Raw genomic sequence first — 114134 nt, 5'->3', positions numbered from 1 at the left:
GCGGGGACTGGACAGGGCAAATCAGCCTGAAGGCACAAGCGAAATTCGCCGCTCGACGCAGCCATAGGCCCGAAGCCCGGATGACCGAAGCGATATCCGGGGTCACACGAGCTGTGCGAATGAACCCGGGTGTCGCTTCGCTCACCCGGGCTACGCGTTCTACGCCTGGACCTGCACCCCCTCCGCCGTCCGCTCCGGCGCCAGCTCGGGGGCGGCGTCGGGTGGCCTCGTATCCAATTCCTCGATCATGCCGCGCGCGATCTCGCGCTCGCCCATGATGACCTTGTCGGCGCCCAGCGACTTGAGATGATCGACCTCGGCATCGGAATGCGCCCGCGCCACGATGTGCAGCGCCGGATTGGCGGCGCGCGCCTGCTCGACGATCTGCCCGGCCTCGAACGCCTCGGGGATGGCGATGACCAGCGCGTGCGCCAGGGCCGGATTGGTCGCGCGCAGCACGTTGCTGCGCGCGGCGTTGCCCGTGATGGTCTCGACGCCGGCGCCTTTCAGTTGCTTCGGGATGTCCTCCGACGTCTCCACCACAAGGAACGGATGCCCGCGCTGCTGCAGCGCCTCGCCGACGAGGCGTCCGACGCGGCCATAGCCGACGATGATCGTGTGCTCGGTCAGTTGTGTCACCGGGATCTCGGCCGGCGGTGTTGCGGCCGGCGTCGAGGCATCGGCGCGGCGGCGCTCCAGCCGCGGCAGCAGCCAATCCAGCGCGGCGAACATCAGCGGATTGAGCATGATCGAGATGATGGCACCGGCCAGGATCAGGTCGCGGCCCGCTTTCGGCAGCAGGTTCGAGGCACCGCCGATCTCGGCGAGAATGAAGGAGAACTCGCCGATCTGGGCGAGGCTCGCGGAGATCGTCAGCGCCGTCGACGTGGGATGGCGGAATGCGATCACGATCAGGAACGCGGCAACCGACTTGCCGAACAGGATGATGAACAAGGTGGCGAGCAGCGGCCAGGGCTCGCGGATGACGCTTCCCGGATCGAACAGCATGCCGGCGGAGACGAAGAACAGCACCGCGAAGGCATCGCGCAGCGGCAGCGATTCCTGCGCGGCGCGCTGGCTCAGCGGCGACTCGCCGAGCATCATGCCGGCGAAGAAGGCGCCGAGCGCGAGCGACACGCCGAACAGTTTTGTCGATCCGAAGGCGACGCCGAGCGCGATCGCGAGCACGGCGAGGCGGAACAGCTCGCGCGAGCCGGTGTGGGCGATGTAGTGCAGGATCCACGGGATCAAGCGGCGGCCGACCAGCAGCATCACCGCCATGAACACGCCGACCTTGACGAAGGTCAGCAGCAGCACGCCGGTCAGCCCGAGGCCGAAGCGGGCGGCGAGCGGATCGGCGGCGGCGACGTCGCCATTGCCGTTCTGCAGGCTGGCAAAGGCCGGGATCAGCACCAGCGCCAGCACCATCGCGAGATCCTCGACGATGAGCCAGCCGACCGCGATGCGGCCACGCTCGGTGTCCATCAGCCGGCGCTCCTGCATCGCGCGCAGCAGCACCACGGTGCTGGCGACCGAGAGCGCGAGACCGAACACGAGCCCCCCGCCGATCGACCAGCCCATCGCCCAGCTCAAGGCCATGCCCATCAGGGTCGCCACCGTGATCTGCACGATCGCGCCGGGCACGGCGATGGCGCGCACCGACATCAGGTCCTTGAGCGAGAAATGCAGGCCGACGCCGAACATCAGGAGAATGATGCCGAGCTCGGCCAGTTCGGTCGCCAGCGCCTGGTCGGCGACGAAGCCCGGCGTGAATGGACCGACGGCAACGCCGGCGAGGAGGTAGCCGACCAGCGGCGGGAACCGGAACCGCTGCGCGAGCGCTCCGAAGACGAAGGCCAGTCCAAGGCCGGCGACGATGGTCGCGATGAGGGGTGTGTCGTGCGGCATCTCAACTTGTTGCACAGGAGGCGCAGCGATGCACCGCGACCAATTGTGGCAGAGTTCCGCAACGCGCATGGGGATGGTGCATGGATGGCTGCGGAAATCGGTGGTGAATGGCGTGATCAGTTCCGTATGATCTGAAGCGAGCCATCACGGGGTGCCCTGTCCCAATGCCCGCCGATCTCGTCCAGACCTTTCGTGCCTTCGCCTATAACAATGCATGGGCCAATCACCGGCTGCTGACCGCCTGCGGCCAGCTCAGCGCCGAGGATTTCGCCGCCGAGCGCACGGGCTTTTTCCCGAGCCTGCAGCGGACGCTGAACCACATCTACATCATCGATCTGTTCTACATCGATGCGCTGGAAGGCGGCTGGCTCGGCCCGATGGCGTGGCAGAACGAGGTGCCGTTCCCGCGCCTGGCCGATCTTGCGAAGGCGCAGAGCGCGATGGACCGCCGGCTGATTGCGTTCTGCGAGGCGCTGACACCGGCGCGGCTCGACGTGAACGTACGCATCAACCGCGAGAGCCGCGTGCAGAACGAGCGCTGCGACCGCCTCCTGCTGCATCTGTTCCAGCACGACATCCACCACCGCGGCCAGGCGCATGCCATGCTGTCGAGCACGTCGGTGAAGCCGCCGCAGCTGGACGAGTTCTTTCCGGCGGATGACGCCTCGTTCCGGACGAAGGATTTTGCCGAGCTCGGCTTCAGCGAGGAAAAGGTCTGGAAGCCGTAGCCCGGATGAGCGCAGCGACATCCGGGGTCACACGAGCTGTCGCGATGGACCCGGATATCGCTGCGCTCATCCGGGCTACCAGAATGGCACCCTGGGGTGGGCAAAGGCGCTGCCGCGCTCTCTCCACGCATGCGCTCGCAATGGCGCCGTGCCCACCATCCTGCTGATCCGCACGCCGCCCGACGGTGGGCACGCTGCCGCCTTCGGCGGCCGCTTTGCCCACCCTACCGCATCTCGCTCTTGGCCCACATCTCGCGTGGCAGCCGGTACATCACCTGCCGGCGCAGCGGACTGTCCGCCTCGACCCGCGGATGATCGAAATCGGACGCTTCGTCGCGGATCATGCCGAGCTTGCGCATGACGTTCTGCGAGGCGTGATTGGCCGGCGCGGCATAGGCGATGATCTCATCAAGGCCGAGCTCATCGAAGCCGAACGCGAGCGACGCGCGCGCTGCCTCCGTCGCGATCCCCTGCCCCCAGGCCGCGCGCGCCAGCCGCCAGCCGATCTCGACCGCCGGCGTGAACGGCGCGTCGAAGGTGACGCGGAACAGACCGGTGGCGCCGAGGAAAGTGCCGGTGGCGCGGTCTTCGACCACCCAGAAGCCGAAGCCGTGCGCGGCCTGATGGGCGATCTGGAAATCGATCCACCGGTCCGAGTCCTGCCGCGTTGGCAGCGCGCGGAGGAATTGCATCACGGCCGGATCGGCGGACATCGCCGCGAACGGCGCCCGGTCCTCGTCGCGCCACTCGCGCAAGGTCAGACGTTCGGTGGAGATGATCATGATAGGCAATCGGACCAGCGAATGACAAAGAGCTTCCGCATCGCGGAAGCTCTCCTGTATCACCGTCATTGCGAGGAGCGCAGCGACGACGCATTCCAGGGCAGCATGCTCGGCCCTGGATTGCGTCGCTTCGCTCGCAATGACGGAGGATGGACCTCGCCTACTTCGCCGGCTCCAGGATCGACACGTAGTTGGCCACGGCCGCACCGCCCATGTTGAAGATGCCGCCGAGCTTGGCGTTGGGGAGCTGCATGCCCTCGGGCGCCGTGCCGGTGAGCTGCATCGCGGTCATCACGTGCATGGAGACGCCGGTGGCGCCGATCGGGTGGCCCTTGGCCTTGAGGCCGCCGGACGGATTGACCGGCAGCTTGCCGTCCTTGAGCGTCCAGCCTTCCTTGATGGCGCGGGCGCCCTGCCCTTTCGGGGTCAGGCCCATCGCTTCGTACTCGATCAGCTCGGCGACGGTGAAGCAGTCATGGGTCTCGACGAAGGAGAGATCGGACAGCGTGACGCCCGCCTTCTCCAGCGCGCGCTGCCAGGCCACCGTGCAGCCTTCGAAGGCAAGGATGTCGCGCTTGCTCATCGGCAGGAAATCCTGCGCATGCGCCGTGGCGCGGACATTCACCGCCTTGGCGAACGACTTCGCGGTCTCGCTGTCGGCCAGCACCAGCGCGGCGGCGCCGTCGGACACCAGCGAGCAATCGGTGCGCTTCAGCGGACCGGCGACATAGGGGTTCTTCTCGCTCTCGGAGCGGCAGAACTCGAAGCCGAAATCCTTGCGCATCTGTGCATAGGGGTTGGCGACGCCGTTCTTGTGGTTCTTGGCGGCGATCAGCGCCAGCGCGTCGGACTGGTCGCCGTATTTCTGGAAATAGCCCTGCGCGATCTTGCCGAACACGCCGGCGAAGCCGCCGACGGTGTCGCCATCCTCCGGCAGGTACGACGCCTTGAGCAGGTTCTTGCCGATCTCCGGCCCCGGCGTGCGCGTCATCTGCTCGACGCCGACCACGAGCACGATTTTCGCGGCACCGGCGGCAATCGCCCGGATACCCTGGTGCACGGCGGCCGAGCCCGTGGCGCAGGCGTTCTCGACCCGCGTCGCCGGCTTGAAGCGCAGCGCGGGGTCGGCCTGCAGCACCAGCGATGCCGTGAAATCCTGCGGCGAGAAGCCGGCGTTGAAATGGCCGAGCACGATCTCGTCGACGTCGCCGGCCGAGATTCCGGCATCCGCGATCGCCTCGTTGGCGACCTTGACGACGAGGCTCTCGACGGTCTCGGCGTCGAACTTCCCGAACGGCGTATGCGCCCATCCGACGATGCTGGCGGTCATGCTCTCTCTCCCGACTATCTCCCTGCTCAAATGGCGCTTCGCGCCATTTGAGTCCAGAGGCTGGTGGCGTTCTCAGGCCACGAACTTACCACCGAGTTCGTCCTCGATGTGAATCCGGATGATGTCGTCGAAGGTCTTTTCTTCCGTGGTGAAGCCGAGTTCGCGGGCCCGCTTGGCCTCGAAATTCCGCGGCCAGCCGTCGACGATGCCGATGATGAAGGGATCGGGAACCCGCTTGATGCGAGCCGCGACGTTGTCACCAGCGACGCGCCGGAGCGCGGCAATCTGCTCGCCGACGGTCGCCGACAGGCCGGGCATGGTGAGGTTGCGGCGCGGGCCGATCCGCGCGGTGTCCATGGTCGCGGCATGCAGGAGGAAGCCGACAGCGGAGCGCGGCGTCGCGTGCCAGTGCCGGACGTCCTCGGACACCGGCAGCACGGCCTCCTTGCCGGCCAAGGGCTCGCGCAGGATGTTGGAGAAGAAGCCGGAGGCGGCCTTGTTGGGCGCGCCGGGGCGGATGCAGATGGTCGGCAGACGAATGCCGACGCCGTCGAAGAAGCCGCGGCGGCTGTAATCGGCCAGCAGCAGCTCGCCGATCGCCTTCTGGGTGCCGTAGCTGAGCAGCGGCGCATTGACGAACTCGTCGCCGATGGCGTCGGGGAACGGCGCGCCGAACACCGCGATCGACGAGGTGAAGACGAGGCGCGGCTTGTAGCCGTCGCCGATCAGCCTGACCGCGTCGAACAGCATCCGCGTGCCGTCGAGATTGATGCGGTAGCCCTTGTCGAAATCGAGCTCGGCCTCGCCGGAGACAATCGCGGCGAGATGGAAGATCACGTCCGGACGCGCGGCGACCAGCTTCTCGGCAAAACCTGCGACGGCGAAATCGCCGGCGATGGTCTCGACCGCGATGCTCGTATCCGGCTTCGCCGGCGCCACGATGTCCTGCAGGGTCATGCGGGTGATGGCGGCCTCGCCGAGGCGGCCATCGCGAACGAGACGCTCGACCAGCTTGCGTCCGACCATGCCGGCGGCGCCGAGAACGAGAATATGCAAGGGAGTGCTCCTTCAAAATGTAGGGTGGGCAAAGGCGCATAGCGCCGTGCCCACCGCAGCACCGGGTGATGCCGGACGACGGTGGGCACGCTTCGCTTTGCCCACCCTACGAAAACTGGTCGTCATTGCGAGGAGCGAAGCGACGAAGCAATCCAGAGTCTTCTCCATAGCTCTGGATTGCTTCGCTGCGCTCGCAATGACGGAACACGCGAATCTCGCCTACTCCTTCACCGCGCCGGTCATCGCCGACACATAGTGCTCGACGAAGAAGGCGTAAAGGATCACGAGCGGCAGCGAGCCGACCAGGGCGCCGGCCATCAGCGATCCCCATTTGTAGATGTCGCCGTCGACGAACTCGTTGACGATGGCGACCGGCACCGTCTTGTTCGGCGTCGACTGCAGGAAGGTCAGGGCATAGATGAACTCGTTCCAACACAGGGTGAACGAGAAGATGAAGGCCGAGATCAGGCCGGGTACCGCGAGCGGCACCACGATCTTGACCAGGATCTGCCAGCGGCTGGCGCCGTCGATCAGGGCGCATTCCTCGAGCTCGAACGGGATCGTCTTGAAGTAGCCCATCAAGAGCCAGGTCGAGAACGGAATGAGAAGCGTCGGATAGACCAGGATCAAGGACAGCGGCGAGTCGAACAAGCCGTAGGCCTGGATCACCGAGGCCAGCGGGATGAACAGGATCGACGGCGGCACCAGATAGGCGAAGAAGATCAGCACGCCGACGGTGTCGGCGCCCTTGAAGCGCAGCCGCACGATCGCATAGGCCGCGAGCACGGAGGCGAAGATCGACAGCGTGGTCGCGCCGACCGCGACATACATCGTGTTCCAGAGCCAGCGCGGATACTGCGTCTCGAACAAGAGCTTGGAGATGTGCTTGAAGGTCGGATGCACCACCCAGAACGGGTTGTACTTCTCCATGTCGATCAGTTGCTCGTCGGGTTTGATCGACGTCAGCCCCATCCAGTAGAACGGGAACAGCAGCACCACGAGGATGATGAACAGCGGCAGATACAGCGTGATCAGCCGGCGCGGCAGCGACTCCAGGTAGCTCATGCCCTCGGATTCGTCGGAGCCGGCCGTGGTGGGCGCCTTGGCGTGCAGCGTGGTGTCGGTCATTGGTCGGATCCTTGCTGCCATTTGCGCCGTTGCATGCCGAACCAGGAGATCGCGATCGCCGCCATCAGGAATGGGATCATGGCGGTCGCGATCGCGGCGCCCTCGCCGAGCCGTCCGGAGATGATGCCGCGCTGATAGCTCAGTGTCGCCATCAGGTGGGTGGCGTTGACGGGGCCGCCACGGGTGAGTGCCCAGATCAGCTGGAAGTCGGTAAAGGTGAACAGCACCGAGAAGGTCATGACGACTGCGATGATCGGCGTCAGCAGCGGATAGGTGATGAAGCGGAAGCGCTGCCAACTGGTGGCGCCGTCGAGCGTGGCGGCCTCATAGAGCGAGGGTGACACGGTCTGCAGGCCGGCCAGCAAGGTGATGGCGACGAACGGCACGCCGCGCCAGATGTTGGCGATGATGACGGAGGCACGCGCCCAGTTGGTGTCACCGAGAAAGTTGATGTTCTGAGTGATGACCCCGAGCTTGATCAGCGACCAGGAGATGATCGAGAACTGCGAATCGTAGATCCACCAGAACGCGATCGCCGACAGCACGGTCGGCACGATGAAGGGGATCAACACGATGGCGCGGATCATGGCCTTGAACGGCATGTGCCGGTTCAGCAGCAGCGCGAGATACAGGCCGATCGCGAATTTGATGGCGCTCGCGACGATCGTGTAGAGCAGCGTGTTGAACACCGACAGCCAGAAGATCGAGTCGTCCCACAGCCATTCATAGTTCTCGACCCCGACGAAGACGCCGGTGCGGCCGATCTTCTCGTCGGTGAAGCTCATCCAGACGCCGAGCCCCAGCGGATAGGCCAGGAACAGGATCAGGAAGGCCGCCGCGGGCAGCATGAACCACAGCGCAATGACGTTGCGGTTGGTCTTGATGCGCACCCATGCCGAGGGCTCGCCGACGGCGGCGCCTCGTGGCAACGAGGTCTGAATGGTACTCATGGGTCGAGCAGCTCCCTTCGAACCGTAGGGTGGGCAAAGCGTAGCGTGCCCACCGGCGTTCGGGACGGATAGAAAAGTCGTTCCGTCATTGCGAGCGAAGCGAAGCAATCCAGGGCCGAGCAAAGAAACTGGATTGCTTCGTCGCCTTCGGCTCCTCGCAATGACGACAGTCAGCAACCCGTATGGTGGGCACGGCGCGCGATAGATCGCGATCTCTCGATTCGATCTCGGCGCGCCTTTGCCCACCCTACAAGGTCGGCGATCTTCCTCAGCGGAAGATGCGCTTGGCGGAGCGCTCGGCGCTCGCCATCGCCGTCTTCACGTCCTCGCGGCCCGTGCAGTAGTTCGCGAACATGTCGACCAGGACGAAGTCGGCGATCGCGGCCGCAGCCGCCTCGCCGAGCTTGCCGAGGCCGGCCGGCGTGGTCGCGGTCGCCGCGACCTCACGATACGGCGTGTTCTTCGGATCGACCGTCCAGATCGGGTTGGCGTCGTAGCCTTTGAGGAAGTGCGACAGATAGCCCTGCGCCGCCTCGATCCACGGATTGAACTGCTCCGGCTCCAGTAGGAAGGCGGTGAACGCCTTGCAGGTCTGCGGGTACTTGGAGAAGTTGAACACCAGGATCGGGAAGCCCAAATGCATCTCGCGGGTCTTGCCGTCGAGGCCGGGCGGCAGATGCGCGTGGTTCATGTCCTCGGCGATCTGCGGCGCCTCCTTCTTGGCGGTGACATAGATCGAGATGCCGTTGACGGTCGCGTAGAGCTGGCCGGCGAGGAACGCCTTGTTGTTGGACGAGTCGTTCCACGACGCGGTGCCCGGCACGAAATTGTCGTACAGGCCCTTGACGTATTCGAGCGCCTTGGCGGTCTCAGGCGAGTTGATGACGACCTTGTTGTCCTTGTCGATCAAATTACCGCCATGCGCCCACAGCGCCCAGTGCACCCAGCCATTGGCGTCGCCCGAGGCGTGGCCGAGCGCCATGCCGCCCGGCGTGCCGTTCTTGTTCATGGCCTTGAAGAACTCGGACAGGCCGGCGAGGTCCTTCGGGAACTGCTTGAAGCCGGCCTTCTCGGCCGCCGAGATGCGGTAGTTGACGAGGCCGCCGGTGGCGGCCACCGGGATGCCGATCCACTTGCCGTCGAGCATGCCATAGGCCTTGCCCGAGTCGGTCCAGCCGCCGCACTTCTTGCCGAGGTAGTCGGCGACGTCGGTCATGTCGACGCACTTGTTGGAGAACAGGAAGGGCAGCGTGTAGAGGCCCCACACCATGTCGAGCCCCTGCCCCGTATTGGCCGCGACCGAGGCCTTGGGCTGGACGTCGTCATAGGATTCGTTGGAGACGTTGATGGTGACGTTGTTGGCCTTCTGGAAGGCGTCGACGATCTTCATGAAGGCCACGTCCTCGGCCTCGACGAAGCGCTTCCAGCGCATCATGTTGATCTTGGCGCCGGGCTCCGGCTTGAAGGGCGAGGTCTGCGCCCAGGCCTTGGCGTAGCCGAGCAGGTCCTCGGCCGACATGGTCGCGGCAGCCGCCAGCAAGGTCGCGCCGCCCTTGAGCAGAGACCGTCGATCGGTGGGGAAATGAGCCATCTGAAGTTTTCTCCCGTTGAGTATTTTGCTTGTTTTGCTTGTTGTCAGTTCCGCGCCGTGCGGCTGGTCAAATTCTCCGGCCGCTGTCCTTGTCGAACAGATGCGCCGCCGACGCGCGCGGACGCAAATGGATCTTCGCCCCAGGATTGACCTCGTGGCGATCGCGGAACACCGCGATGATGTCCTGGGTGCCGATGCGGGCGACGATCTGCGTCTCCGAGCCGGTCGGCTCGACCACGACCACTTCGGCCTCGATGCCGTCATCGGCGAGTTCGAGATGCTCGGGCCTGACGCCGTAGACGACGGGGCGGCCGTCGGAGGCAGCCGGCGCGGTGAGGATCGGCAGCCTGGCGCCGTTCTCGGTCTCGACATAGACCGAGCCGTTGGATTTGAGGTGGCCGTTGAGGAAGTTCATCGCCGGCGAGCCGATGAAGCCGGCCACGAACTGGTTGTCCGGCTTGTCGTAGAGATCGAGTGGCGAGCCCATCTGCTCGACGATACCGTCGTGCATGACGACGATCTTGTCGGCCATCGTCATGGCCTCGATCTGGTCGTGCGTCACGTAAACGGTGGTGGTCTTGAGCCGCTGATGCAGCTCCTTGATCTCGGTGCGCATCGCGACGCGCAGCTTGGCGTCGAGGTTCGACAACGGCTCGTCGAACAGGAACACCTGCGGATCGCGCACGATGGCGCGGCCCATCGCGACGCGCTGGCGCTGGCCACCGGAGAGCTGGCGCGGATAGCGGTCGAGCAGCGGCGTCAGCGCCAGGATCTCGGCGGCGCGCGCGACGCCCTTCTTGATGTCCTCGGGCCGTGCGCCGCGCAGCTTCAGCGAGAAGCCCATGTTGTCGGCGACCGTCATATGCGGATAGAGCGCGTAGTTCTGGAACACCATCGCGATGTCGCGCTCTTTCGGCTGCACGTTGTTGACGACGCGCTCGCCGATCGAGATGGTTCCGGCGGTGATGTTCTCGAGCCCTGCGAGCATGCGCAGCAGCGTCGACTTGCCGCAGCCGGACGGCCCGACCAGCACGACGAACTCGCCATCCTCGATCGGAATCGTCACGCCGTGCAGCACCTCGAATCCGCCGAAAGATTTGCGCACGTCGCGAATTTGCACCGACGACATCAATTTCCTCCTCAAAGACCGACAGCATTGGCTGCTTGCCGGCGGCATTCTGACCGTTGTTCTCGGCCGTTTGATCAGGCCGCTTGTCGTTTTGTAGTCTTGGTCGTGCAGTCTTGTTTTTGGTGGCCTTGTTTTTCGTGGCCTTGTTGTTGGCTCTGGTCGCTCCGACTGGATCTGAAACAAGGACCAGCTCGGCTGACATTGTCCGCAGTTCAGTTCGCTTCCGCAATGCCTCGCTTAGCAACCGCGTGATAGCGCTGTCAATATCGCTTGTGTACCAGACCGCCTATGCTATGAGCGAGGCATGGGACGGAAACGCATCGAGCCGGGCAAAGTTCGGCTGACCGAAGTTGCGGCACTGGCGGGCGTCAGCCCGATCACGGTGTCACGCTTCTTCCGTAATCCCGCCACGGTCTCGGCCGGCCGCCGCACGCGGATCGAGAGTGCCGCCAAGGAGCTCGGCTATGTGCCGAACCTCGCCGCCCGCGCGCTCGCTTCGCAGCGCACCGAAGTGATCGGCGTGCTGATACCGTCCCTCACCAACAACGTGTTCTCCGACGTGCTGCGCGGCATCTATGACGCGTTCGAGGGTAGCCGCTACAGCATCCAGCTCGCCAACACCCGCTACAGCGTGCTGCAAGAGGAACGCCTGTTGCGGCTGTTCCTGATGCAGAAGCCGGCCGGCTTGATCGTGACCGGTCTCGACCAGACGGCGGAGAGCCGGTCGATCATCCAGGCAGCGGACTGTCCCGTCGTGCAGATCATGGAGCTCGGCGCCGACCCGATCGACATGATGATCGGATTTTCGCATGTCGATGCCTGTTTTGCAGCCATTTCACACCTTCTCGCGCAGGGCTGCCGCCGCATCGGCTTCATCGGCGCCCGCATGGACCCAAGGGTGCAGCGCAGGCTGCAGGGCTATCAGAACGCGATGAAGGAGGCCGGCTTGTTCGACCCGCGTCTCATCGTCACGGCGCCTGTTCCGACCTCGACCACAATGGGTGGCAGCCTGTTCTCCGATCTGCTGATGAAGGCGCCGGATCTCGACGCGGTGTTCTGCGCCAATGACGATCTCGCCCTCGGCGTGCTGTTCGAATGCCAGCGCCGGCACATCGCGGTGCCCGAGCAGGTCGCGATCGTCGGCTTCAACGACATGGAATTCATGGCCGCGGCGGTTCCGACGCTCACCAGCGTGCGCACCAATCGCTACGAGATGGGCCGGCGCGCGGCAACGATGATCATGGACGCCGTCGAAGGGCGTCCCGTGGCGGAGCGCGTCGTCGATCTCGGCTTCGAGGTGATCGAACGGCAGAGCTCGACCTTGCAGCGCGCCGCCGCAAGTCCCCAGCCCGCGTCGGGGCGCGCTTCCGGAACAAAATGGTAGCGCAACCAAAAACCATGAATTAGAACCACTCGAACCAACAACGACTTGAACGAAAGACGTAGGCGATCTTCGACAGCGGGCCACGGCGCGCAGACGACGGACCGGCCTCGCCACGTTTGCACTGCGGGAGAAAGCACATGACGAAGTCGAACGGGCATGCCGGCAACGGCGCTGACAAGAGCCGCAAGCTGCGCTCGCAGGCGTGGTTCAACGATCCGCACAATCCGGGCATGACCGCGCTCTATCTCGAGCGCTATCTGAATTACGGCCTGACCCGCGCCGAGCTGCAGTCGGGCAAGCCGATCATCGGCATTGCCCAGACCGGCAACGATCTCTCGCCCTGCAATCGCCATCACATCGAGCTGGCGCACCGCGTCCGCGAGGGCATCCGCGCCGCCGGCGGCATCGCGATGGAATTTCCGACCCATCCGATCCAGGAGACCGGCAAGCGCCCGACGGCCGCGCTCGACCGCAACCTCGCTTATCTCGGCCTGGTCGAAATCCTGTTCGGCTATCCGCTCGACGGCGTGGTGCTGACGACCGGCTGCGACAAGACGACGCCGGCCTGCTTGATGGCCGCGGCGACCGTGAACATCCCCGCCATCGTGCTCTCGGGCGGCCCGATGCTGAACGGCTGGCACGAGGGTCAGCGCACCGGCTCCGGCACCGTGGTGTGGAAGTCGCGCGAGCGGCTCGCCGCCGGCGAGATCGGCTATGAGGAGTTCATGGAGATCGTCGCCTCCTCGGCGCCCTCGGTCGGCCATTGCAACACCATGGGCACGGCATCGACGATGAATGCGCTGGCCGAGGCGCTCGGCATGTCCCTGCCCGGCTGCGCCGCGATCCCAGCGCCCTATCGCGAGCGCGGCCAGATCGCCTACGAGACGGGAACACGCATCGTCGACATGGTGTGGGAGGACCTCAAGCCCTCTGACATTCTCACCCGCAAGGCGTTCGAGAACTGCATCGTCGCCAACTCCGCGATCGGCGGCTCGACCAACGCGCCGATCCACATCAACGCGCTGGCGCGCCATGTCGGCGTCGAGCTCGACATCGACGACTGGCAGAAGTTCGGCCACGACGTGCCGCTGCTGGTCAACATGCAGCCGGCAGGCTTCTATCTCGGCGAGGAATTCCATCGCGCCGGCGGCGTGCCGGCCGTGATCGGCGAGTTGATGCGCCACAGGCGCATCCACGAGGACGTCATCACCGTCAACGGCCGCAGCATGGGTGAGAATTGCCGCGAGGCGCCGAAGCCCGACGGCGACGTGATCTGGTTCTACGACAAGCCGCTGGTGAAGGACGCCGGCTTCCTGGTGCTGCGCGGCAACCTCTTCGATTCCGCGATCATGAAGACCAGCGTGATCTCCAAGGAATTCCGCGACCGCTATCTCGTCAACCCGAAGGACCCCAACGCGTTCGAGGGCCGCGCCATCGTGTTCGAGGGTCCGGAGGACTATCACGACCGCATCGACGATCCCCAGCTCGCGATCGACGAGCACTGCGTGCTGTTCATCCGCGGCGCCGGCCCGATCGGCTATCCCGGCGGCGCCGAGGTGGTCAACATGCAGCCGCCGGCGGCGCTGATCAAACGTGGCATCCTGTCCCTGCCCTGCATCGGCGACGGCCGGCAGTCGGGCACCTCGGGGTCGCCTTCGATCCTCAATGCGTCGCCGGAGGCCGCCGCCGATGGCGGGCTCGCAATCCTCAAGACCGGCGACCGCGTGCGCATCGACCTCAACAAGGGCTCGGCCAACATCCTGATCTCGGACGAGGAGCTCGCGAAGCGGCGCGCCGAGCTGAAGGCCAAGGGCGGCTTCCCGCACCCCGCCAACCAGACGCCGTGGCAGGAGCTCTATCGCAACACGGTGGGCCAGCAGTCCACCGGCGCCTGCATGGAGCTTGCCACGCGCTATCACAACATCGCCGGCACCGTCGGTGTGGCGCGGCATAATCACTAATCACAACGCACAAAGCCAACCACTGTCATTGCGAGGAGCGAAGCGACGAAGCAATCCGGAGTCCTCGTTCGGCCCCTGGATCGCTTCGCTGCGCTCGCGATGACGGAAGACATCAAATCGCATCTCCAGGGAGACCCCATGTCCGACCGTCTCAAGGGCAAGCGCGCCTTCGTCACCGCCGCCGCTGCCGGCATCGGCCGCGCCTGTGCCATTGCCTTCGCGCGTCAAGGCGCCACCGTATTCGCCACCGACATCGATGAGAACGGCCTGAACACGCTGAAGAGCGAAGGCATTGCCGAGGTCGCGACGCTCGACGTGCGCAACACCGCGGCCGTGAACGCGATGGCCGAGCGGGTCGGCAAGGTTGAGATCCTGCTCAATGCCGCCGGCTTCGTGCATAACGGCACCATCCTCGACTGCTCCGACGACGACTGGGATTTCTCGTTCGATCTGAACGTCAAGTCGATGCATCGCACCATCCGCGCCTTCCTGCCGAAGATGCTCGATCAGGGCGGCGGCGCCATCGTCAACATCGCCTCCGCCGCGGGCGTGTTCAAGGCGGCGCCGAACCGCTACGTCTACGGTGCGACGAAGGCGGCCGTGGCGGCGCTGACGCGCTCGGTCGCAGCCGATTTCGTGGGCAAGCGCATCCGCTGCAACTGCATCTGCCCGGGCACGATCGAAACGCCCTCGATGCTGGGACGCGCGGCCTCGGCCGGCCCGAACGGACTGGAGATGTTCATCTCGCGCCAGCCGATGGGCCGGCTCGGCACGGCGGAGGAGATCGCCCATCTCGCGGTCTATCTCGCCAGCGACGAGAGCGCGTTCACGACCGGCGTAGCGCATACCATCGACGGCGGCTGGACGCTGTAGTTGTGCTCCGTCATTCCGGGGCAGCCCGCAGGGCTGAACCCGGAATCTCGAGATTCCGGGTTCGCGCTGCGCGCGCCCCGGAATGACGACAACAAAGATCGACCGGGGAAACATCATGAACCACATCGACCTTACCAACCGCTGCGCCGTGGTCACCGGCGGCGCGCAGGGCTTTGGCCGCGCCATCACCGAGCGCTTCAAGGCCTCCGGCGCCAAGGTCGCGATCTGGGATCACGACATCGCGCTGGCGGAGAAGACCGCGCAGGCGATCGGTTCGGAGGTGCTGGCGCTGCAGGTCGACGTCACCGACACCAAAGCGGTCGAAGGCGCCCGTGACGCGACGCTGGCAGCGTTCGGCGGCATCGACATCCTGGTCAACAATGCCGGCATCGCCGGCATCAACAAGACGGTGTGGGAGACCGATCTCGAGGAGTGGCGCAAGGTGCTGCGCATCAATCTCGACGGTCCCTTCATCTGCGCCAAGGCGATCGTGCCGGTGATGCTGAAGCAGGGCTATGGCCGCATCGTCAACATCGCCTCGATCGCCGGCAAGGAGGGCAACCCGAACGCTGCGCACTACTCGGCGTCCAAAGCCGGCCTGATCGCGCTGACCAAGTCGCTCGGCAAAGAGCTGGCGCAGCACAACATCACGGTCAACGCGGTGACGCCCGCCGCGGCGAAGACCGCCATCTTCGACCAGATGACGGAAGCGCACATCAATTTCATGCTGTCGAAGATCCCGAAGGGCCGCTTCGTGCTGGTCGAGGAACTGGCCGCGCTGGTGTCGTGGCTCGCCTCGGAAGAATGCTCGTTCTCGACAGGCGCCGTATTCGACATTTCCGGCGGCCGCGCAACTTATTAGTTTGGTTAGTTTGGTACGTCCCATGTGTAGGGTGGGCAAAGGCGCCGTCGCAGACGGCGACGTGCCCACCATCGGCTTTCGCCCATCAGGACGGTGGGCACAGCGCGCCGGAGATATTGCGAGAACACAGGCATGACTGCCTCGCGCCTTTGCCCACCCTACACGTCTCGCTGACGACACGATTTCTGACCCATGGAGCTTGCCTGATGACCCACCACGGCGGCTGCTTCTGCGGCGCGGTGCGCTTCCAATGCACCGGCGAGCCGATCAACGTGCGCGTCTGCCACTGCCGCAACTGCCAGCGGGCGACGGGCGCGCCGTTCTTCGCCCGCGCGCTGTTCGCGCACGACGCGCTGACGATCACCGGCGAAACCGCGCGCTTCCCCTCCTCCGACGCGCTCGACCGCATGTTCTGCCCGCGCTGCGGCGTCAGGCTGTTCTCATGGCGCAAGACGCGCCCGGTGGTCGGCGTGGCCCTGGCCTGCTTCGACGACCGCAACGCCTTTGCCCCGACCGAGCACATCTGGGTCTCGGAAAAGATGGATTGGGTGCAACTCAACGACGGCCTGCCGCAATTTCCGGAGAATCCCGCGTAGCATCGGGGAACCATCGTGCCTATGTAGGGCCGTAACGCGTCCGGAACCCCGATCCTTGAACATCTCCCTCTACGGCATCTCCGTCTGGATCCTGCCGATCATCATCGCCATCACCTTTCATGAGGCCGCTCACGCCTTCGTCGCCTGGCGCTTCGGCGACGACACGGCGTTGCGACTCGGTCGCGTCAGCTTCAACCCGCTCAAGCACATCGATCCGTTCGGCACGATCCTGCTGCCGGGCATGCTGCTGCTGTCCGGCTCGCCGTTCCTGTTCGGCTACGCAAAGCCGGTGCCGGTCGATTTTCGCAATCTGCAGCCGCTGCGCGCCGGCATGGTGATGGTGGCGCTCGCGGGACCGGCCACCAACATCGTGCTGGCGCTGGCGGCCGGACTGGCGTTCCACGCCCTGCCCCTGGTTCCGCCGGAGGCTGCCCGGTGGGTGGCCAGCAATCTTTGGAATATTTTCTCGTTCAACATCCTGCTCGCCGTGTTCAACATGCTCCCGATACCGCCGCTGGACGGCGGCCGCGTCGCGGTCGGCTTGCTGCCATCGGTGCTGGCCCGGCCGTTTGCGCGGCTGGAGCCCTATGGCATGCTGATTCTCATCGGATTTTTGATCCTCCTGCCGCTGGCGGGTTCCCAGTTCGGTCTCAATCTTGATCTTGTGTCGGGGCTGCTCCGCGCCACGACCGATTCTCTGAAGCAGCTGCTTCTGCTATTGACGGGTAACGTCTAGATCTACCCGTCAGGGATGGTAACGAACGAGCCCCGAGGCACTCTTGGTCAAAGCCGCCGACATGATGATCGCACGCCGCGCCGACACCCGCGCCCGTGCCGATTTCGCGACCTGGAAGATGATCGCCAAGCTGAACGGCGCCTCCGGCCTGCCGCCGGCGGCGCAGGACTTCCTGGCAAGCTACAAGAAACGCCTCGGCGACATGTCGGAGGACGAGGCCACCGAGGCCACCATCCGCGAGATGTACAAGGCCTATTATGCCGAGATGGGCGGCGGCGGCGCCCCGCCCGAAGTCAAGCCGGTCGCCGCCGAGCCGGTGACCGACAACGTCACCGCCTTCCGCAAGCTGCCGCCGAAGCCGAAGGCCGCGCAGAGCGGAACGACAGCACCGCGCAAGCTGCCGGTCGCGTTGATCTTCGCCGCGCTCTGCGCGGTCTATGTCGGAGTCAGGCTGTATTGGCAGTGAGGTCGGCCAAAGCCCATGCCCTCATTTCGGCGGGTTGAACTTGACCGGCAGGATGAAGGAGAATTCGTCGTCGGTGAGGCCCGCGGGAGGCTTTGGCACGGGATCCGAACGGCGGACCATGCTGACGGCGGCCTGATCGAACTCCGGATCGCCGGACGTTTCCCTGACGTCCACCGAGACGACACGGCCGAGCCGGTTGAGCACGAGCGCCAGCTTGAGCTGGGCCGCAACCTTCTTTCCGGATGGATACTTCTTGTGCAGTTCGAAATAGGCGCTGATCTTGCGGCCCCAATTGGCCGTCAGCCTTTGCACGTCCTTGCCGATGCCGGCATTCGGCGCTTTGGTCTTCTCGGCTTCAGGAACCTTCTCGTCCAGGGCCTTGCGCGCCGTGTCCTCGGAGGCTTCCTGCGCCTCTGATGCCTGTGTCTGGACCGTCGCGACCTTCTGCTCCTCGGTCGGCTTCTTCACGTCGGAGGTCGTGACCTCGCGGTCGGCCTCCTCGGACGTGGTCGGGACATCCTTCTGGAGATCAGTCTGCTCGACCTCGGCCTTCTGCTCCTGCATCTGCGGAGCGGCGGTCTGCGCCACCGAGTCCTGTCCGACCGGAACCTCGTCGTTCTCGACCTTCGGCGAGCCCATGTCGATGTCGATGACCTCAGCGCCTGCCGCGCCGAGGCCGCCGGCGTCCTCGTCGTCCTTCAGATGCGTCAGCGCCAGTGCGGCGCCGCCGACATGCAGCATCAGCGCGCCCATGATGGCCAGAAACCACAGACGGCGCGAGGGGGAGTGCCCGATGTCGAGGTCGCTCATCACAAGCCAGCGCCCCTCACGGCTGCGCGGGCTGGGCCGGCGGCACCTGGGCGGCCGCGGCAGGCGGCGCTTCCAGCGCCACCAGCTTGATCTTGGTGTAGCCGCCGGCGCGCAGCAGCTCCAGGACTCCCATCAGCTCGCCATAGGGCACCAGCTTGTCAGCGCGCAGGAAGATCGGCCGGTCCTTGGGCTGATCGGTCATGGCGTCGAGCTCGCGCACCAGGTCGACGCGTTTGACCAGGTTTTCCCCGATCGCCAGCGACAGGTCCGGCTTGATCGAGACATAGGTCGGCTTGTCCGGCTTCTTCTGCGGCGTGGCGCTGGAGGACGGCAGGTCGATCGGCAGGTCGACGGTCGACAGCGGCGCCGCCACCATGAAGATGATCAAGAGCACCAGGATGACGTCGATGAACGGCGTCACGTTGATGTCGTGGGTCTCGTCGAAATCGTCGTCGAGATCGCCTTCGGAGAGCGAAACGGCCATCGCCTGCTACTCCGCCGCGCGCACGTGAATGCCGACCTGGCTGCGGTCGAGATCACGCGACAGCAGGCGGCCGGCGGCGCCCGATGCGCGGTTGACGAGCTCGAGATAGCCCTTCGTCACGCGCGAAAAGTGATTGTAGATGATGACGGCCGGGATCGCGGCGGCAAGCCCGATCGCGGTCGCCAGCAGCGCCTCGGCGATGCCCGGCGCGACCACCGCGAGGTTGGTGGTCTGCGATTTGGAAATGCCGATGAAGCTGTTCATGATGCCCCAGACGGTGCCGAACAGCCCGACGAAGGGCGAGATTGCGCCGACCGTGGCGAGCAGGCCCATGCCGACGCGCACGCGCCGGGCCTCGGCACGCACGATCTCGGTGAAGCTCGAGGCCGCGCGCTCCTTGATGCCCTCATCGCTGTTCAGCCCTGCCGACAGCCGGGCCTCCGATATCGCCGCCTGCAGCAGTACCGCCGCAACGTTTCTTCCATGGCCGAGCGCGAGCTGCGCTTCCGCCAGCGACTTGGCGCCGGTGAGCTTGCGCAGCGCGCCGACGAGCCGCCGGCGCAGCACGGAAAACTCGATGCTCTTGGCAATCAAGATCGCCCAGCTCGCGACCGAAGCCAGCGCCAGCGCGATCATGACCGCTTTGACGACCATGTCGGCCTTGAGGAACATGCCGAGTGGCGACAGCTCGTCGAGTCCGGTGGCAACCGACTTGCCGCTTCGGGTGCCGCTCTCTGCGCCGGCCGGCGCAGCAGCCATCGGCGCGGCCTGGACCGATGCCGGTGGTGCCATCGTGTGTGCCGTGCCCGGCGCCGTCGCGGACGGATCGGTCGAGACCGCCGGGGCGGACCTGGCCGGCTCCTGCTGCGCATATGCAGGTAGCCCCGCAGCAACAGACAGACATGACAGGACGATTGCAAACCTAACGAGGAACGATGTCATCATACTTCGGCCCATTAGACCTCGGCCCATTGCCGGATCAGATTGTGATAGATGCCGGTCAGCTTGACAGCATCGGGATCGTCCCTCCCGAGGCGTTCCGCCAGACTCTGGATCGCCGTGTCCAGATCGAAGATCATGCTCCGGACGTGGGCATCCCGTACCATGCTCTGCATCCAGAAAAAAGAGGCGACCCGGGCGCCGCGCGTGACCGGCGTGACCATGTGAAGGCTCGATGACGGATACAGCACCGCGTGCCCCGCGGGCAACTTGACTTCGTGCGAGCCGTAGGTGTCCTCGATCACAAGCTCGCCACCGTCATAGCTGTCGGGCTCGGCCAGGAACAGCGTCATCGATAGGTCGGTGCGGATGCGCAGGCCGGTCAGCGGATCGCCGCGCACGGCATTGTCGACATGGATGCCGAAATGATCGCCGCGCGAGGCCGTGTAGCGGTTGAACAAGGGCGGAAAGATCTGCAGCGGGATCGCCGCCGACAGGAAGCGCGGATGCTTCGTCAACGCCTGGATGATGCGCTGGCCGAGCACCCGCGCCGCCTCGCCATCCGGTGGCAATTGCTCGTTGCGCTTGACCATGGCCGACTGCGCCCCGGCCGTCGAGCGGCCGTCCTCCCACTCCGCCGCATCCATGATGCGGCGGAACTCGGCCACCTCGTCCTTCGACAGAACGTCGGGGATGCAGATCAGCATGATCAGAACTTCGCAGTGGTGACGATGTAGAAGGCGCGCCCCGGGGCCACGGCGACGAACGGCACCGCGCTCCGATACAGTGTGTCGTAATAGAGCTTGTTGGTCAGGTTCTGGGCATAAAGCTTCATGGTCCAGTGCGCATCAAGCTTCTTCTCGACGAACGCGTCGAAGCGCCAGTAGCTCGGCAGCTCGTTGCCGGTGTTCGCCGCGAAGGTACCGCCATAGACCTTGGAGCGGTAGACCGCCTGGCCGCCGATCTCCCAGCCATTGTCGAGCTTGTACTTCGACAGCATGCTGAACGACTGGTGGGCGATGTTGGCGAGCTGCAGGCCGATGTTGGAAGCGACGCCACTCTGCGTGACCTTCGACTGCATCAGCACCAGGCCGCCGAAGATGCTCCAGCGATCGGTGAGCTTGCCTTCCGCCTCGATGTCGATGCCCTGGATGCGGTAGGCCGCGCCCGAGGTGAGCAGGCCGCCGACGGTCTCGCGGGCATTGTCCTTGGTGGTCTGGAACAGCGCGGCTGAGACCAGCAGATGGCGGTCGACCAGCTCCCATTTGGTGCCGAGCTCGGCGGCCTTGTTGCGCTCCGGCCCGAGCAGCACGGCGGTGTTGGCGGGCACGCCGCCATAGTCGGTGCCGGTGGCGTCGAGCTCGGAGCCGAACGGATTGGCCGAGGTCGCATAGGCCGCGTAGATGCTGCCGATCGGCATCGGCTTGTAGACCAGGCCGACATTGTAGTTGACCAGGTCGGCGTTCATCTTGAGGTATTTCGGCGAGTTCGTCGACGAGCTCATGGTGTAGCCGTCATAGCGCACCCCACCGTTCAGGATGACCGTGTCCTGCCAGTTGGCCGTGTCCATGACGTAGACGCTGTTGGTGTTGACGCCGTAGCGCGTCGGGTTGCCCACCAGCGACGGCGTATTGCTGAATGGGATGTAGGTGTACTGCGGCGAGTACACGTTGACGCCGGTGACCGCGCCCGAGCTGGTCGAGCCGCCGCCGAACAGTTCGGACGAGAGGCCGGTGTAGCGATCGATCGAGATGTTCTCGTTCGAGAACTCGGTACCAAGCACCGCCGTGTGCTTGATGCCCCCGGTATCGAGCTTGAACGTCGCATCGTTCTGGTTCGCCCACACGTCCACCGTCTGGTAGCGGCTCTGCGCGCTCGCCGTGGTGGTCCAGAGCAGCGGATTGGGGCTGGTCGTGTTCGGATTCTGCGGCAAGGTGCCGATATAGTTGAGCAGCGAGTGCTCGCCGCGGAACTTGCTGCTGAGGGTGATCGCCTCGTTGACCTTGTACTCGGCCGCGGCAGTGCCGAAATCCTGCCGCGCCGTCTGGAAGTCGCGATTGAGGAAGCCATACCAGGTGCCGCGCGGAATGCCCGCGGAGGTCACGGGGACGTTGCCTTGCTTGTAGTAGGGTACACCGAAATCCGGATAACCCGACAGATCGGTATGGACATAGTTCGTCGTGATCTTGAGATCGTCGATCGGCGTCCACTTGGTCGAGAGGAAGGCGCCCCAGCGGTCATCGGTGACGTAGTTGCGCCCCGCGACGTTGGAGTCCTGGAACAGACCGCCGGTGCGCACCGAGAAGGTTGGCGAGATCACCTGGTTCACGTCGAGTGTGACGCGCTTCTGCTGGTCGGTGCCGAACTCGGTATCCATCCGCTTGAAGTTCGTATCGCCAGCCTGCTTGGTGACGATGTTGATGGCGCCGCCGGCGGTGCCGCGTCCGGCATACGAAGAAGCCGGGCCGCGCAGGATCTCGATCTGCTCGGTGAAGAAGTTCTCGCGGATCGACACCGCGGGATCGCGGATGCCGTCGATGAACACGTCGTTGCGGGCATCGAAGCCGCGAATGAAGAAGCGGTCGCCGAACGCATTGCCGCCCTCGCCCGAGCCGAGCGTGACGCCGGCGGTCGAGCGGCCGATCTCCTTGAGCGCCGTGATGTGCTTGTCCTGCAGCACCTCCTTGCTCATCACCGTGATGGTCTTGGGCGTATTCAGGAGCGGCTCAGGAAACTTGCCCGACGCCTGCACGCGGTTGACCTTGTAGGGCTCGGCTGCGTCCGCGTAAGGGTTGGCGTCCGGCGCAGACAGCCCGCCCGCGTTCGGGAACGCCACCGCGGCCTGCTGCGCCGCCTGTTGACGGGCCGCCGCGCGGCGCAGGGCATTGCGCGCGCGGACCTGCTCGGCGGTCGGCTTGGAGGACGTCGGCTTGGCGCGCGCGATCGGCGCGTCGACGTTGACCGGGGGCAGGTCGGAAGCCGGCTGCGCCTCGGCCGAGGACATCGATGCCACCGCCATCAGCCCGGCCACTGCCGACACCTTGGTGACGGAGGGCCCCTCTCCTCGTCCGTCATTGACCTTCATCGCTGCGACCCCACGCAGCGAACGCGGTGCTCTCACCTGTCCCATTTTATTTTCACGCGCCCCAGATTTTTTCATTCCACATCGCGAACGCGGATCATTTGCGTTGCAACGATGTGTCGTTGGTATCGGGCGTGTTTCAGGGGGTCAATTTGAGGAGCCCCAATTTGGCCTTGAATAGTTCCAGATCAAAACAATTCTAAAACGCTCAACTAACAACATGCGGAACTTGAAATCGTTCTAAACAGCGCGAATTGACTCGCGCTGCCGTCGAATCGCTGCGCTTGTCAGTTCAACGAGCCAGCCGGCTCGTCGCTGCTCGGCGGCTTCATCAGCGAGAACAGCTCGTCCACGGTCTGCACCGCGATCTGGCGCACGCGATCGGAATCATCGACCCCCGCGATCCGCACGCCCTTGACGACGGCCCTGATCTCATCGCGAAAATCGGTCAGGAAGCGCAAGGGATCGCGCTGCTCGTTGGCGACGCGCGCGATCAGGCCGGTGACCAGGATCTGGCACGCGAGCATCTTTCCATTCAGTTCTTCCATCGTGAGCTCCCCATTCGCTATCGTCGCACGGCGCATCGTCGGGCGACGCAGCCTCGCTCCAGTTGAATCCTGCCCCTGCCCGACGGCGCCATGACGGCGGCCGGACTCATCGGCTTCTAATCAGCTCCCATCGGGCGCGACAAGACGGCGAGAATAGGTCGGAGTGCGGCTTTCGCACGAGAGACCCGCGCGGTCAGCGACAGATCCGGCGCGGCGCGCTGGCCGACGATGGCGGCAGAGGAATGCCGCAGACCGCCCTGCTCTCGCGCAGGCCGCACGGCGGCAATGGCAAGCTTCTGCGCCATTTTTCGCACTCAAGATGTTTTAGTAGAACGACGCAACTCAAGATGGGATCAAGACGGTCCGCGCTGCGGCTCGGCTATTTGAGCGCGACCTCGGCTTTCGGATCGGATAGCGTCTTGATCCGATCCTTCAGGTCCCTGAGCGTGGACAGGCTGGTCGCGACGGCCTCGTCCGGAATGTCGTGCAGAACCTCGCCGGCAATCGCATCGCGCAGCTCGTCGAGATCATCGACGAGCTTTCGTCCCGCGGCGGTGAGATGGAGACGGTTCGCGCGGCGATCCCTCGGATCGTGCCGGCGCTCCAGCAGCCCCTGCTCGACCAGCCTGTCGAGCAGACGCACCAGCGAAATGGGCTGCAGTTCCAGCACTTCTGCGAGATCGACCTGTGACATCCCCTCGTGCGCGCGCAGCCGAAACAGCACCACCCATTGTGCGCGGGTCGTGCCGCGCTGTTTGGCACGATGATCAATATAGTTGCGCAGGATGCGCGAGCTTTCGACAAGCTGCGCAACGAGCTGACGTCTCATATCCAGCGACATGGCTGTGAACTCCCTTGCGATCCCTCGAAGCTTGCCGATTGTTTAGGTTCGTCCACGCGCTCGTGTGTTTACACATTAATTGCGTGCGTACTATATCTGGCGGTGCTGGGAATGGTTTTAAAGACCGGTTATCCTGTTCGTCTCAGCATGTGGGCCAGCATGAAGACATCGCGAACCATAGGTTGGATCCTGCTGCTGGCGGCTCTCGGCGGCGCCGGCTATTACGGCTGGCAGCGCTATCAGGGCGCTGAGGCAGCGAAGAAGACGGCTGCGCAGAAATCGGCCGGGCCGCAGGCCGTTCGAGTCTCGACCGTGCTGGTCCAGAAGACGGACTTCCCGGTCTTCCTCACCGGCCTGGGGACCGTGCAAGGCTTCAATACGGTCCAGGTCCGCACCCGCGTCGACGGCCAGATCGACAAGATCGCCTTCACCGAAGGCCAGCTCGTGAACGAGGGCGACCTGCTGGTCGAGATCGACCCGCGGCCGTTCCAGGCGGCGCTCGACCAAGCCAAGGCCAAGCGGGCGCAGGACGAGGCCAATCTCAACAACGCCAATCTCGACCTGCAGCGCACCACCAAGCTCGGCGAGTTCGCGACCCGGCAGCAGCAGGACACGCAGCGCGCCACCGTCGCGCAGCTCACCGCTCAGATCGCAGCCGACGACGCCGCGATCGCCAATGCCCAGACCCAGCTCAGCTACACGCAGGTCAAGGCGCCGATCTCCGGCGTCGCCGGCCTGCGCCAGGTCGACATCGGCAACATCGTCAATGCCTCGACCCAGACCGGCATCGTTTCGATCGCGCAGATCGAGCCGATTGCGGTGATCTTCACCGCGCCGGAGGAGCAATTGCCCTACATCAACGAGGCGCAGAAGGTTGCTGCCCTGAAGGTGATTGCGCTCACCACCGACGGCAAGAAACAGCTCGCCGAAGGCAAGCTGATGGTCGTGAACAACCAGGTCGACACGTCGAGTGGAACGATCCGGCTGAAGGCGGTGTTCGACAACAAGGACCACGTGCTGTGGCCTGGACAGTCGGTGTCGACGCGGCTCCTGGTGCGGACGCTGAAGGACGCCACGGTGGTTCCCGACGACGCCGTCCAGCATTCGACCAACGGGCTCTATTCCTACACGGTGAGTCCGGACAACAAGGCCGAGCTGCGCAAGGTGAAGGTCGGCGTTTCGATCGATGGCCGTACCGTGGTCGAAGAGGGGCTGACCCCCGGCCAGCAGGTGATCACGGGCGGTCAATTCAAAGTGCAGCCAGGCTCGGTCGTGACCACCGCGGTGGCCAGCTCGGAGCCGGCGCCAGCTAAGGTCCGGCAGGAATGAACGGCGGCGGCATCTCGGCACCCTTCATCAAATACCCCATCGGCACCTCGCTGCTGATGGCGGGCATCCTGTTCATCGGCCTCGTCGCCTACCCCCTGCTGCCGGTCGCGCCGCTGCCGCAGGTCGACTTCCCGACGATCCAGGTGACGGCCAACCTGCCGGGCGGCAGCCCCGAGACGATGGCGACCTCGGTCGCCCAGCCGCTGGAACGGCAGTTCGCCCAGATCCCGGGCATCGCCCAGATGACCTCGACCAGCTACCTGGGCACCGCATCGGTCACGATCCAGTTCGACCTCAATCGCAGCATCGACGGCGCCGCCAACGACGTCCAGGGCGCGATCAATGCCGCCTCCGGCCAGCTGCCGAAGAATCTGCCGTCGCCGCCGACCTACCGCAAGGTCAACCCGGCGGACTCGCCGATCCTGCTGCTGTCGGCGACCTCCGAGACGCTGCCGCTGACCACCGTCAGCGACGCGGTCGACGCCGGTCTCGCTCAGCAGATCAGCCAGATCTCAGGCGTCGCCCAGGTGATCATCGGCGGCCAGCAGAAACCATCCATCCGCATCCAGATCGACCCGGCCAAGCTCGTCGCCAAGGGGCTGTCGATGGAGGATGTGCGCAGCCAGATCGCGATCACCACGGTCGACGCGCCCAAGGGCAACATCGACGGCGAGCGGCGGGCCTATACGATCTACGCCAACGACCAGCTCACCGAGTCGAAGGACTGGAACGACGTCATCATCGCCTACCGCAATGGCGGCCCGCTGCGCATCCGCGACATCGGCAAGGCTGTGACCGGAGCCGAGGACGCCAAGCAGGCGGCTTGGGCCAATGGCAAGCGCGGCGTGTTCCTGGTGATCTTCAAGCAGCCCGGCGCCAACGTCATCGAGACCGTTGACCGCATCAAGGGGCTGTTGCCGCGGCTGGTCGCGGCGATCCCACCGGCGATCAAGATCGATCTCATCTCCGACCGCACCACCACCATCCGCGCCGCCGTTGAGGACGTTCAGTTCACGCTGATCCTGACCATCTTCCTGGTGGTGATGGTCATCTTCATCTTCCTGCGCAGCTTCTGGGCGACGGTGATCCCGACCATCACAGTGCCGCTGGCGTTGCTCGGCGCCTGCGCGATGATGTGGGGGGTTGGCTACACGCTCGACAATCTGTCGCTGATGGCACTGACGATCGCGGTGGGCTTCGTGGTCGACGACGCCATCGTCATGCTCGAGAACATCTCGCGTTATGTCGAGGAAGGCGAATCGCCGATGGCCGCCGCCTACAAGGGCGCCAAGGAGATCGGCTTCACCATCGTGTCGATCTCGATCTCGCTGGTCGCGGTGCTGATCCCGCTGCTGCTGATGGGCGGCATCATCGGCCGGCTGTTCCGCGAATTCGCGGTCGTGCTGGCGATGACCATCTTCGTCTCGATGTTCGTGTCGCTGACCCTGACGCCGATGATGGCCTCGCGCTTCCTGCGCAACGAGCACGCCGCGCAGCACGGCAAGTTCTACCAGTGGAGCGAGGCCGCGTTCGACGCGATGCTGCGCGCCTATGAGAAGGGGCTCGATCTGGCGCTGCGCTGGCGCTTCGCCACCTTGATGGTGTTCTTCGCCACGCTCGGATTGTCGGTCTATCTGTTCATCCTGATCCCGAAAGGCTTCTTCCCGCAGCAGGACGTCGGCCTGATCACCGCGACCTCGGAGGCCTCCCAGGACATCTCGTTCAAGGCGATGCAGTCGCGCCAGGAGGCGCTCGCCAACATCGTAATGGCCGATCACGACGTCGCCAGCGTGGCCATGGCAATCGGCGGCTCCGGCCGCGCCGGCAACAACGGCAACATGTTCATCACGCTGAAGCCGCGCGAGGAGCGCAACGCGACGGCGCAGCAGATCATCACCCGCCTGCGGCCGCAGCTCGAGAAGGTCGAGGGTGCGCGGCTCTACATGCAGGCAGCGCAGGACATCCGGCTCGGCGGCCGCCCGTCCCGCACCCAGTTCGAGTTCACCTTGCAGGATCCCAACGTCGCAGAGCTGAACGAATGGGCGCCGAAGATCCTTGAGAAGATGCGTTCGCTGCCGCAGCTGCGCGACGTCGCCACCGACCAGCAGGCCGACGGCACCACCGTGCAGCTCACGATCAACCGCGACACCGCCTCGCGGTACGGCATCTCGCCCCAGCTGATCGACGACACGCTGTATGACGCGTTCGGCCAGCGCCAGGTCGCGCAGTACTTCACGCAGCTCAACTCCTACCGCGTGATCCTGGAGATCCTGCCTGAGCTGCAGGGCAACATCGACACGCTCAACAAGCTCTACGTGAAATCGCCGACCACCGGCGACCAGGTGCCGCTCTCGACCTTCGCCAGTTGGACCAACGTGCCGGTGCGGCCGCTGTCGATCAGCCACCAGGGCCAGTTCCCGTCGATCACGATCAGCTTCAACCTCGCCCAGGGCGTCGCGCTCGGCCAGGCCACGGATGCGGTGCAGCGCGCGATGGTCGAGCTCGGCGCGCCGGCGACCTTGAACTCGAGCTTCCAGGGCACCGCGCAGGCGTTCCAACAGTCGCTGTCGACCGTGCCGCTGCTGATCCTCGCGGCGCTCGTCGTGGTCTATCTGATCCTCGGCATCCTCTACGAGAGCTACATCCACCCGATCACGATCCTGTCGACCCTGCCCTCGGCCGGCGTCGGCGCGCTCGCGATCCTGATGGCGTTCGGCTACGATTTCAGCCTGATTGCGCTGATCGGCGTCATCCTGCTGATCGGCATCGTGAAGAAGAACGGCATCATGATGGTCGACTTCGCCATCGCCGCCGAACGCGACCAGCATCTGCCGCCGGAGCAGTCGATCCGCCAGGCCGCCCTGCTGCGCTTCCGTCCGATCATGATGACGACGATGGCCGCCCTGCTCGGCGGCGTGCCCCTGATGCTCGGCAACGGCACCGGCTCGGAGATCCGCCAGCCGCTCGGCTATGCGATGGTCGGCGGCCTCATCGTCAGCCAGATGCTGACGCTGTTCACGACGCCGGTGGTCTATCTCTATCTCGACAAGGTCAACAACGCCTTCGCGCGCTGGGGCCGCACGCATATCGACCACGAGCCCGAGACCGCAGCGGCAGGTCCGGTCAAGGAAGCGGCGGAATAATCCGCCGCTTCTTGTCGTCTACTGCCGCGCCATCTCCGCGTTGGACACGCCCTCGCCGTCCAGGCTCTGCTCGTCCTGCATCGTCACGGTCACGTGCGAGAGCCGTCCGGTGAACGAGATCGCGGAACGGCTCGGCGCCTGCCTGGTCCTGCTGCTGGGCGCCGGCCCGGACGGGCTGCGAAAGCCGCAGGCCGCGAGAGGCGGGCGCTAGACCCCTGCCGGCCCGTGGCGCGGCGGCGGCCAGAGCACGTTGGAAATCCGTCATCCAGCGGCTTGCCAAAACCTGAGACATGCGGGTAGAAGGACCCGTCGCCGCGGCCCTGCTTTGCCGGCCGGCGCTCAAAACGGTGCCAGACAGTCCGGCAATTGCTTGAAACTGCAGGGCATTCCGTTGGGGAATGGTGTAACGGTAGCACAACAGACTCTGACTCTGTTTGTCTTGGTTCGAATCCAGGTTCCCCAGCCATTTCGGCGCTGACCCACTATTTTTGAGGTCAGCCGGTTTCGACTCGCGAACGAAACGTCACCCCGTTGTCGCGCACACTTCGTCCCGTCACTGCACCTCGGCGTCTCCGCGCACTTCGTCCTCGGAGAGCTTTCTCGATCGCAGCGGTGCCCTGTTCTTCCAGATCCTCCAGCGCGATGCTTGCGATGGCGGATGGTCGACACCGCCTGACCCGGCGCCGAATTGCCAGGAACACAGTCCTCCCGATTGCGAATCGGCGAAAACAAAACAACCATTGCGAGCAATGAAGCGCTCCCCGGAGGATTGCACTTGCAGAGCAGCGTTGGCTCCCGCGCCTTTCAAAACGCAAGGCTGCAGAAGCGCGCCAAGAAGCAGGCGGACGTGCTGTTGCCGGCGGCGGTCAAGGCCTACCGCGAAGGCCGACATCCGGAGGCTCAGGCACTATGCAAGCAGATCCTGCAGGACCTGCCGCATCATTTCGGCGCCCTGCATCTGCTCGGCGTGTCCGAACGGGATTGCGGCCGTTTCGACCAGGCGGTGCTCGTCCTGACACGCGCGGTCGAGATCGACCCGCGCTCGGCCGGAGCCCAGTCCGATCTTGGTCTCTCGTTATTCCGGCTCGGCCGCTATCAGGAGGCCCGCGCTCGTTACGAACGCGCCGTCGAACTCCAGCCGAACTTCCCGGCCGCGCTCACCAATCTCGGCACTGCGCTGACGAGCCTCTCGCGTTTCGAGGAGGCGATTGCTGCGCATGACCGCGCCATCGCGCTGAACCCCGGCTATGGCGACGCCCACGCCAATCGCGGAATGGCGCTGCTGCTCACGGGCCGGTACGAGGACGCCGGCCAGAGCTTCGATCGCGCGCTTGCACTGCAGCCGCGGTTGCTGACGGCCCTGTTCGGCAAGGGCCTGGTCAGCATGAACCTGCGGAATTTCGATGCTGCACTGGCGGCGCTGACTGCGGCGCTGGCCATCAATCCGAATGCGGCCCCTGCCCTCGCCCAGCGCGGGCGGGCCTATCAGGAGCAGGGCAAGTTCGACGAGGCAGAAGCCGATTTTGACGCGGCACTGGTCCTCGAACCGTTGCTCGAAGACGCCCTGCGCGGCAAGGCCACAGTTTCGCTCGTGCGCGGCAACATCGCCCTGGCGATCTCGTTCGTCGACAAGATCCTGGCGCAGAACCCGAAGCAGGAGAGCGCCTGGACCCTGCTCGGGGTCTGCTCTGCGATGCAAGGCGACATCGCCACGGCAATCTCAGATTACGACCGCGCGCTCGCGATCAACCCGAACTACGAGGACGCGATCACCAAGAAGATCTTCGCGCTGGATTTCCTGCCCGAGATCGGAGTCGAACGTCTCCAGGCAGAACGGAGATATTGGTGGGAAGCGATCGGCTCGCGATTACCCCGTGTCCAACTCGGTGGGCGAGATCTCGCCCCCGATCGGCAGCTTGTCGTGGGCTACGTCTCCTCCGATTTCCGCGAGCATTCGGCGGCTCTCGGCTTCCTGCCGATCCTGCGCCATCACGATCGCGCCAAGTTCGAAATCATCGCCTATTCCTGTTCGCCGGCAAAGGACTCCAAGACGGAGTTGTGCCGTTCGCTGGTCGATCGCTGGGTCGACGCCTGGCAGTTGACCGACGAGAGGCTCGCCGAGCAGATCCGGGCCGACAAGGTCGACATCCTCGTCGACCTCTCGGGGCATTCCGCCGGCCATCGGCTCACCTTGTTTGCGCGCAAGCCCGCCCCGATCCAGGTCTCCGCCGTCGGCAGCGTCACCGGCACGGGGCTGCCAGTGATGGACTATCTGCTGGCCGATGCGGTGACGATCCCGGCCGCGGTCCGGCATCTGTTTGCCGAAAGGATCTACGACCTACCGTCGCTGATCACGATCGAACCGCCGCCTCCAATTCCACCGTCGCCGCTGCCCATGCTTCGCAACGGTCACGTCACCTTCGGCTCATTCAATCGCGCCGACAAGTTTTCGGAGCCCACTCTGGCTCTATGGTCGAAGCTGATGGCTGCGACGCCGGGCTCTATGATCGTCGTCAAGAACCATGCGATGAGCGATCCCCTGCTGCGCGACCGATTGATCGCCCGCTTCGTCGCCCACGGCATCGCCGCGGAACGCCTCCGTTGCGTCGGAAAGACATCGCGCGAGGAGCATCTTGCGATGTTCGCCGATATCGACATCGCACTCGATCCGTTCCCGCAAAATGGCGGCATATCGACGTGGGAGTCACTGCAGATGGGCGTGCCTGTCGTCACCAAGCTCGGCAGCACCCCCTCGGCACGGGCGGGCGGCGCGATCGTCAAGGCAGTCGGCCTCGACGCGTGGGTCGCCGATGACGACGAAGGCTATCTCGCGGCAGCGCTGAAATTCTGCTCGCGGCCCGGCGAGCTTGCCGCGCTCCGCGCTGAGCTGCCGGCCAGGGTATTGAATTCAACCGCCGGAAACGGCGCGCTCTACACGCAGCATGTGGAACAGGGATACCGGACGTTCTGGCGTGACTATTGCGCACGAGCGACGACCGGCTAGCGCTTGAATCAGATCTCGTCCGGCCGGCACAGCGTCGCGCCCGTGCGCCGTTCGACCCATGCCGACGCTTGCGGTGCATCGATGACGCAGTCCCGCCGATCATCGTCGGCTCGCCGTCACGATCCCGCCAACGTGCGCCCGATCACGGAATTAACCCGTCATTCACCACGATCCTCATCCAGCCGGAACGATGCAATTTGCTTCAAATTGTCTGGCCAGGGAGACGGGACATGACCAAACTGATGGACCTCGACGACCAGATTGAGCGGGCCGAGCGGCTCGAGCGGAGCATCACGGACACGCTGACGATCGAGCGGCTGCGCCAATTCGCGGCCAAGTGCCGGCGCGAGCGCGAGCGGCTGTCGCGGCACCGGCAGCACGCGGCCTGAGGGATTTGATCCGCTTCCGTCGGCGGCGGACGCGGCCGCTCACGAGCAGGTCGTCACCATGTTGGTGCAGAGCTGCCGGGTCCAGCCGATGCCTTTCTTCATGCGGATCTTGGCGAAGTCGCCGAAGCAGCCGAGCAGTTCGACAGCCTGGTCGCCGTTCGCATGCGGATCGAGCTTCGGGCTCGAGGTGGCATGGTCGCGATAGATCACCGCACCGTTCTGCAGGCCGCCGACGCCCACCACGCTCCGATGCACGAAGCCCCTGCCCTGAAAGATCACGCTCTCCTTGCCCTGATCGACGCCGTTCAGCACGGCCCGGTCGATCTCGAACCAGTCGCCCTGCTGCGCGGTGAGATGCACGACGATCCAGCCGTCGCTGGTCGGATTCTTCAGCGCCTTGATGATGCTGCCGCCCGGCTCCGCGCGGACATTGGCGCCGTTCGGATCGCGGTCGGCGATGTCGACCTCGACGTTGCAGGCTTCGCGATGAGGCGCCTGCGCAGCGGCCACGCTCGGCGCCGCGAGCAGCGCCGTCAGCAACAGAATTTTCGTCAGCGTCATGCGGTCAACCGGCCTCGGGTTCCTCTCGGATTGGTCGTGCCGCGAGCGCCGCAGTTCAACGCCGCGCGATAGGCGACTGCGCCGGGCCCGCCATGCGCATCGGCTGCCTCGATGGAGCCGGGCCATGGGTGCGGCCCTTACGCAAGACTGCCTGCTTCATTCGAGAAGGTGTTATGCTTGCACGAAGCTGACCCGAAAAAAGTCGTCAGATGCGTGAACGCCCCTCCGCCCGCCTGCTGGTGCTCGATCCCCACGACAGGCTTCTGCTGTTCAAGTTCGTCCACCTTGCCGGCGCGCTGACTGGGACGCAGTTCTGGGCCACGCCGGGCGGCGGCGTCCATCCCGGCGAGAGCTACGAGGCCGCAGCCTGCCGCGAGATGTTCGAGGAGACAGGCATTTGCATCGACGACCCTGGGCCGCAGATCGCGCAGCGCTTGGTCACCTTCACGATGGTCGATGGCGAGGAGGTCAGCTCGGACGAGCGCTATTTCCTCATCAGAGTTGCGCGCGCCGACCTGTCGTCGATGCACTGGACCGAACTCGAGCGCGCCGCCATCGCAGGACAGCACTGGTGGCGGCAGGCCGAGCTCGCGGAAGCGGCCGACACCGTCTACCCCGAGGACATCATCGACATATTGACGCGTGCACGCGTGTGGTGACGGCTCCCTGCTACAGCCGTCCTCCTGCAAGCGCCGCAGCGCGCGGGCGGCCGACATCATCGAGCACATGCGGCATCGGGGTCACCGGGAAGACCGCGTTGATCTGGCCCGTCCCCGACGACGGGAAGAATGGGGTCACGACCTCGACGCCGCGGTCGTAGTGGTTCCAGCCGAGCGCGCCGAGCAGCATGGCTGTATCGTGCATGAAGCCCTCGCCATGGCCCTTGCTGGCGTATTCCGGCAGCATGTCGCAGAAATCCGGCCACTCGCCGTGCTCCCACATCTGGATCACCTCGTGGTCGAGCCGTTCCAGGAACGGGCTGAACATCCGGTCGCGATATTCGTCGGCGGTGCCGTTCTGGGCGAAGCGATGGCTCAGCGAACCCGAGGCGAAGAAGGCGACCGTGCCGTCGTAATGATCCTCGACCGCGCGGCGGAACGCCCAGCCGAGCTTGGCGCTGTCGGCGAGATAATGCGAGGTGCAGAGCGCCGAGACAGAGACGACCTTGAAGTGGCGGTCGGGGTTCATGTAGCGCATCGGCACCAAGGTGCCGTATTCCAGCGCCAGCGACGTCGCATCGTGGGCCATGGTGGCAACGCCATGGGCGTTGGCGCCCTCGGCCAGGATGTGGCCGAGCTCCGGGTTGCCGTCGTATTCATACGTCATGTTGGCGATGAAGTGCGGCAGCTCGTTGGAGGTGTAGAGCCCCTCGAAATGCGGCGCGCAATTGATGTGGTAGCCGGCATTGACCAGCCAATGGGTGTCGAACACGACGATGGTGTCGACGCCAGCCTCGCGGCAGCGCCGGCCGATCTCGATATGACCGTCGATCGCCGACTGTCGCTTGCCCTTGGCCGGACCATCCAGCTCGCTGAGATACATCGACGGCACATGCGTGATCTTGGCCGCCAGTGCGAGCTTGCCCATCCTCTCGTCTCCCTTCCGGTCGTTCCCCGGTCCGGCATCGCCGACCGTTTGCTTGGGAGGCAGATTACCCCTGCAGCTCCGCGAAAAAAAGGGCCGCGCGCGCGGCCCTTCCTCGGCGTCCAATCCATCGCCTGTCCCACGATCATGGGACAGCGCGGCGCGCTTGCGCGACTCCGCGCCCCGTCAGACAGCCTTGAGGTCGATGGTCTTGGCGGCCTTCTGCACCTCGGGTTTCTTCGGCAGGGTGACCTTGAGCACGCCCTGCTTGAACACGGCCTCGATCTTGTCGGTGTCGACGCCGTCAGGGATCTGGAAGGAACGTTCGAAGGATCCGAAGCTGCGCTCACGGACGTAATAGTCCTTCTTCTTCTCCTCCTTGTCCTCCTGCTTCTCGCCCTTGATCGAGAGCACGCCACTCGCAACTTTCACCTCGACGTTCTTCTCGTCGAGGCCGGGTAGCTCAGCCGTGACCTCATAGGCGTTGTCGTGCTCGGCGACGTCGACCGCCGGCGCCACGGCAAAGGACCGTGCGCGGGCCAGACCCGGCAGTTGGTCGAACAGCGACGGAAGAGCCTTGGAGATGGTGAACCGGACGTTAATCCGAGCGGCTCGCGCGACGCTTTAGGGAAGGACGCAGAAAGCCTTATGCCGCAAGGTGTTAGGCGCCATTGAGAAGGTGCATTCGCAACGCTCCGCGCGCCCCTCCGACCGCCGGGCTGGGCGGCAGCACGTTCACAAACATTGCCCGCTTAACAAATTTTCCAGTCCCAGCAGAGAAGGTGTCAGCTCAACAATTCACCACAGGTTTCATGACCGTGACATCCTTCGGACGCGTGATCTCGGTGCGGGGCTCCCAGGCCCGCGTCGGCATTCTGTCGACCCAGCAGATGACCGTTTCCGATATCCGCGCCACAGTCGGCCGTTTCATCAGCATTCGCTGCCCGAGCGCCACGATCATTGCGATCATCACCGAGGTGACCAGCGAAGACCTGTCGCATGCCAGCGAATACGTCGCGACGGCGTCGGTGGACCTGCTGGGCGAGATCCTCGGACCGGCCGAACGGCCCAAGTTCCAGCGCGGCGTCACCCACTACCCGACCATCGGCGACGCCGTCGACATGATCACGAGCGAGGAGCTGCGCACGATCTACACGCCGACCGCCGGCGACCACATCGACATCGGCGCGCTGCAGCAGGACACCTCCGTGCGCGCCTGTGTCAATGTCGAGGAAATGCTGTCGAAACACTTCGCCGTGCTCGGTTCGACCGGCGTCGGCAAATCGACGGGCGTGTCGCTCTTGCTCAACGAGATCCTCAAGGCGCGGCCGAACCTGCGCATCTTCCTGCTCGACGTCCACAACGAATATGGCCGCTGCTTCGGCGAGCGCGCGCTGGTGCTGAACCCCCGCAATCTGAAGCTGCCGTTCTGGCTGTTCAATTTCGAGGAGATCGTCGACGTCCTGTTCGGCGGCCGGCCCGGCGTGCCGGAGGAGCTCGACATCCTCGCCGAGGTGATCCCGCTGGCGAAGGGCATCTACACCCAATACCAGAATACGGACCGCATCGGGCTCAAGCGCGTCGATCCCAAGATGGTCGGCTACACCGTCGATACGCCGGTGCCCTACCGCCTTGTCGACCTCATCAACCTGATCGACGAGCGCATGGGCAAGCTGGAGAACCGCTCCTCGCGCATCATCTATCACAAGCTGATCTCGCGCATCGAGACCGTGCGCAACGACCCGCGCTACGCCTTCATGTTCGACAACGCCAATGTCGGCGGCGACACCATGGCGGAGGTCATCAGCCATCTGTTCCGCCTGCCGGCCAACGGCCGCCCGATGACGGTGATGCAGCTCGCCGGCTTCCCGGCCGAGGTCGTCGATTCCGTCGTCTCGGTCGTGTGCCGCATGGCGTTCGATTTCGGCCTGTGGAGCGACGGCGTCTCGCCGCTGTTGTTCGTCTGCGAGGAAGCGCACCGCTACGCCTCCGCAGACCGCTCGATCGGCTTCGGCCCGACCCGCAAGGCGATCTCGCGCATCGCCAAGGAAGGCCGCAAATACGGCGTCTATCTCGGCCTCATCACCCAGCGGCCGGCCGAGCTCGACGCCACCATCATCTCCCAGTGCAACACGCTGTTCACGATGCGCCTCGCCAACGAGCGCGACCAGTCGCTGCTGCGCTCGGCGGTCTCCGACGCCGCCGCCAACCTGCTCTCCTTCGTTCCCTCGCTCGGCACCCGCGAGGTACTGGCCTTCGGCGAAGGCGTCGCGCTACCAACCCGGCTGCGCTTCAAGGAGGTGCCGCTGCATCAATTGCCGCGCAGCGAGGCGACGATCGCGACTGTCCGCTCGGTCAATGCCGGACACGACATGCATTTCGTCAGTGCCGTGCTGGAGCGCTGGCGCGGAGCGACCTCGAGCCGCGACGCTGCGAGCGGCGACAGCGGCGCCGGCAGCCTCGGAGATCGCGGCAACCTGTCGGCCTCGCTGGACGCGCCGATGCTGCAGCCCTCGATGGGCCTCGATCCGGACCGCTTCTCGCTGCTGAAGAAGCCGCTGCGCTAAATACGGCGGCGGCCCCCTCTCAAATCTCGATCGACGACGCCTTCGAGAAGGCGTTGCGGGCATTCCGCCACGGGGCGAGGTGATGGGCTGAGCTGGACCGTTGCGCCTGCGCCGCGATCCACTAAGGTTCGCCCCCTGCCACACATGCCGGATCCGTTGCCATGACCCAGCCCGCCATCAGCCGCTTTCCCGTTCCCGCAATCGAAGCGCTGCCGGACGACATCCGCACCCGGCTGCTCGGCGTGCAGGAGAAGAGCGGCTTCGTGCCCAACGTGTTCCTGACACTCGCGCACCGGCCGGACGAGTTCCGCGCGTTCTTTGCGTATCACGACGCGCTGATGGAGAAGGACGGCGGGCTGACCAAAGCCGAGCGCGAGATGATCGTCGTGGCGACGTCGAGCGCCAACCAATGCCAGTATTGCGTGATCGCGCACGGCGCGATCCTGCGCATCCGCGCCAAGAATCCCTTGCTCGCCGACCAGATCGCGATCAACTACCGGAAAGCGGACATCACGCCGCGGCAGCGGGCGATGCTCGATTTCGCGATGAAGGTGGCGCTGGAGGCGCAGACGGTCGGGGACGCCGATTTCAAGGCGCTGGCCGGCCACGGTTTCAGCGACGAGGACATCTGGGACATCGCCGCAATCGCGGCGTTCTTCGCGTTGTCGAACCGGATGGCAAATGTCACGGGCATGCGGCCCAACGACGAGTTCTATCTGATGGGGCGGCTGCCCAAGGCGAAGTGAGCCAGTCAGTCGTCCGACGCGGGTCCGCACCAGCCGGGCAGATAGACGGCGTCGTGGCTCTTTGCGGCCGCCAGCGCGTGCTCCATGGCGGCGGCGAAATGGGTCTCGACCGTCTTGCGCTTGACCTTGCGGCGCAGGAAGTCGGCCCATAGGAACTCGCTGAACGGCGTCGTGTCCTTGGCAAAGCCGCCGGCGCGGCGCAACTCGCCGGCCAGGCTGCGGAACGGATCGTCCTTCATATCCGCGACGGTCTTCGGCAGGTCCTTGAAATGCCGCCGCTCGCCCTTGGCGTCGTAAGGATAGGCCCAACGCTTGTTGTCCATCACGCCCCAGAACGCCTCGCGATCGACCATCGACAGATCGCCGATCACCGTGACCAGCACGTCCTTGACGCCCTCGTCATGGAGCGCGCGGGCGAGGTGATGGTGGTCGACGACGTAGTGCCGCTGGTCGGGACCGAGCACCACCGGGATCATGTGCTTGCCGAGCAGCTCGGCCTGCTTCTTCTTCGACTTGTGCTCGCGCCAGCGCTCGCGCTTCTCCTTCACTTCGCGCATGCCGACGGTCATCTGCGTCGGGCGCAGCGACAGGATCGGCACAGGATGAAGCAGCGGCTCGCGGGTATTGGCCATGGCCTGGGCTCCCGGGGGATGATCAGCATTATGCCACGCCTGCCGAGCCGTTCCAGTGCATCTGCCCGTAGCTACGACGCCGTTCGGACCGGCCGCGGCAGGTTCCAATCCCCCGCGGAGCGGGCGCCGAATGGATGGATCCGAGGAGGGAGATGTTTTGCTGATGCAGCTCAATTGTGGCAAAGTTTCTTTGTGAGAGGTTGGGCCCGCGTGCTAAAAAGGACCATCGGAGTCGAGGCATGAAGTCCCAGCGCCCCATTGCAGCGGAGGAAGAGCATCGCGTGGTGCCGTTCCGGCCGCGCAGCAGTCCGGTGCGGCGCGTGACCGAGGGCGGCAGCCCGCCGATTCAGCTGCATCGGCGCGAGCGGCCGACACTCGATCTCTCCCGGTATGAGCAGCCGCGCGAAGAGCCCGACGATTTCCGGCACCGCATCCTGGCCAACATCGCGGCGATCGCCTTCACGGTCGCGTTGACCGCGATCGGCATCTGGCTGGCGATGAGCATTGCCGACCTGCGCAAGACCCAGGACTGCCTGCTGACCGGACGGCGCGACTGCGCCCGCATCATCACCGAGACCTACACGCCCTGATCCCTGCTGGACGCCGCTCGGCCGCCAGCGACGGAGCATCACAATCCCGCCACAACCGCCGTGTCCGGCTCCATTGAACTCACCGCGTCGCTCCGATATACGGGCACACGACTCCCGGGCGGCGGGGGTAGAAGGGCTCGCATCAGACGGCCCCGGGGGCGCGGTGTCCTCCCGTCGCCACCTACCGGATTAGCTCCAAAATATCAAAGGCTTAGTGATGTCCTCAACATTCGATCAGGTCGCCACGATCATCGCTGAAACCTGCGACATCCCGCGCGACACGATCACGCCGGATAGCCACGCCATCGACGATCTGGGCATCGACAGCCTCGATTTCCTCGACATCGCGTTTGCGATCGACAAGGCCTTCGGGATCAAGCTGCCGCTCGAGAAGTGGACGCAGGAAGTCAACGACGGCAAAGCCAGCACCGAGCAGTATTTCGTGCTGAAGAACCTGTGCGCCCGCATCGACGAGCTGGTCGCCGCCAAGGGCGCCTGAGCGCCCGCCATGCAAATCGAATATTTCCTGCTCATCGACCGCATTCTTGACCTCCGACTGGACGAGAAGGCCATCACTGTCGAAGCCAAGGTTCCCACCGAAAGCACGATCTTCGAAGGACACTTTCCGGGCTATCCGATCATGCCCGGTGTTCTCTTGATCGAGTCCATGGCCCAGACGTCCGGCTGGCTGCTGCTCGCGCTGATGAAGTTCGAGCGGATGCCGTTCCTCGCCGCCGTGAAGGAAGCCAAGATGCGCGGCTTCGTGTCGCCGGGCGAGGTGCTGACAGTCGAGGCCAACGTGCTGCACGAGGGCTCCGGCTACGCCGTGACCGAAGCGCGCGTGAAGGTCGGCGGCAAGCTGCGCTCGAACGCGACGATCACTTTCAGCCACGTCCCCTTCCCCAATCCGGAGCTGCGCGGACACATGGACGCCGTCGCCGAGCGCGTCGGCTTTCCGCAACAGGTCCTGCAGCGATGAGTGAGACGACAGCCGTGACCTCCAATCCCGTCGAAGTCTGGATCACCGGTATCGGTCTTGCGACCTCGCTTGGCGAGGGACTCGATGCGAACTGGGACGCCCTCAACTCCGGCCAGATCAATATCGACGAGCGGGGTTTCGCGCCCTACATCGTGCATCCCTGGGCCAAGGTGAACCTGGAAGCGCAGATCCCCAAGAAGGAGCAGCGCCAGATGGAGGCGTGGCAGCGCATCGGCACCTATGCCGCCGGGCTGGCGCTGGATTCCGCCGGCCTCAAGGGCAACAAGGACATCCTGTCCCGGATGGACATGATCGTGGCCGCGGGCGGCGGCGAGCGCGACATCTCCGTCGACATCGCGATCCTCAACGCGGAAGCCCAGGGCAATTGCACGCCCGGCTTCCTGAACGACCGGCTGATGAACGACCTGCGCCCGACCCTGTTCCTGGCGCAGTTGTCCAACCTGCTCGCCGGCAACATCGCGATCTCGCACGGCGTCTGCGGCACCTCGCGCACCTTCATGGGCGAGGAGGTTGCGGGCGTCGACGCCTTCAAGATCGCGCTGGCCCGCATCGCCGGCGGCCAGAGCGACATCGCGCTGGTCGGCGGCTCGCACAATGGCGAGCGCAAGGATCTGCTCGTGCTGTACGAGTTCGGCGACTACAATCTGAAGAACGAGTTCAAGCCGGTCTGGTCCCGCAAGGACCATCCGGGCTTCGCGCTCGGATCGGCCGGCGCGTTCCTGGTGCTGGAATCCAAGCCGCATGCCGAGGCCCGCGGCGCCAAGCCGCTGGCGCGGCTCAGCAAGGTCGTCGCCGACCGCGCCCGCCGCAAGGAGGCAGGTGCCGTCACCGGGACGCTCGACCGCCTTTGGTCGGCGCTGGACGTGCATGACGCGCCGGGCGCGATCATCACCGGCGCGACCGGTGCCGAGCCCGTGACGTCGGAGGAACGCGCGTTCCTCGACCATCACAAATCCTACGCCGTGCGCTCGAGCGGCACCCGCTTCGGCCACACGATGGAGGCGCATTTCGCGCTCGATCTCGCGCTGGCGGCGCTGTCGATCTCGCGCGGTGCCCTGTTCGCACCGGGCGACTCCTCGGGCGTCGAGGCGGACATGAAGGAGGCTCCGACCCAGATCGTAGTGGTCGGCGCCGGCCATTACCGCGGCGAAGGCATGGCCTTGGTCGAAGCAGTCAAGTGAACGCGGCTCGGCAGACCGATTCACGACGGGGGACATCATGAGTGTACGCGACAAGTTTGGACGTCCCATCGTGGTCGTGACCGGGATGGGGATCGTCACCTCGCTCGGGGCCGGCAAGTCGGACAATTGGAACAAGCTCGTTGCGGGCGAGTCCGGCATCCGCACCATCACGCGCTTCCCGATCGACGGCCTGAAGACGACGATGGCCGGCACGGTGGACTTCGTTCCCGTGGCCCCGTTCACGTCGACGGGTCTGTCCGAACGGCTGGGCCACATGGCCGTTGAGGAAGCCATCGCGCAGGCCGGGATCGGCTCCAAGGGCGACTTCCCGGGGCCGCTGTTTCTCGCCGTCGCCCCGGTCGAGATCGAATGGCCGCAGCGGCTCGAGCTCGCGCACGAGGTCGGCGGCACCCAGTTCACCTATGACGACCTGCTGAAGGTCTGCGGCGGCGGCAAGTTCGTCAACTATCACCACCGCTTCCTGTTCGGCTCGGTGGCGGATTCGCTGTCGGACACATTCGGCACCAAGGGCTCGCCGATCTCGCTGTCGACCGCCTGCGCCTCGGGCGCGACCGCGATCCAGCTCGGCGTCGAAGCCATTCGACGCGGTGAGACCGACGTCGCGCTGTGCGCCGCCACCGAGGGCTCGGTCAATCCGGAGGGGCTCGTGCGCTTCTCGCTGCTGTCGGCGCTGTCGACCCAGAACGACCCGCCGCAAGGCGCCTCGAAGCCGTTCTCGAAGAACCGCGATGGCTTCGTGATGGCCGAGGGCGCCGGGGCGCTGGTGCTGGAGAGCTATGATGCGGCGGTCGCGCGCGGCGCCAAGATCCTCGGCGTCGTCGCCGGCTGCGGCGAGCTGACCGACTCCTTCCACCGCACCCGCTCCTCGCCGGACGGCAAGCCGATCATCGGCTGCATCCGCAAGGCGCTGGCCGACGCCGGCATGGCGCCGGAGCAGATCGACCACATCAACGCCCACGGCACCGCCACGCCCGAGAACGACAAGATGGAATATGTCGGCGTCTCCGCGGTGTTCGGCGAGCACACCGGCAAGATCCCGGTGTCGTCGAACAAGTCGATGGTCGGGCATACGATCTCGGCGGCCGGCGCGGTCGAGGCGATCTTCTCGCTGCAGACGCTCGAGCATCAGCGGATTCCGCCGACCATCAACTACGACATTCCGGATCCCGCGATCCTGTTCGACGTGGTCGGCAACAAGGCCCGCGACGCGCGGGTCACCACCGTGATGTCGAATTCGTTCGGCTTCGGGGGCCAGAACGCCTCGCTGATCCTGACGCGCGAACCGGCCTGATCCGCCGCTGCCATCGATGAGTCTCCTGCCACTCCGGACCAAGCTCGTGATCCGCCGAGCCGTGAAGTCGGCCGGGGCTTCCGCCGTCGGCGCGCTGACGGTTGGCATGCTCAGGACCACGCGCTATTTCGACCCGCAGAAGACGGCCGACCGCTTCGCGCGCCTCGCGCAGATGATCGGGCCACGCCTGCGCGAGCAGCGCATCGGTCGCGACAATCTCACCGCGGCCTTCCCGGAGAAATCGCCCGAGGAGATCGAGAAGATCCTCGCCGGCGTGTGGGACAATCTCGGCCGCGTCGGCGCCGAGTTCGCCCATCTCGACAAGATCTGGGATTACGACGAGGCGCATCCCGAGCTCAGCCGGATCGAGCTGTCGCCGCGCACCCATGAGCTGTTTCATCAGCTCCGCCTCGACGGCAAGCCAGCCCTGATCTTTGCCAGCCATCTCGCCAATTGGGAGATGCCGGCGCTGGCGGCGGTCGCCCATAAGCTCGATACGGCGATCCTTTATCGCCGACCCAACATCGCCGCCGCCGACCGCATCATCCAGGAGATTCGGCAGGTCAAGATGGGCACACTGGTCCCGGCCGGCCGCGACGCGCCGCTGCGGCTGGCACAGGCGCTCAAGAACGGCCAGCACGTTGCCATGCTGGTCGATCAGTATCTGACCGGTGGCGTCGAGGTCACCTTCTTCGGCCGCAAGACCCGCGCCAATCCGATGCTGGCTCGCCTGTTACGCCAGGTCGAATGCCCCGTGCACGGCGTCCGCATCATCCGCCTTCCCGGCAATCGCTTCCGCGCCGAAGTGTCGGAGGAAGTGAAGCCGGTGCGGACGGCCGACGGTCAGATCGACATCCAGGGCACGACGCAGGCGGTCACCGACGTCGTCGAGGGCTGGATCCGCGAATATCCGGAGCAGTGGCTTTGGCTGCACCGGCGCTGGCGGTAGTCGGCGCCGTACCAAATTCCACCACGAGGAAGCCGGTCCGCAGCATCCCATTCCGTCGATCGGCCCATCCGAACAAAACCCTTACCTCTTGCACCAACGGCCGCTACCTTGGCCGCCTATCCGACAGCTGTTCGGAAGCTCCAGGGAGGATAAGCGCGAATGTTTTCGCATGTGATGATCGGCACCAACGACCTCGACAAGGCCAAGGCCTTCTACGACAAGCTGCTGGGGACGCTGGGCGTGCGCCCGGCCAGGGTCGACGGCCACCGCATCTTCTACATCACGCCGACCGGCATCTTCTCGGTGTCAAAGCCGATCAACGGCCAGCCCGCGACCCCTGCCAATGGCGGCACCATCGGCTTTGCCTGCAGCTCGCCCGAACAGGCTGACGCGTGGCATGCAGCGGGCCTGGAAGCCGGCGGCACCACCTGCGAAAATCCGCCCGGCATCCGCGAAGGTTCGACGGGCAAGCTTTACCTCGCCTACTTGCGCGACCTCGACGGCAACAAGCTCTGCGCCATGCATCGGTTGGGGTGATCCGAGAGGTTGCCAACGGCGGGGATCGCCCATTGCCGGGCGGTTCCGGTCGATGAAGGCGCGGGGCTGACGATCGACTGGGACACGCCCGTTGGGCCTGATCAGGTCGCGCACCAGTCAGCGCAAAAGATGGACGCCGCGCGACAGCGGACCGCCAAGAGGGCTTTCGTCCAAACCTCGATCAAGCTCGACGACCCCGTCATTCCAAACGCTGATCTAAATGGATCTCGGCGCGGCCGGTGACGGCTACGCGGTCGTCTGGCCGCGCCGACGCCATCAAAGCGGCGCATCACTCGCGCGAGACGCCGCCAGCTCGCTGAAGTGCCGTCCACCCCTCCTGCAGACGAACCCCTCAGTCGCCGGGAGCGACGAACCGCGCTGTCCGACCGTCATGGTCGCGCGTGTGAAGCGCCCGGCACCAGCGTGCGGGCACGGCTCTGGCCTATGACTTGCAATTAGCAAGTTACTCGGGCATGGTGGCGGTATGCAGCCGAAGAAATTCAAATCTGCGGAATGTCCCGCCGCACGGGCGGTCGAGTGCGTCGGCGAGTGGTGGAGCATTCTGATCTTGCGCGACGCGTTCCAGGGACTCACTCGCTTCGACGAATTTCAGGACAGCCTGGGTATCGCGTCCAACATCCTGTCGCGTCGCCTCGCGCATCTCACCGATACGGGCATGTTCGAACGGCGGCTCTATAACGAACACCCGCCCCGATACGAATATGTTCTCACCCCCAAGGGCCAAGACTTCTTCCCGGTCGTGGTGGCGATGTTCGCGTGGGGAAACAGGCACCTCGCCCCCGAGGGCAAATCGATTGTCATGGCTGATCGCAACAGCGCACGCACGTTCGATCCGGTCGTGGTGGATGCCTGCAGCAAGACGCCGATCACGCCGACGAACGCGGTGCTTCTCCCTGGTCCGCGAGCAAGCGCAGGCATGCGCAAGCGTCTCGCCTCGATCAGAGCAATGCGCCCGGAGACGTCTTCCTCGCCAGACTAGCTAGGAGAGCAGCATGCGTCGGATTGTCGTGACGGGATTGGGTGTCGTGTCCCCTTTGGGATGCGGCGTTGAACTTGCGTGGGCGCGTCTGCTGTCCGGCCGGTCGGGACTCCGCGCGCTACCCGAATGGGCTGCAGCCTTGCCGGCCAAAGTTGCGGGGATCGTGCCCAGCAAGAGCGAGGATGCCGAGGGTGGCTTCGATGCCGACCTTGCCGCATCGCCAAAGGACCAGCGCAGGATGGACCGGTTCATCATTTTCGCCTTGGCGGCTGCCGCCGAGGCGATCGCCCAGGCCGGATGGGCGCCCGCTGATGCACACGCGGCCGGACGAACCGCCACGATCATCGCGTCCGGCATCGGCGGTTTTCCGGCTATCGTCGAGGCGGTCAGGACCACCGAGCAGCGAGGCGTGCAACGGCTGTCGCCTTTCACAGTACCATCATTCCTGCCCAATCTCGCAGCGGGTCATGTCAGCATCCGGTTTGGCTTCAAGGGGCCCGTAGGAACGCCGGTTACCGCATGCGCAGCGGGCGTACAGGCGATCGGCGATGGAGCACGTCTGATCCGATCGGGCGAAGCTGACATTGCGGTGTGTGGCGGCACGGAGGCCTGCATCGACCTCGTCAGCTTGGGAGGTTTCGCCGCGGCTCGGGCGCTATCGACCCGCTTCAATGACACGCCGGACCGCGCGTCCCGGCCGTTCGATCGAGACCGCGACGGCTTCGTCATGGGGGAAGGCGCCGGCGTCCTGGTGATCGAGGAGTTGGAGCATGCGCTTGCACGCGGGGCGTCGCCAATCGCCGAGATCGTCGGCTATGGCACAACCAGCGACGCCTTTCACATCACGTCCGGGCCCGAGGACGGCGAAGGCGCGCGTCGCGCAATGGAGGCTGCGCTGCGACAGGCCGGGCTCGAACCGGGCGACGTGCAGCATCTGAATGCTCACTCGACCTCTACGCCGTCGGGCGATCGCAGCGAGCTCGAAGCGATCAAGGCGGTGTTCGGGTGCGACAGGCGCATTGCCGTGAGCGCGACAAAGTCATCGACCGGCCATCTGCTCGGAGCAGCCGGTGGGCTGGAATCGATCTTCACCGTTCTGGCTCTGCGCGATCAGATCGCGCCGCCGACCCGCAATATCACCACGCCCGACGCCGCGGCCGACAGTGTGGACCTGGTCCGCGGTGAACCGAGATCGATGAGAATGGACCGTGCGATCTCGAACGGCTTTGGCTTCGGCGGAGTCAACGCCAGCATCGTTTTCCAGCGCTGGTCGTGACCCTCTCGAGTCAGGTTCAACCGCATCGACGATCCCGTACGCGCCCACGCGCCTACGGGCTCGAGCCATCCTTTACGCTTCGCCATACTGCTGACTGTTGCACGATGTTGTCATCCAGAGACAATCGTCTCGGACACCAGGTGTCGCGTCACCGCCCCGTCTTCACCTTGGTCCACAACCGGTTGATGGTCCGCTGCGTGGCCGGATCGCGGGCGGTGATGACGAACAGCTTCTTCAGCGTCGCCTCGTCCGGATAGATGTTCTTGTCGCCAAAGATTTTTGGATCGATCAGCTTCTGGCTGGCCAGGTTGCCGTTGGCATAGGACAGGAAGTCCGAGTTCCTAGCGGCGACCTCGGGGCGGTAGAGATAGTTGATCAGCTGATACGCCTCGGCCACGTGCTGGGCGTCGGCGGGAATGGCGAAATTGTCGAAGAACATCTGCGCACCCTCTTTCGGGATCGCATAGCCGATCTCGATGCCGTTCTTGGCCTCCTCGGCGCGGCTGCGCGCCTGCATGATGTCGCCGGACCAGCCGACCACCAGGCAGATCTCGCCGGTGGCGAGCGCGCTCAGATACTCCGACGAATGAAACTTGCGGACAGACGACGCAACCTTGCCGACCACGTCGCCCGCCTTCTCCAGGTCGGCCTGCTTGGTCGAGTTCGGATCGAGACCGAGGAAGTTGAGCGCCGCCGGAAAGATGTCGTCGGCGGAATCCAGCATGTGGACGCCGCAATCCTTGAACTTGGCGAGGTTCTCTGGCTTGAACACCATGTCCCAGCTGTCGATCCGCGCGCCGGGACCCAGGATCTTCTCGACCGCCTTGACGTTGTAGCCGATCCCGGTCGTGCCCCACATGTAGTTGGCGGCGAACTGATTGCCGGGATCGTAGGTGGCGAGACGCTCGGTCACGACAGGCCAGGCATTGGCGAGATTCGGCAGCTTCGCCTTGTCGAGCGGCTGGAAGATCTTTGCCTTGATCTGGCGCTGCAGGAAATACGCGGTCGGAACCACGACGTCGTAGCCGGATTTGCCGGCGAGCAGCCGCGTCTCCAGGGTCTCGTTGGCGTCGAACGTGTCGTAGACGACCTTGATGCCGGTCTCCTTGGTGAAGTCGTCAAGGACACCTGGCGCCATGTAGTTCGACCAGTTGTAGAAGTTGACGACGCGCTCCTCCGCGCGCCCCGCCGGTACGGAAAGCGTCAACGCCGCGACAGCCAGCGCCAGAGCCGAACCCATGCAGCCGCGCGTCATCACTCTTGTCTCCTAGCGCCGGTGGATGGCGTCCGAGAGGCGCTCCAACGCCGTATCCAAGGTTGCGTCCTTCTTGGCGAAGCAGAACCGCACCACGGACGTCACGGCATCCGTCTCATAGAACGCCGACACCGGGATGGCGGCCACCTTGTAGTCGTGGACGATGCGCCGGCAGAACTGCTCGTCGGTCTCGTTGAGGCCGAGCGGCGAAAGGTCGACGGTCAGGAAGTAGGTCCCCTGCGCCTTCAGCACGGGAAACCCCAGGCTTTCGAGACCGGCCGTGAGCCGGTCGCGGCTGCGCGCGAGCTCGCTGCGCATATTGACGAAATAGTCGTCCGGCTTGCCGAGCCCGTAGGCGACCGCGACCTGCAGGTTCGGCGCGGTCGTGAAGGTCAGGAATTGATGCACCTTGGCGGCGACGCGCAACAGATGCGGCGCGGCGCAGACGAATCCGATCTTCCAGCCCGTCAACGAGAAGATCTTTCCTGCCGAGCCGACCTTGATGGTGCGGTCGCGCATGCCGGGAATGGTGATCAGCGGAATGTGCGCGCGGCCGTCGAACACCACGTGCTCCCAGACCTCGTCGCAGATCGCGACCGCATCGAACTCCTGGCAGAAGCGCGCCAACAGCTCGAGGTCCTCGCGCGGATAGACCACGGCGGCCGGGTTGAGCGGGTTGTTGAACAGCACCGCCTTGGTCTTTGGCGAGAACGCCTGCCGCAGCATCTCCTCCGACAGCCGCCAATGCGGCGGCTCGAGCCGGACGAGGCGCGGAATGCCGCCGGCCTGGCGGATGATCGGCAAGTATGAATCATAGACCGGCTGGAAGCAGATCACCTCGTCGCCCGGCTCCACCACCGACAGGATCGCCGACGTCAGCGCCTCAGTGCCGCCGGAGGTGACCATGACCTCGCTCATCGGGTCGAGATCGAGCTTGTGCCAGTGCCGGTAGTGGGCCGCGATGGCCTGGCGCAGCTCGGGCAGGCCCATCATCGACGGATACTGGTTGTAGCCGTTGAGGACGGCGTCGGCCGCCGCGCGGCGGATATCCTCCGGGCCCGGATCGTCGGGAAAGCCCTGCCCCAGATTGATCGCGTTGTTGTCGCGCGCGAGCTGCGACATCTGCTCGAAAATGGTGACGGGCAGGTCGGCGAAGACCTTGTTCTGCGAGATCATGATCGCCTGTCAGCCGCCGGTCCTGGTCGGCAGGCCGGCCGCCTTCCAGCCGAGCATGCCCCCCTGAAGATGCTTGTCGTAGGGCAGACCGGCGGCCTGCGCCGCCAGCGAGGCCGTCACCGAGCGCTTGCCGGAGCGGCAGGCGAACACGACATCCTTGCCTTGGGGATCCGGGATCAGCTTCGGGTCGAAGCCCGACAGCGGAACGACGACGCCGTGGGGATAGGCTTCCGCAGCAACTTCGTTCGGCTCTCGCACGTCAACCAGAAGAATTCGCCCTTCCGCGATCCCCTGGGCCACGTCCTGCGGGGTCAAATCGTGCACAACAGCCACGCCCATCCTCCAAGCCTTCAGCAGGGCCGTACCGACCCTGATCCGGCCGCCAAACTCACCCCAGACGCTACGAAAATCAAGCGCTTCGGCACACTGGCGCGGCGGGTCCAGAGCTCAGATCGTGACCTGGGTGCCGACCTCCACCACCCGTCCGCTCGGGATCTGAAAATAGTCAGTCGCATCGTTGGCGGAGCGGCTCATCGAGATGAACAGGTGATCCTGCCAGCGCGGCATGCCCGAATGCGCAGCCGGCTTCAGCGCGCGGCGCGACAGGAAGAACGAGGTCGACATGATGTCGAACTGCCAGCCGAGCTTGCGCGCGATCGCCAGCGCGCGCGGCACGTTGGGCGATTCCATGAAGCCGAAGCGCAACGTCACCTTGGAGAAAGTCGGACTGATCTGCTCGAGGCGAACACGTTCGGACGGATCGATGCGCGGCGTCGGCGCGGTCTCGATGGTCAGGATCACGTTCTTCTCGTGCAGCACCTTGTAGTGCTTGAGGCTGTGCATCAGCGCGGTCGGCGCGCTCAAGGGATCGCTGGTCAGGAACACGGCCGTTCCCGCCACCCGCTGCGGCGGACGCTTCTCAAGCATCGCAACGAGATCGGCGAGCGGGAATTCGAGCTTGCGCGACTTGTCGAACAAGAGCCGGCTGCCGCGCCGCCACGTGTACATCAGCGTCATCACGAAGCCGCCCAGCGCCAGCGGCACCCAGCCGCCTTCGAGCACCTTCAGGAGGTTCGCCGCCAGGAAGGTCAGGTCCAGGAAGAGGAACGGCGCGATCAGCGCGGCCGCCGCGAACGGCGACCAGCGCCAGACCTTCCAGATCACGACGAAGCCCATCATCGCGGTGACGACCATGGTGCCGGTGACCGAGATGCCGTAGGCCGAGGCGAGTGCGCTGGACGACTTGAACATCAGCACCAGCAGCATGACCGAGATCAGCAGCAGCTTGTTGATGCGCGGAATGTAGATCTGACCCGAATGCGCCTCGGAGGTGTGGCGGATCTCGAAGCGCGGCAGCAGGCCGAGCTGGATCGCCTGCCGCGTCAGCGAATAGGCGCCGGTGATGACGGCTTGGCTCGCGATTACGGTCGCGGCGGTGGCCAGCCCGACCATCGGGATCAGCGCCCAGTCCGGGAACATCAGGAAGAACGGATTCTCGATCGCCTTGGCATCGGCGATCACCAGCGCCCCCTGCCCCAGATAATTGAGCGCCAGCGACGGCAGCACGATGAACAGCCAGGCGGTCTGGATCGGACGTTTGCCGAAATGGCCGAGGTCGGCATACAGCGCCTCGGCGCCGGTCACGGCCAGGAAGACGGCGCCGAGCGTGATGAAGCCGATGATGCCGTGATGCAGCATGAACGACACGGCATGCAGCGGGTTGATCGCCCACAGCACCTCCGGATGGTGCAGGATCGGCGGCAGCGCCGCGATCCCGATCACCAGGAACCAGATCAGCATGATCGGGCCGAAGAACGCTGCCACCTTGGCCGTGCCGCGCACCTGGACCGCGAACAGCATGACCAGGATGATGACCGTGAGCGGCACGACGTAGGGATCGAACGCCGCCGTCACCAGCTTGATGCCCTCGATCGCCGACAGCACGGACAGGGCCGGCGTGATCACCGCATCGCCATAGAACAGCGCGCCCGAGATGATGCCGAGCAGAACGATGACGCTGGCGCCGCGCGTGACCGCGCGCTGGGCGAGCGCCATCAGCGCCAGCGTTCCGCCCTCGCCGTGGTTGTCGGCGCGCAGCAGGATCACGACGTATTTGAGGGTTACGACGACGATGAGAGCCCACAGGATGAGCGAGATCACCCCCATCACGGCGTGAGGCGCAGGTTCGCCGCCGCTGCTCGCAGCCATGACCGCTTCACGCAACGCGTAGAGCGGGCTGGTGCCGATGTCGCCATAGACGACACCGATGCTTCCCAGTGTCAGCGCCGCGAAGCTGGCCGTGGAATGGGCGTTGCCATGCCCGTTGGTCGCCGGCGCTTCCGCGGGCGTAGCTGCGACGTCGACTGTCATGGGGTAGCCCCCTCGAGGACTCGTTAATGCTTCACTGCACAACGCGGCAGAGCGCGCGGCTTATAGCGGCAGAGCGCTGCTATGGACCTGAAGAGAATGCGCTTCAGCCATGCAATTAAGCATGCATGAGCCGCCAGGGAAGATCAATCGATTAAATCGTTACCTGGGTACCCACTTCGACGACCCGGCCCGTCGGAATCTGGAAGTAGTCCGTGGCGTCATTGGCCGACCGGCTCAGGCCAATGAAGAGATGGTCCTGCCAGGTCGGCATGCCCGATTGGGACGACGGCTTCAACGAGCGGCGCGAGACGAAGAACGACGTCGACATGATGTCGAACTGCCAGCCGAGCTTGCGCGCCACCGCCAGCGCGCGCGGCACGTTCGGGGATTCCATGAACCCGAAGCGCAGCCGCACCTTGGAAAACTTCTCGCTGATCTTCTCCATGCGCACGCGCTCCGACACATCGACCCGCGGCGTCTGCGCGGTCTCGATGGTCAGGATCACATTGTGCTCGTGCAGCACCTTGTTGTGCTTGAGATTGTGCAACAGGGCCGTCGGCACGGAGGTCGGATCGCTGGTGAGAAACACCGCCGTGCCCTTGACGATGTGAGGAGGCCTCTTCTCCAGGCTGGTGATCAGGTCGTCCAGCGGAACCTCGATCTTGCGCGTCTTGAGCACCAAAATCGCCGAGCCACGCCGCCAAGTCCAGATCGTCACGACCATTGCGGCACCGAACAGCAGCGGAACCCAGGCTCCTTCGAGGAGCTTCAGCAGATTGGCGCTGAAGAAGGTCATGTCGACGATGACGAAGGGAGCGATTACGGCCGCCGCCACGGCCGCACGCAAGTTCCACAGCTTCCAGATCACCACGAAGCCCATGATGCCGTCGGCCACCATGGTGGTGGACACCGCGATGCCGTAGGCGGAGGCCAGATTGCTCGAGGTCCGGAACAGCAGAACCAGTAGCAGCACGCCGATCAGCAGCAACCGGTTGACGCGCGGCAGATAGATCTGGCCGGCATGGCTCTCGGACGTATAGCGGACCTCGAAACGCGGCAGCAGGCCGAGCTGGACCGCCTGGCCGACCAGCGAATAGGCACCGGTGATCACGGCCTGGCTCGCGATGACGGTCGCGGCGGTCGCCAGCACCACCAGCGGCAGCAGCAACAGTTCAGGCACCATCCGGTAGAACGAATTCTCGATCGCGGCGGGATCGGACAGCACCAGGGCGCCCTGCCCGAAATAGTTGATCAGCAGCGCCGGTAGCACGAAGAACAGCCAAGCCGACTGGATCGGCCTGCGGCCGAAATGACCGAGATCCGCATAGAGCGCCTCGCCGCCGGTGACCGCGAGGAACACCGCGCCCAGGGTGATCAGGCCGATCGTGCCATGCGAGAGCAGGAACTGCACCGCGTAATAGGGATTGATGGCCGCAAGCACGGAGGGGTCGTCGCTGATGTGGACGATTCCCATCACGGCGAGGCTGGTGAACCATGTGATCATGACCGGGCCGAACGCGGAGGCGACGCGCGCCGTCCCCTTGCTCTGGACCGCGAACAGCACGACCAGGATGAACACGGTCAGCGGTACGACGTAGTGCTCGAGCGCGGGCGCCGCGAGCTTGAGACCCTCGACCGCCGACAACACCGAGATCGCGGGCGTGATCATCGAATCGCCGATGAACATCGACGCGCCGATCACGCCCAGCGACATCAGGAACAGGCTGCGCCGGCCCAGGGCGCGCTGTCCCAGCGCCATCAGCGACAGCGTTCCGCCCTCGCCATTGTTATCGGCACGGAGCAGCAGCAGCACGTATTTGGCCGTCACCACGATGAACAGCGACCAGAGGATCAGGGAAAGCACGCCGAGCACGATGATCCGCGACACCGGCTGCCCCTGAGCAGCGCCGTGCGCAGCCTCGCGAAAGGCGTAGAGGGGCGAGGTGCCGATGTCGCCGAACACCACGCCGATGCTGCCTAGCGTCAGCCCCCAGAACCCCGACGTGCTCGCGGTGTCCTGTCCTTCGGTCGATGTCGCGCTGGCCGTCATGTTGCTTGGAACGCATCTTCCTGTCTGGCCCGGCGCGTGTGAACGCAGACCGTTCGCAGGTCAAGCCTCTACCGTAAGCAGACCGATGTTCCCAGGCCGCAACCAAACGGCACGGCTGACGCGGATATCGCATGCCGCATCGCGGCAAGTGCCTTCAGCCCAAGCATCCTGAGGCAGATGTCGGATCTGCCTCGGGCGAATCAAGTGCCTGCCGATGCTCTTCGTTGCCGTTCGCAAGCCGCGATGCGGCAATATGATGCGGGAAGCGAAGCGTCCCGGCTAGGGCTTCAGATCGGGCGGCAATGGCGGGTCTTCCCGCATCAAGGTGATCGTCACGCGGCGGTTGGCGGCCAGCGAGGGGTCGTCCGGGAACAGCGGCTGGGTGTCCGCCTTGCCGGAGACCGCGTAGATGTGGCTCGCCGGCAGCCCTTCCCGCTCCAGGATCTGTCGCACCGCGTTGGCGCGGTCCGCCGACAGGTCGAAACCACCATAATCGCTGCGGGCGGGAACGAAGCCGGCGGCCGTGTGCCCGGTGATCTGGACCCGAAGCGGCGTCGCCTTCAGCGGCGCGGCCAGCTTCTCGATCAGGCGTCGCGTGCGGTCGAAGGGCACCTTCGAGCCATCCGCGAACATCGACCGCCCGTCCTGGTCGACGATCTCCAAGTTGAGCCCCTGCTTGGTCTCTTCGAACATGATGTGCTTGGAGATCTCGGTCATCTCCGGCATGTCCTGCAGCGCCTGACGCAGCGAGGCGGACGCCAGCGCGAACTGGCGATCGATCTTCAGCTTGGCGCCATTGGTATGCTGGCGCTCCTCCTGCTCGGGGCTCGGCTCGCGCGCGGTCTCCTCCGGCGAGATGTGGGCGGCGTTCTTGAGCTTCGGCCGAGTCGGCAGGCCGTCGGATTCCACGATGCCCGAATAGCGCGACTCGGACTGCACGCCGAAGGCGTCGCGCATCGAGCCTGCGACGACTTTCAGCTTGTTGTTGTCCATGGTGGAGAACGCGACCAGCATCACGAAGAAGCTGACCAGAAGTCCCATCAGGTCGGCAAAGGTCACGAACCAGCCGTGACCGCCGCCATGCGCATCGCCTCTCTTCTTCTTTGCCATTGCCTACCCCACCCCGGATCGCCCCACCGCAGCCGATCAGGCCGGCACGGGCTCGCCTTCGGCGTGGCGATGCTTCTCGGGCAGATAGGCCAGGAGCATTTCGCGGACCAGGGCCGGGCTCTTGGAGTCACGGATCATCAGGATTCCGTCGATGATCAGCGTCCGGTTGGTTTCCTCGTCCAGCAGCTTGCCATGCAGCTTGTCGGCGATCGGCAGACAGATCAGGTTCGACACCAACGCGCCGTACAGAGTCGCGAGCAGCGCGGTCGCCATGAACGGGCCGAGCTTCGAGGGGTCGGTCATGTTGGCGAACATCTGCACCATGCCGATCAGCGTGCCGACCATGCCGAACGCCGGGGCGCAGTCGCCGATGGCGCGATAGATCTTGCTGCCTTCGTCCAGGTGCATCAGGAAATTGTCGCGGTCGCGCTCGAGATTGTCGCGGATGAATTCGAGATCGTAGCCGTCGGCCACGTAGCGGATTCCCTTGGCGAGGAACGGCTCGTCGGTCTCGACCTTTTCCAGGCCGACCGGGCCCTGCTTGCGCGCGATCTCGGCAATGCGGGCGAGCTCGTCGACGAGCTCGCGGGCCGACAGGCGGCTCATGGTGAAAGCGTACTTCATTCCAAGCGGAACGCCGTGCAGCATGACGCCCAGCGGGAAGCGAATCATGGTGGCTGCGATCGAACCGCCGAAGATGATGATTGCGGCGTGCTCGCTGACGAACATCTCGAGATCGCCGCCCAGCAGCATCATCGTCGCGATGACGATCACGCCAGCCACGAGCCCCGCACTCGTCATAATATCCATGAGTCAACTCCACCCGCGTACGCAAACCACGGACCCTGCCGGACCGACGCGGTGCTTCTGGACCGCGTGTCACGACCCTAAATGTCCGCCATTAAGGACGAGTTACTGAATTCGGTAGGCATAATGAAAGGTAAACGGCAGCGCCGCAGACCACGCCGACCTCGCTCAAGCGGCTGACGCTCCGGACTTGAGCAGGTTAGCCGCGGCGAAGACGGCTGACTGATCGAATGATCGCTGCATCTTGTGGATCATCTCCAGCATCTGCGCCGGCTCCATCGTCGACGATCCGACCTCGAGTTCGCGCGACAGGCGCGACAGCGCCGAAAAACCGAACGTCGCCGACGAACTCTTGATCGAATGCGCCTCGCGCCTCAGTTCGAGGCGATCCTCGAACTTGGCGGCAAGCGTGCCGAACTTTCCCGAGGTATCGTCGAGGAACGTGCGCAGGACTTCCAGCGCATCCTCCTCGCCGAGCTCGGAGACCAGGGTCTGATAGATGGATTCGTCGAATTGCACCAAGTCGGTCATGCGACAAGCCTTTCCTTGTGTGTAGCAGCGACCGCGCGAAGCAGAGCGGCATTCAGTCGATCGCGCGTGACCGGCTTGGTCACGAAGTCGTTCATGCCGGCCTCCGTGCACGCCAGATGATCCTGGCTGGTGGCGTTGGCCGTCAGGGCAATAACGTAGATGTCCTGGGCAGGCGGCGGCAGCGAGCGGATCATCCGCGTCGCCGTGAGCCCGTCCATCTCGGGCATCATCATGTCCATCAGCACGAGATCGTAGCTCTGCCTCTGCACGGCCGCGATCGCCTGGGTACCGTTCTCGACGATGTCGTAGCGGTGACCGAGCTTGTCCAGGAGCTTCTTGACGACGAACTGATTGGTCAGATTGTCCTCGGCAACGAGAATCTTCAGCGGCTCGACGCTGGCCGGACGTTCCTCGGCGATCGCCTCGCCGACCGGCGCGATGGTCGCTTCGGGCGCGCTCACCTGCTCGACGTCCGGCGGCGGCTGGACCTGGATCGAGAAGGTGAAGGTGCTGCCCACGCCCACCTTGCTCTGCACCTTGATGTCGCCGCCCATGCAGGTGACGAGGCGCTTGCAGATCGCGAGCCCCAGACCGGTGCCGCCGAAGCGGCGCGAGATGGAATTGTCGACCTGCGAGAACTGCTTGAACAGCCGGCTGACGGCGTCTGCGGGAATGCCGACGCCGGTATCGGCGACCGAGAACACCAGCGTCAGGTTCGGCCCGGCAAGGTTCTCGGCACGCACATCGACATGGACGCCGCCCGATTCGGTGAATTTGAGCGCATTGCCGACCAGGTTGAACAGCACCTGGCGCAATCGCGCGGGATCGCCGACCACGTAGCTTGGCACTTCCGGCGCGATCGAGGTGGTCAGCTGCAGACCCTTTTCCTTGGCGCGGGACACCAGCAGTTCGGCGGTCGCCGTCACCGACCGGTGCAGGTCGAACTCGATGTGCTCGATCTCCAGACGATCGGCATCGAGCTTGGAGAAATCGAGGACGTCGTTGAGCAGCTGTAACAGGTAGTCGGCCGACTCGCGCAAGGTCGTCGCGATCTTGCGCTGCTCCGGCCCGAGGTCCGCCGACAGCAAGAGATCGGCAAGGCCGATGACGCCGTTCATCGGCGTGCGGATCTCATGGCTCATCATCGCCAGGAATTCGGAGCGCGCCCGCGTACCTGCCTCGGCGGCATCACGTGAGGCGGCAAGCCCCGCCTGATAGCGCGCGATCAGGATCGTGATGATGCCGATGACCACCGTCAGCAACGCCCCGACCAGCAGATCACGATCGCGGTTGAGCTTGAAGGCGCTGAAGATCTCCTCGGAGGCCTGACCGACGATGACCACCAGCGGCAGATCCTTGATGCGCTGGAACGAGTAGATGCGCGTGACGCCGTCGATCAGACTCTTGAAGGTGTAGAAGCCGCTGCTTCTGTGCTGAATGGCGCTCATCACCGGGCTGCCGGCGAGCGAGGATCCCACGCCCCCCGGGCCGGCCGAGGCCCGTGCGCGCACGATGCCGTCGAGACCGAGGAGCGTGACATTGCCCTTCTTGCCGAGATCGACCGAATTATAGAAGCTCGACAGATATTCGGGATCGAGCGAGACCACGACGACGCCGCCGAACGAACCGTCCGGCATGATGATGCGGCGGGTCAGCTGGATCGACCATTTGTTGGAGACGCGGCCGAAGATCGGCTTGCTGATGAAGAGAAGATCATCCTTGCCGTCGGCATGGACGCGGAAGTGCTCGCGGTCGCGCAGGTCGAGGCCGCGCATCTTTGGATCGATGTTGCTGGACAGCATGATGCCGTCCTTTCCGATCACGACGACCTGAAACGAGAAGTCGGACAGGAACTGGCTGTTCTTCGACCATAGCGACATGTCGAAGTTGTGCGGATCCCTGGCATAGGAGTCGCGGACGTAGAGCAAGGTCTGATCCGCCGCGCGGATCGAGCGGATGATCTGCTCCTCGAACGCGCGGGCCAGGTTGGCGCCGTTCTTCAGCGCCGACTGCTCGGTGCGCGTATGCTCTTCGGAGATCGTGTAGAAGATGCCGGCCCACACCAGGGCGATCGCCGAGAGGCCGATCGCGGCGCTGCCGAAATGTCCGATCAGCCGAACCATCTTGTCGACGGTCCGGTCGAGCCGCCCGAACAACGGCCTCGATTTCGATATCAGCCTGCGCATGTCCTTCGCCCTCGGGCGACATGCCTATCGGGACAGGCTGGCCATCAGGTAAAGCTTGATGGATAAAATCTTCTCAACGAGCGACGGCCGCTTAACCTTCGGCGAATCCCGGCCTGTTTGCGGGTCATTCGCCACCACGTTCGATACTTTCGGCGGAAGCTCGGCCGTCACCCCGTAGTCATCCGGATGCGGTTGCAGCGTCGCAGTTCGGCGAGCGGCCCTGCGCAGGGCCCGAACGGGGCCGCACCGCCGAGCGGTACGGCTCTCGCTGATTGGGACCGGAGCGAAGCGAGGCTCAATGAATCTCCGCCGACCGCTTCAAGGCGGCCTTGAGCTTCTCGAGCGAGAAATCCGCTGACCGCGCGATCTCCAGGATCGGCGTTTCGCGGCGCGCGCACAGCTCGGCCGCCTCGGGAAGCTTCGCCGCGATGTCGGCCGGGATGACGATCGCACCATGGCGATCGGAGTGGATCAGATCGTCCGAGCGCACGGTCATCCCGGCGACGCGGACCTCGCCGCCGAAGCTCTCGGCATGCACCCACGCATGCGACGGACCGATCGAGCCCGCCAGAGCCTGGAAGCCGGCAGCCCATTGCGGAATGTCGCGGATCGATCCATCCGTGATCACGCCGAGGCAGCCGAGCGCCTTGTGGACATTGCTCTGCACCTCGCCCCAGAACGCGCCGTAGCCGATGTCGGGACCATCGATGTCCTGGATCACGACGATGCGGGGACCATGACCGGTGCCGACATATTCGTAGTAGTCTGTGCGCCGCCTCGCCTGCTCGTCCGCCGGCAATCCCGATTTGACGACGGACCGGATCGTCGCCGTCCGCGCGTAGCCGACCATGGGCGGCAGATCGGGGAACGGACACACCAGCGGCTTGGTCGTGTAGCCGACCAGGCGGCGTTCGGGCGCCACGATCTCCATCGCGTTGCAGATGGTCGGCGTATCGTAGCGCGCGAGCGCCTCGAGAACGGAAGCAGCGAGGGGCGCGGCGGCAGTGCGTGTCACGGGCGTTTTCTCCGGATGATGCGGACGGCATTCGCGGCCGTCCTTGGCCATCCGGTATAACTGAGGCGCCGAAGCCAGCAAAGCGCGCGCTGGGTCTTGGGGCCCTGCGCTCAGTGCAGCCGTTCCGGCGGCCGCTGCCCCTGCTCCGCCGCTGGCGCGCCGGTCGGCGCAAAAGCCGTCGCGGACGAAGAAGAGGCGTGCGGCGCTGTAGCCGCGGCACCAAGGACCGCAGAGTGCCGCGCCGCCTGCTGCCGATACAGCCGCCAGCCGAACGGAAGGCTCAGGATGTAGAGGATCGATCCTGCCGACAGGATGTGCCAGGGATAGACCACCAGCAGCGCCACGAAGAACACCACCGAGGCGAACACTGGCAGCACGAGTTCGGGCGAGACGCGCATCCGCGTGGTCTTGCCGGAGAACACCGGCAGCCGCGACACCATCAGGAAGGCGATCAGCAGCGTGTAGAAAGCCGTCACCAGCGCCGGCGGCCTCGGCAGATCCAGGAACGCCAGATAGACCGGCAGCAGCACCGTGATGGCGCCAAGCGGGGCCGGCACGCCGGTGAAGAAATTGGCGGCGAAGGGCGGCTTGTTGGGATCGTCAATGCTGGCATTGAAGCGCGCCAGCCGCAGGCCGCCGCTGATGGCGTACATCATGGCGGCGATCCAGCCGCCGTCGCGCAGCTCATGGAGCTGCCAGAAATACAGGATCAGACCGGGCGCCACGCCGAAATTGACGAAATCGGCCAGGCTGTCGAGCTCGGCGCCGAACTTCGACTGGCCCTTGATCATGCGGGCGATGCGGCCGTCGATGCCGTCCAGGAAGGCAGCGAAGACGATGGCGCCGACGGCGAGCTCCATCCGCCCCTCGGTCGACAGCCGGATTGCGGTCAGGCCGGCGCAGATCGCCAACAGGGTGATCATGTTCGGCACCAGCAGCCGCACCGGGATCGGGCGGAAACGGCGCCGGCGCAGTTCGGGAGAGTTCGGATCGAAGCTCATGATCACACCACGTGTGGGTTGGTCGAAACCTTGTGTCGGAAGGTGCCTCAAGGACCTTTAATGAGTCATCATCGGCCGACGACGGTTCACTGGCTCCGGAAGGTCAGGCCAGGCACGGGCACGTCGAAATCGGCCAGGATCGTCTCGCCGGCAATGGCCGTCTGCCCCTCCGAGACCAGAACTTCCGTGCCGTCAGGCAGATAGACGTCGAGCCGCGAGCCGAAGCGGATCAGGCCGAAGCGCTCGCCAGCCCCGATGGTCTGCCCCTCGCGCACGAACGACACGATCCGGCGCGCCACGAGGCCGGCGATCTGGACCACGCCGATGCGGCCATGCGGCGTCGAGATCGCGAGCGAGTTGCGCTCGTTGTCCTCGCTCGCCTTGTCGAGCTCGGCGTTGATGAAGGCGCCCGGACGGTAGGAGATCTTCTCGATCCGGCCGGCCACCGGGCTGCGGTTCACATGCACGTTGAACACGCTCATGAAGATCGAGACCCGCAGCAGCGGCCGGTCGCCGAGGCCAAGCTCGGCCGGCGGCAGGGCGCGCGTGATCATGGAGATGCGCCCGTCGGCCGGCGCCACCACCAGCCCTTCCCGCTGCGGCGTGACCCGGATCGGGTCGCGGAAGAACAGCGCGCACCAGACGGTGAGCAGCGTGCCGATCCAGCCGAGCGGGGTGAATATCCAGAACAGGATCAGGCTGACGAGGGCAAATCCCCCGATGAAGGGATAACCTTCCGGGTGGATCGGCGGGATCTGAGCGCGGATGGAATTGCTGATCGACATGGCCTGCTTCGTTGAGTGTTGTCGCTCTGACCTCAGAGCGGACCGCCGCCTTGACTAGGTCGATGGCCGGCGAAGGTCAAAATGAATCCTTAATGCATTCTTGAGTTCAGATCAGGGCGGTCCGCGGCATCATTCGGCGGCACTCGCCACCTGGCCGGTCCGTTCGGGCCCGACCGCGTCCGGCTCGCTCCGATCCGGCGGATTGCGGTTCGGCGCCGCCGCATCGTCGCCGATCTGCGCCAGTTTTTCGCGCGCCTCCTCGGCCTCGCGCTGCCGGTTCCACATGCCGGCATACAGCCCGCCTTTGCCCAGCAGCTCGGCATGGGTGCCGCGCTCGGCAATTCGCCCCCGGTCGAGCACGATGATCTCGTCGGCCGCCACGATGGTCGAAAGCCGGTGCGCGATCACGAGCGAGGTGCGATCGCGCGACACGCTATCGAGCGCCTCCTGGATCTCGTGCTCGGTATGGCTGTCCAGCGCCGAGGTCGCCTCGTCCAGCACGAGGATCGGCGGCCCCTTCAGGATGGTGCGGGCAATCGCAACGCGCTGCTTCTCCCCACCGGAGAGCTTGAGGCCGCGCTCGCCCACCTGCGTCTCGTACCCCTTCGGCGCCATCCGGATCAGACCGTCGATCTGCGCGAGGCGGGCCGCCTCCTCGACGGCGGCGTCGTCGGCATCCCAGCGTCCGTAGCGGATGTTGTAGCGGATGGTGTCGTTGAACAGCACGGTGTCCTGCGGCACCATGCCGATCTGGGCGCGCAGCGACACCTGGGTGACGTCACGGATGTCCTGCCCGTCGATCAGGATGCAGCCGCCGGAGACGTCGTAGAGGCGAAACAGCAGCCGCGAGATGGTCGACTTGCCGGCACCTGACGGACCCACGATCGCGACCGTCTTGCCGGCCGGCACCTCGAAGCTCAGGCCCTGCAGGATCGGCCGCTCCGGCTCATAGGCGAAGCGGACGTCCTCGAAGCGGACATGGCCGGAGGTCACCACCAAAGGCGTCGCCCCGGGTGAATCCTTCACCTCGGCATCGCGCGTGAGCACGCCGAACATCTTCTCGATGTCGATGATCGCCTGCTTGATCTCGCGGTAGACCATGCCCATGAAGTTCAGCGGCTGGTAGAGCTGGATCATCATGCTGTTGATCATGACGAAGTCGCCGACCGTGTTGCGGCCCTGGCGCACGCCCTGGGCGCACATCAGCATCGCCACCGTCAGCCCGATCGTGAAAATCACGGCCTGCCCGGCGTTGAGCACTGCGAGCGAGGTATAGGTCTTCACGCTGGCGCGCTCGTAGCGCTCCATGGAACGGTCATAGCGCTCGGCCTCGCGCGCCTCGGCGCCGAAATATTTCACCGTCTCATAGTTCAAGAGCGAGTCGATCGCCTTGGTGTTGGCGTCGGTGTCCGAGTCGTTCATGCGGCGCCGGATCTCGATGCGCCATTCGGTCGCGATGTAGGTGTAATAGAGATAGGCTGCGACCATGGTGAGCGTGACCAGCACGTAGCGCCAGTCGAACTGCCAGAGCAGCACCGCCGTCAGCAGCGAGACCTCGACGATGGTCGGGATCAGCTGCAGGATCACCATGCGCACGATGGTCTCGATCGCGTTGCGGCCGCGCTCGAGCACGCGGGTCAGGCCGCCGGTCTTGCGCTCCAGGTGAAAGCGCAGCGACAATTCGTGCATGTGGACGAAGGTGATGGTCGCGAGCTTGCGCACCGCATGCATGGCGACGCGGGCAAAAATACCATCTCGCCACTGCGTCAGCACCGCCATCAGGACGCGCATCCCACCGTAGCTTGCCGTCATGACGAGCGGCGAGGCCACCAGCCAGAACGCCCAGTTGGCGGGCGCAATCGGCGCGGTGTTGGCGCCGGTCAGCGCGTCGGTCGCCCATTTGAAGGTGAAGGGCAGGACCAGCGTCGCGACCTTCGCCACAATCAGCAGCACCACCGACCATAGCACGCGCATCTTCAGGTCGGCGCGATCGCTCGGCCAGATGAAGGGCCACAAATGGCGCAGCGTGCCGGCCAGCGTTCCCTGCTCGAGGGACGATGGCTGGCTGGCGGCTGGTTCGGAGGAGGAATCGGGCGGCATCTAACGTTCTGGAACAGCGAGTGTCTCGGCATGTTGTGATGCCGGCGTTGCTGGTCATATAGAGTGTCCGGGCGCCGGATGCACCCGTGCGTCGGCGGATTCCGTTGCCGCGGCGCAGTATTTGCATACTCCATTCCCAGGCAAATGGATCCATCCAGTCCGCATCATTCCGTGAAAGCCCGCGAATCCACGCCCTCCGCCCTCGTCTTGACGCCTTTCAACTGCAGTGTCACATCCGTCCAATGACTGAAATCCGCACCGTCTGTGTCTATTGCGGCTCCGGCCCCGGGACCAATCCCAGCTTCATCGAATCAGCGAAAGCGCTCGGCAAGGCGCTCGCCGAGAACGGCGTCAGGCTCGTCTATGGCGGCGGCTCCATCGGCATGATGGGCGCGGTTGCCAAGGCGGTGCTCGACCATGGCGGCGACGTCACCGGCATCATTCCGGACTTCCTTGTGAAGAAGGAAGTCATGATGCCGCTGAAGGATCTCATCGTCACGCCCGACATGCACGAGCGCAAGCGGCTGATGTTCGAGCATTCCGATGCGTTCGTGGCGCTGCCCGGCGGCATCGGCACGCTCGAGGAGCTGGTCGAGCAGTTGACCTGGAAACAGCTCGGACGCCACGCCAAGCCGGTGCTGATGGCCAACATCGACGGCTTCTGGGAGCCGCTGTTCTCGCTGCTCGCCCATATGCGCGAGACCGAGTTCATCCGCCCCGGCTTCTCGATCGAGCTCTTGAAGGCCGAGCGCGTCGAGGACATCCTGCCGCGCCTGCGCGCGGCTGCCGCCGGCATCGCCAGGGAAGAGACCGAAATGGCACCGGAGATCGCCAAGCGGCTCTGATCCCTACTCCGCGGGAAATGTGACGGCTTCGATCCGGTTGCCGTCGGGATCGAGCACGAAGGCGGCGTAGTAGCGTACGCGATCATGCGGTCGCAGCCCGGGCAAGCCGTCTGAAACACCGCCCGCCTCCAGCGCCGCCGCATGGAATGCATCGACCTCGGCGGTGCTCCTGGCACGGAAGCACAGATGCGAGCCGGTCTCGGACGATACCCGCGCCATCGCGGGGCGCAGATTGATCCAGAATTCCGGATACGTCTTGCCGTAGCCGACCGTGCTGGGACGTTCGACCAGGCGCGTCAAACCGAGCGGCGCCAGCGCGAGCTCATAGAAGCGGGCGCTGCGGGCGAGATCGCTGACGCCGACTGAGATGTGGTCGATCATGCGTTTGCTCCTGGCCTCTCCACGTCATTGCGAGGAGCGAAGCGACGAAGCAATCCAGAATCGCGCATTCAGCCCTGGATTGCTTCGCTTCGCTCGCAATGACGGATACACCATCTCACCCTGGCGCGCCGGATTTCACCAGCTTGTAGAATACCGAATCCATCAGCGCCTGGAACGAGGCATCGATGATGTTCGGCGACACGCCGACCGTGGTCCAGCGCTCGCCCTTTTCGTCCTCGCTCTCGATCAGCACGCGCGTGACCGCCTCGGTGCCGCCATTGAGGATGCGGACGCGATAGTCGATCAGCTTCAGACCATCGATATAGCCCTGGTACTTGCCGAGATCCTTGCGCAGCGCGACGTCGAGCGCATTGACCGGACCGTTGCCCTCGGCCGCCGAGATCAGCCGCTCGCCAGCGACGTCGACCTTGACCACGGCCAGCGCCACCGTGACGCGCTCGCCGAGCGCGTTGTAGCGCTGCTCGACATTGACGTCGAACTGCTCGACCCGGAAGTACTCGGGCACCGAGCCCAGCGTGCGCCGCGCCAACAGCTCGAACGAGGCGTTGGCGGACTCGTAGGCATAGCCCGCGGCCTCGCGCTCCTTCAGCTCCTCGACCAGCCGCGTCAGCTTCGGATCGCTCTTGGTGAAGGGAATGCCACCACGCTCCAGCGCCGCGATCACGTTGGAACGGCCCGCCTGGTCCGATACCAGCACCTTGCGACGATTGCCGACGCTCTCGGGCAGAATGTGCTCATAGGTTTGTGGATCCTTGAGCACGGCCGAGGCATGAATGCCGGTCTTGGTCACGAAGGCGCTCTCGCCCACATAGGGCGCGTGGCGGTTCGGCGCGCGGTTCAGCATGTCGTCGAGCGTCCGCGAGACCTTCATCAGCCCGGCGAGTTGGTGGTCGGAGACGCCAATCTCGAAGCGATCCGAGAACTCCGTCTTCAGCTTCAAGGTCGGGATCAGCGAGCACAGATTGGCGTTGCCGCAGCGCTCGCCGAGCCCGTTCAGCGTGCCCTGGATCTGGCGCACGCCGGCGCGCACCGCGGCAAGCGAATTCGCCACCGCCTGTTCGGTGTCGTTGTGGGCGTGGATGCCGAGGTGATCGCCCGGCACGTGCTTGACGACCTCGCCGACGATCGCCTCGATCTCGTGCGGCATGGTGCCGCCATTGGTGTCGCACAACACGACCCAGCGCGCGCCGGCCTCATAGGCCGCGCGGGCGCAGGCCAGCGCGAACTCCGCATTCTCCTTGTAGCCGTCGAAGAAATGCTCGCAGTCGAGCATCACCTCGCGCCCCGCAGCCTTCGCGGCCGTCACGCTGTCGCGGATCGAGGCGAGATTCTCTTCGTTGGTAGTCTCCAGCGCGACGCGCACCTGATAGGCGGATGACTTCGCGACGAAGCAGATCGCGTCTGCCTTGGCCTCCAGCAACGCCGCTACGCCCGGATCGTTGGACACCGAGCGTCCCGCCCGGCGCGTCATCCCGAAGGCGGTGAAGCGGGCGTGGCCGAGCTTGGGCTTGGCGGCGAAGAACTCCGTGTCGAGCGGATTGGCGCCGGGATAGCCGCCCTCGACATAGTCGATGCCGAGATCGTCGAGCAAGCGCGCGATCGCCTGCTTGTCGGCCAGCGTGAAATCGACACCGTTGGTCTGCGCGCCATCGCGCAGGGTGGTGTCGAACAGATAAAGTCGTTCCCTGCTTGTGCCTGCCGTGCTCATGCCTGTGCTCCCCCGGAGCCGAGCGTCTTCTTCATCGTCGTGTTGGCGAGCCACTCGCCGTTGATGGAGACGCTGTTGCGCTGCTGCGCGACGTAGCCGCGCTTGCGGAAGAATTCGACCGCCGTGTCGCTGGCGTCGACCGACAGACCGGTCGTGCCGCGCGCGCCCGCCAGCTTTTCCAGCGCGTCGCATAGCAGGGCCCCGACGCCCTGCCCCGCCGCGTTCGGATGGACATAGAGCATGTCGATGTGATCGTTTCCCTTCAGCGCGGCGAAGCCGACCGGTGAGCCCTGCAGGGTCGCAATCAAGGTGAGCTCGGACGCCAACCTCTTGCCGAAACCCGTCTCATCCTCAGCAGCGGACGCCCAGGCCTCCTGCTGCTCCTCGCTGTAATCGTCACCGGTCAATTCCTGGATGCTGGCGACGAAGATCGCGGCCAGCACCGGCGCATCAGCGGGAAGAAACGGCCGCAGCGCGGGCCTCGGAAGAGCCTGTCCCATGCGTCACCACATGCCGTAGAGTTTCGTGACCAGCGCCACCGCGCCCGCGATCAGCACCAGCTTGAGCAGGATGTAGTACAGCCAGTGCCGCGGAAACGGCGTGTCGGGCTTGCTCATCGCGCGATCTCCCAGGTCGTCACCGGCTTGCCGTCGGCGCCCTTGCCATCCTTCAACACGACACCCATCGCCGCGAGCTCGTCGCGGAGGCGATCGGACTCCTTGAAGTCCTTGCGCGCGCGAGCCGCGGTGCGCTCGGCGATCAGGCTTTCGACCTTGGCGGCGTCGACGCCTTTGGCCTGCTGCTTTCGCGCCTCCCATTGCGCGACGGTTTCTGACAGGAAGCCCGCAAAACGAAGCGAGCCTGCAAAGGCAGCGCGATCCGTCTCGCCGCCGGACGCCGCACGGCTCCGCAACGCGTGCAGCTCTGCGATCATCAGCGGCGTGTTGAGGTCGTCGACGAGGGCGGCGATGATCTCAGGCTCCGGCTGCTCGCCCGGCGCATCGGCCGCGACGCGATACCAGTCGTCGAGCGTCTTGGCACTCTCCTCCAGGCCCTTGACCGTCCAATCCGCCGGCGAGCGATAATGCATCTTGAGCATGTTGAGGCGCAACACCTCTCCGGGCCAGTCCGCCAGCAGGTCTCGGATGGTGACGAAGTTGCCGAGGCTCTTCGACATCTTCGCGCCCTCGACCTGGACGAACTCATTGTGCAGCCAGTAGTTCGCCATCACGGACGTGCCGTGCGCGCAACGCGACTGCGCGATCTCGTTCTCATGATGCGGGAAGATCAGGTCGAGCCCGCCGCCATGGATGTCGAAGACCTCACCGAGAAAGGCCGCGCTCATCGCCGAGCACTCGATGTGCCAGCCCGGCCGTCCGCGGCCCCACGGGCTGTCCCAGCCCGGCTCGTCCTCCGACGATTGCTTCCACAGCACGAAGTCGGCAGGATTCTTCTTGTGCGCATCGACGGCCACGCGCGCGCCGGCGAGTTGCTCGTCGAGCCTGCGGCCCGACAGCGCGCCGTAGTCCGGCATCGACCGGGTGTCGAACAGCACCTCGCCGCCCGCCTCATAGGCGTGGCCACGCGCGATCAGCTGCTTGATCAGGGTCACCATGTCCGCCTTGCCATCGCGGCGCGGCAGCACGAAATCGGTGGCCCGCGGCTCGAAGGTGGGTCGGAGACTGCCGAGCGCAGCCGCGTCGCTGTGGAACTGATTGGCCGTCACCTCCGTGACCTTGCGAATCGCCTCGTTCAGCGGCAGCCCTGGAAAGTCGCGCGCGGCGCGGGCGTTGATCTTGTCGTCGACATCCGTGATGTTGCGGACGTAGGTGACGTGATCCTTGCCATAGAGATGCCGCAGCAGCCGGAACAGCACGTCGAAGACGATCACGGGCCGCGCATTGCCGATATGGGCGAAGTCGTAGACCGTCGGTCCGCAGACATACATGCGGACATTGTTCGGATCGAGCGGCACGAAGGAGCGCTTCTCCCGCGACGCGGTGTCGTACAAACGCAAGTCCATGGTCCGTCCCCGAATGCCTTGTGCTCACCGCCCCGCCGGACCGACAGTCCATGACGAGGCGCAACGGGTGTCCTACGCCGAACGACCGCCCGCGAGCGGGCCGCCACGGCACGAATCACGCTCCCGACCTGCCGGCCGGGCGTCCTGATCATCTCTGTTGAGAAAAGACGGCCTCAGCCAGCGAATCGCTAGCGCGTAATCTCGCGGCAAATGCAGCAGATGGCGAGGAAACCGTTCATGAAACTCACCATGCTGCAGCCGGCTGTCTCCGTCAAGAGCCGCAAAACGGCCGTTTTCACTGCCCAAATGCTCGCGCCCCGCCTCATGGTTAATCATTTTTAACCTTTTGGGCCTAACCATGAGTTGTCTCCTACACCCACCGGTGCACCATGCGAATCTCCTCGGCGCTGCTCGCCTGCTGTGTTCTCCTCGCCGCCGCGACCACCGCCACGGCGGAGAGCCGCATCTTCATCATCGCCAACGAAGCCGACGGCTACGGCGTCGACCAGTGCCTCGCCAAGGGCGACCGATGCGGCGCCTCGGCCGCGCGGTCGTACTGCCAATCACGGGATTTTGCACAGGCCTCCTCCTATCGCCGCGTCGACCCCGATGAAATCACCGGATCGGTGCCGAAAGCTGGCGCAAACTGCGCCCACGGCGGCTGCAGCGACTTCGTCGCGATCACCTGCCAGCGCTGAGATGGCCGGGAACGGCTGTTCCCGCCACCCCGGCGCCCCGGAAACGACGTGACGATGCCCGACAAAGCGGCTATGGGATGCCCGCCGCTGCCGCGATTTTTCCGAATTCTGTGCTAGTCCCGCGGCTGCACCCATGGACCGGAATACCGCATCTTGATCGCATCCTTGTCTCCGCGCCTGTTGGCCGTCTCTGCGCTGCTCGGATTGACCCTGACCGGCTCGCACGCCCTGGCGCAATCCAGCTCCGAGTCCTATGCGCAGATGCCGCCGGGCCAGCCCGGGCCGCAGGCCGGCGTCAATCCGATCTGCCCGCGTCTGGAAGCGCAGCTCGCCTCGATCGATCGCGGCGGTGGCGGCGATCCCGCGCGTGAGGACCAGATCCGGCGTTATCAGGACGCGGCCGCCAAGCAGCAGGGCGAGCTCGACCGCGTCAGCATGCAGGCCAAGCGCATGGGCTGCGACAGCACCGGCTTCTTCTCGCTGTTCAATGGCCGTTCCGCGGAATGCGCTCCGGTCAACAACCAGATCCAGCAGATGCGAACCAATCTCGACCAGATCACCAACAGCCTGGAGCGGCTGCGCGGCGGCGGGTTTGGTGGTGAGCGCGACAATCAGCGCCGCTCGGTGCTGGCAGCGCTCGGCCAGAACAATTGCGGCCCGCAGTACCAGCAATATGCCAACGCCAATCGCGGCGGCGGCGGCAACTTCCTGACCAGCCTGTTCGGCGGCGGCGCCGACAGCAATCCGGCCGCATCGCTGCCCCCGCCGAGCGCCGATCTCGCGGCGCCGCAGGGCACCTACCGGACCGTGTGCGTGCGTAGCTGCGACGGCGCCTATTTCCCGATCTCGTTCGCCACCGTTCCCGGCCGCTTCGCCGACGACGAGCGCGCCTGCAAGGCGCAATGCCCCGCCGCCGACGCGACGCTGTTCACCTATCGCAATCCCGGCGAGGACATGAACCAGGCGGTCTCGGTCAACGGCCAGCCCTACACCGCGCTGCCGAACGCCTTCAAGTATCGCACCGAGTTCAACCCGAGCTGTTCCTGCAAGGCCGCGGGACAGACCTGGGCTGACGCGCTGAAATCGATCGATGACAAGGCCGCAGCCGAGCAGCAGGGCGACATCATCGTCACCGAGGAGAGCGCCAAGCGGATGCAGCAGCGCCAGACCGGTAAGCCGCCGGCGAACGCCGCCCGGAAGGGTGCCGCGCCGGCCGAGGCCGCAGCGCCCGCGACCGCGGACACCACAGGCGCCGGTGGCGACAAGCAGATCCGCACGGTCGGACCGACCTTCATCCCGGCGCGCTGAGCGAGATCGCCGGGTCATCGGGTCATCCTTCGAACGCATCTGAGAACGCGCGGCCAGCGAGACCGGGCGATATGACTTCGCCCGACGGTCCCAGCGCGTTCGCAGGCTTCCAACGATTGCGAAGCGCTGCGAGACGAACGATCTCGGCCTGGGACATATCGTCGAATAGAGTGACACCGCCGGTCGCGTCACCGATCTCACAGCCATTCCGATCCGACTCCTCGCCTGTAGCGACGGCAAGCGCACCAGAAAGACTCGCCAACGCCAGCAGCAGCGTGCCGCGCACGCGCGCCAGGAGATCGTGACGGGCCCCGCCCGCCAGCGGACCGGGCAGAACCGTTTCGAAGCCTGCCACTGCCGCCGTGATCGGCAACACCTCGGCGGTGACGCCGAGCCGCGCCGCGATTGCAATAGCCCGCGCCTCCTGCGGCATGTCGGGCCCGGACAGCACCACGCCGCGAACCCTCGCAGCTCCCAGCGCATCGACGGCCATCGCCAATGACAGCGCGGATTCGATGCCTCCGGTCAGGCCGAGCACGATGCCGGTGAAGCCGTGCTTCTCGACATGGTCGCGCAGGCCGAGCACGCGGGCCGCGTAGTCCGCCTCGTCGCCCTCGCTCAGCGTGGTGACCGGTCCCCGGCACTGCCAGCCATCGTCTCCCCTGCTCCATGCCAAGGTCGTGATTTCAGCGACGAAACCGGGGAGCTGTGCCGCCACCGAGAGATCGGCGTTCAGCGCGAAGGACGCTCCGTCGCACACCTCGCCATCCTGACCGCCGACCTGATTGAGCCAGACGAGCGGCAGATCGCTTTCGGTGACGCGGGCCACGGCGGCCGACAGGCGCCGGTCGCCGCCGCCGCGCAGGTAGCATGAGCGGCTCGGCACGACGATGAGCTCGGCCCCGGTTTCTGCCAGCGTCTCGATGACGTTTTCGTAGTTCGAGGATTCTTCGAGCGAGATGTCGTCGCCGATCGCGACGCCGATGCGGACGCCCCGCACGCTGAGCGGGCCGGCAGCCGGGCCGCGCGTGAACAGGCGCTTCTGATCACCATCGGGCAGGTTGGCCTTGAAGCGCGTCGCGGCGATGCGGCCGGCGTCGAGCAGCGCGCAGGCGTTGTAGAGCTTGCCGTCCTCGATCCAGGGCGTACCGATCAGCACCGCCGGCCCGCCATCACCGGTCTCGCGCGCGAGAGCCTCGATCGCGGCCTGGCACGCGGCCTGAAATGCCGGCTGCAGGACGAGGTCCTGCGGCGGATCGCCCGCAATGAACAACTCCGGCAGCACCACGAGATCGGCGCCGTCGGCCGAAGCCTTCGCGCGCGCCCTGGCGACGTTGCCGGCGATGTCGCCGACCGTCGGGTTGAGCTGGGCCAGCGTGATCCTGAAGATGTCAGCGGCCATCGCTCAACCCGTTCACAGCAGCCCAAGCCGCTCGGCGATCGCGAACAGCCAGAAGCTGCCGGACATCAGCAGCGCGACGCCGACCGCGGCCGAGCCGAGGTCCTTGACCCGGCCGATCTGCAGATCATGCTCCGTGGTGAGCCGGTCCGCGAGCTTCTCGATCGCGGTGTTGAGCAGCTCGACGACCAGCACCAGCACCACCGCGCAGACCAGCTCGACGCTGCGCATCGGCGTCGCGCCGACGACATAGGCCAGCGGCAGCGCCAGCAGGAACGCGACCACCTCCTCGCGCACCGCCTGCTCGGAGCGGAGCGCGAAGGCCAGGCCGTTGCGCGAGTTGACCGTCGCGCGCCACAGACGCAGCATCAGAAGCCCGCGACGGCCGGCATCGGTGCGGACTTGCCGCCGCGCTGCTGCTTCAGCAGCTCGGCGATCAGGAACGCCATGTCGATCGACTGCTCGGCGTTCAGCCGGGGATCGCACACCGTGTGATAGCGGTCGTTGAGATCCTCGTCGGTGATCGCCCGCGCGCCGCCGATGCATTCGGTGACGTCCTTGCCGGTCATCTCGAGATGGATGCCGCCGGCATGGGTGCCCTCCGCGGCATGCACCGCGAAGAACGCCCGCACCTCGGATACAATGCGATCGAACGGCCGCGTCTTGTAGCCCGAGGTCGAGGTGATGGTGTTGCCGTGCATCGGATCGCACGACCACACCACCTTGCGCCCTTCCCGCTGCACCGCGCGGATCAGTCCCGGCAGATGATCGCCGACCTTGTCGGCGCCGAAGCGGTTGATCAGGGTCAGCCGACCCGGCTCGTTGTCGGGATTGAGGATGTCGATCAGCTTCAGCAGCTCGTCCGGCTTCAGCGACGGGCCGCATTTCAGGCCGATCGGGTTCTTGATGCCGCGGAAATACTCGACATGGCCGTGATCGAGCTGCCGGGTGCGGTCGCCGATCCAGATGAAATGGCCCGAGGTCGCGTACCAGTCGCCGGTGGTGGAATCGACGCGGGTGAAGGCCTGCTCATAGCCGAGAAGCAGCGCCTCGTGGCTGGTGTAGAAGTCGGTGGCACGCAGCTCCGGATGGCTCTCGAGGTCGAGGCCGCAGGCGCGCATGAAGTTGAGCGCCTCGGAGATGCGGTCGGCGAGCTCCTTGTAACGGCGCGACTGCGGGCTATCCTTGACGAAGCCGAGCATCCATTGATGCACGCTGCCGAGATTGGCGAAGCCGCCGGTGGCGAACGCGCGCAGCAGGTTCAAGGTCGCCGCCGACTGCCGGTAGGCGTCGAGCTGGCGGCGCGGATCGGGAATGCGCGCCTCGGGCGTGAACGCGGTGTCGTTGACGATGTCGCCGCGATAGCTCGGCAGCTCGACGCCATTGATCTTCTCGGTCGGCGACGAGCGCGGCTTGGCGAACTGGCCGGCGATGCGGCCGACCTTCACCACCGGCACCGCGCCGGCATAGGTCATGACCACGGCCATCTGCAGCAGCACGCGGAAGAAGTCGCGGATGTTGTTGGCGCCGTGCTCGGCGAAGCTCTCGGCGCAGTCGCCGCCCTGCAGCAGGAAGGCCTGGCCGGCCGAAACCCGCGCCAGCGCCTTCTTCAGGTTGCGCGCCTCGCCGGCGAACACCAGCGGCGGGAAGGTCGCAAGCTGCGCCTCGACCTCGGCCAGCGCCTTCTGGTCGGGATAGTCAGGCACCTGCTGCACCGGCTTGGAACGCCAGCTCTCCGGGCTCCAGCGCTCGGTCATGGCTTCAACTCCCTTGCGAATACCGCGCGTTCATCCCCTGCTGCGGCGCGCGCCTTATACACAGCCTGCCTCCGCGCCGCCACTTGGAATTTAAGGCGCAGACACAAGGGCTTGCACCGCAAGCCGAATTTGACTTTGCTGCGGCTCGGCGCGTGATGGGAGGACGAGGCGTGGGCGAGACGGGATCCAATGGCGTTTCGAGTGAGGATCTGACCATTACGGCCATCGACGGCTTTGAGCTCGCGGGCAACCTGTTCGCGCCGCACGGTACACCCGCGCATGCCGTGCTGATCAATTCCGGGGCGGCGATCCCGCGCCGGATCTATCGCGGCTTCGCTGCTCATCTTGCCCAGCAGGGTTGCGCGGTTCTGACCTACGACTATCGCGGGATCGGCGGCAGCCGTCCCCTCTCCCTGAAGGGCTTTGCGGCCTCGATGACCGACTGGGCCGCACTCGACATCACCGGCGCGGTCGGTTGGATGCGTGCGCGCTACGGTGCGCTGCCGCTGCGCTATGTCGGCCACTCCTTCGGCGGCCAGACGCTCGGCCTGCTCGCCAACAACACCGAGGTGTCGCGCGCCCTCTTCATCGCCTCGCAGGCCGGCTATTGGAAGCTCATGGCTCCGGGCGAACGCTGGCGCGTGGCGACGATGCTCAACGGCGTTGGCGTCCCGCTGACTCATGCGCTGGGTTACACGCCGGGCTGGAGTGGCGTCGGCGAGGACCTGCCGAAGGGTGTCTTCCTGCAATGGGTGCGCTGGATCATGAGCCCGCGCTATCTGTTCGATGACGCATCGCTTCCGCTTGCCAACTACGCCAACTTCAAGAGTCCCGTCCGGGCGCTGTGCCTCGCCGACGATCCCTGGGCCACGCGGCCCGCGGTTGAGCTGCTGTGCGCCGGCTATACGGGCACCAAGCCGGAACTGCTCAGCATCGCGCCGCAGGACGTCGGCGCGTCCGCGATCGGCCACCTGGGCTTCTTCCGCGCGGCGCATCGCGACACGCTGTGGCGCAGCGCGGCAGAGTGGCTGCTCGAAAGCTGACGCGATCGGTTCGTCATGGCCCATGAGCGAGCGCTCCCGCGGCAGGTGCTGCCCGAGCTGTGCTGATGTCGTTCACCCTCATCAAGTCGGAGGGCGCAGGGAATGCCGGGTGAAGGCCTCACCCATGGCCCGCCTGCGGAAGAAAGTGCAGGCGGCAGGTACCACAGGTGCAGCCGATCAACCGGCATTCCCTGCGCGACAGTCTTAACGTTTATACGCAGTCTGCCTGGTGCGCCGGGCTTGTTGGCCACCATGCACGCAACGCGCTTACGCGCCTTGCGTGGGACACCAGCATCGGGGTGCCAGCACGCTGCGACTTCACGTCCGCGCCAAGCCGTTCGTCCGCGCATCCGTCAGGACACGCTGCGGCTTCCTCGCAGCCATCGCTCCCCGCCCCGCGTGTCGTGACGATCGCGCGCAACGCCCCTCCGAGTGAGGCGGGATGCGCGCAATAGAGCACGATTTCTGATATTCGTAAAGAGGAATCTTCGTCGGAACGACCGCTTTTGCCGTCGACAGAACCGCGAGCGTAGCGACATCCGGCCTCGGCCCACTGATTGTCGTCCTCATCCGCAGCGTGCTACTGATCGTGCCAAGCGCCGATTTGACCATCAGCTTGCGGGCGCGTCTCAAAGTGCAGCTAAAGCGAACGGTTCATTGCATGGCAACGCCCTGCCCGCCGTTCCCTGAACGGAGGCTCTCATGCGGTTTGCGGCCATCGCCGACATCCACGGAAATTGCGACGCGCTGGCGGCCGTGCTGGCCGACATCGCTTCGCTTGGCATTGATGACGTCGTCAATCTCGGCGACCATCTCAGCGGCCCGCTCGCGCCGATACAGACGGCCGAGATGCTGATGGCACGCGATTTCCCGTCGGTCAGGGGCGATCAGGACCGGCATATGATCGATCGGCATCGTGCCGGAGATTTGTCCCGCGGGGACGTACGTGCGCTCCGGCAGGAGCAAGTCGCGTGGCTGGCGGCACAGCCGGCGACGTTGCTGTATCGCGATGAGGTGTTCCTGTGTCACGCCGCCCCGGACGACGATGCGGCGTTCTGGCTCGAAGGGATCACGGAGGGCGACACACCGCGTCCAAGCAATCTTGCCAGCATCGAAGCGCGGGCCGCCGGCATCGATGCCTCGCTGATTTTGTGCGGGCACAGCCACATTCCGCGCATCGTCCGGCTCGGCGATGGCCGGCTGATCGTCAATCCCGGCAGCGTCGGGCTGCCGGGCTATCGGATCTCCACGCCCAAGCGCTATCACGTGCAGACTGGCACGCCGGACGCCTGCTATGCGATCGCAGAGCGCCGAGATGGATGCTGGTCATTGACGTTTCGCTACGTGCCTTATGACGGCACAGCGATGGCCGCCCTTGCCCGACGCGGCGGCCGGCCGGACTGGGCCAACGCCATCGCGACGGGATGGGTGGAGTGATCGGCCATCACCCGCAATGCTCAGCAAGCAACGACGTCCCTCCCGTCAGACGGCCAGCAGCAGCCCTGACGCCAGCAGAATGCTCAGGATGATCTTCCTGAACAGCGCGTCGTTGATCTCACGGAAGACAAGGACGCCCAGCGAGCCGGAAGAAGCGGGGTTGGTCGGCCTTTCTCCGCTCGTCATCCCGAACCGCCACTATGGCCGCCGACGATCGGAGAGCGCAGGCGAAAGGGCCGTGCGGAAGCGCAGCAACTCCAGCTTGCACCCGCTGTTCCGACACGCCGCGCAGAGAACATGCATCGATCCGTCATCAGGCCGACACGCGACAGATGATATCGCGCGCCCCGTTATCCGGCATCATCGAGGGGATTCGACCAATGACACTTCGCCTATGGGCGGGCGCAATCGCGCTTGGATGCGCCAGTCTGCTCGGCAGCGAGCTACACGCAGCCGACGGAACGTTCAGCACGCTGACCTACAACGTGGCGGAAACGCCGACCGCCTATAACGGCGGCAGCGACGCACATTCGCGCGTGATCAGCTGCTACCTGCGCCAGTTCGGCATCGTCAACGTGCAGGAGGATTTTCTCTGGCACGCCGCGCTCTATGACACCTGCGACAACCATCCGTATCGCACGCCGACCTCGGGCACGGCCGGAATCGGCGACGGCATGAACACGCTCAGCACCTACGCGTTCGACGATCTCGATCGCGTCACCTGGACCAAGCGGGCCGATTCCGACGCGCTGACGCCGAAGGGATTCTCCCTGGTCCGCACCCGCCTCGCCGAGGGCGTCTATCTCGACTTCTACAACCTGCACGCCCAGTCCGGCACGTCCTCCACCGATCTCGCCTATAGCGAGTCCGACGTGGTGCAGATCCTGAGCTACATCGAGGCGAATTCCGCCGGCAATGCCGTCATGGTGATGGGCGACACCAACACGCGCTACACGCGGGCCGGCCAGAACATGTGGGAATTCCTGCATCACGGCTTCAGCGATGCCTGGATCGAGACGATGCGCGGCGGCAGCGTGCCTCCGATCGGCGCTGCATTGGTCTGCGGCGATCCCCAGACGGCACGGCCGGATTGCGAGATCGTCGACAAGGTGCTGTGGCGCAACAACGGCGTCCTCAACCTGCAGGCCACGTCCTATGTCGACCGGCAGGACGCGCTCGATTCGAGCGGCGCGCAGCTCTCCGACCATCACCCGATCGAGGTGAAGTGGAGCTTCTCGACGGCCGCGAACCGCAGGCTGAGCGATCAGTTCGGCGGCCCGCATGGCACGAGCTACAATGATTCATCGGCGCTGCCCGCCGATCCCGCGGTCAGCAAGCTGACCATCCGCACCGGAAGCCGGGTCGACCAGGTCGAACTGACGCTCTCCAACGGCTATGTCTACAGCCATGGCGGCACCGGCGGCACGGCGCAGAGCCTGACGCTCGGCAGCGGCGAATATCTCACCTCGGTCGGTCTGTGCAGCGATCAGTACCAGGGCCATACGCGCATCTTCCGGATTGCGTTCACCACCAGCACGGGCCGCACGCTGGCGGGCGGCACGACCACCGCGACCTGCACCAGCTACGCCGCGCCGAGCGGCTGGCAGATCACCGGCTTCCATGGCCGGTCCGGTGACGGGATCGACAAGCTCGGCGTCGTCTACGCGCCGGTCTCCAGCGCCGCGCCACCATCGCGCCAGCCGGTCCGCATCGTCAACCGCACGTCCGCGCTGTGCATGGACGTCAATGGCGGCGCGATGGCCGACGGCACGGCCGTGATCCAGTGGTACTGCACCGGCGCCGCCAACCAGACCTGGAGCTACGACGACGCCAGCGGCATGATCCGCAGCATGCAGGATCCGCACTACTGCCTGGACAACAACGGCACCTATGGCGATGGTGCACAACTGATCATCTGGACCTGCACCGGCAACAACAACCAGCGCTTCCGCTATGATGCTGCGACCGGCACGATCGCGCTGCGCAGCTATGCCATCGAGGTCGTCAGCCAGAACGGCACCTCGGTCGGCAACCAGCTGCTGACCACCGCCGCCACGGCGGTGGGATCGCAGCTGTGGACGCTGACGCCCTGATCGCATCGAGCAGGAGCAGTGATCCGGGCGGCCACGCCGTCCGGATCACATCATCAATCTCCCCCCGACAAAGCCTGCGCTTGACATATCCATAACCGAACGGTTATGGGAATATCCATAACCAACGAGTTATGGATTGAATGCCGCGCTCTCCCGACATGCTGTTCCGCACGCTTGCCGACCCGACGCGGCGCGCCATCTTCGAAGGCCTGTGCCGGCATGGCGAGCAGACCGTCGGGGCGCTGACGGCCAAGGCCGGCGTGTCGCAGCCGGCGGTGTCGAAGCATCTCGGCCTGCTCAAGCAGGCGGGCCTCGTGCGGGAGCGTCACGAAGGCCGCCAGACGCATTACCGTGCGCAGCCGAAGGCGCTGGCGCCCCTGCTCGACTGGACCAGCCGGATGGCTGCGTTCTGGGAGAGCCGGTTCGACGAACTCGACACTCTGCTCAACAGGATGGATCAATGAGCTCACCTGCGCCAGAAACCCGCACCGTCGTCGTCGAGCGCGAATTCGCGCATCCGCCCGAAAAACTCTGGCGCGCGCTGACGCAGCCGCATCTGATCGCAGAGTGGCTGATGACGAATGATTTCGCGCCGGCGATCGATCATCGCTTCAAGCTGAAGGCCGACTGGGGCGTCGTCGACTGCCAGGTCGTGACCATCGAGCCGCACAAGACGTTGTCCTACACCTGGGCGGCGGCTGGCCTCGACAGCGTCGTGACCTGGACGCTGACGCCGACCGCCTTGGGCACGCACCTGCGCATGGAGCAGACGGGCTTCGCAGCCGACCAGACCCGCGCCTATCAGGGCGCACGCTATGGCTGGCCGAAATTCTTCGATGCGCTCGAACAGAGCGTCGCGCGCCTCGGCTGAGGCGTGCGCATCACGACGTCATCAGGGGAGAAGCACTTGAACTGGAACAACACCGTCCGGCAGGTCCATCGCTGGGTATCGATCGCCTTCACGGTCGCCGTCATCGTCAACATCGCCGCGATGACGCAGACGCAAGCCCCGCTGTGGGTCGGCCTGCTGGCGCTGATTCCGCTCATCGTGCTGCTCGGCACGGGGCTGTATCTGTTCGCGCTGCCCTACGTCGCGACGAAGTTGACCGCCTCGCGGGTGGAGCGCTGAACGGGCAATCGCGCCCAGCGGCGTTTTCCGGGAGGGAGTCAAGCCTCTTGGCGATCCGGCAGGTCGAGCGTGCGTCAGCGAAGACGATCGCTGGCCGCCTCCAAGGAACGTCTTGCGTTCGCGGCCGAACCGCCCCCTACTGGCGCGTCTTCCGCCAACGAGGCCATTCTGACGTGAACGCTCTTACGCTCTTCAGCTTCGCCATCGTCGCCTTCATCGGGATCGCGACTCCCGGTCCGACGGTGCTGCTGGCCCTCACCAACGGCTCGCGTGTCGGTGTACGCCGCGCCTGGGCCGGCATCGCCGGCGCGGTGGCTTCGGACTTCATCCTCATCGGCGCCGTCGCGGTCGGCCTGGGCGCGCTGCTGGCCGCTTCCGAATTCTGGTTCTCGGTCGTGAAGTGGATCGGCGTGGCCTACCTCGCCTATCTCGGGCTCATGCTGCTGCGGTCCAGCGGGTCGATCGACCTTGCGGCGTCCGCAGACGGCAAGGACGGGTCACGACAGCCGCACGCGCTGTTTCTGAAAAGCTTCCTCGTCGCGATCACCAATCCAAAGGGCTATCTGTTCTTCTCGGCATTCCTGCCGCAGTTCGTGGTGCCGTCCGCGCCGCAGCTGCCGCAATATCTCACGCTGGCCCTCACCTTCGCGATGCTCGATGTCCTGATCATGCTCGCCTACGCGAGCGCGGGCTCGCAAGCGATGCGTTTCCTCAAGCGCTCCGGTGCCCTCTGGCTCGATCGCATCTGCGGCGGCGCGCTGCTGAGCCTTGCCGGCGCCCTTGCGCTTTACCGGCGAGCCGGCCCCTGACCCGGCCGCGCGTCGCGGTCGTCCACCTACTCCGCCGCCTGCCGCACGTGGCGCTCGGTCACCGTGCGCATCGTCACAGCTCCTCCGCGGCCGAGAGATGCCTGGCGCCAACCTCAATCGCACGAGCCTATACGTCCGTCGCGGAGAGAGAAACGCACGGCATCACGAAGGCCGGTCTCGTGAGGCCCTGCCGCCGGTTCAAGGCCGCAGCAACCAGCAGAATGCCTCGCGCAGGATCTCGGTGCCGTTCGTCCGGTGCCAGGCGCCATGGGCGATCACGATCCGCTCGGGGTGCCACCCAAGCATGGTCTCGACCGCGGCCCGCAACTCGGGTCGGTGCCGCCAGGTAAATGTCAGCCGGAGATCGCGCGGCAGGCCGCCATGCGGCGGACCGACGCCCCCGATCCAACTCAGGTAGCGCGCCAAGCCGGCGCCGATCTTGGCCGGCTCGAAATTCTCCATCAGATCGGTCAGGATCAGCGTGCGCGAAGGGCGATGGAAGAACACGACCTCCGTCATATAGCTGCCGACGACGGGCAAGGTCGCGATCTCATCATCCCAGGGATAGCCACCGCTGCGATCCAGCGGCCTGCCCTCGAATTCGATGCGGCCCTTCGCCTTCGCGCGAATGCCCGGCGCCAGATAGATCGCCGCGTCGGGAAAGGCCGCCTGCCAGTCGGGGATCCACCAATAGTGGATGCGATTCGGACCGATGATGTCGCGGACGCGGCCTTCCCGGTCGATCTCGGCCCGCAGTGCCGGCGTCAACGGCGTGGGCGAGTGGATGAACAGATCTCCGGAGGCGCATCGCACCACGGTCATGCGGGTGGGAAACGGAAATTTCAGCCCGGGAATGCCGAAGCGGATCACGGGCCCGTCGACGATCCAGATGTTCTCGGCAACGGGCTTCAGGGTGTTCAGCGGCGGATAGGTCGCAAGGCAATCATCTTGGGACATGCTGGTCGCTCTCCAACCGCTGAGCGGTTCCAACGGCAGCAAGCCCGATCGGCCACGGTGTGGACCGTCGTCAGACCATGAGCACCGGCCCACCGCAGTCGCTACGGACGCCGGCCGCGCGAGCCCCAAAAGCAGTTGGCGGCCTACTCCGCCGCCTGCCGCACGTGGCGCTCGGTCACCGTGCGCATCGTCACCAGCTCCTCCGCGGCGGAGGGATGCAACGCGATAGTGGCGTCGAAATCGGCCTTGGTCGCCTTCATCTTGATGGCAATCGCCACGGCCTGGGTGATTTCGGCGGCCATGTCGCCGACGATGTGGCAGCCGAGCACGCGGTCGGTCGCGCCATCGACGACGAGCTTCATCAGCACGCGGGTGTCGCGGCCGGACATCGTCGCCTTGATCGGGCGGAAGTTCGTCTTGTAGATGTCGACGCGGTCGTACAGCTCGCGCGCCTGCGTCTCGGTGAGACCGACGGTGCCCACTTCAGGCTGGCAGAACACGGCCGTCGGAATGTCCGCGTGATCGACGCGAACGGTCTTGCCGCCAAACACGGTGTCGGCGAAGGCGTGGCCCTCGCGGATCGCGACCGGCGTCAGGTTGAAGCGATGGGTGACGTCGCCGATCGCGTAGATGCTCGGCACCGAGCTCTGCGAGAACGCATCCACCGCAATGCCGCCGTTCCTCGGATTGATGGCGACGCCGGCCTTCTCCAGGCCGAGATTGGCCACGGCAGGATGGCGGCCGATCGCGAACATCACCTTGTCGGAGGCGATGCTGGAGCCGTTCGACAGATGCGTGGTGTAGTCCTGGCCGTGCTTGTCGACGCTCGTCACCGTGCAGCCGGTCAGGATGGTGATGCCTTCCTTCTCCATCTCGGAGCGGACGTGGCGGCGAACGTCTTCGTCGAAACCGCGCAGGATGTTGTCGCCGCGATAGACGACGGTCACGTCGGCGCCGAAATTGGCGAAGATGCAGGCGAATTCGAGTGCGATGTAGCCGCCGCCCTGGATCACGATGCGGCGCGGCAGCTCGTCGAGATGAAACGCCTCGTTGGAGGAGATGACGTGCTCGATGCCGGGAATCGGCGTGCCGTGGTTGGGCGCGCCGCCTGTCGCGATGAGAATGTACTTGGCGCGGATGGTCTCGCCGGTCGTCAGCCGCACGGTGTGGGCGTCCTCGAGCACCGCGCGGGTCTTGACGATCCTGGCGCCAGACTTCTCGACGTTGCTGGTGTAGGCCGCCTCGAGCCGGGCGATCTCCTTGTCCTTGTTCCTGATCAGCGTCGGCCAGTCGAAGGTCGCGGTCGGGATCGTCCAGCCGAAGCCGGCGGCATCGGCGATCTCCTGGCGGACATGCGAGCCGATCACGAACAGCTTCTTGGGCACGCAGCCGCGGATCACGCAGGTGCCGCCCATGCGGTATTCTTCAGCGACCATCACGCGGGCGCCATAGCCGGCGGCGATACGGGCGGCGCGTACGCCCCCCGAGCCGCCACCGATCACGAACAGGTCGACGTCGAATTCAGCCATCTCTCCCCCGACCTGGCCTTTCGGCCGCAAGCCTCAGATCGGCTTGTTGCGCTTGCGCATCTCGGCGCGGAACTGCGCGGTGACGGTGTCGGAAAACTCCGCCGCCCACAGGTTCATCGCCTGCATGCTCATCTGGATCGCCTTCGGCTCCGCCGCAAGCAGCTTCTGGCCGATGGCTGACTTGTAGAAGGCGACGAGGTTGGCGATCTCCTGGTCGGAGAACTCGTTGCAGTAGATCTGCGCCATCTTCTCGCCGATCTCCTTCTCCTTGCCGGCATAGGTCTGCGCGACCGAGACGGCGACCTCGTCGAGGTCCTTCTGGTAGTTGAGATTGGACTGCAGCAGCGCCTGCTTGGTCTGCTGCACGATGCCCGGGACGGCATTGGCGTACATCGCAGCCGCGTTCTTCATCCCCAGAATCTCGCGCGCGCCGGCCATGCAGGCGGGCGAGGCCGGCTTCAGCGCCGGTGCCTGCCCCTGCGCCGCAACCGGGCTTGCCGAGGCCAAGGCCAGCACGATTCCGGCGGCCGGCAAGATTCTGAACACGCTCTTCATTCCAATTCTCCTGTGAGTTGCCGCCCTGAGCACAGCCTCGTGCCGCGCTCAGGGCCGCTGGATAACGCGAATTCCCTGTGCGCCTGCCAGGATCGCCGTGCTGCCGAGGCCGATGAACAGCCCATGCTCGACCACGCCCGGAATTGCGCTCAAAAGACCCGCCAGGCGCGGGGGATCCACGATCTCCCCAAGGCGGACGTCGATAATCCAGTGGCCGCCATCGGTGACGAAAACGTGGCCGTCTGCGGACTTGCGCAGGCTCATCGGCCCGGACACGCCGGCCGTGGCGAAGGCGTCACTCATCTCGCGCTGGGTCGCGGCGAGGCCGAACGGAACCACCTCGACCGGCAGCGGGTAGCGGCCGAGCTGCGCCACCCATTTGCTGTCGTCGGCGATCACGATCATGCGATCCGAGGCGCTGGCGACGATCTTCTCGCGCAGCAGCGCGCCGCCGCCGCCCTTGATCAGGTCGAGCGCCGGATTGATCTCGTCGGCGCCGTCGATGGTGATGTCGAGCCGGTCGATCTCATCGAGCGTGGTCAGCGGCACGCCGCACGCTTGCGCCTGCGCCCTTGTCGCCTCCGAGGTCGGCACGCCCACGATCTTGAGGCCGGCGCGCACCTTTTCCCCGAGCAGATCGACGAAATGCTTGGCCGTCGAGCCGGTGCCGAGACCGAGCTTCATGCCGCTCTCGACCTCTTCCAGCGCACGCGCCGCCGCCTGCCGCTTCAATGCATCCATGTCGACCAAGGAACCCGCCCTTTCGCACCCCTAGACCCCCACGGACGGGGGCCGAAAGCCGGCGCATATCTAGCGATGTTTTGACGCGGGGCCTAGCTCTCGCCGGCCACGAAATCGGACAAAAAGCCATTGCGGGCCTCTTGCAAGGACATGAGCCGGCCGCTAGCGGATACCGATGCCCATCTCCAGCACCATCGTCTTCGATCTCGACGGCACCCTGGTCGACACGGCGCCGGATCTGATCAGCGCGCTCAACCACATCCTGCAGCGCGAGGGTCTGCGGCCGGTGCCGCTGGCCTCGGCCCGCAAGATGATCGGCCACGGCGCCCGCAAGCTGATCGAGCGCGGGCTGGAGGCGGAGGGTCGCCTGGCCAGCACCGATGACATCGGCCGCCTCACCACCGATTTCATCGATTTCTACGCCGACAACATCGCGGTCGAATCGCGTCCCTTCGAGGGGCTGGAGTCGGCGCTGGACGATCTCGCCGCGCGCGGCTGCCAGTTCGCGGTGTGCACCAACAAGCTGGAATGGCTGTCGAAGCGGTTGCTCGACCAGCTCGGCCTGTCCTCCCGCTTCGCCGCGATCTGCGGTGCCGACACGTTCGGGGTCGCCAAGCCGGATCCGGCGATCCTGCGCCAGACCATCGCGCAGGCCGGCGGTGAGATCGGGGCAGCGATCATGGTCGGCGATGCCGGCACCGACGTCGGCGCCGCCCGCCGCGCCGGCGTGCCGGTGATCGGCTGCACCTTCGGCTATACCGACGTACCGATCGCGGAGCTCAATCCGGACCACCTGATCGACCACATGCGCGAGCTGCCGGCGGCCGTCACGGCCCTCAGCCCATCGCTCAGGATCGCCTGAGCGGACTTGCGATTCCACTGCCGCATCGCACCCTAACCCACTGCCCTGTCGACCTGAATCCGCACCTTGCGGTGCATTAACGTTCTGTTGAGAATAGGGTTGACCGCAGTTGCGCCGCTGTTCTGACGCTCCTATGGTCGCCCTGGGATTGCGGCCGATGGCCGCAGGGTTGTGGGGCGGACATCATGATGCGGCGTGTCATCGCAATTGCGGTTGCGGGAGCCGGCTTGGCCGGGTGCTCATCCTTCTCCATGGACAGCTTCAAGATGGCAGCGCCCGAGGTGCCGGTGCACCTCGACTCGGTGCCGCCGGGCGCCGACGCCAAGACCTCGCTCGGACCGGGCTGCAAGACGCCATGCTCGGTCTCGGTGCCGGCGCCCGATGCCGGCTTCAGCGTCACCTTCACGATGGACAGGTACCAGCCCGCGACCATCCCGGTGCAGGTGATCCGCAACACCGGGGATTTCAACAGCTCGCCGCCCGTCGTGATGGACCCGAGCCCGGTGGTCGCCGAGCTGCAGCCGATGCCGGGTACGCCGCCGAAGGCCGTCAAGCACATGCGGCCGAAGAAGCCGAAGCCGCAGAAATCAGCCGCCGCGCCGGCGGCGCCCGCGACCACCGGTTCAGCCTTCCCCGCCCCCGCACCGGGACGCCAGTAGCGGACCATCGTCCCGCGCGCCACCTGCCAGGGCGAAGCTGCATTGCAGCATCGACGGATCCACGTCGATGATTGTGAGGCGCGCCGATCATGATTAGATTGTCGTGAGATCGACATCCGGCCGCGCTTGCGCGGCCGCCGCGTGGCATCGCCGCCACCTGGGCCGCCACCAGCCAAGGCTTTCCATGACCGCAGAGACGTTGAGTGACACCGCCCTGACGCGCCCGATGACCGACCCGTTCGGTCGCCGCATCAGCTATCTGCGCGTCTCGGTGACCGACCGCTGCGACCTGCGCTGCTTCTACTGCATGTCCGAGGACATGACCTTCCTGCCGAAGGCCGACCTGCTGACGCTTGAGGAGCTCGACCGGCTGTGCTCGGCGTTCATCCATAAGGGCGTCAAGAAGCTCCGGCTCACCGGCGGTGAGCCGCTGGTCCGGCGCAACGTGATGGGCCTGGTCCGCTCGCTGTCGCGGCATCTGAAGAGCGGCGCGCTCAACGAGCTGACGATGACGACCAACGCGACGCAGCTCGCCAAATATGCCGCCGAGCTCGCCGATTGCGGCGTCCGCCGCATCAACGTCTCGCTCGACACGCTCGATCCTGACAAGTTCCGCGCCATCACCCGCTGGGGCGATCTCGACCGCGTGCTGGCCGGCATCGAGGCGGCGCGCGCCGCAGGTCTCGCCGTGAAGATCAACGCGGTCGCGCTGAAGAACATGAACGAGGACGAGATCCCCTCGCTGATCGACTGGGCGCACGGCAAGGGCATGGCGCTGACCTTGATCGAGGTGATGCCGATGGGCGAGATCGGCGAAGGCCGCATCGACCAGTATCTGCCGCTGTCGCTGCTGCGCGCGCGCCTGGCGCAGACCTACACCATGACCGATCTCGACGAGACCACCGGGGGCCCTGCCCGCTACGTCCGCGTTGCCGAGACCGGCGGCACAATCGGCTTCATCACGCCGATGACGCATAATTTCTGCGAGAGCTGCAACCGCGTGCGCGTCACCTGCACCGGCACCTTGCACACCTGCCTTGGCCACGAGGACGCCTCCGACCTGCGCAAGCCGCTCCGTGCGTCGGCGAGCGACGAGGAGCTCAGCGCCGCGATCGACCGCGCCATCGGCCTGAAGCCGAAGGGCCATGACTTCATCATCGACCGCCGCCACAACCGTCCGAGCGTCAGCCGGCACATGAGCGTGACGGGCGGGTAATCGGCGTCCATAACCATCGGGCCCTGCGATCAATCGCAGTCGGAACCTCATCGTTTCTAGGCTTGCGGCACGTCCCCGTGCGGCGTAGCTTTCAACTGCAGATCGCGCATTCGAAAGCAATTTGTCGGTTCGGCCTAGCGGGAGACAGCGATGGCAGACCCAGTCGCATGGCACCTGTCCGGTGACTATTTCGAGAATTGCAGTTGCAGCCTGCTGTGTCCGTGCCTCATGTCGGCCGCCCCTCCCCTGACCGCGCAACCGACCGAGGGCTTTTGCAACGTACCATTGCTGTTCCACATCGAAACCGGCCGCTATGGCGATGTCGCGCTCGATGGCCTCAACGCTGCGGTGATGCTCCATGCGCCCGGCGTGATGGCGGAGGGAGACTGGTCGATCGCCGCCTATATCGATCAGCGCGCCGACGACCCGCAGACCGAGGCGATGGCCGCGATCTTCACCGGGGCTGCCGGCGGCCCGATGGCAGCGTTCACGCCGCTGATCAGCACCAATCTCGGCGTGCGCAAGGCCGCCATCACCTTCCGGATCGACGGCAAGACGCGGTCCGCCGACATCGCCGACATTCTGCACATGTCCGTCGATCCGCTGCCGACCATGCATCCGAGCGGTGAGATGTGGGTGAATATCGGCCATCCCGTCAGCCCCGACCGGATGGCGCTGGCCGTCGGCGCTGCGGGCAACACCTACAACGATCACGGCATGCGCTGGGACAATTCCGGCAAGAACGGCCTGTACGCGTCGATCAGTTGGTCCAACCAGGCCTGATGCGACGTGCGGCAAGGCCGCCAACCCACCTTGCAGATGACGGGCAGCGCCCTGGAAGCCGTGCTGCGGCGTGATCGCTGGATCGTGGGCGGCGCGATCGCGATCATGGTCGCCCTGGCATGGGCCTATGTGCTCTGGCTCGCCAACGACATGGACATGGGCGGCATGGACATGACCGGCTTTCGCATGATCCCGGCCGGCATCGGAATCATGTTGCCGGCCAGCGAGCCCTGGCACGCGATCGAATTCGCCTATGTGTTCCTGATGTGGGCGGTGATGATGGTCGGGATGATGGCGCCTTCGGCCGCGCCCATGGTCCTGATGTACGCCCGTGTGGGTCGACACGGTCGCGCGCGGGGCCAGCCGTTCGCTGCGACCGGCTGGTTTGCGGCCGGCTATCTGCTCGCCTGGAGCGGCTTTTCGCTGGTGGCGACCTGCCTGCAATGGGTTGTGGAGCGGACTGCGCTGCTGGATTCGCGGATGGCGATCGACAACCATCTGCTCGGCGCCATCGTGCTGATCGCGGCAGGCGTTTATCAGTGGATGCCGCTGAAGAGCGCCTGCCTTGCCCAATGCCAGTCGCCGCTAATGTTCCTGATGCGCCACGGCGGCTTTCGCGGCGACCTGCAGGGCTGCCTGCTGCTGGGCCTTCGACACGGCGGCTATTGCGTCGGCTGCTGCTGGGCTCTGATGGCGCTGCTGTTCGTCGGCGGGGTGATGAGCGTGATGTGGATTGCCATTCTGACCCTGCTCGTGCTGTTTGAGAAACTGACTCCGGTCGGACGATGGATCGCGCGCGCGGCCGGCATTGCTTGCAGTGCCGCGGGCGCCTGGATGCTGGTGTCCCCACCGCAATGACGCGCAACGACGCGATGCAGGTCGTCGCGAGAGTGGCGACTGCCCCTTGGCACGGGATGCGGGCAACATGGTAAGCAGGCTCCAGCGTGGCGACTCTGTCGCCTGGAATGCCGCAACCGAATTGACGCGAGACGCCCGTGATTCCCTGGAAGCTGATCGACACCGCAGACGTGCCCGGCGGCGGTGAGCCGCTGCGGCTGATGCAGCGCGGCAAGGAGTTCTCGATCAAGCTCGGTTCGAACGAGCTGATGAACAGCCGGCTGCACGGATCCGAAGAGGCGCTGGCGACCCTGAGCTGCGCCCGCATCAAGGCCGAGCCGGCTCCGCGGCTGTTGATCGGGGGCCTCGGCATGGGCTTCACGTTGCGGGCGGCACTGAAAGTGTTGGGTCCGCAGGCCCGCGTCACCGTCGCCGAGCTGGTGCCGGCAGTGATCGCCTGGGCGCGCGGGCCGATGGCCGAATTGTCCGGCGCCAGCCTTGCCGATCCGCGCGTCGACATCCGCGAGGCCGACGTCGTGAAGCTGATCGCCGCAGGGCGCAGCGCCTACGATGCGATCCTGCTCGACGTCGATAACGGCCCGCAGGGACTGACTCGGCAATCCAACGACGCGCTCTATGATCCCTCGGGTTTGCGCACCGCGTTCGCCGCCTTGCGTCCCGGCGGCGTGCTGGCGGTGTGGTCGTCACATCCCGACGATCGTTTCGCCCCGCGCCTGCGCAGGGCCGGCTTCGCGGCCGAGGAGATCAACATCCGCGCCACCGGCCGCGGTGGCGGCGGCGCCCGCCACGTGATCTGGATTGCCACCCGTCCAGCGTGACAGCGTCGTTGCCGCGCGTAGCTCAGCGCGGTGCTACTGGCCCGGAGAACTCTCTCCAGCGACTGGGTCACCTCGCTCACATCTCCCGTTCGGATCGGAGTGGTGACACGTCGGCCATCGTCCTATGATGCGTCAGCGGCTGCGAAGCCTGCGGATGCCCGCATCCACGCGCGAAAGCCTCGAGGATGCTCCATTCTCCGGCCTGCAGACTATAGCTCTGCAACGAGAGCGCGCGCCTGAATGGGAGATTGCCATGGATGACCGCGCCACGCGCGCTGCCCTGCAGCACCATTGGGATGCATCGGACGCAAATGATTTTGAGGCCGAGCACGCCATCTATCGCGACGATGCCGTGCTGGATTATCCGCAATCGGGCGAGCGGATCCACGGCCGGCGCAACATTCAGGAAAGCCGCTTCGTGCAGCCCAACCACAAGCGCTTCTCAGTGCGGCGGATCCTGGGCAGCGGCGATCTTTGGGTGACCGAACTGGTCCTGACCTATGATGGCGCACCCTCCTACGTGGTGAGCATCATGGAGTTCCGCGACGGCGGAGTGGCGCACGAGACACAATATTTCAGTGATCCCTTCGACGCAGCGCCCTCGCGCGCGCATCTCGTCGAGCACGTCGGCGTATTTCGGTGACAGTGCACTTTTTTACCCGCCCGCCGCGTCGCTCCAGCGGCGCACCCGCGCCTCCCGCCACGCAGCAGAAGGCGCCATACCATCTCAGGTTGATTTCTCCCCCGCGCGGTTTACGCTTCCGCTCCTCGGCTCTGAATGTCGAGCGGGGTCCTTTGCATGGCGAGTCCCAAGATCATCATCCTGTCCGACGGGACAGGCAACGCCGCCTCGAGCGTGTGGCGAACCAACGTCTGGCGCATATTCCAGGCGCTCGACCTGCAGGGCAATGCCCAGGCGGCCAAGTATGATGACGGCGTCGGCACATCGTCGTTCGTTCCGCTCGCCCTGCTCGGCGGCGCGTTCGGCTTCGGCCTCAAGCGCAACATCCTGGATGCCTATAAGTTCGTCTGCCGCAACTACGACCACGCGGACGGCTCGAAGATCTATTTGTTCGGCTTCAGCCGCGGCGCCTTCACCGTCCGGGTGCTCGCCGCGCTGATGCTCGATCAGGGGCTGATCGTTGCCGACACCGAGGCTGAGCTGCACGACGGCGCCGTGAAGGCCTATCGCGCCTATCGCGCCAAGGGATACCATTCGATCTGGCGGATCGAGGTGCTGTTCCGCTGGCTTCGCGACAAAATGCTGGTGCCGGTGATCGACCGCATCATGGGCCGCAAATCGCTCGACCTCATCGTGCGAAAAAGCCTCCCGGCGATCGAGTTCATCGGGCTGTGGGATACCGTCGCGGCCTATGGACTTCCGATCGACGAGATGACGCGGGGCATCTCCAACTGGGTGTGGCCGCTCGAGCTCCCCAACCGCGTGCTCAGTCCGCGGGTGACATGCGCGCGCCACGCGCTCGCGCTCGACGACGAGAGGACGACCTTCCATCCGGTGCTCTGGACCGAGGCGGGTGAGACCAAGCCGCAGGATGCCAAAACGATCGATGACGAAAGACTGGTGCAGGTCTGGTTCGTCGGCATGCACGCCAATGTCGGCGGCGGCTATCCGGACGATTCCCTCTCCTACGTCCCCCTGACCTGGCTCGTGGACGAGGCCGTCAAACGCGGCTTGGTCTTCAAGACCGCGCCCGAGGCCGATCCGGATGCGATCAAGTCGATCGTCACGTCACAGGACAAGGACGGCCGACTCTACAACTCGCGCTCCGGGCTCGGCTCCTATTATCGATACGGCCCGCGCAAGGTGTCGGAGCTGTGCAACGACCCGGCGGCGGGCGTCCAGGTGTCGATGCCGAAGATTCACGAAAGCGTCTTCGACCGCATCGACAGCGGCTGCAATGCCTATGCGCCCATCGGCTTGCCGGACAACTACGTCATCGTCCGCTACGACGGCACGCTGGCGCCTCTCGGGCCGGCCACGTTCGAAACGCCGGCCGGAGCGGCCGCCCGGTTCGCGGCCCAGGAAAAGCTGTGGAATCTGGTATGGTTCAGACGCCTCGCTTATTTCGCGACGCTGGCGGCCTCCCTCCACCTCGCGGCCTTCTGGCTGTTCCACGACCTCGATCGCACGCACGAATACGACTCGCGCATCAGGATGGTCTCCGAGGCGGTCCGGCTGGTCGAATCGTTCCTGCCGACATCGCTGCACTGGTGGACGGACTGGTATGCCGCCAATCCCGAATGGTTCGCGGGCGGGATCATCATCCTCGTCGCGCTGACTGCGGCCGGGACATTCCTCAGCGACAGCATCAGCGACCTGATGCGCGTGATCTGGCGCGAACGAGCAGCGCCCCCGATGCTGTCCGGCCCGATGCATCAAGCCATCTACGCCCTCCGGACCAATCGCGCCTATCAGTTCGCCATCAGGAACGGCAAGCGGCATGCCGGCCCGTTGTTGCTCGCTATCGGCACCGTCTGGCTCGCAGCCACGCTGATCAGCCATTTCCTGTTCAACGCCGCGGATTCGATGGGCGCCTTCTGCCATGGCACCCCTGCCCACGAGCTCGTCGCGGTCGACAAAGGCATTCCGCAGGATGCCAGGGATTTCTCGACCGATGCGGTTTGCGCTCCCACCGGGTTGAGAGTCCGTCCCGGCTTCTCCTACGAGATCGTCGTCACCATGACCGACCCGTGGGAGGACGCCGGGCATCCGGTCACGCCCGCCGGCTATCGCACCTCGACGGTCCGGGGCTACGCCCGCGGGACGTTCTACGCAGGCATCCTGCTGCGCCGCGTTCTCTTCCGGCCCTGGTATCGGCTGATCGCCAGGGTCGGCGAGACGGGAGTCGACGAATATTTCCTCGACCCCGTTCCCGCCCCCAACACCACGCCTCAAGCCTACAAAGCGCGCTTCAAGGCCGAGCGCGGCGGTGAGCTGTTCCTCTATGTCAACGACGCGGTGATCGGGCTGCCCTGGGTGTACGATGCATTCTATCCGAACAACACCGGCAAGGCGAAGGTGACCGTCAGGCTGCTCTAAATCACGATCGTCGCCGGCGCGGACCAGCTTGTCGAAATCCCGACGTCGATCGTGGTTCTCTGATGCAGGGACGAGGTCATCATCGATTGTCGGCGAGCCGCTTCGCTCTGTTCAAACACCTGCCTCACTGCTCGTCGTGCGGACCGTGGTCATGACGGTGCCCACCCTCGACGCAGGAGAAGCTCGCCGCGTCGTCGGTGCTGCCGCTGCCGTTGTATCGTGCGATCTTCGGGAACACACAGAGCGGCCGCGTCATCTGCACGTCGGGCGCCGTGTCGTTGACGTACTTGGTCGCGACGATGGACCCCGGCGGCATGCCGTTTTCGACCCAGTCTTGGAGCGCCGGAAGGAAGACGAACGCGTTGGGGCCGGGCCCGCCGCCGCAGTGATACATGCCCGGCACCATGTACAGGCGGGCGTAGCTCAGGGTTCGCTGCAGCCCGGCTCGCACATGATCGCCGCCGAACCGATCTTCCGCGAGGTCAGCATCGATCTGCGCTTCATCTCCTCGCCGCGCCGCGAAGGACGGGCTGTCGAATTTCACGAGCGAGTTGAAGTAGTCGATCGTGTTCTGCGGCATCACCAGCTCATCGGCCCACCCCTGATACATGACGAGCCTGCCGCCGCGTTCCCGGAAGGCCGTGATATCCGGACTGGTGGCGTTCAGCGGCTCGGCCAGCAGGGCCTCCACGGCCGGCAGGTCGCGGTGAATGTCGAAATTCGTGTAGTTGACGGCGCTGCCGGGCTGACCGAAGGTCGGACCGTAGACCCAATACAGGGGACCATCAAACAGCGGCTCCGGAAGCTGCTGCTTGAGCATGATCCCCTTCACCGATAGATCCTCGGTCTCGCTGCCTGGCGCAAAGCCCGGAACGATTCTCTCACCGGTGACCGGATCGACCGTACCGGCATAATAGTTCTGCATCGTCGTGACCTGCTCCTCGGTCAGGCATGCCGGCGGCACATCGCCGCCGGTGCATTGGAGGACCTTCGGATCGAAACGGCAGCGCCGCGGATTGGTCAGGAACTGGTCCGTTACGATGCCGCCATCCCGCCCAGCGCATTGCGCCAGGACGGCCTTGTTGATCCGCGACATCTGACCGGCTTGCATCTGCCGCCCCGGCGTCGCATGCGTGTTGCGCCATCCGAGCGGCGTCGTCGCATACAGGTGCGTGCGATTGTAGGCCGGCGCACCGACCAGGATGCCGTCATAGTCCTCAGGATAGCGTTGCGCCTCCATCAGTCCGCTGTGACCTCCGGTCGAGCAGCCGAAGAAATAGGCCTTGGTCGCGCTCTTCTGATAGTACGCCTGCACGATCTCCTTGGCGCGCAGCGTCATCAGGTGGACCGCCCGATGGCCGAAATCCGTGATCCGGTCGGGATGCCCGTAGAGCCCCAGGCTCGGGGTGGCCTTGTCGCCGAGAGCGATCGCGAGCGCGTTGCCCTTGTTGCCGTCCGATCCGCAGTAGTGAACGGTGCATCCGGAGGTCCCGGTTCCCAGACCGGTGTAGGCGACCGCATAGCCGGCCTTGAGGCGGAACGCGAGGCCGCCGTAGTCGTAGTAGCCGCCGAATCCGCCACTGCCGAGGCCGAGAAACCGCCCGCTCCAGGTCGACGTCGGCAGCCAGACCTCGATCTTGATCGCCGAATCCACGGCCGGCGCGATCGTCGCGGCGACGCGGCAGAACGCCGGCAGTCCCGTGATGTCTTGCGCCGGATTGCTCCCGGGAACGGTGAAGACGCCGCCCGTGATGTCGGTCGCCAGCGTGATGGTGGTATGCTCGAGCGCGAGCGTCTGGAGGTTGCTGCACGGTGTTGCCGCACACGGCGTCGCGATCGCCGCGATCGCGGTCAGGCCTCCCAGGATCAAGCCGAAAAGACGCAATCGAAGCATGTCCGAGTCCCCGCTTCCCCGTCCGAGCCGACGGCGCATGTGGGCCGCCCCACAACATAAGGTCGCATGAGAATGTGAAGCCCGGAAGAACGTCACCGCTCGAGCCCGAGCCGGTCTGCAAACATCTTCGCGTCGAGTGCTCGCGTTTTGGGGAACGGTGCGGACCGGACGAGCACAGACCGTTCGTTCAGCTTCGCCACCGGCATGGCCGGGGTCCCGTCGCGGGGACTTGGCGAGATCGTCCGCGTCGCAGCCGACATCGACCAGCGAGCCACCGCGGGCATGCGCTGGCGTCGCTGCGCCCTGACGGGATCTCGCGTCCATCGCTGCCGACACTGCACCGCATCAACACAGGCTTCGCTTGAACTGCCGGAACTGCGACCAGCCGGCCGAGTTGCAAACGCGGAGCATCGAACGATGAGGCAGAAAACTCCTCATCGAATCCCGCTCCCCTTTTGGCTGTTCTTGGAAAGAGAGGCGACAATGAAAGCACCCCTTCTTCTTGCCGGCGCAGTGATCATCGGATCGGTCGCGCCAGTGCTCGCGGACGAGTACTACATCGTGCAGGGACCGAGCCATCGCTGCACCATCACCACCACTCGCCCCGCCGACCGCGAGGTCGTCACGCAGATCGGACCGATGGCGTTCACCAGCCGCGTGGAAGCCGAGGACCGCATCCGCCAGACCAAGGTCTGCGAGGACGAGGGCACGGTCGGCAGCTCCACCAGCACCACCACGGTCATCAAAGAGAAGTAGTCGGCGGCGTCATTGCTATCGGCGCTTGCCGCGACAAGGCCGCGTCCATGTCCGTGGGCGCGGCCTTTTCTGTTTTCCACAGATCATATTGCGCTCACGGCAACGCCGCGCCCGGCGCATTCGCAACGGCGATGAACCGAGGATATCAGCTTTTCCGATAGCGAACGGCCGGCAGCGGAGGTTGCGTTCCGCCGCAGCGTTGAGTACCCCAGCGCGGGATCGGATCAGGACATCATGGCCTCGCAATCGCTCAAGCTCGCCATCGGCAGCCTCGTGGTCGGAACGATCGTGCTCGGCCTGAAGTATCTTGCCTATTGGATCACCGGCTCGGTCGCGCTGTACTCGGACGCCCTCGAGAGCATCGTCAACGTCGTCACCGCCGCCGTCGCGCTCGTCGCGGTGCGCATCGCAGCCAAGCCCGCCGACGCCAACCATCCGTTCGGCCACCACAAGGTGGAGTATTTCAGCGCGGTGATCGAGGGCGTCATGATCGTCGTGGCGGCGCTGCTCATCATCCATGAGGCTTACGGGAATTTCTTCAATCCGCGGCCGTTTTCGGCGCCCGTCGAAGGGCTCGCGGTGAATGGGCTGGCGAGCGCGATCAATGCGGTCTGGTGCTGGCTGTTGATCACGCGGGGCAAGCGGCTGCGGTCGCCGGCGCTGGTGGCCGACGGACGCCATCTGCTGACGGACGTCGTGTCCTCGGGCGGCGTCGTGGTCGGCCTCGGCCTCGCGGTGATGTTGCAGCTGCCGATCCTCGATCCGGCGCTGGCCGTGCTGGTCGCCGTGAACATCCTGTGGTCGGGATGGCAGGTGCTGAAGGAATCCACCAGCGGGCTGATGGATGAAGCGGTCCCGGACGCCACGCTGGCGCGCATTCGCCTGATCATCAGTCAGCATGCCGGCGGCGCGCTGGAGGCGCATGATGTCCGGACCCGCCATGCCGGCAAGCTGACCTTCATCGAGTTCCACCTCGTGGTGCCCGGCGAGATGTCGGTCAACCAGGCGCACGAAATCTGCGACCGGATCGAGGCCGCCTTGCGCGAGCACGACGAGCACAGCTGGATCACCATCCACGTCGAACCAGAGAACAAGGCCAAGCATTCCGGCGTGGTGGTGCTGTAGCGCCGCACATCAGGCGGCGCGGCCGGTTTTTTTGATTTTTGAGGAGGCTCGCCGCGTCGGGTCAGGCCCCTGGCATCCCCAGATGCCTGCGGGTTCGACGGTGTCGGAGTGCCCGCCGCCAGCGGTCACGAAGCCATTTCACTCCTCCTGGAGCGCGTACTGCTTCGACAGATGGTCTCCAATCTGGACCAACATGGCGACGCATTCGGGATAGCCGGGCCTGCCGATCGTCTCCTGATCGGCACTGGCGCGAAACTCCCAGGAATTTCCGTCCCGCACGACCGCGATGAGAATGCCCTCGGCGTACTCGGTATGAGCCTTCAGCTCGGCCACCGCCATCGCGATCAGTTCGGCTTCGGTCTTGCGCGGCTTGCTCATCCGGTTGTTCCCTGCATCAAACGTCCACGACGACGCTTTTATCCAGCTTGTGGCCCCACGCCAACGTTCCCTTGGCGGGGATCAGACGCCTCGCCGGATCAGCACACCACATTCTGATCCCGCGCTCCGCCCCAGACAGCCCACGCGACCATCCTCCACGGCCGCCCCCATCGGAGCGATGGACGGCCGGCAGCGAACTGCCCGCTCTTTCGGCAGGCCGGACGCCGCCCCCGAACCCGGGTTTAGCCAGCGCCGCCAGACTGTTGCCGGCGCGTCAATGTGTCCATTTTCCGATTGACGGCAGGACGGCGCGCTGAAATGGTGCCCCCGCTTTCAGGCCCAGCGCGGCCGATGGGCGCTCGCCCTTCATACAAGCGCCGAACAAGAGCTGAAGGCATCGAGGGGGAGGACGTTTCGTTGGATTCGCTTCAAGCGCGCCGTCATGACGACATGCACGTTCTGCGTGATCGCGAAGCCGTGCCTCCTGAGAGCTCAGGCGCGCTCGTCTGACAGCGCCCGCAGCGGAGACAATGATGCGCCCCTTGTTGGCAATCAGTAACGCCATCGATCAGCTCAACGAAAAGATCGGTTACGTCTGCAATATCATGGTGCTGCTGGCCTGCCTGGTCAGCGCGATCAACGCCATGATCCGCTATGCCTTCAGCTACTCGTCGAACGGCTGGCTGGAGTTGCAGTGGTACATGTTCGCGCTGCTGGTCATGTTCGGCGCCTCCTACACCTTCCGGCGCAACGAGCATGTTCGGGTTGAGCTGCTCTATCTCTATCTGTCCGAGCGCGGCCAGCTCTGGCTCGATCTGATCGGCACACTGTTCTTCCTGATCCCGACCTGCCTGCTGCTGGCCTACCTGTCCTGGCCGTTCTTCATGCAGTCCTATTCGGTCAACGAGATGTCGGCCAATGCCGGCGGCCTGCTTCGCTGGCCGGTGAAGTTCGCCATCCCCGCGGGCTTCGTGATGCTGGCGCTGCAGGGCCTCTCCGAGGTGATCAAGCGCGCCGCCGCGCTGCGCGGTGAAGTGACGATCGACGCCAAATACGAGAGGCCGACGCAATGATTACGCTGGAGATGATGCCGCCGCTGATGTTCGGCGGCCTGGTCCTGGCGATGCTGATCGGCTTCCCGGTGGCGTTCACGCTCGCCGCCGTCGGCCTGTCGTTCGGCTTCCTCGCCATCGACTTAGGGTTCTTCGACCTCAACTTCCTGCAGGCGATTCCGGGCCGCATCTTCGGCAGCGTGCTCGCCAACGACCTGCTGCTCGCGATCCCGTTCTTCACCTTCATGGGTGCGATCCTGGAGAGATGCGGGCTCGCCGAGGACATGCTGGATTCGATGGGCCAGCTATTCGGGCCGATCCGCGGCGGCCTCGGCTATTCCGTCATCATCGTCGGCTTCATCCTCGGCGCCATCACCGGCACGGTGGCGGCACAGGTGATCGCGATGGCGATGATCTCGATGCCCGTGATGATGCGCTACGGCTACAACATGCGCTACATCACCGGCGTGCTCGCGGCGTCCGGCACCATCACCCAGCTGGTGCCGCCGTCACTGGTGCTGATCGTGCTGGCCGACCAGCTCGGCAAGTCGGTCGGCGACATGTATCTCGGCGCCTGGGGCCCCTCGATCTTCCAGGTCGTGCTGTTCGCCGGCTACACCTTCGCGCTCGGCCTGGTCAAGCCGGGCCACCTGCCGCCGGTGCCGAAGGAGGCGCGTACGCTGACCGGCTGGGCGCTGTGGAAGAAGTGCCTGATGGGCATCATTCCCTCGGCGGTGCTGATCTTTGTCGTGCTCGGCACCATGATGATGGGCCTGGCCACGCCGACGGAAGCCGGCGCCATGGGCGCGGTCGGCGCGATCGTGCTGGCGGTGATCCACCACAAGGAGTTCACCAAGAGCGATCGCAGCATCCTGATCGTCGGCGTCGTCGCCGCCGGCATCGGCACCATCATCGCGATGCTGTTCACCGAGAACCTCGCATTCAAGCTCTCTTTCGCGGTCACCTATCTCGCGGTTGCCTGGCTCTGCATCCGCGCCGTCGCCCTCCCCGACCTGCGCGACCTGATCAAGCAGGGCTACGAGACAACCATGCGCATCACCTGCATGGTCACTTTCATCCTGATCGGCTCGACCTGCTTCTCGGTGGTGTTCCAGGGCGTCTCCGGCGGCGAATGGCTGGAGCACCTGCTCACCTCCCTGCCCGGCGGCGTCTGGGGCTTCCTGATCTTCATCAACATCTTCATCTTCTTCCTGGCCTTCTTCCTCGACTTCTTCGAGATCGCCTTCATCATCCTGCCGATGATCGCACCGATCGCGCAGAAGATCCTGGCGCCGGTGGTCGGCCCGGAGGCCGCCCTGATCTGGTTCGGCGTCATGCTGTGCGTGAACATGCAGACCTCGTTCCTGCATCCGCCGTTCGGCTTCGCGCTGTTCTACCTGCGCGGCGTCGCGCCGAAGGAAGTGAAGAGCTCCGACATCTATTGGGGCGCGATGCCATGGATCGGCCTGCAGGCGATCATGGTGCTGCTCGTAATCGCGTTCCCGGTCACGGTGACCGGCCTGCTCGACAAGCCGGTCCAGGTCGACCTCGACAAGGTCAAGATCGAGGTGCCGCAGATCGATCTGCCGCCGCTGGATTTCGGTGCGCCGAAGCAGTAGACGGCGGCTCCGACCGAATGAAGAAAACCCCGGAAGCTCCGCTTCCGGGGTTTTTGTTTGGGGCCGCCTCTCTTGTTTGGGACTTGTTTGGGACCGTCTCTATCAGCGCGTCATTGCGAGGCGCCCTTGCGCCGAAGCAATCCAGGGGCACGCGCGCAGCCCTGGATTGCCTCGCTGCGCTCGCAACGACGGAATCTCGCTCAGCTCTGCGACCGCCGGGCCATGAAGTTGTCGTAGCCGACCTCGGCGACCTGGAACCAGGAATAGCCCGCACCCGAATAGGCCGTGAGCGAGTCCAGCGCCTTCTTGAAGTTTGGATTGCCGGCGGCGACCTCGGCATGCAGCTCCTTGGCGGCCTTGAACGAGGCTTCCATGACCGGGGCCGGGAACGGATGCAGCTTGGCGCCGCCGGCGATCAGCTTGCGCAGCGCCAGCGGGTTGGCGGAATCGTACTTGGCCATCATCCAGTTGTTGGAGTAGTGGCCGGCCTGCTCGAGCAGCTTCTGATAGTGCTTGGGCAGCGCGTTCCACTTGTCGAGGTTGATCATGGCGAGCAGCATCGGCCCGCCCTCCCACCAGCCGGGGAAGTAGTAGTGCGGCGCGACCTTGTAGAGGCCGAGCTTCTCGTCGTCATAGGGACCGACCCATTCGGCGGCGTCGATCGTGCCCTTCTCCAGCGCCGGATAGATGTCGCCGCCGGCGATCTGCTGCGGCACCGCGCCGAGCTTCTGCAGCACCCGCCCGGCAAAACCGCCGATGCGGAATTTCATGCCGTTGAGATCGTCGACGGAGTTGACCTCCTTGCGGAACCAGCCGCCCATCTGGCAGCCGGTGTTGCCGGCCAGCAGCGAGGTGACGTTGTAGCTCTTGTAGAACTCGTTGAGGATCTCCTTGCCCCCGCCCATCAGGTACCAGGCCTGGTTGATGCGCATGTTCGGGCCGAACGGCACCGACGAGCCGAAGGTGAAGGTCGGGTCCTTGCCGAAATAATAGTAGGACGCGGTGTGGCCCATCTCGACGGTGCCGTTCTGCACGGCGTCGAGCACCTGCAGGCCGGGCACGATCTCGCCGGCGGCGAAGGTCTGGATCTGGAATTTGTTGTCGGTGGCCTCACCAATCATCTTGGCCATGATCTCGGCGCCGCCATGCAGCGTGTCGAGCGATTTCGGCCAGCTCGTGGTCATCCGCCATTTGATCTCCGGCATCGATTGCGCGATCGCGGGCGATGCGATCGCGGCGGCGCCTGCAGCGCCGAGCCCGGTGACCTTGATGAAGTCTCTCCGCTTCATGCTCTTTCCTCCCTTGTGGTGATTGTGTTCGTTTCCTGGGCAGCCTTCTTGCGAGGCTTAGTTCCAGTGTGGATCAAAGTGCGTCGGAGTGCCATTGCAAAACGATGTCGCAATGCAACGCAAAAGCCCGGCCTCTTGCGAGGCCGGGCTCAATGTCTATCCGCCGATCAAAATGCTGAAGATCAGCCGCGGGTGCGCGAGCGGATCATGAAGCTGTCGTAGGTGTATTCGGCGACCTGCCACCACAGATATTCGTCCGAGCGGTAGGCCTGCATGGCATCGATCGACTTCTTGAAGTCGGGATTCTTGGCCGAGATCTCGCCCCAAAGCTCGTTGGTCGCCTTGAGACAGGCTTCGAGCACCTCGTTCGTGAAAGGACGCAACTGGGTGCCGCCGGCGACCAGGCGCTTCAGCGCCGACGGGTTCTGCATGTCGTAGCGCGCCGCCATCCAAGTGTTCGCGGCCATGGTCGCGTTGGTCAGGATCGCCTGGTAGCTCTTGGGCAGCGAATTCCACTTGTCCAGGTTGGTGTAGGCATGGACGGTCGGACCGCCTTCCCACCAACCCGGATAGTAGTAGTACTTGGCCACCTTCTGGAAGCCGAGCTTCTCGTCGTCATAGGGGCCGACCCACTCGGCCGCGTCGATGGTGCCCTTCTCCAGCGCCGGGTAGATGTCGCCACCGGCGAGCTGCTGCGGCACGACGCCGAGCTTCTGCAGCACCTGGCCGGCGATGCCGCCGATGCGGAATTTCAGGCCCGAGAGGTCGGCGGCGGTCTTGATCTCCTTGCGGAACCAACCGCCCATCTGGGTGCCGGTGTTGCCGCAGGGAAAGCCGATCACGCCGAACTTCTTGTAGAACTCGTTGGCGAGCTCGTTGCCGCCGCCCTGATACAGCCAGGAGTTCTGCTGCCGGGCATTGAGGCCGAACGGCACCGAAGCGAAGATCGCGAAGGTCGGGTCCTTGCCGACGTAGTAATACGACACCGTGTGGCACATCTCGACGGTGCCGTTGGCGGTCGCGTCCAGCGCCTGCAGGCCGGGAACGATTTCGCCGGCCGCGAACACCTGGATCTGGAACTTGTTGTCGGTCATTTCGGCGACGTACTTGGCCAGCTCGGTGGCGCCGCCATAGATCGTGTCGAGCGACTTCGGGAAGCTCGAGGTCAACCGCCACTTGATCTCGGGCGACGACTGCGCGATCGCCGGCGAGGCGATGGCCCCCGTCGCCGCGGCACCGGCGGCCGAAACCTTCAGAAAATCACGACGCTTCATATTAGGGCATCTCCTTGTTGGGGGCGTTTCCCGTTGAAAAAGCATTTATCCGCCGATGCGATTGGCCGCACACGGTCGAAGGCGATCCGGGCCGGGCTTTAGCACGGAACCGGTTAAGCGAAAACGCGACGTTGGAATGACAAACGGTCCAATAGTCGCACGCGCTTCGCTGCAGTGCATCAAGCAGCGGCGATGGCGTCCTTGAGCTGATCCCGCACCGACGCGGCGATGCTCCGGTAGATCGCCGCGTGCGGACCGTTCGGCTCGCTCTCGACCACCGGGTTGCCGGCGTCCGACGTCGAGCGGATGTCCATGTGCAACGGGATCTCGCCGAGGAACGGCACGCCGAGCCGCTCGGCCTCGTGGCGCGCGCCGCCATGACCGAAGATGTCGGACCGGGTGCCGCATTGCGGGCACTGGAAGTAGCTCATGTTCTCGATGATACCGAGCACGGGCACGTTGACCTTGCGGAACATCGCAAGCCCGCGGCGGGCGTCGATCAGCGACAGGTCCTGCGGCGTCGACACGATCACGGCGCCCTTCAGCGGCACATTCTGCGCCAGAGTCAGCTGGGCATCGCCGGTGCCCGGTGGCATGTCGACGACGAGCACGTCGAGCGTACCCCAGGCGACGTCGCGCAGCATCTGGTTGATCGCCGACATCACCATCGGGCCGCGCCAGATCATCGGGCTGTCCTCGTCGACGAGAAAGCCGATCGACATGATCGACAGGCCGAACCGCGACAGCGGAATCATCTTCTTGTCGTCGGTGAGCTTGGGCTTTTCCTGCAAGCCGGTCAGCCGCGGCACCGAGGGGCCGTAGATGTCGGCGTCGAGCAGCCCGACCTTGAGGCCGAGGTCGCGCAGGCCCAGCGCGAGATTGATCGCGGTGGTCGACTTGCCGACACCGCCCTTGCCGGAGGCGACGGCGATGACGGCAGCGATACCCGGGATCGGAGCCTGCCGGGACATCGGCGAGTCGGCCGGATGCTGGTGCTGATGCGGACGATGCGCCGCGACCGGCTGCACGCCGCCCTGCCGCGGCGGCGGGGCGACAGCGCCCGCCTTGCGCTCGGCGGTCAGCGCTATCATCGCCATGGTCACGCCGGGAATGGCGCGCACGGCGGCTTCGGCTTTCGCGCGAGTGTCTTCCCAGGCGCGGGCCTCGCTGGCCTCGACATTGATCGAGAAGAACACCTTGCCGTCATTGGCGGTGATCGGCGACAGCACGCCGGCGTCCGGCAGCGCCACGCCGCGCGGCGAGCGGACCCGCTTGAGTGCCTCGATAACCTGCTGCTGCGTCACGCTCACGGCGCGTCTCCTGAAGAAGTTCAGAACGCGCCACATCGTCGCGCCCTATCCTGTTGACCGGACATGATCTTCCGTCGTCCGCGACGGGACCGCCCCGGCCCTGCGTTGCGCTGCTTCATAAGGCTGGCCGGCTCAAAACGCCACCATGGTTCCGATGTCGGATGCGGTCTCCACCGGCGCATCCTCGGCCTGCTCCTTGGCCGCCTCGTAATTCAGCTCGATCGTCACGCCGTTGGGGTCGCGCACGAAGATCTGCCACAGCTCCCCGCCCGGCACCTGCCGCGCCTCGAACGGCATGCCCTTGGCGGCGAGCCGCGCCTTCATGCCGGCAAAGCCGCGGCTGACGAAGGCGACGTGGTGGACGACGCCGGAATCCGGCTTCTGTGCCTCGGATGTCGGCGAGATGTCGACGAGGTGCACCACCGGCCGGCCCTCGCTGTACATCCAGGCGCCAGGAAAGGCGAAGTTCGGCCGGGCGCCGTTCTCGAGCCCGAGCACGTCTTCATAGAAGCGCACCGTCTCGGCGAGGTTGCGGGTCCGGATGTTGAAATGATCGAGCACGCCGACGCTGACGCCCATGCGAGACACTCCCTGGCTGGTTCGTTGGTTGACTGGATTTCGTTGCCGGATGACGGCTTTGCAAGCCGTCATGATGATGCCTCTTTAGCACGGGCGGACGTTTTCGCATCCGTCACGAAGCCGTTGCCCCTGTTTCGCAAGCGGCTATGGTGCGGCGTCCAGCGCCGCCGCCGGAACCCGGCCGGCCGCTGATGTTTTCCGTCAAGAACGGCCCGGCCCTCTCAAGGCTGTCGGCAGAACCCCAAGGTCAAGGTAGCTCATATGGCTAAAGTCGCTTTCATCGGTCTCGGCGTCATGGGTTTCCCCATGGCAGGACATCTCGTGAAGAAGGGTGGTCACGAGGTCACGGTCTACAACCGTACCGCGGCCAAGGCGAAGGAATGGGCTGACAAGTTCGGCGGCAAGACCGCCGCGACGCCGAAACAGGCCGCCGAGGGCCAGGACTTCGTGATGTGCTGCGTCGGCAACGACAACGATCTGCGCGCGGTGACCATCGGCCCGGACGGCGCTTTCGCCGGCATGACCAAGGGCGCGACCTTCGTTGACCACACCACGGCCTCGGCTGAAGTGGCACGTGAGCTCGATGCCGCAGCCACCAAGGCCGGCTTCAAATTCATCGACGCGCCGGTGTCCGGCGGCCAGGCCGGCGCGGAGAACGGCGTGCTGACGGTGATGTGCGGCGGCACCGCGGACGCCTATGCGGGCGCCGAGCCGGTAATCGCGGCCTATGCCCGGATGTGCAAGCTGCTGGGACCGGCGGGCTCCGGCCAGCTCACCAAGATGGTCAACCAGATCTGCATCGCCGGCCTCGTGCAGGGCCTGTCCGAGGGCATCCATTTCGCGAAGAAGTCGGGCTTGGACGTGCCCGCCGTGATCGAGACCATCTCCAAGGGCGCCGCCCAGTCCTGGCAGATGGAGAACCGCTACAAGACCATGAACGACGGCAAATACGACTTTGGTTTTGCGGTGGAATGGATGCGCAAGGACCTGTCGATCTGCCTCAGCGAAGCGCGCCGCAACGGCGCCCATCTGCCGGTGACCGCGCTGGTCGACCAGTTCTATTCCGAGGTCGAGAAGCTCGGCGGCAAGCGCTGGGACACGTCGAGCCTGCTGGCCCGCCTGGAGAAGTAATCCGCGATCGCGATCCGATGAACGTGCCGCCGCGCGCTTCGAGCGGCGGCACGTCTATTTCTGTCCCGTGACGACCAACTGGCTCGTCACCGCCGTCGGCCGGGACCTCGCGCGCCCTGTCTGACCCGTATCAGCCGGCGCCATTGCGCACCCTCCGACTCGCTGATACCCGTTGCAATCGCCAATCGTTCGCATGTGTTGCCGAACGGACAGGCTTGACCAGAAGAGAAGATATGTAATGTTATAACATTACATACCTAGTGTTCTGCGTTAGCTCTCGTCCCGGTCACAAGAGCGCTGGAGGGGGCGCGGACACCGGCATGGCCGGACCGCGTGGGGGAATCGGAATGAGCATGCGAGACGTCCAGGGTTTGATTGCGTTGGCGGGGCTTGTTGCGGCGGTCTTCTGCGCGGCCGTTCCGCTGGCCCATGCGCAGCAGACAGCAAATCCTGGCGTGAGGCCGGCGGCCGACACGCTGCTGCCAGACGTCACCGTCGATGCGCCGCGCCAGCGACAGGCTGCCGACCGTTCGCCGTCACCGGTCAGAACAGCCAGCGGGACGGTACACCCCATGCCCCGAGGGACAGCGACGCCACCGCCGGCAGTCGCGCCATCGCCCCACGTCTCCGCCTCCCCAGCGGCGACGCCGCTCAACGGCAATGCGGCTCCGGCGGTCGGCGGCCGGCTGGGCCTGATCGCGCGCGAGGCGCCGGCATCGATCGAGGTCGTGGGTGCAGCGACGCTGCGCGAGCAGGGCTATCACACCACCGTCGATGCGGTGAAAGGCGCCACCGGCGTCAGCGCCGGCGATGCCCCGAACGACGTCGGCTTTGCCATGCGCGGCTTCCAGGGCAACCAAGTCAACGTCCTCTACAACGGCATCAACATCGGGCCGACCGGCTTCACCGCGCTGACGATGGAGACGTTCAACCTCGACCGGGTCGAGTTTCTCAAAGGCCCCTCCTCGCTGATCTCCGGCCAGGGCGCGGTCGGCGGCACCATCAACTTCGCGACCAAGGCGCCGCACACCGGACCGGTCCAGAACGAGGCTTTCATAGGCTTCGACCAGCGCGGCACGTTCCGCAGCGGCTTTGGCTCCGGCGGCAGCACCGCGATCGAGGGCCTGGACTATCGCTTCGATATCAGCCGAACGAAAGAGGTCGGCTTCATCGACGACACCGAGTTCAAGAACGTCCATGTCTCGGGCCAGCTCGACTACCGCCTGTCCGACAGTTTCAAGACCTTCTTTGCCGCCGAGTTCAAGGACTACAAGGCCAAGCCCTACGAAGGCACGCCGCTGGTGCCGGTCACCTACAGCGGCGCGAACGCGACCAGCGGCATCGTGTCGGGCACCAAGATATCCGCCTACAACGGCAGCGATCTCGGCGCCGTCACGATCGACGGCCGCACGCTGTCGACCAACTACAACGTCGTCGACGGCCACAAGACGATCAAGGAGTCCTGGGTGCGCAGCGGGTTCGAATGGGACCTCAGCAACGACGTCAAGCTGCGCAGCCAGATCTACAACTACAATGCCAGCCGCGACTGGTACAACAACGAGGTCTCGGCGTTCAACGCGACCACCAACACGGTCGATCGCGAGCGCTTCTTCGTCCACCACAACCATAACATGGTCGGCAACACCACCGACATGACCTGGAACGGCAGCATCTTCGGCCCTTCCAACCGTCTCGTCACCTCGATCGAGAGCTCCCATACCGACTTCACGCGGCCCGGCGCGGCGAACTTTCCCGGTGACTCGGTCCCCCTGGTCGGCTTCGACCGCGGTGTTTATGGCCAGCTCGGAACGCAGTTGCAGACCGCCACGATCGACAGCGTCACCCTGAACCTCGAGGACCGGCTGAAGCTCACCGACACGTTCGCCCTGGTCGGCGGCCTGCGCTACAATCCGTTCACGCTCGATCGCAACTCGATCGACAGGAATGGCGCGGTGAAAAGTGGCTTCCCCTATTCGAAGAGCTGGCAGCCGGTCACCGGCCGCATCGGCTACACGTGGGAGGCGCTACCCGGCACCACCTTCTACAGCCAATATGCGACGGCCACCGACATCTCGGCCGACAGCATCTTTATCGTGAGTCCGACGCAGAACCTCGCGCTGTCCGACTCCCGCAGCTACGAGACCGGCGTCAAGCAGCTGCTGTGGAACGGGCGCGCGGAGTGGACCTTCTCGGCCTTCGACATCGCGCGCAACAACGTCTACAGCGCCCAGGCCGGCCAGCAGCTCAACCTCGCCGGCAAGGTGAAATCGCAGGGCATCGAGGTCGCGGCCGCCGTGCGGCCGACGCCGGAGAGCAAGCTATGGGGCAACGTCGCCTATGTCCGCGCCCGCTATGCCGACTATGATCTCGCGGGCGGCGGCTCGTTCTCGGGCAACACGCCGCCCAACATTCCCGCCATCATCGTCAATGGTGGCGGCTCCTACCGCTTCCTCAATCCCGGCTGGTGGCCGGTCGAGCTCGGCTTCTCGGTGCGCCATGTCGGCGATCGATGGAGCACCGATGCCAACACGGTGAAGCTAAACGCCTACACCACCGCCGACCTGTTCGCCTTCGTCGATCTGCCGAAGGTGCCGATGTTCGCCACCGCGACCAGCACGCGCCTCGCCTTGCGCATCCGCAACGTCACCGACAGGCGCTACGCGGCCTGGAGCGATCCGTTCTATCCCGACCAGATCTTCCTCGGCGCGCCGCGCACCTACGAGGTCGAGGCCTCGTTCAAGTTCTGATGACAGCATGATCCAGGCGCTGATCCTCATGCACCGCTGGTTGAGCATCCCGCTCGGTCCGCTGTTCGTGCTGTGGTTCGCGACCGGGATCGTGATGCACTACGTGCCATTCCCGGCGCAGACCGAGAGCGAGCGCTTCGCCGCGCTGCCGGTGCTCGACATCGCCGTGTCGCTGCGCAGTCCCGCGGAGGCCCTCGCCGCTGGTGGCATCGATCATCCCGCCCGCATCCGGCTGTTTCAACGCGTGGATGGTCCGGTCTATGTCATCTCGGCCGCCGGCCGCAGCGCGGCCTTTCATGCCGACACGCTGGCCGCAGCCGACGTGAACGAGCCCGGTCTCGCACTGTCGGTGGCACGCGCAACAGCCCAGCAACGCGGGCTCGAGGCCGATCGCGCCGCCATCGCGGCGCTGGACAGCTACGATCAATGGACGGTGCCGAACCGGTTCGATGTGCATCGTCCGCTGCACCGGATCGCGCTCCACGATCCCGACGGGACCGAGCTGTACGTGTCGTCGAAGACCGGCGAGGTCGTGCTCGACACGACACGCTTCGAACGCGCCTGGAACTACGTCGGCAGCGTTGTCCATTGGATCTATCCAACCGTCCTGCGCAAGGACTGGGCGGCCTGGAACATCATCGTGTGGTGGCTATCGCTCGCGGCCGTCATCGCCGCCGTGACCGGCGCCCTGCTCGGTCCGATGAGGCTGCGACCTCGCGAGGCGCGGCTGTGCTCGCGCTACCGCGGCTGGCACCTGTGGCATCATTGGGCTGGTCTGCTCTGCATGCAGTTCGTGCTGACCTGGATGGTCAGCGGTTGGCTGTCGATGGACCATGGCAGGCTGTTCGCGACCGGCCATCTGACGCCGTCCGAGGAAGCCATCCTGGTCGGCACACCGGATTGGAGCCGCCTGACTGCGGTTGCACTCACGGCGGTGCATGGCGAGGCTCGCGAGATCGAGTGGTTCGCCTTCGGCGGCCGCCTCCATCAGCGCACCCGGCGAGCGCCGGGCCAGCAGCAGATTTCGGTGCTGGACGGCGCTTCGGCAAGGATCATCGGACGCTTCCTGCAGCCGGCCGACGTCAATGCCGCAACGTCCCGCCTGGGCCACGATTGCGCGCGCTCGACCGAAGTCGAGCCGGGCGACGACTATCCGTTCGTCTCCGATGTGCCGGGCGCGCCGGTCCATCGCGTGATCTGCGGCGACACCTGGTATCATGTCGACGCCGCCTCCGGCGCGGTGCTCGAGAAGCTCGATCCGTCCCGACGCGCCTATCGGTGGCTCTATCAGGCGCTGCACACGCTCGACTTTCCGGCCCTGCTCGCCCATGCGGCGCTGCGCACGGTTCTCATCGTCGGCCTTTGCGCGATCGGCCTCGTCTTCAGCATCACGGGCGTGGTGATCGGCTGGCGCCGCCTGCGAATGAAGCTCCGCTGAGCCTCGCACAATGGTTAATTTAACGCGCGGTTAACGCAAATTTTTCGTTGTCTATAATCCGTCTTAAGGATTTGGGCCCAGTTATAGACAATGCAGAAAGCAGCCCGTACCTCGCGGGCAGGATTTGTGTTGTTTGATGAGTAAACCCGCTGAAAAGCCTGAGGTCGTCGAGCTTCCGGCAGATCCGCCGGCGCTTGCACCGGCAAGCCAGCGCCGGGCCGCGCAGCAGCGGGTGCGCGAGGCGCGCGACCGGTTAACGTCGACATCGGGAACGCGTCCGGCCTTCGATCGCGAGCTGCTGCGCCAATACGCGCAGACCCGCATCTCCGCCTCCTACATCGTCGTGCTGCTGGTGGTCGCAACCGGCCTGATGCTGAGCGCCTGGCTCCATACGCTGGCGGCCGGCGCATGGACGGCCGGCGTGCTTTGCATCCATGCTGCGATCGTCCGCAACTGCTCGAACTTTCTCGCCGACCAGCCGTCGATGGCGGCGACGCGGCGCTGGCGCACGCGCTTCGTGCTGCTCGACCTGCTCTACGGCGTGTGCTGGATGGCGATCCTGATCCACCCCGCACTCGCGGCGGTGTCAGGCACGCTGATGATGTTCCTGATGCTGCTGGTGATCGCCGTCTCCAGCATGCTCGCTGCCAACCTGCCCGTCGCAGCCGTCGCGGTCACCGCACCGGTCACGGTCGCGATCACCCTCAGCCTCGTGCTGTCGGGCACGTTCGACAATTACCTGCTGGCCGGATTCGCGGTCGCAGCAGAAGGCTATTTCGTGCTGCTCGCCCATCAGCTGCATTCGACCACGCTCGCCACGCTCGAAGCACGCGCCGAGAAGGACGCCCTGATCGGCGAGCTCGAGCAGGCCAAAGCGATCTCCGACGAGGCGCGCTACCGGGCAGAAGCGGCCAACGTTGCCAAGTCGCGCTTCCTCGCGCAGATGAGTCACGAGCTGCGCACGCCGCTGAACGCCATCCTCGGCTTTTCCGAGGTGATGAAGAGCGAGATCTTCGGAACGCACGCGGTGCCGGTCTACAAGGAATATTCGGCCGACATCCACAATTCCGGCGTCCACCTGCTCAACCTGATCAACGAGATCCTCGATCTCTCGCGCATCGAGGCCGGCCGCTACGAGCTCAACGAGGAAGCCGTGGCGCTCGTGCACGTGATCGCCGACTGCCATCATCTCCTGAAGCTGCGCGCCACGAGCCGCGGCATCACCATTCACGAGGTGTTCGAGCGGAAGATGCCGCGGCTGTGGGCGGACGAGCGCGCGATCCGCCAGGTCGTGCTCAACCTGCTCTCCAACGCCATCAAGTTCACGCCGCAGGGCGGCGACATCTGGCTCAAGGCCGGCTGGACAGCCTCGGGCGGGCAATATCTCAGCGTCAAGGACACCGGCTCGGGCATCCCCGAGAACGAGATTCCGATCGTGCTCGCCTCGTTCGGCCAGGGCTCCAACTCGATCAAGTCGGCCGAACAGGGGGCCGGGCTCGGCCTGCCGATCGCCAAGAACCTGATCGAGATGCATGGCGGCACGTTCACGCTGAAATCGAAGGTCCGCATCGGCACCGAGGTGATCGTCACCTTCCCGCCGGAGCGGGTGATGTCGGCGCTCGCTCCGCTGTCGGACGAGGCCCCGCCATTGCAGCCGGAGCATGCGATCGCCCCCGCTAAGGAGAAGCGCCGGGTGCGCAAGCCGATCATGAATGCCGGAACGGGACTGTGAGATGATTGCACTTGCACGACAGTGGCAGAACCTTTCAAACTCGCTCCATGAGCCAGGATACGCCCTGCATCGCCGTCTGCATGATCGACCCGAAGACGAAGCTCTGCTTCGGTTGCGGACGCACGCTGCCGGAGATCGCCCGCTGGGGCCGCATGTCGCGCGACGAGCGGCTGGCGCTGATGGACGGGCTGCCGTCCCGCATGCACGACGCCGGCCTGCCCGCGCTGGCGCGTCGGCACGCCTGAGCGCCTCCGTGCCGACGGGAGGCGCGGCATGAACAAGATCGCGCTCGTTCTCGTCACCATGGTGCTCACCGCGGGCGCCGTGATCGTCTACAAGGATCCCGAGCAGGCGGCGCTCGCAAGCGACACCGTGTCGGAGGTTCTGCGCAGCCGCGTGCTCAGAGCCAAGGCGAGCCCTCCGACCAACGCGGTCGAGATCGAGCGCACCAGAGGCGGTGAGTTCGCGTTGCGCGCCAAGATCAACGGCGTCACCGCGCCGATGGTGGTCGACACCGGCGCCACATCGGTAGTTCTGACCTACGAGACCGCCAAGGCCGCAGGCCTGCCGCTCGAACTGCTCGCCTACGACGTCGACGTCGAGACCGCCGGCGGTCACACCAAGGCGGCGCGCCTGACCTTGGACCGGCTTGCGATCGGCAAACTGGTGGAACGCTCGGTTCCGGCCTTGGTAGTGCCGCACGGCCAGATGAAGACCAATTTGCTCGGCATGAGCTTCCTCGACCGGCTGGAGCGCTGGGAAGTGCGCTCCGACCGGCTGATGCTGCACGGCTTTCCCGACCGCAGCTGAGGCCCAGCGCCTCGTTGCAGCCCTGCCGGAGGAGAATGCGCTCGCGCGACAGACCGTCACCGAGTTGCTGCCGCCGGCCTGATCCGCTCAGGCGAGCGCCGCAACCGCCGGACGATCCTCGACCATTGCCACCGCCTCGCGCAGCACCTCGATGCCGGCGTCCGGCTTGACTCCACGTTCGGCAAGATGGCGGCGGAAGGCGCGCGCCCCCGGCACCGCATGATAGGCCCCGACGAGATGCCGCGTCATCGCGTGCAGCCGCGTGCCCTGCCCGAGCTGATGTTCGATATAAGGCTCCAGCGCCGCCAGCGCCTCTTGCATCGACAGATGCGGCGCGGCCTCACCGAACAGCATGGGATCGACATCGAGCAGCCGCCACGGCTCCTGATAGGCAGCTCGCCCGAGCATCACGCCATCGACATGCGCGAGATGACCTTGCGCAGCCTCGATGCTGCCGATGCCGCCATTGATGATGACCGGCACGTGCGGCAGCCTCGCCTTCAGCCGGTACACCCTGTCGTAGTCGAGCGGCGGGATGTCACGGTTCTCCTTCGGCGACAAGCCGTCCAGCCACGCCTTGCGCGCGTGCACGATCAGCGCGTCTGAGCCGCTGTCGACGACCGCATCCGCCAGCACATCAAGTGCGATTTCCGGATCCTGATCGTCGATGCCGATGCGGCACTTCACCGTGACGGGAATGCGAACGGCGCGCTTCATCGCGGCGACGCAGGCGGCGACGAGCGCAGGCTCGGCCATCAAACAGGCCCCGAAGCGGCCGTCCTTCACCCGGTCCGACGGGCAGCCGACGTTGAGATTGATCTCATCGTAGCCGAACTCCTCGCCGATCTTGGCTGACGTCGCGAGATCGCCGGGATCGGAGCCGCCGAGCTGCAGCGCCACCGGATGCTCGCTTCGATCGAAGCCGAGCAGCCGCTGGCGGTCGCCATGAATCACGGCGCCGGTGGTGACCATCTCGGTGTAGAGCAACGCCCGGCGCGACAGCAGCCGATGGAACACGCGGCAGTGCCGGTCGGTCCAATCCATCATCGGCGCCACGGAGAAGCGCCAAGCCGTTTGTTTTTCGATTTTTTTCTGTATATCAGTCATTTAAGCGTCGCACCGAAAGCATCCGATCATTGCCCATCCACACCGATTTCCGCCTATTTTGGCCCGTTTTCTGCCCCTAGGTACAACAATGTTGTACTGAAGAGATCCATGTTGTACCGGAATGCGGCAACTCTAGAGGCACCTAATGGGAACGATCACCGCTCGCAAGCGCAAAGACGGCACCACCGCCCATCTGGCCCAGGTCGTCATCAAGCGCGGCGGAGCTATCCTTCACCGGGAGGCCCGAACGTTCGACCGAAAGCAGGCCGCCGCGGCTTGGCTTGAGAGGCGGGAGAAAGAACTGACGGCTCCCGGGGGGCTCGATCAGGAAAAAGGTGTGGACCCTCCCCTCTCGGAAGTTATCGATCGCTATGTCTCTGAATCAAAAAAGGAGATCGGCCGGACCAAGGCGCAGGTGCTGAACGCCATCAAGAATTACGAGATTTCGCAACGAGGGTGCTCCACGATCGGCAGTGCCGACCTTGTGGAATTCGCCAATCATCTGGCGACCAAGGTCCAGCCTCAGACCGTGAGCAACTACCTCTCCCACCTTGCCGCCATTTTCGCAATCGCTCGACCGGCCTGGGGGTACCCGCTCGACCAGACTGCCATGAAGGACGCTTTCATCGTTGCGAAGCGATTGGGGCTCACGAGCAAGAGTCGCACGCGAGAGCGCCGCCCGACGTTGGCGGAGCTGGATCTCCTGATGCAGCACTTTGGAGAACGACGGCAAAGGCGCCCCTCCTCGGTCCCGATGCAGAAGGTTATTGCATTCGCAATCTTCTCAACACGGCGTCTTGAGGAAATTACCCGCGTGCGGAAATCGGACCTCGATGAGGCCGGCAGCAGGATTCTTGTGCGTGACATGAAGAACCCAGGCGAAAAGCTCGGCAACGATGTCTGGTGTGATCTTCCGGTTGAAGCTCTTCACGTCGCACAATCCATGCCATTAGACAGGGACGAGATATTTCCGTACACGACCGACGCAATCGGCATGGGATTCACTCGCGCGTGCCAACTCCTCGGCATCCTAGATCTGCATTTCCACGATCTCCGGCACGACGGGGTATCTCGGCTGTTCGAAATTGGCCGCAACGTTCCTCAGGTCGCAGCCGTCTCGGGCCACCGCTCCTGGTCAAGCCTAAAGCGCTACACGCATCTCCGTCAGACGGGGGACAAATATGAAGGTTGGAAGTGGCTGGAGGTCGCAACAGCCAAGTCCGTCTCCGGATGATTGTGGAGCAGCCGCTCTGGCGCGTCGGCAATCACCGACGCCGCGCGCCATCTTGGTGCCCAACCTGCGACACCGCCTTAGAGACCAGACGCCGATATCGCTGTTGAGTGGCTTATCGGTGCCGCCACCGGCGTGGGCCTCAACCCTGGAAAACCCCAGTTCAAACTGGCCAAATTTGGGGGGCACGTCACCGGTCAAAGCGTTGCAGCGGCCACAGCCAGGTAGAGCGCCGACGGTCGTAGCTGCGTAGAGTCGACGAGGAAGACGGTGCAGGGGCGTTGAACGTTCCTAACCGGTCTCAGCTAGGTCCGCTTGTCCCCCGACGACATATATCTCGTGACGGCCCAGTGGTGTCGTCTAGGGTGTTCATCGATCACCAGCCTTGGCGGTCCACCCAGTCAAGCCTAGCATGGCATCGATTTCCCTAAAGGAGACTTCCCGGTGCCGGGTCCGGCAAAAACGCCCGGTCCAACGAAAATGCGGAGCTCATCTATGGCGGCGCCAACGTTTGAGGAGACGCTCGAGGCCCTACTCTCTCTCGCGAGGTCGGACACGCCACTCTCACCGGCCCCCGTCGACGACTTGCTCGACCCTTACCTGGTCGGCTTCGGCGCCGAGACTCACACTCGCCGACAGGAGCTAGCGAAGGCTTTCGCGGAAAAGGCAGAGCCGACGCACAGGAGCGAGCTGATCCACAAGCGAATCATGCGTTCAGGCATCATCCCTTGATGTCCAAGAAGAGCTGATCGCGCCGTGCGATCGCTGACGCGCCGTTTCTTGTCTGCCCTGATTGACGGACATATTCCACGAGCTCGAAAACAAGCCGCGCGCGGGCGCGTATTTGGAAAGCGCCACCGAGACACTTCTGCAGCGGCAAGCCATCGATGGCCTGACTCGCCGAGCCCTACCATCTTCAATCCGCGCGACCATTGCTGCGGATTGACTTCTTGCAAGATCGCCGCCGCTATATGGGCTCATAGTGATATCGCCGATTGACCAAAACCCGCGCGGGAGCGCCAGCTTGGAAGGGTTTCGGCGCCTGAATGCTTTCAAGGCCCATTCGGACAAAAGGCACGTCAAATTGCTATTGAACCGCATTAGTTTTTCCGATTTGTCCGAACCGGCACGAGGCCTCATCGTCGCGCTCCCCCGCCTATTTAGGAGCTGAAGACCATCAGTCTGAGAGAACAAGCAGCTGTCGTGCAGCAGAGTTGACCACAGCCGGTCGCTACCGCAAATCTCGGATACTGACTGACGGTGAAATTGTTCGCCATTCTTCTCATCGCGACTCAGGACGCAAACCGGCCGACGGGCAGCCAAACCGATCTCGAAACACCTGCCGTGGTGCGGACACGTCGGAGGCAAGCGTTATGAATAAGATGAATGACTTATGAGCCATCACCGGCTATTCTCGCGCCTTGATCGCAAACGGGACTCAGCCAGCGGCACCCGTCCTGAACTCCGCTATCAGCTTCGCAGGAACTTGCCGCAGCTGCAGAGGAGTTGATGGCCAATTCTATGAGTGGCTAGCTGTGGAGCCTCAGGAGGTTGTCCTCGGTTAAACCGAGTCTGCTGATAGGCGGCTGGGAGTTTATGCCG

The 114134-nt window shown here is 65.2% G+C and carries 104 protein-coding genes, 1 tRNA gene and 1 pseudogene; 54 read left to right on the top strand and 52 right to left on the bottom strand.

What is annotated here, in order from left to right; all coding sequences use genetic code 11:
* Positions 1–159 precede the first annotated feature (159 nt).
* Positions 160–1908, bottom strand: a complete 1749-nt coding sequence (ybaL, locus tag QW868_RS19550; protein WP_316231236.1) for a YbaL family putative K(+) efflux transporter — start codon at positions 1906–1908, stop codon at positions 160–162.
* Between the two features lie 164 nt (positions 1909–2072).
* On the opposite strand from ybaL, the gene QW868_RS19545 reads away from it, so the two are divergent.
* On the top strand, positions 2073–2636 hold the full coding sequence (locus tag QW868_RS19545; protein WP_315739713.1) for a DinB family protein: 564 nt from the start codon (positions 2073–2075) through the stop codon (positions 2634–2636).
* A gap of 224 nt (positions 2637–2860) precedes the next feature.
* Here the strand turns inward: QW868_RS19545 and QW868_RS19540 are convergent, their stop codons facing one another.
* From QW868_RS19540 to QW868_RS19510, 7 genes are all read right to left on the bottom strand, one after another.
* Entirely contained in the window at positions 2861–3418 is a 558-nt protein-coding gene (locus tag QW868_RS19540; RefSeq protein WP_315739711.1) for a GNAT family N-acetyltransferase, read from the bottom strand.
* Between the two features lie 160 nt (positions 3419–3578).
* On the bottom strand, positions 3579–4748 hold the full coding sequence (locus QW868_RS19535) for an acetyl-CoA acetyltransferase (protein ID WP_315770907.1): 1170 nt from the start codon (positions 4746–4748) through the stop codon (positions 3579–3581).
* Positions 4749–4820: 72 nt separating this feature from the next.
* Positions 4821–5804, bottom strand: a complete 984-nt coding sequence (gene denD, locus QW868_RS19530; RefSeq protein WP_316158446.1) for a D-erythronate dehydrogenase — start codon at positions 5802–5804, stop codon at positions 4821–4823.
* A gap of 219 nt (positions 5805–6023) precedes the next feature.
* Positions 6024–6932 carry a carbohydrate ABC transporter permease gene (locus tag QW868_RS19525; protein ID WP_315739708.1) on the bottom strand — a complete coding sequence of 303 codons (909 nt, stop codon included), beginning with the start codon at positions 6930–6932 and terminating at the stop codon, positions 6024–6026.
* Positions 6929–7882, bottom strand: coding sequence for a sugar ABC transporter permease (locus QW868_RS19520; RefSeq protein ID WP_315739707.1), 954 nt, complete (start codon positions 7880–7882; stop codon positions 6929–6931). The genes QW868_RS19525 and QW868_RS19520 overlap by 4 nt, the downstream gene beginning before the upstream one ends.
* Positions 7883–8150: 268 nt before the next feature.
* The gene (locus QW868_RS19515) at positions 8151–9473 is read right to left on the bottom strand and encodes an ABC transporter substrate-binding protein (RefSeq protein ID WP_315739706.1); all 1323 of its coding nucleotides are present in this window, start codon (positions 9471–9473) and stop codon (positions 8151–8153) included.
* Between the two features lie 67 nt (positions 9474–9540).
* A complete protein-coding gene (locus QW868_RS19510; protein ID WP_315739705.1) occupies positions 9541–10602 on the bottom strand; it encodes a sn-glycerol-3-phosphate ABC transporter ATP-binding protein UgpC in 1062 nt (353 codons plus the stop codon).
* Between the two features lie 304 nt (positions 10603–10906).
* Here QW868_RS19510 and QW868_RS19505 point away from each other — a divergent pair, with 304 nt between their 5' ends.
* The 7 genes from QW868_RS19505 to QW868_RS19475 all read left to right on the top strand — a co-directional run bounded on the left by QW868_RS19505 (position 10907) and on the right by QW868_RS19475 (position 17480).
* Positions 10907–11986: a LacI family DNA-binding transcriptional regulator gene (locus tag QW868_RS19505; protein WP_315739704.1), complete on the top strand. Its 1080-nt coding sequence runs from the start codon at positions 10907–10909 to the stop codon at positions 11984–11986.
* Between the two features lie 137 nt (positions 11987–12123).
* Entirely contained in the window at positions 12124–13947 is a 1824-nt protein-coding gene (locus QW868_RS19500; protein WP_316231235.1) for an IlvD/Edd family dehydratase, read from the top strand.
* Positions 13948–14085: 138 nt separating this feature from the next.
* Entirely contained in the window at positions 14086–14820 is a 735-nt protein-coding gene (locus QW868_RS19495) for an SDR family oxidoreductase (RefSeq protein ID WP_315757943.1), read from the top strand.
* A 115-nt stretch (positions 14821–14935) separates the two neighbouring features.
* A complete protein-coding gene (locus tag QW868_RS19490) occupies positions 14936–15682 on the top strand; it encodes an SDR family NAD(P)-dependent oxidoreductase (RefSeq protein ID WP_315757944.1) in 747 nt (248 codons plus the stop codon).
* Between the two features lie 206 nt (positions 15683–15888).
* Complete coding sequence (locus QW868_RS19485) at positions 15889–16278, top strand: GFA family protein (protein ID WP_316231234.1); 390 nt, start codon at positions 15889–15891, stop codon at positions 16276–16278.
* Positions 16279–16333: 55 nt separating this feature from the next.
* Positions 16334–17014 carry a site-2 protease family protein gene (locus QW868_RS19480; protein WP_316231233.1) on the top strand — a complete coding sequence of 227 codons (681 nt, stop codon included), beginning with the start codon at positions 16334–16336 and terminating at the stop codon, positions 17012–17014.
* Positions 17015–17075: 61 nt separating this feature from the next.
* Positions 17076–17480, top strand: a complete 405-nt coding sequence (locus QW868_RS19475) for a hypothetical protein (RefSeq protein WP_316231285.1) — start codon at positions 17076–17078, stop codon at positions 17478–17480.
* A 21-nt stretch (positions 17481–17501) separates the two neighbouring features.
* Here QW868_RS19475 and QW868_RS19470 read toward each other — a convergent pair whose 3' ends face one another.
* The 8 genes from QW868_RS19470 to QW868_RS19435 all read right to left on the bottom strand — a co-directional run bounded on the left by QW868_RS19470 (position 17502) and on the right by QW868_RS19435 (position 24184).
* Positions 17502–18290 carry a TonB family protein gene (locus tag QW868_RS19470; RefSeq protein WP_316231232.1) on the bottom strand — a complete coding sequence of 263 codons (789 nt, stop codon included), beginning with the start codon at positions 18288–18290 and terminating at the stop codon, positions 17502–17504.
* A gap of 16 nt (positions 18291–18306) precedes the next feature.
* Positions 18307–18774, bottom strand: a complete 468-nt coding sequence (gene exbD, locus QW868_RS19465) for a TonB system transport protein ExbD (RefSeq protein ID WP_315776871.1) — start codon at positions 18772–18774, stop codon at positions 18307–18309.
* Positions 18775–18780: 6 nt separating this feature from the next.
* Positions 18781–19719, bottom strand: coding sequence for a tonB-system energizer ExbB (gene exbB, locus QW868_RS19460; RefSeq protein ID WP_316231231.1), 939 nt, complete (start codon positions 19717–19719; stop codon positions 18781–18783).
* Positions 19720–19730: 11 nt separating this feature from the next.
* Positions 19731–20420: a Fe2+-dependent dioxygenase gene (locus tag QW868_RS19455; RefSeq protein ID WP_316231230.1), complete on the bottom strand. Its 690-nt coding sequence runs from the start codon at positions 20418–20420 to the stop codon at positions 19731–19733.
* A gap of 2 nt (positions 20421–20422) precedes the next feature.
* Positions 20423–22843 (bottom strand): TonB-dependent receptor, encoded by a 2421-nt coding sequence (locus QW868_RS19450; protein WP_315776875.1) that lies wholly within the window; start codon positions 22841–22843, stop codon positions 20423–20425.
* 239 nt (positions 22844–23082) lie between these two features.
* Entirely contained in the window at positions 23083–23343 is a 261-nt protein-coding gene (locus tag QW868_RS19445) for a hypothetical protein (protein WP_316231229.1), read from the bottom strand.
* A gap of 116 nt (positions 23344–23459) precedes the next feature.
* Complete coding sequence (locus QW868_RS19440) at positions 23460–23648, bottom strand: hypothetical protein (RefSeq protein ID WP_315770906.1); 189 nt, start codon at positions 23646–23648, stop codon at positions 23460–23462.
* Positions 23649–23722: 74 nt separating this feature from the next.
* Positions 23723–24184, bottom strand: coding sequence for a MarR family transcriptional regulator (locus QW868_RS19435; protein ID WP_315739692.1), 462 nt, complete (start codon positions 24182–24184; stop codon positions 23723–23725).
* Between the two features lie 159 nt (positions 24185–24343).
* On the opposite strand from QW868_RS19435, the gene QW868_RS19430 reads away from it, so the two are divergent.
* The 5 genes from QW868_RS19430 (at position 24344) to QW868_RS19410 (ending at position 32049) form a co-directional block, all read left to right on the top strand.
* Positions 24344–25513, top strand: a complete 1170-nt coding sequence (locus tag QW868_RS19430; protein ID WP_315739691.1) for an efflux RND transporter periplasmic adaptor subunit — start codon at positions 24344–24346, stop codon at positions 25511–25513.
* Positions 25510–28656 carry an efflux RND transporter permease subunit gene (locus QW868_RS19425; RefSeq protein WP_315812297.1) on the top strand — a complete coding sequence of 1049 codons (3147 nt, stop codon included), beginning with the start codon at positions 25510–25512 and terminating at the stop codon, positions 28654–28656. The genes QW868_RS19430 and QW868_RS19425 overlap by 4 nt, the downstream gene beginning before the upstream one ends.
* Before the next feature lie 392 nt (positions 28657–29048).
* Positions 29049–29122: transfer RNA gene (locus QW868_RS19420), tRNA-Gln, on the top strand.
* Between the two features lie 309 nt (positions 29123–29431).
* Positions 29432–31660, top strand: a complete 2229-nt coding sequence (locus tag QW868_RS19415) for a tetratricopeptide repeat protein (RefSeq protein ID WP_316231228.1) — start codon at positions 29432–29434, stop codon at positions 31658–31660.
* Between the two features lie 230 nt (positions 31661–31890).
* Positions 31891–32049 (top strand): hypothetical protein, encoded by a 159-nt coding sequence (locus QW868_RS19410; RefSeq protein WP_316231227.1) that lies wholly within the window; start codon positions 31891–31893, stop codon positions 32047–32049.
* Between the two features lie 39 nt (positions 32050–32088).
* On the opposite strand, the gene QW868_RS19405 is transcribed toward QW868_RS19410, so the two are convergent.
* On the bottom strand, positions 32089–32610 hold the full coding sequence (locus QW868_RS19405) for a hypothetical protein (RefSeq protein ID WP_316231226.1): 522 nt from the start codon (positions 32608–32610) through the stop codon (positions 32089–32091).
* 209 nt (positions 32611–32819) lie between these two features.
* On the opposite strand from QW868_RS19405, the gene QW868_RS19400 reads away from it, so the two are divergent.
* Positions 32820–33269 (top strand): NUDIX hydrolase, encoded by a 450-nt coding sequence (locus tag QW868_RS19400; RefSeq protein WP_316180530.1) that lies wholly within the window; start codon positions 32820–32822, stop codon positions 33267–33269.
* A 10-nt stretch (positions 33270–33279) separates the two neighbouring features.
* Here QW868_RS19400 and hpaD read toward each other — a convergent pair whose 3' ends face one another.
* Positions 33280–34197, bottom strand: a complete 918-nt coding sequence (hpaD, locus tag QW868_RS19395) for a 3,4-dihydroxyphenylacetate 2,3-dioxygenase (protein ID WP_315776881.1) — start codon at positions 34195–34197, stop codon at positions 33280–33282.
* Between the two features lie 183 nt (positions 34198–34380).
* Positions 34381–34764 (bottom strand): annotated as a pseudogene (locus tag QW868_RS19390) (Hsp20/alpha crystallin family protein); the annotation flags it as partial.
* Positions 34765–35006: 242 nt separating this feature from the next.
* On the opposite strand from QW868_RS19390, the gene QW868_RS19385 reads away from it, so the two are divergent.
* Together QW868_RS19385 and QW868_RS19380 are read left to right on the top strand one after the other, a co-directional pair.
* Positions 35007–36761: an ATP-binding protein gene (locus QW868_RS19385; RefSeq protein WP_315739682.1), complete on the top strand. Its 1755-nt coding sequence runs from the start codon at positions 35007–35009 to the stop codon at positions 36759–36761.
* Between the two features lie 161 nt (positions 36762–36922).
* The gene (locus QW868_RS19380; protein WP_316231225.1) at positions 36923–37507 is read left to right on the top strand and encodes a peroxidase-related enzyme; all 585 of its coding nucleotides are present in this window, start codon (positions 36923–36925) and stop codon (positions 37505–37507) included.
* A gap of 5 nt (positions 37508–37512) precedes the next feature.
* Here QW868_RS19380 and QW868_RS19375 read toward each other — a convergent pair whose 3' ends face one another.
* A complete protein-coding gene (locus QW868_RS19375; RefSeq protein ID WP_315739680.1) occupies positions 37513–38139 on the bottom strand; it encodes a ParB-like protein in 627 nt (208 codons plus the stop codon).
* A gap of 239 nt (positions 38140–38378) precedes the next feature.
* On the opposite strand from QW868_RS19375, the gene QW868_RS19370 reads away from it, so the two are divergent.
* The 9 genes from QW868_RS19370 (at position 38379) to fabF (ending at position 45984) form a co-directional block, all read left to right on the top strand.
* On the top strand, positions 38379–38729 hold the full coding sequence (locus tag QW868_RS19370; RefSeq protein ID WP_315739679.1) for a hypothetical protein: 351 nt from the start codon (positions 38379–38381) through the stop codon (positions 38727–38729).
* A 217-nt stretch (positions 38730–38946) separates the two neighbouring features.
* Positions 38947–39228: an acyl carrier protein gene (locus QW868_RS19365; protein WP_006609130.1), complete on the top strand. Its 282-nt coding sequence runs from the start codon at positions 38947–38949 to the stop codon at positions 39226–39228.
* Positions 39229–39237: 9 nt separating this feature from the next.
* Positions 39238–39708 carry a 3-hydroxyacyl-ACP dehydratase FabZ family protein gene (locus QW868_RS19360; RefSeq protein WP_315739678.1) on the top strand — a complete coding sequence of 157 codons (471 nt, stop codon included), beginning with the start codon at positions 39238–39240 and terminating at the stop codon, positions 39706–39708.
* Positions 39705–40910 carry a beta-ketoacyl-ACP synthase gene (locus tag QW868_RS19355; RefSeq protein ID WP_315797644.1) on the top strand — a complete coding sequence of 402 codons (1206 nt, stop codon included), beginning with the start codon at positions 39705–39707 and terminating at the stop codon, positions 40908–40910. Before QW868_RS19360 ends, QW868_RS19355 begins: the two co-directional genes overlap by 4 nt.
* A gap of 37 nt (positions 40911–40947) precedes the next feature.
* Entirely contained in the window at positions 40948–42222 is a 1275-nt protein-coding gene (locus tag QW868_RS19350; RefSeq protein WP_409997704.1) for a beta-ketoacyl-ACP synthase, read from the top strand.
* A 16-nt stretch (positions 42223–42238) separates the two neighbouring features.
* Positions 42239–43171, top strand: a complete 933-nt coding sequence (locus QW868_RS19345) for a lipid A biosynthesis lauroyl acyltransferase (protein WP_315758924.1) — start codon at positions 42239–42241, stop codon at positions 43169–43171.
* A gap of 159 nt (positions 43172–43330) precedes the next feature.
* Positions 43331–43708 (top strand): VOC family protein, encoded by a 378-nt coding sequence (locus QW868_RS19340; protein ID WP_315739675.1) that lies wholly within the window; start codon positions 43331–43333, stop codon positions 43706–43708.
* 484 nt (positions 43709–44192) lie between these two features.
* Positions 44193–44708 (top strand): helix-turn-helix domain-containing protein, encoded by a 516-nt coding sequence (locus QW868_RS19335; RefSeq protein WP_315739674.1) that lies wholly within the window; start codon positions 44193–44195, stop codon positions 44706–44708.
* Between the two features lie 13 nt (positions 44709–44721).
* Positions 44722–45984, top strand: coding sequence for a beta-ketoacyl-ACP synthase II (gene fabF, locus QW868_RS19330; RefSeq protein ID WP_315797641.1), 1263 nt, complete (start codon positions 44722–44724; stop codon positions 45982–45984).
* A 148-nt stretch (positions 45985–46132) separates the two neighbouring features.
* Here the strand turns inward: fabF and QW868_RS19325 are convergent, their stop codons facing one another.
* The 13 genes from QW868_RS19325 to QW868_RS19265 all read right to left on the bottom strand — a co-directional run bounded on the left by QW868_RS19325 (position 46133) and on the right by QW868_RS19265 (position 62370).
* Positions 46133–47239, bottom strand: a complete 1107-nt coding sequence (locus tag QW868_RS19325) for a polyamine ABC transporter substrate-binding protein (RefSeq protein WP_316231224.1) — start codon at positions 47237–47239, stop codon at positions 46133–46135.
* Positions 47240–47251: 12 nt separating this feature from the next.
* The gene (locus QW868_RS19320; RefSeq protein ID WP_315770900.1) at positions 47252–48415 is read right to left on the bottom strand and encodes an aminotransferase; all 1164 of its coding nucleotides are present in this window, start codon (positions 48413–48415) and stop codon (positions 47252–47254) included.
* Positions 48416–48424: 9 nt separating this feature from the next.
* Entirely contained in the window at positions 48425–48754 is a 330-nt protein-coding gene (locus QW868_RS19315; RefSeq protein WP_315739670.1) for a rhodanese-like domain-containing protein, read from the bottom strand.
* A 108-nt stretch (positions 48755–48862) separates the two neighbouring features.
* Positions 48863–50785: a potassium transporter Kup gene (locus QW868_RS19310; protein ID WP_316231223.1), complete on the bottom strand. Its 1923-nt coding sequence runs from the start codon at positions 50783–50785 to the stop codon at positions 48863–48865.
* A 151-nt stretch (positions 50786–50936) separates the two neighbouring features.
* The gene (locus QW868_RS19305) at positions 50937–52835 is read right to left on the bottom strand and encodes a potassium transporter Kup (protein ID WP_315770897.1); all 1899 of its coding nucleotides are present in this window, start codon (positions 52833–52835) and stop codon (positions 50937–50939) included.
* Positions 52836–53114: 279 nt separating this feature from the next.
* Entirely contained in the window at positions 53115–53945 is an 831-nt protein-coding gene (locus tag QW868_RS19300) for a flagellar motor protein MotB (RefSeq protein WP_315739667.1), read from the bottom strand.
* Positions 53946–53981: 36 nt separating this feature from the next.
* Positions 53982–54755 (bottom strand): motility protein A, encoded by a 774-nt coding sequence (locus QW868_RS19295; protein WP_315714499.1) that lies wholly within the window; start codon positions 54753–54755, stop codon positions 53982–53984.
* 165 nt (positions 54756–54920) lie between these two features.
* Positions 54921–55283: an Hpt domain-containing protein gene (locus QW868_RS19290; protein WP_315739666.1), complete on the bottom strand. Its 363-nt coding sequence runs from the start codon at positions 55281–55283 to the stop codon at positions 54921–54923.
* On the bottom strand, positions 55280–57469 hold the full coding sequence (locus tag QW868_RS19285) for a hybrid sensor histidine kinase/response regulator (protein WP_316231222.1): 2190 nt from the start codon (positions 57467–57469) through the stop codon (positions 55280–55282). Before QW868_RS19285 ends, QW868_RS19290 begins: the two co-directional genes overlap by 4 nt.
* A 295-nt stretch (positions 57470–57764) precedes the next feature.
* Complete coding sequence (locus tag QW868_RS19280; RefSeq protein ID WP_315758933.1) at positions 57765–58484, bottom strand: RraA family protein; 720 nt, start codon at positions 58482–58484, stop codon at positions 57765–57767.
* Between the two features lie 110 nt (positions 58485–58594).
* The gene (locus tag QW868_RS19275) at positions 58595–59485 is read right to left on the bottom strand and encodes a phosphatidylcholine/phosphatidylserine synthase (protein WP_316231221.1); all 891 of its coding nucleotides are present in this window, start codon (positions 59483–59485) and stop codon (positions 58595–58597) included.
* 86 nt (positions 59486–59571) lie between these two features.
* A complete protein-coding gene (locus QW868_RS19270; protein ID WP_315739724.1) occupies positions 59572–60306 on the bottom strand; it encodes a phosphatidylserine decarboxylase in 735 nt (244 codons plus the stop codon).
* Between the two features lie 93 nt (positions 60307–60399).
* The gene (locus QW868_RS19265) at positions 60400–62370 is read right to left on the bottom strand and encodes an ABC transporter ATP-binding protein/permease (protein ID WP_316231220.1); all 1971 of its coding nucleotides are present in this window, start codon (positions 62368–62370) and stop codon (positions 60400–60402) included.
* A gap of 242 nt (positions 62371–62612) precedes the next feature.
* Between QW868_RS19265 and QW868_RS19260 the strand changes: the two genes are divergently transcribed.
* Positions 62613–63215, top strand: a complete 603-nt coding sequence (locus tag QW868_RS19260) for a TIGR00730 family Rossman fold protein (protein ID WP_315739659.1) — start codon at positions 62613–62615, stop codon at positions 63213–63215.
* Positions 63216–63218: 3 nt separating this feature from the next.
* On the opposite strand, the gene QW868_RS19255 is transcribed toward QW868_RS19260, so the two are convergent.
* The 4 genes from QW868_RS19255 to cysS all read right to left on the bottom strand — a co-directional run bounded on the left by QW868_RS19255 (position 63219) and on the right by cysS (position 67348).
* Complete coding sequence (locus QW868_RS19255; RefSeq protein WP_316231219.1) at positions 63219–63596, bottom strand: VOC family protein; 378 nt, start codon at positions 63594–63596, stop codon at positions 63219–63221.
* Positions 63597–63711: 115 nt separating this feature from the next.
* Positions 63712–65325, bottom strand: coding sequence for a citramalate synthase (gene cimA / locus QW868_RS19250; RefSeq protein WP_315812285.1), 1614 nt, complete (start codon positions 65323–65325; stop codon positions 63712–63714).
* Complete coding sequence (locus QW868_RS19245; protein WP_315781082.1) at positions 65322–65825, bottom strand: GNAT family N-acetyltransferase; 504 nt, start codon at positions 65823–65825, stop codon at positions 65322–65324. Before QW868_RS19245 ends, cimA begins: the two co-directional genes overlap by 4 nt.
* 113 nt (positions 65826–65938) lie before the next feature.
* The gene (gene cysS / locus QW868_RS19240) at positions 65939–67348 is read right to left on the bottom strand and encodes a cysteine--tRNA ligase (protein ID WP_316231218.1); all 1410 of its coding nucleotides are present in this window, start codon (positions 67346–67348) and stop codon (positions 65939–65941) included.
* Between the two features lie 389 nt (positions 67349–67737).
* Between cysS and QW868_RS19235 the strand changes: the two genes are divergently transcribed.
* Together QW868_RS19235 and QW868_RS19230 are read left to right on the top strand one after the other, a co-directional pair.
* Entirely contained in the window at positions 67738–68046 is a 309-nt protein-coding gene (locus tag QW868_RS19235) for a hypothetical protein (protein WP_315739652.1), read from the top strand.
* A gap of 153 nt (positions 68047–68199) precedes the next feature.
* Positions 68200–69354: a DUF2865 domain-containing protein gene (locus QW868_RS19230; RefSeq protein ID WP_315739651.1), complete on the top strand. Its 1155-nt coding sequence runs from the start codon at positions 68200–68202 to the stop codon at positions 69352–69354.
* Positions 69355–69376: 22 nt separating this feature from the next.
* Here the strand turns inward: QW868_RS19230 and QW868_RS19225 are convergent, their stop codons facing one another.
* The 3 genes from QW868_RS19225 to QW868_RS19215 are packed head-to-tail and all read right to left on the bottom strand — an operon-like array spanning position 69377 to position 72510.
* The gene (locus tag QW868_RS19225) at positions 69377–70756 is read right to left on the bottom strand and encodes a nitrilase-related carbon-nitrogen hydrolase (protein WP_316231217.1); all 1380 of its coding nucleotides are present in this window, start codon (positions 70754–70756) and stop codon (positions 69377–69379) included.
* A 12-nt stretch (positions 70757–70768) separates the two neighbouring features.
* Positions 70769–71122 (bottom strand): diacylglycerol kinase, encoded by a 354-nt coding sequence (locus QW868_RS19220; protein ID WP_315714514.1) that lies wholly within the window; start codon positions 71120–71122, stop codon positions 70769–70771.
* On the bottom strand, positions 71122–72510 hold the full coding sequence (locus QW868_RS19215) for a class II 3-deoxy-7-phosphoheptulonate synthase (RefSeq protein ID WP_315776899.1): 1389 nt from the start codon (positions 72508–72510) through the stop codon (positions 71122–71124). Before QW868_RS19215 ends, QW868_RS19220 begins: the two co-directional genes overlap by 1 nt.
* 170 nt (positions 72511–72680) lie before the next feature.
* On the opposite strand from QW868_RS19215, the gene QW868_RS19210 reads away from it, so the two are divergent.
* Complete coding sequence (locus tag QW868_RS19210) at positions 72681–73553, top strand: alpha/beta fold hydrolase (protein ID WP_316231216.1); 873 nt, start codon at positions 72681–72683, stop codon at positions 73551–73553.
* Between the two features lie 702 nt (positions 73554–74255).
* On the top strand, positions 74256–74990 hold the full coding sequence (locus tag QW868_RS19205; RefSeq protein WP_315739646.1) for a metallophosphoesterase family protein: 735 nt from the start codon (positions 74256–74258) through the stop codon (positions 74988–74990).
* A gap of 45 nt (positions 74991–75035) precedes the next feature.
* Here the strand turns inward: QW868_RS19205 and QW868_RS19200 are convergent, their stop codons facing one another.
* Complete coding sequence (locus QW868_RS19200) at positions 75036–75176, bottom strand: hypothetical protein (protein ID WP_315739645.1); 141 nt, start codon at positions 75174–75176, stop codon at positions 75036–75038.
* A 194-nt stretch (positions 75177–75370) separates the two neighbouring features.
* Here QW868_RS19200 and QW868_RS19195 point away from each other — a divergent pair, with 194 nt between their 5' ends.
* From QW868_RS19195 to QW868_RS19175, 5 genes are all read left to right on the top strand, one after another.
* A complete protein-coding gene (locus QW868_RS19195) occupies positions 75371–77083 on the top strand; it encodes a jacalin-like lectin (protein WP_316231215.1) in 1713 nt (570 codons plus the stop codon).
* A 140-nt stretch (positions 77084–77223) separates the two neighbouring features.
* A complete protein-coding gene (locus QW868_RS19190) occupies positions 77224–77547 on the top strand; it encodes a metalloregulator ArsR/SmtB family transcription factor (protein WP_315772894.1) in 324 nt (107 codons plus the stop codon).
* A complete protein-coding gene (locus QW868_RS19185; RefSeq protein ID WP_315781088.1) occupies positions 77544–77954 on the top strand; it encodes an SRPBCC domain-containing protein in 411 nt (136 codons plus the stop codon). Before QW868_RS19190 ends, QW868_RS19185 begins: the two co-directional genes overlap by 4 nt.
* Positions 77955–77990: 36 nt before the next feature.
* Complete coding sequence (locus tag QW868_RS19180) at positions 77991–78212, top strand: hypothetical protein (protein ID WP_315739639.1); 222 nt, start codon at positions 77991–77993, stop codon at positions 78210–78212.
* Between the two features lie 173 nt (positions 78213–78385).
* The gene (locus QW868_RS19175) at positions 78386–79021 is read left to right on the top strand and encodes a LysE family translocator (RefSeq protein ID WP_315739638.1); all 636 of its coding nucleotides are present in this window, start codon (positions 78386–78388) and stop codon (positions 79019–79021) included.
* 198 nt (positions 79022–79219) lie between these two features.
* On the opposite strand, the gene QW868_RS19170 is transcribed toward QW868_RS19175, so the two are convergent.
* The 4 genes from QW868_RS19170 to rpiA all read right to left on the bottom strand — a co-directional run bounded on the left by QW868_RS19170 (position 79220) and on the right by rpiA (position 82803).
* Positions 79220–79978: a DUF4336 domain-containing protein gene (locus QW868_RS19170; protein ID WP_316231214.1), complete on the bottom strand. Its 759-nt coding sequence runs from the start codon at positions 79976–79978 to the stop codon at positions 79220–79222.
* Positions 79979–80121: 143 nt separating this feature from the next.
* Positions 80122–81507 (bottom strand): glutathione-disulfide reductase, encoded by a 1386-nt coding sequence (gene gor / locus QW868_RS19165; protein WP_316231213.1) that lies wholly within the window; start codon positions 81505–81507, stop codon positions 80122–80124.
* A 33-nt stretch (positions 81508–81540) separates the two neighbouring features.
* Positions 81541–82062: a DUF2059 domain-containing protein gene (locus QW868_RS19160; protein WP_315739635.1), complete on the bottom strand. Its 522-nt coding sequence runs from the start codon at positions 82060–82062 to the stop codon at positions 81541–81543.
* Between the two features lie 48 nt (positions 82063–82110).
* A complete protein-coding gene (gene rpiA, locus QW868_RS19155) occupies positions 82111–82803 on the bottom strand; it encodes a ribose-5-phosphate isomerase RpiA (RefSeq protein ID WP_315739723.1) in 693 nt (230 codons plus the stop codon).
* 175 nt (positions 82804–82978) lie between these two features.
* Here rpiA and QW868_RS19150 point away from each other — a divergent pair, with 175 nt between their 5' ends.
* The 8 genes from QW868_RS19150 (at position 82979) to QW868_RS19115 (ending at position 91060) form a co-directional block, all read left to right on the top strand.
* Complete coding sequence (locus QW868_RS19150) at positions 82979–83665, top strand: HAD family hydrolase (protein WP_315758956.1); 687 nt, start codon at positions 82979–82981, stop codon at positions 83663–83665.
* A gap of 266 nt (positions 83666–83931) precedes the next feature.
* Positions 83932–84324, top strand: a complete 393-nt coding sequence (locus QW868_RS19145) for a hypothetical protein (RefSeq protein ID WP_316180572.1) — start codon at positions 83932–83934, stop codon at positions 84322–84324.
* A 184-nt stretch (positions 84325–84508) separates the two neighbouring features.
* A complete protein-coding gene (moaA, locus tag QW868_RS19140) occupies positions 84509–85540 on the top strand; it encodes a GTP 3',8-cyclase MoaA (protein ID WP_315758957.1) in 1032 nt (343 codons plus the stop codon).
* A gap of 150 nt (positions 85541–85690) precedes the next feature.
* Entirely contained in the window at positions 85691–86323 is a 633-nt protein-coding gene (locus tag QW868_RS19135) for a DUF1326 domain-containing protein (protein ID WP_315781096.1), read from the top strand.
* A 36-nt stretch (positions 86324–86359) separates the two neighbouring features.
* A complete protein-coding gene (locus QW868_RS19130; protein ID WP_315781098.1) occupies positions 86360–87181 on the top strand; it encodes a DUF2182 domain-containing protein in 822 nt (273 codons plus the stop codon).
* A 137-nt stretch (positions 87182–87318) separates the two neighbouring features.
* The gene (locus QW868_RS19125; protein WP_316231212.1) at positions 87319–87999 is read left to right on the top strand and encodes a spermidine synthase; all 681 of its coding nucleotides are present in this window, start codon (positions 87319–87321) and stop codon (positions 87997–87999) included.
* Positions 88000–88252: 253 nt separating this feature from the next.
* Entirely contained in the window at positions 88253–88642 is a 390-nt protein-coding gene (locus QW868_RS19120) for a nuclear transport factor 2 family protein (RefSeq protein WP_315812275.1), read from the top strand.
* A 156-nt stretch (positions 88643–88798) separates the two neighbouring features.
* Positions 88799–91060, top strand: a complete 2262-nt coding sequence (locus tag QW868_RS19115; RefSeq protein ID WP_316231211.1) for a DUF2235 domain-containing protein — start codon at positions 88799–88801, stop codon at positions 91058–91060.
* Positions 91061–91184: 124 nt separating this feature from the next.
* Here QW868_RS19115 and QW868_RS19110 read toward each other — a convergent pair whose 3' ends face one another.
* Positions 91185–92954, bottom strand: coding sequence for a tannase/feruloyl esterase family alpha/beta hydrolase (locus tag QW868_RS19110; protein ID WP_316231210.1), 1770 nt, complete (start codon positions 92952–92954; stop codon positions 91185–91187).
* 483 nt (positions 92955–93437) lie between these two features.
* On the opposite strand from QW868_RS19110, the gene QW868_RS19105 reads away from it, so the two are divergent.
* Both QW868_RS19105 and QW868_RS19100 read left to right on the top strand, forming a co-directional pair.
* The gene (locus tag QW868_RS19105) at positions 93438–93710 is read left to right on the top strand and encodes a hypothetical protein (protein WP_315717640.1); all 273 of its coding nucleotides are present in this window, start codon (positions 93438–93440) and stop codon (positions 93708–93710) included.
* Between the two features lie 234 nt (positions 93711–93944).
* A complete protein-coding gene (locus tag QW868_RS19100) occupies positions 93945–94835 on the top strand; it encodes a cation diffusion facilitator family transporter (RefSeq protein WP_315739622.1) in 891 nt (296 codons plus the stop codon).
* A gap of 138 nt (positions 94836–94973) precedes the next feature.
* Here the strand turns inward: QW868_RS19100 and QW868_RS19095 are convergent, their stop codons facing one another.
* Positions 94974–95213 carry a hypothetical protein gene (locus QW868_RS19095; protein ID WP_316231209.1) on the bottom strand — a complete coding sequence of 80 codons (240 nt, stop codon included), beginning with the start codon at positions 95211–95213 and terminating at the stop codon, positions 94974–94976.
* Positions 95214–95746: 533 nt separating this feature from the next.
* Here QW868_RS19095 and QW868_RS19090 point away from each other — a divergent pair.
* Together QW868_RS19090 and QW868_RS19085 are read left to right on the top strand one after the other, a co-directional pair.
* The gene (locus tag QW868_RS19090) at positions 95747–96286 is read left to right on the top strand and encodes a TRAP transporter small permease subunit (protein WP_315739620.1); all 540 of its coding nucleotides are present in this window, start codon (positions 95747–95749) and stop codon (positions 96284–96286) included.
* Positions 96283–97884 carry a TRAP transporter large permease subunit gene (locus tag QW868_RS19085; protein WP_316231208.1) on the top strand — a complete coding sequence of 534 codons (1602 nt, stop codon included), beginning with the start codon at positions 96283–96285 and terminating at the stop codon, positions 97882–97884. The genes QW868_RS19090 and QW868_RS19085 overlap by 4 nt, the downstream gene beginning before the upstream one ends.
* A 200-nt stretch (positions 97885–98084) precedes the next feature.
* Here QW868_RS19085 and QW868_RS19080 read toward each other — a convergent pair whose 3' ends face one another.
* The 4 genes from QW868_RS19080 to QW868_RS19065 all read right to left on the bottom strand — a co-directional run bounded on the left by QW868_RS19080 (position 98085) and on the right by QW868_RS19065 (position 102336).
* Positions 98085–99173, bottom strand: coding sequence for an ABC transporter substrate-binding protein (locus tag QW868_RS19080; protein WP_315758965.1), 1089 nt, complete (start codon positions 99171–99173; stop codon positions 98085–98087).
* Positions 99174–99355: 182 nt separating this feature from the next.
* A complete protein-coding gene (locus tag QW868_RS19075) occupies positions 99356–100492 on the bottom strand; it encodes a TRAP transporter substrate-binding protein (protein WP_409997703.1) in 1137 nt (378 codons plus the stop codon).
* Positions 100493–100626: 134 nt separating this feature from the next.
* Entirely contained in the window at positions 100627–101757 is a 1131-nt protein-coding gene (locus tag QW868_RS19070) for an Mrp/NBP35 family ATP-binding protein (protein ID WP_316231207.1), read from the bottom strand.
* Positions 101758–101889: 132 nt separating this feature from the next.
* Entirely contained in the window at positions 101890–102336 is a 447-nt protein-coding gene (locus QW868_RS19065) for a VOC family protein (protein ID WP_316231206.1), read from the bottom strand.
* A gap of 261 nt (positions 102337–102597) precedes the next feature.
* On the opposite strand from QW868_RS19065, the gene QW868_RS19060 reads away from it, so the two are divergent.
* The 6 genes from QW868_RS19060 (at position 102598) to QW868_RS19035 (ending at position 110194) form a co-directional block, all read left to right on the top strand.
* On the top strand, positions 102598–103467 hold the full coding sequence (locus QW868_RS19060) for an NAD(P)-dependent oxidoreductase (RefSeq protein ID WP_315739612.1): 870 nt from the start codon (positions 102598–102600) through the stop codon (positions 103465–103467).
* Positions 103468–103814: 347 nt separating this feature from the next.
* On the top strand, positions 103815–106214 hold the full coding sequence (locus QW868_RS19055) for a TonB-dependent receptor (protein ID WP_316231205.1): 2400 nt from the start codon (positions 103815–103817) through the stop codon (positions 106212–106214).
* 7 nt (positions 106215–106221) lie between these two features.
* A complete protein-coding gene (locus tag QW868_RS19050) occupies positions 106222–107652 on the top strand; it encodes a PepSY domain-containing protein (RefSeq protein ID WP_316231204.1) in 1431 nt (476 codons plus the stop codon).
* 136 nt (positions 107653–107788) lie between these two features.
* Entirely contained in the window at positions 107789–109384 is a 1596-nt protein-coding gene (locus QW868_RS19045; protein WP_315739609.1) for a HAMP domain-containing sensor histidine kinase, read from the top strand.
* 47 nt (positions 109385–109431) lie between these two features.
* Positions 109432–109629 (top strand): DUF1289 domain-containing protein, encoded by a 198-nt coding sequence (locus QW868_RS19040; protein ID WP_315812271.1) that lies wholly within the window; start codon positions 109432–109434, stop codon positions 109627–109629.
* Positions 109630–109657: 28 nt separating this feature from the next.
* On the top strand, positions 109658–110194 hold the full coding sequence (locus QW868_RS19035) for a TIGR02281 family clan AA aspartic protease (RefSeq protein ID WP_315739607.1): 537 nt from the start codon (positions 109658–109660) through the stop codon (positions 110192–110194).
* A gap of 87 nt (positions 110195–110281) precedes the next feature.
* Here QW868_RS19035 and dusA read toward each other — a convergent pair whose 3' ends face one another.
* A complete protein-coding gene (dusA, locus tag QW868_RS19030; RefSeq protein WP_316231203.1) occupies positions 110282–111301 on the bottom strand; it encodes a tRNA dihydrouridine(20/20a) synthase DusA in 1020 nt (339 codons plus the stop codon).
* A 145-nt stretch (positions 111302–111446) separates the two neighbouring features.
* Between dusA and QW868_RS19025 the strand changes: the two genes are divergently transcribed.
* Positions 111447–112535: a tyrosine-type recombinase/integrase gene (locus QW868_RS19025; protein ID WP_316231202.1), complete on the top strand. Its 1089-nt coding sequence runs from the start codon at positions 111447–111449 to the stop codon at positions 112533–112535.
* Positions 112536–114134: the final 1599 nt, after the last annotated feature.

The sequence above is a fragment of the Bradyrhizobium sp. SZCCHNR1051 genome, from assembly GCF_032489615.1.
Lineage (GTDB): Bacteria > Pseudomonadota > Alphaproteobacteria > Rhizobiales > Xanthobacteraceae > Bradyrhizobium.
This window is presented reverse-complemented; position numbering and strand designations above follow the sequence as displayed.

What these genes read in the sequence shown, in the direction of transcription:
- QW868_RS19325 (WP_316231224.1), bottom strand. Translation starts at nt 47,239, where the DNA reads ATGACGCGCGGCTGCATGGGTTCGGCTCTGGCGCTGGCTGTCGCGGCG.
- QW868_RS19185 (WP_315781088.1), top strand. Translation starts at nt 77,544, where the DNA reads ATGAGCTCACCTGCGCCAGAAACCCGCACCGTCGTCGTCGAGCGCGAA.
- QW868_RS19095 (WP_316231209.1), bottom strand. Translation starts at nt 95,213, where the DNA reads ATGAGCAAGCCGCGCAAGACCGAAGCCGAACTGATCGCGATGGCGGTG.
- QW868_RS19260 (WP_315739659.1), top strand. Translation starts at nt 62,613, where the DNA reads ATGACTGAAATCCGCACCGTCTGTGTCTATTGCGGCTCCGGCCCCGGG.
- QW868_RS19235 (WP_315739652.1), top strand. Translation starts at nt 67,738, where the DNA reads ATGCGAATCTCCTCGGCGCTGCTCGCCTGCTGTGTTCTCCTCGCCGCC.
- QW868_RS19115 (WP_316231211.1), top strand. Translation starts at nt 88,799, where the DNA reads ATGGCGAGTCCCAAGATCATCATCCTGTCCGACGGGACAGGCAACGCC.
- QW868_RS19130 (WP_315781098.1), top strand. Translation starts at nt 86,360, where the DNA reads ATGACGGGCAGCGCCCTGGAAGCCGTGCTGCGGCGTGATCGCTGGATC.
- QW868_RS19075 (WP_409997703.1), bottom strand. Translation starts at nt 100,492, where the DNA reads ATGCTTTTTCAACGGGAAACGCCCCCAACAAGGAGATGCCCTAATATG.
- cimA (WP_315812285.1), bottom strand. Translation starts at nt 65,325, where the DNA reads ATGAGCACGGCAGGCACAAGCAGGGAACGACTTTATCTGTTCGACACC.
- QW868_RS19305 (WP_315770897.1), bottom strand. Translation starts at nt 52,835, where the DNA reads ATGACGGCCAGCGCGACATCGACCGAAGGACAGGACACCGCGAGCACG.
- QW868_RS19045 (WP_315739609.1), top strand. Translation starts at nt 107,789, where the DNA reads ATGAGTAAACCCGCTGAAAAGCCTGAGGTCGTCGAGCTTCCGGCAGAT.
- QW868_RS19450 (WP_315776875.1), bottom strand. Translation starts at nt 22,843, where the DNA reads ATGGGACAGGTGAGAGCACCGCGTTCGCTGCGTGGGGTCGCAGCGATG.
- QW868_RS19145 (WP_316180572.1), top strand. Translation starts at nt 83,932, where the DNA reads ATGGCAGCGCCCGAGGTGCCGGTGCACCTCGACTCGGTGCCGCCGGGC.
- QW868_RS19470 (WP_316231232.1), bottom strand. Translation starts at nt 18,290, where the DNA reads ATGAGCGACCTCGACATCGGGCACTCCCCCTCGCGCCGTCTGTGGTTT.
- QW868_RS19060 (WP_315739612.1), top strand. Translation starts at nt 102,598, where the DNA reads ATGGCTAAAGTCGCTTTCATCGGTCTCGGCGTCATGGGTTTCCCCATG.
- QW868_RS19535 (WP_315770907.1), bottom strand. Translation starts at nt 4,748, where the DNA reads ATGACCGCCAGCATCGTCGGATGGGCGCATACGCCGTTCGGGAAGTTC.
- QW868_RS19545 (WP_315739713.1), top strand. Translation starts at nt 2,073, where the DNA reads ATGCCCGCCGATCTCGTCCAGACCTTTCGTGCCTTCGCCTATAACAAT.
- moaA (WP_315758957.1), top strand. Translation starts at nt 84,509, where the DNA reads ATGACCGCAGAGACGTTGAGTGACACCGCCCTGACGCGCCCGATGACC.
- QW868_RS19375 (WP_315739680.1), bottom strand. Translation starts at nt 38,139, where the DNA reads ATGGCCAATACCCGCGAGCCGCTGCTTCATCCTGTGCCGATCCTGTCG.
- QW868_RS19050 (WP_316231204.1), top strand. Translation starts at nt 106,222, where the DNA reads ATGATCCAGGCGCTGATCCTCATGCACCGCTGGTTGAGCATCCCGCTC.
- QW868_RS19120 (WP_315812275.1), top strand. Translation starts at nt 88,253, where the DNA reads ATGGATGACCGCGCCACGCGCGCTGCCCTGCAGCACCATTGGGATGCA.
- QW868_RS19110 (WP_316231210.1), bottom strand. Translation starts at nt 92,954, where the DNA reads ATGCTTCGATTGCGTCTTTTCGGCTTGATCCTGGGAGGCCTGACCGCG.
- QW868_RS19320 (WP_315770900.1), bottom strand. Translation starts at nt 48,415, where the DNA reads ATGATCTCGCAGAACAAGGTCTTCGCCGACCTGCCCGTCACCATTTTC.
- QW868_RS19500 (WP_316231235.1), top strand. Translation starts at nt 12,124, where the DNA reads ATGACGAAGTCGAACGGGCATGCCGGCAACGGCGCTGACAAGAGCCGC.
- QW868_RS19440 (WP_315770906.1), bottom strand. Translation starts at nt 23,648, where the DNA reads ATGGCGCAGAAGCTTGCCATTGCCGCCGTGCGGCCTGCGCGAGAGCAG.
- QW868_RS19310 (WP_316231223.1), bottom strand. Translation starts at nt 50,785, where the DNA reads ATGACAGTCGACGTCGCAGCTACGCCCGCGGAAGCGCCGGCGACCAAC.
- QW868_RS19285 (WP_316231222.1), bottom strand. Translation starts at nt 57,469, where the DNA reads ATGCGCAGGCTGATATCGAAATCGAGGCCGTTGTTCGGGCGGCTCGAC.
- QW868_RS19335 (WP_315739674.1), top strand. Translation starts at nt 44,193, where the DNA reads ATGCAGCCGAAGAAATTCAAATCTGCGGAATGTCCCGCCGCACGGGCG.
- QW868_RS19190 (WP_315772894.1), top strand. Translation starts at nt 77,224, where the DNA reads ATGCCGCGCTCTCCCGACATGCTGTTCCGCACGCTTGCCGACCCGACG.
- QW868_RS19445 (WP_316231229.1), bottom strand. Translation starts at nt 23,343, where the DNA reads ATGGAAGAACTGAATGGAAAGATGCTCGCGTGCCAGATCCTGGTCACC.
- QW868_RS19405 (WP_316231226.1), bottom strand. Translation starts at nt 32,610, where the DNA reads ATGACGCTGACGAAAATTCTGTTGCTGACGGCGCTGCTCGCGGCGCCG.
- QW868_RS19080 (WP_315758965.1), bottom strand. Translation starts at nt 99,173, where the DNA reads ATGAAGCGGAGAGACTTCATCAAGGTCACCGGGCTCGGCGCTGCAGGC.
- QW868_RS19220 (WP_315714514.1), bottom strand. Translation starts at nt 71,122, where the DNA reads ATGCTGCGTCTGTGGCGCGCGACGGTCAACTCGCGCAACGGCCTGGCC.
- QW868_RS19105 (WP_315717640.1), top strand. Translation starts at nt 93,438, where the DNA reads ATGAAAGCACCCCTTCTTCTTGCCGGCGCAGTGATCATCGGATCGGTC.
- QW868_RS19455 (WP_316231230.1), bottom strand. Translation starts at nt 20,420, where the DNA reads ATGCTGATCTGCATCCCCGACGTTCTGTCGAAGGACGAGGTGGCCGAG.
- hpaD (WP_315776881.1), bottom strand. Translation starts at nt 34,197, where the DNA reads ATGGGCAAGCTCGCACTGGCGGCCAAGATCACGCATGTGCCGTCGATG.
- QW868_RS19160 (WP_315739635.1), bottom strand. Translation starts at nt 82,062, where the DNA reads ATGAAGAGCGTGTTCAGAATCTTGCCGGCCGCCGGAATCGTGCTGGCC.
- QW868_RS19515 (WP_315739706.1), bottom strand. Translation starts at nt 9,473, where the DNA reads ATGGCTCATTTCCCCACCGATCGACGGTCTCTGCTCAAGGGCGGCGCG.
- QW868_RS19040 (WP_315812271.1), top strand. Translation starts at nt 109,432, where the DNA reads ATGAGCCAGGATACGCCCTGCATCGCCGTCTGCATGATCGACCCGAAG.
- QW868_RS19215 (WP_315776899.1), bottom strand. Translation starts at nt 72,510, where the DNA reads ATGACCGAGCGCTGGAGCCCGGAGAGCTGGCGTTCCAAGCCGGTGCAG.
- QW868_RS19295 (WP_315714499.1), bottom strand. Translation starts at nt 54,755, where the DNA reads ATGGATATTATGACGAGTGCGGGGCTCGTGGCTGGCGTGATCGTCATC.
- QW868_RS19035 (WP_315739607.1), top strand. Translation starts at nt 109,658, where the DNA reads ATGAACAAGATCGCGCTCGTTCTCGTCACCATGGTGCTCACCGCGGGC.
- QW868_RS19490 (WP_315757944.1), top strand. Translation starts at nt 14,936, where the DNA reads ATGAACCACATCGACCTTACCAACCGCTGCGCCGTGGTCACCGGCGGC.
- QW868_RS19430 (WP_315739691.1), top strand. Translation starts at nt 24,344, where the DNA reads ATGAAGACATCGCGAACCATAGGTTGGATCCTGCTGCTGGCGGCTCTC.
- QW868_RS19400 (WP_316180530.1), top strand. Translation starts at nt 32,820, where the DNA reads ATGCGTGAACGCCCCTCCGCCCGCCTGCTGGTGCTCGATCCCCACGAC.
- exbB (WP_316231231.1), bottom strand. Translation starts at nt 19,719, where the DNA reads ATGATGACATCGTTCCTCGTTAGGTTTGCAATCGTCCTGTCATGTCTG.
- QW868_RS19225 (WP_316231217.1), bottom strand. Translation starts at nt 70,756, where the DNA reads ATGGCCGCTGACATCTTCAGGATCACGCTGGCCCAGCTCAACCCGACG.
- QW868_RS19200 (WP_315739645.1), bottom strand. Translation starts at nt 75,176, where the DNA reads ATGACGAGCGGAGAAAGGCCGACCAACCCCGCTTCTTCCGGCTCGCTG.
- QW868_RS19485 (WP_316231234.1), top strand. Translation starts at nt 15,889, where the DNA reads ATGACCCACCACGGCGGCTGCTTCTGCGGCGCGGTGCGCTTCCAATGC.
- QW868_RS19350 (WP_409997704.1), top strand. Translation starts at nt 40,948, where the DNA reads ATGAGTGTACGCGACAAGTTTGGACGTCCCATCGTGGTCGTGACCGGG.
- QW868_RS19290 (WP_315739666.1), bottom strand. Translation starts at nt 55,283, where the DNA reads ATGACCGACTTGGTGCAATTCGACGAATCCATCTATCAGACCCTGGTC.
- QW868_RS19255 (WP_316231219.1), bottom strand. Translation starts at nt 63,596, where the DNA reads ATGATCGACCACATCTCAGTCGGCGTCAGCGATCTCGCCCGCAGCGCC.
- QW868_RS19135 (WP_315781096.1), top strand. Translation starts at nt 85,691, where the DNA reads ATGGCAGACCCAGTCGCATGGCACCTGTCCGGTGACTATTTCGAGAAT.
- QW868_RS19425 (WP_315812297.1), top strand. Translation starts at nt 25,510, where the DNA reads ATGAACGGCGGCGGCATCTCGGCACCCTTCATCAAATACCCCATCGGC.
- QW868_RS19100 (WP_315739622.1), top strand. Translation starts at nt 93,945, where the DNA reads ATGGCCTCGCAATCGCTCAAGCTCGCCATCGGCAGCCTCGTGGTCGGA.
- QW868_RS19435 (WP_315739692.1), bottom strand. Translation starts at nt 24,184, where the DNA reads ATGTCGCTGGATATGAGACGTCAGCTCGTTGCGCAGCTTGTCGAAAGC.
- QW868_RS19055 (WP_316231205.1), top strand. Translation starts at nt 103,815, where the DNA reads ATGAGCATGCGAGACGTCCAGGGTTTGATTGCGTTGGCGGGGCTTGTT.
- QW868_RS19195 (WP_316231215.1), top strand. Translation starts at nt 75,371, where the DNA reads ATGACACTTCGCCTATGGGCGGGCGCAATCGCGCTTGGATGCGCCAGT.
- QW868_RS19090 (WP_315739620.1), top strand. Translation starts at nt 95,747, where the DNA reads ATGCGCCCCTTGTTGGCAATCAGTAACGCCATCGATCAGCTCAACGAA.
- QW868_RS19475 (WP_316231285.1), top strand. Translation starts at nt 17,076, where the DNA reads ATGATGATCGCACGCCGCGCCGACACCCGCGCCCGTGCCGATTTCGCG.
- QW868_RS19345 (WP_315758924.1), top strand. Translation starts at nt 42,239, where the DNA reads ATGAGTCTCCTGCCACTCCGGACCAAGCTCGTGATCCGCCGAGCCGTG.
- QW868_RS19025 (WP_316231202.1), top strand. Translation starts at nt 111,447, where the DNA reads ATGGGAACGATCACCGCTCGCAAGCGCAAAGACGGCACCACCGCCCAT.
- QW868_RS19245 (WP_315781082.1), bottom strand. Translation starts at nt 65,825, where the DNA reads ATGGGACAGGCTCTTCCGAGGCCCGCGCTGCGGCCGTTTCTTCCCGCT.
- QW868_RS19150 (WP_315758956.1), top strand. Translation starts at nt 82,979, where the DNA reads ATGCCCATCTCCAGCACCATCGTCTTCGATCTCGACGGCACCCTGGTC.
- QW868_RS19265 (WP_316231220.1), bottom strand. Translation starts at nt 62,370, where the DNA reads ATGCCGCCCGATTCCTCCTCCGAACCAGCCGCCAGCCAGCCATCGTCC.
- ybaL (WP_316231236.1), bottom strand. Translation starts at nt 1,908, where the DNA reads ATGCCGCACGACACACCCCTCATCGCGACCATCGTCGCCGGCCTTGGA.
- QW868_RS19510 (WP_315739705.1), bottom strand. Translation starts at nt 10,602, where the DNA reads ATGTCGTCGGTGCAAATTCGCGACGTGCGCAAATCTTTCGGCGGATTC.
- QW868_RS19495 (WP_315757943.1), top strand. Translation starts at nt 14,086, where the DNA reads ATGTCCGACCGTCTCAAGGGCAAGCGCGCCTTCGTCACCGCCGCCGCT.
- QW868_RS19505 (WP_315739704.1), top strand. Translation starts at nt 10,907, where the DNA reads ATGGGACGGAAACGCATCGAGCCGGGCAAAGTTCGGCTGACCGAAGTT.
- QW868_RS19385 (WP_315739682.1), top strand. Translation starts at nt 35,007, where the DNA reads ATGACCGTGACATCCTTCGGACGCGTGATCTCGGTGCGGGGCTCCCAG.
- exbD (WP_315776871.1), bottom strand. Translation starts at nt 18,774, where the DNA reads ATGGCCGTTTCGCTCTCCGAAGGCGATCTCGACGACGATTTCGACGAG.
- QW868_RS19340 (WP_315739675.1), top strand. Translation starts at nt 43,331, where the DNA reads ATGTTTTCGCATGTGATGATCGGCACCAACGACCTCGACAAGGCCAAG.
- QW868_RS19365 (WP_006609130.1), top strand. Translation starts at nt 38,947, where the DNA reads ATGTCCTCAACATTCGATCAGGTCGCCACGATCATCGCTGAAACCTGC.
- QW868_RS19520 (WP_315739707.1), bottom strand. Translation starts at nt 7,882, where the DNA reads ATGAGTACCATTCAGACCTCGTTGCCACGAGGCGCCGCCGTCGGCGAG.
- gor (WP_316231213.1), bottom strand. Translation starts at nt 81,507, where the DNA reads ATGGCTGAATTCGACGTCGACCTGTTCGTGATCGGTGGCGGCTCGGGG.
- cysS (WP_316231218.1), bottom strand. Translation starts at nt 67,348, where the DNA reads ATGGACTTGCGTTTGTACGACACCGCGTCGCGGGAGAAGCGCTCCTTC.
- QW868_RS19275 (WP_316231221.1), bottom strand. Translation starts at nt 59,485, where the DNA reads ATGAGCTTCGATCCGAACTCTCCCGAACTGCGCCGGCGCCGTTTCCGC.
- QW868_RS19380 (WP_316231225.1), top strand. Translation starts at nt 36,923, where the DNA reads ATGACCCAGCCCGCCATCAGCCGCTTTCCCGTTCCCGCAATCGAAGCG.
- QW868_RS19170 (WP_316231214.1), bottom strand. Translation starts at nt 79,978, where the DNA reads ATGTCCCAAGATGATTGCCTTGCGACCTATCCGCCGCTGAACACCCTG.
- QW868_RS19355 (WP_315797644.1), top strand. Translation starts at nt 39,705, where the DNA reads ATGAGTGAGACGACAGCCGTGACCTCCAATCCCGTCGAAGTCTGGATC.
- QW868_RS19540 (WP_315739711.1), bottom strand. Translation starts at nt 3,418, where the DNA reads ATGATCATCTCCACCGAACGTCTGACCTTGCGCGAGTGGCGCGACGAG.
- QW868_RS19370 (WP_315739679.1), top strand. Translation starts at nt 38,379, where the DNA reads ATGAAGTCCCAGCGCCCCATTGCAGCGGAGGAAGAGCATCGCGTGGTG.
- rpiA (WP_315739723.1), bottom strand. Translation starts at nt 82,803, where the DNA reads ATGGATGCATTGAAGCGGCAGGCGGCGGCGCGTGCGCTGGAAGAGGTC.
- QW868_RS19205 (WP_315739646.1), top strand. Translation starts at nt 74,256, where the DNA reads ATGCGGTTTGCGGCCATCGCCGACATCCACGGAAATTGCGACGCGCTG.
- QW868_RS19360 (WP_315739678.1), top strand. Translation starts at nt 39,238, where the DNA reads ATGCAAATCGAATATTTCCTGCTCATCGACCGCATTCTTGACCTCCGA.
- QW868_RS19065 (WP_316231206.1), bottom strand. Translation starts at nt 102,336, where the DNA reads ATGGGCGTCAGCGTCGGCGTGCTCGATCATTTCAACATCCGGACCCGC.
- dusA (WP_316231203.1), bottom strand. Translation starts at nt 111,301, where the DNA reads ATGACTGATATACAGAAAAAAATCGAAAAACAAACGGCTTGGCGCTTC.
- QW868_RS19300 (WP_315739667.1), bottom strand. Translation starts at nt 53,945, where the DNA reads ATGGCAAAGAAGAAGAGAGGCGATGCGCATGGCGGCGGTCACGGCTGG.
- QW868_RS19410 (WP_316231227.1), top strand. Translation starts at nt 31,891, where the DNA reads ATGACCAAACTGATGGACCTCGACGACCAGATTGAGCGGGCCGAGCGG.
- QW868_RS19085 (WP_316231208.1), top strand. Translation starts at nt 96,283, where the DNA reads ATGATTACGCTGGAGATGATGCCGCCGCTGATGTTCGGCGGCCTGGTC.
- QW868_RS19315 (WP_315739670.1), bottom strand. Translation starts at nt 48,754, where the DNA reads ATGGGCGTGGCTGTTGTGCACGATTTGACCCCGCAGGACGTGGCCCAG.
- QW868_RS19525 (WP_315739708.1), bottom strand. Translation starts at nt 6,932, where the DNA reads ATGACCGACACCACGCTGCACGCCAAGGCGCCCACCACGGCCGGCTCC.
- fabF (WP_315797641.1), top strand. Translation starts at nt 44,722, where the DNA reads ATGCGTCGGATTGTCGTGACGGGATTGGGTGTCGTGTCCCCTTTGGGA.